Annotated in this window: 86 protein-coding genes and 4 tRNA genes (1 of these 90 cut by a window edge); 54 read left to right on the top strand and 36 right to left on the bottom strand. The window is 66.0% G+C overall.

Translation table 11 applies throughout. From position 1 onward, the window contains the following. Positions 1-37, bottom strand: the beginning of a protein-coding gene (locus tag CYJ10_RS13835; RefSeq protein WP_101682055.1) for a CzcE family metal-binding protein. Its footprint begins 308 nt before the window's first position; the window shows 37 of its 345 coding nt (coding positions 1-37); the start codon lies at positions 35-37; its stop codon lies beyond the left edge, outside the window. 292 nt (positions 38-329) lie between these two features. Between CYJ10_RS13835 and CYJ10_RS13840 the strand changes: the two genes are divergently transcribed. From CYJ10_RS13840 to CYJ10_RS13855, 4 genes are all read left to right on the top strand, one after another. Next, the gene (locus CYJ10_RS13840; protein ID WP_257993313.1) at positions 330-1343 is read left to right on the top strand and encodes a restriction endonuclease; all 1014 of its coding nucleotides are present in this window, start codon (positions 330-332) and stop codon (positions 1341-1343) included. Between the two features lie 85 nt (positions 1344-1428). Beyond that, positions 1429-2184: a bifunctional NADP-dependent 3-hydroxy acid dehydrogenase/3-hydroxypropionate dehydrogenase YdfG gene (gene ydfG, locus CYJ10_RS13845; protein WP_101682056.1), complete on the top strand. Its 756-nt coding sequence runs from the start codon at positions 1429-1431 to the stop codon at positions 2182-2184. A 118-nt stretch (positions 2185-2302) separates the two neighbouring features. Beyond that, entirely contained in the window at positions 2303-3385 is a 1083-nt protein-coding gene (locus CYJ10_RS13850) for a catalase family peroxidase (protein ID WP_374703260.1), read from the top strand. Positions 3386-3397: 12 nt separating this feature from the next. Further along, positions 3398-3940: a cytochrome b gene (locus CYJ10_RS13855; RefSeq protein WP_101682057.1), complete on the top strand. Its 543-nt coding sequence runs from the start codon at positions 3398-3400 to the stop codon at positions 3938-3940. A 78-nt stretch (positions 3941-4018) separates the two neighbouring features. Here CYJ10_RS13855 and CYJ10_RS13860 read toward each other — a convergent pair whose 3' ends face one another. Both CYJ10_RS13860 and CYJ10_RS13865 read right to left on the bottom strand, forming a co-directional pair. Then, positions 4019-4768 carry a creatininase family protein gene (locus CYJ10_RS13860; RefSeq protein ID WP_101682058.1) on the bottom strand — a complete coding sequence of 250 codons (750 nt, stop codon included), beginning with the start codon at positions 4766-4768 and terminating at the stop codon, positions 4019-4021. Between the two features lie 39 nt (positions 4769-4807). Next, a complete protein-coding gene (locus CYJ10_RS13865) occupies positions 4808-6124 on the bottom strand; it encodes an MFS transporter (protein ID WP_101682059.1) in 1317 nt (438 codons plus the stop codon). Between the two features lie 164 nt (positions 6125-6288). Here CYJ10_RS13865 and CYJ10_RS13870 point away from each other — a divergent pair, with 164 nt between their 5' ends. Continuing rightward, entirely contained in the window at positions 6289-7239 is a 951-nt protein-coding gene (locus tag CYJ10_RS13870) for a LysR family transcriptional regulator (RefSeq protein WP_101682060.1), read from the top strand. Here CYJ10_RS13870 and CYJ10_RS13875 read toward each other — a convergent pair. Then, on the bottom strand, positions 7227-7967 hold the full coding sequence (locus CYJ10_RS13875) for an SDR family oxidoreductase (RefSeq protein WP_180862931.1): 741 nt from the start codon (positions 7965-7967) through the stop codon (positions 7227-7229). The genes CYJ10_RS13870 and CYJ10_RS13875 overlap by 13 nt on opposite strands. Before the next feature lie 173 nt (positions 7968-8140). On the opposite strand from CYJ10_RS13875, the gene CYJ10_RS13880 reads away from it, so the two are divergent. Next, positions 8141-9334, top strand: coding sequence for a mechanosensitive ion channel family protein (locus CYJ10_RS13880; protein ID WP_101682061.1), 1194 nt, complete (start codon positions 8141-8143; stop codon positions 9332-9334). Between the two features lie 36 nt (positions 9335-9370). Here the strand turns inward: CYJ10_RS13880 and CYJ10_RS13885 are convergent, their stop codons facing one another. Next, positions 9371-9574: a hypothetical protein gene (locus CYJ10_RS13885; protein WP_101682062.1), complete on the bottom strand. Its 204-nt coding sequence runs from the start codon at positions 9572-9574 to the stop codon at positions 9371-9373. 212 nt (positions 9575-9786) lie between these two features. After that, a complete protein-coding gene (locus tag CYJ10_RS13890; RefSeq protein ID WP_101682063.1) occupies positions 9787-12915 on the bottom strand; it encodes an efflux RND transporter permease subunit in 3129 nt (1042 codons plus the stop codon). Between the two features lie 408 nt (positions 12916-13323). Here CYJ10_RS13890 and CYJ10_RS13895 point away from each other — a divergent pair, with 408 nt between their 5' ends. The 6 genes from CYJ10_RS13895 to CYJ10_RS13920 all read left to right on the top strand — a co-directional run bounded on the left by CYJ10_RS13895 (position 13324) and on the right by CYJ10_RS13920 (position 20913). Further along, positions 13324-14628: a dicarboxylate/amino acid:cation symporter gene (locus tag CYJ10_RS13895; protein ID WP_101682064.1), complete on the top strand. Its 1305-nt coding sequence runs from the start codon at positions 13324-13326 to the stop codon at positions 14626-14628. A 4-nt stretch (positions 14629-14632) separates the two neighbouring features. Beyond that, positions 14633-15556, top strand: a complete 924-nt coding sequence (locus CYJ10_RS13900) for an amino acid ABC transporter substrate-binding protein (RefSeq protein ID WP_374703261.1) — start codon at positions 14633-14635, stop codon at positions 15554-15556. 332 nt (positions 15557-15888) lie between these two features. Beyond that, on the top strand, positions 15889-18195 hold the full coding sequence (locus CYJ10_RS13905) for an FdhF/YdeP family oxidoreductase (RefSeq protein WP_101682065.1): 2307 nt from the start codon (positions 15889-15891) through the stop codon (positions 18193-18195). 67 nt (positions 18196-18262) lie between these two features. Next, positions 18263-19093 carry a formate dehydrogenase accessory sulfurtransferase FdhD gene (gene fdhD / locus CYJ10_RS13910; RefSeq protein WP_101682066.1) on the top strand — a complete coding sequence of 277 codons (831 nt, stop codon included), beginning with the start codon at positions 18263-18265 and terminating at the stop codon, positions 19091-19093. 51 nt (positions 19094-19144) lie between these two features. Further along, a complete protein-coding gene (locus tag CYJ10_RS13915; protein ID WP_101682067.1) occupies positions 19145-20581 on the top strand; it encodes an aminotransferase-like domain-containing protein in 1437 nt (478 codons plus the stop codon). Next, entirely contained in the window at positions 20578-20913 is a 336-nt protein-coding gene (locus tag CYJ10_RS13920; protein ID WP_101682068.1) for a transcriptional regulator, read from the top strand. Before CYJ10_RS13915 ends, CYJ10_RS13920 begins: the two co-directional genes overlap by 4 nt. 22 nt (positions 20914-20935) lie before the next feature. On the opposite strand, the gene CYJ10_RS13925 is transcribed toward CYJ10_RS13920, so the two are convergent. Genes CYJ10_RS13925 through wrbA form a run of 3 tightly spaced genes read right to left on the bottom strand, consistent with a single transcriptional unit; the run spans position 20936 to position 23366 of the window. Continuing rightward, entirely contained in the window at positions 20936-22360 is a 1425-nt protein-coding gene (locus tag CYJ10_RS13925; RefSeq protein WP_101682157.1) for an FAD-binding oxidoreductase, read from the bottom strand. Positions 22361-22374: 14 nt separating this feature from the next. Continuing rightward, positions 22375-22773, bottom strand: a complete 399-nt coding sequence (locus CYJ10_RS13930; RefSeq protein ID WP_101682069.1) for a DUF2069 domain-containing protein — start codon at positions 22771-22773, stop codon at positions 22375-22377. Further along, the gene (gene wrbA, locus CYJ10_RS13935) at positions 22770-23366 is read right to left on the bottom strand and encodes an NAD(P)H:quinone oxidoreductase (protein WP_101682070.1); all 597 of its coding nucleotides are present in this window, start codon (positions 23364-23366) and stop codon (positions 22770-22772) included. The genes CYJ10_RS13930 and wrbA overlap by 4 nt, the downstream gene beginning before the upstream one ends. Positions 23367-23578: 212 nt before the next feature. Here wrbA and CYJ10_RS13940 point away from each other — a divergent pair, with 212 nt between their 5' ends. Further along, complete coding sequence (locus CYJ10_RS13940; protein WP_101682071.1) at positions 23579-24910, top strand: YihY family inner membrane protein; 1332 nt, start codon at positions 23579-23581, stop codon at positions 24908-24910. A gap of 36 nt (positions 24911-24946) precedes the next feature. Here CYJ10_RS13940 and CYJ10_RS13945 read toward each other — a convergent pair whose 3' ends face one another. Genes CYJ10_RS13945 through CYJ10_RS13955 form a run of 3 tightly spaced genes read right to left on the bottom strand, consistent with a single transcriptional unit; the run spans position 24947 to position 27426 of the window. Continuing rightward, complete coding sequence (locus CYJ10_RS13945; protein WP_092595921.1) at positions 24947-25264, bottom strand: Mpo1-like protein; 318 nt, start codon at positions 25262-25264, stop codon at positions 24947-24949. Between the two features lie 36 nt (positions 25265-25300). Next, on the bottom strand, positions 25301-26116 hold the full coding sequence (locus CYJ10_RS13950) for an alpha/beta fold hydrolase (protein ID WP_101682072.1): 816 nt from the start codon (positions 26114-26116) through the stop codon (positions 25301-25303). Then, entirely contained in the window at positions 26116-27426 is a 1311-nt protein-coding gene (locus CYJ10_RS13955) for an O-acetylhomoserine aminocarboxypropyltransferase (RefSeq protein WP_101682073.1), read from the bottom strand. The genes CYJ10_RS13950 and CYJ10_RS13955 overlap by 1 nt, the downstream gene beginning before the upstream one ends. A gap of 234 nt (positions 27427-27660) precedes the next feature. Between CYJ10_RS13955 and CYJ10_RS13960 the strand changes: the two genes are divergently transcribed. The 5 genes from CYJ10_RS13960 (at position 27661) to CYJ10_RS13980 (ending at position 33360) form a co-directional block, all read left to right on the top strand. Further along, entirely contained in the window at positions 27661-28116 is a 456-nt protein-coding gene (locus CYJ10_RS13960) for a CBS domain-containing protein (protein WP_101682074.1), read from the top strand. A 162-nt stretch (positions 28117-28278) separates the two neighbouring features. Then, positions 28279-30183, top strand: a complete 1905-nt coding sequence (locus CYJ10_RS13965) for an MFS transporter (protein WP_101682075.1) — start codon at positions 28279-28281, stop codon at positions 30181-30183. Between the two features lie 2 nt (positions 30184-30185). Then, positions 30186-30962 carry a glutathione S-transferase C-terminal domain-containing protein gene (locus tag CYJ10_RS13970; protein WP_101682076.1) on the top strand — a complete coding sequence of 259 codons (777 nt, stop codon included), beginning with the start codon at positions 30186-30188 and terminating at the stop codon, positions 30960-30962. A gap of 83 nt (positions 30963-31045) precedes the next feature. Continuing rightward, complete coding sequence (gene aroC / locus CYJ10_RS13975; RefSeq protein WP_101682077.1) at positions 31046-32149, top strand: chorismate synthase; 1104 nt, start codon at positions 31046-31048, stop codon at positions 32147-32149. Continuing rightward, positions 32095-33360 carry an MFS transporter gene (locus tag CYJ10_RS13980; RefSeq protein ID WP_257993314.1) on the top strand — a complete coding sequence of 422 codons (1266 nt, stop codon included), beginning with the start codon at positions 32095-32097 and terminating at the stop codon, positions 33358-33360. The genes aroC and CYJ10_RS13980 overlap by 55 nt, the downstream gene beginning before the upstream one ends. Here CYJ10_RS13980 and CYJ10_RS13985 read toward each other — a convergent pair. After that, complete coding sequence (locus tag CYJ10_RS13985; protein WP_101682078.1) at positions 33357-34460, bottom strand: NAD(P)/FAD-dependent oxidoreductase; 1104 nt, start codon at positions 34458-34460, stop codon at positions 33357-33359. The two genes, CYJ10_RS13980 and CYJ10_RS13985, sit on opposite strands and share 4 nt — an antisense overlap. Before the next feature lie 43 nt (positions 34461-34503). Continuing rightward, a complete protein-coding gene (locus tag CYJ10_RS13990) occupies positions 34504-35217 on the bottom strand; it encodes a FadR/GntR family transcriptional regulator (protein ID WP_101682159.1) in 714 nt (237 codons plus the stop codon). A gap of 300 nt (positions 35218-35517) precedes the next feature. Between CYJ10_RS13990 and CYJ10_RS13995 the strand changes: the two genes are divergently transcribed. Beyond that, positions 35518-36468: a flagellar brake protein gene (locus tag CYJ10_RS13995; RefSeq protein WP_101682079.1), complete on the top strand. Its 951-nt coding sequence runs from the start codon at positions 35518-35520 to the stop codon at positions 36466-36468. A gap of 66 nt (positions 36469-36534) precedes the next feature. On the opposite strand, the gene CYJ10_RS14000 is transcribed toward CYJ10_RS13995, so the two are convergent. Further along, entirely contained in the window at positions 36535-38214 is a 1680-nt protein-coding gene (locus CYJ10_RS14000) for an electron transfer flavoprotein-ubiquinone oxidoreductase (RefSeq protein WP_101682080.1), read from the bottom strand. A 433-nt stretch (positions 38215-38647) separates the two neighbouring features. Between CYJ10_RS14000 and CYJ10_RS14005 the strand changes: the two genes are divergently transcribed. The 5 genes from CYJ10_RS14005 (at position 38648) to CYJ10_RS14025 (ending at position 42919) form a co-directional block, all read left to right on the top strand. Beyond that, the gene (locus CYJ10_RS14005; RefSeq protein ID WP_101682081.1) at positions 38648-39433 is read left to right on the top strand and encodes an SDR family oxidoreductase; all 786 of its coding nucleotides are present in this window, start codon (positions 38648-38650) and stop codon (positions 39431-39433) included. A gap of 107 nt (positions 39434-39540) precedes the next feature. Next, positions 39541-40140: a TRAP transporter small permease gene (locus tag CYJ10_RS14010; RefSeq protein ID WP_101682082.1), complete on the top strand. Its 600-nt coding sequence runs from the start codon at positions 39541-39543 to the stop codon at positions 40138-40140. After that, positions 40137-41441, top strand: a complete 1305-nt coding sequence (locus CYJ10_RS14015; protein ID WP_180862932.1) for a TRAP transporter large permease — start codon at positions 40137-40139, stop codon at positions 41439-41441. Before CYJ10_RS14010 ends, CYJ10_RS14015 begins: the two co-directional genes overlap by 4 nt. Positions 41442-41481: 40 nt before the next feature. Then, positions 41482-42510 (top strand): DctP family TRAP transporter solute-binding subunit, encoded by a 1029-nt coding sequence (locus tag CYJ10_RS14020; RefSeq protein ID WP_101682083.1) that lies wholly within the window; start codon positions 41482-41484, stop codon positions 42508-42510. A gap of 7 nt (positions 42511-42517) precedes the next feature. After that, positions 42518-42919 carry an acyl-CoA thioesterase gene (locus tag CYJ10_RS14025; protein ID WP_101682084.1) on the top strand — a complete coding sequence of 134 codons (402 nt, stop codon included), beginning with the start codon at positions 42518-42520 and terminating at the stop codon, positions 42917-42919. Positions 42920-43043: 124 nt separating this feature from the next. On the opposite strand, the gene CYJ10_RS14030 is transcribed toward CYJ10_RS14025, so the two are convergent. Continuing rightward, positions 43044-43589 carry a PAS and helix-turn-helix domain-containing protein gene (locus CYJ10_RS14030; protein ID WP_101682085.1) on the bottom strand — a complete coding sequence of 182 codons (546 nt, stop codon included), beginning with the start codon at positions 43587-43589 and terminating at the stop codon, positions 43044-43046. 157 nt (positions 43590-43746) lie between these two features. Here CYJ10_RS14030 and CYJ10_RS14035 point away from each other — a divergent pair, with 157 nt between their 5' ends. Continuing rightward, entirely contained in the window at positions 43747-44445 is a 699-nt protein-coding gene (locus CYJ10_RS14035) for a CoA transferase subunit A (RefSeq protein ID WP_101682086.1), read from the top strand. Positions 44446-44456: 11 nt separating this feature from the next. Then, a complete protein-coding gene (locus CYJ10_RS14040) occupies positions 44457-45095 on the top strand; it encodes a CoA transferase subunit B (protein ID WP_066738566.1) in 639 nt (212 codons plus the stop codon). Between the two features lie 110 nt (positions 45096-45205). Here the strand turns inward: CYJ10_RS14040 and CYJ10_RS14045 are convergent, their stop codons facing one another. Then, positions 45206-45700, bottom strand: a complete 495-nt coding sequence (locus CYJ10_RS14045) for a DUF411 domain-containing protein (RefSeq protein WP_101682087.1) — start codon at positions 45698-45700, stop codon at positions 45206-45208. Between the two features lie 10 nt (positions 45701-45710). After that, positions 45711-46487, bottom strand: a complete 777-nt coding sequence (locus tag CYJ10_RS14050) for a 3-hydroxybutyrate dehydrogenase (protein ID WP_101682088.1) — start codon at positions 46485-46487, stop codon at positions 45711-45713. A gap of 179 nt (positions 46488-46666) precedes the next feature. Between CYJ10_RS14050 and CYJ10_RS14055 the strand changes: the two genes are divergently transcribed. The 13 genes from CYJ10_RS14055 to CYJ10_RS14115 all read left to right on the top strand — a co-directional run bounded on the left by CYJ10_RS14055 (position 46667) and on the right by CYJ10_RS14115 (position 58943). After that, positions 46667-47548 (top strand): alpha/beta fold hydrolase, encoded by an 882-nt coding sequence (locus tag CYJ10_RS14055; protein WP_101682089.1) that lies wholly within the window; start codon positions 46667-46669, stop codon positions 47546-47548. 26 nt (positions 47549-47574) lie between these two features. Further along, positions 47575-47937 carry a RidA family protein gene (locus tag CYJ10_RS14060; RefSeq protein WP_101682090.1) on the top strand — a complete coding sequence of 121 codons (363 nt, stop codon included), beginning with the start codon at positions 47575-47577 and terminating at the stop codon, positions 47935-47937. A 15-nt stretch (positions 47938-47952) separates the two neighbouring features. Next, positions 47953-50184, top strand: a complete 2232-nt coding sequence (locus tag CYJ10_RS14065; RefSeq protein ID WP_101682091.1) for a RelA/SpoT family protein — start codon at positions 47953-47955, stop codon at positions 50182-50184. A gap of 21 nt (positions 50185-50205) precedes the next feature. Next, positions 50206-50282: transfer RNA gene (locus tag CYJ10_RS14070), tRNA-Val, on the top strand. A 349-nt stretch (positions 50283-50631) separates the two neighbouring features. Further along, positions 50632-52539 (top strand): threonine--tRNA ligase, encoded by a 1908-nt coding sequence (thrS, locus tag CYJ10_RS14075; protein ID WP_101682161.1) that lies wholly within the window; start codon positions 50632-50634, stop codon positions 52537-52539. 47 nt (positions 52540-52586) lie between these two features. Next, positions 52587-53108: a translation initiation factor IF-3 gene (infC, locus tag CYJ10_RS14080; RefSeq protein ID WP_101682092.1), complete on the top strand. Its 522-nt coding sequence runs from the start codon at positions 52587-52589 to the stop codon at positions 53106-53108. 179 nt (positions 53109-53287) lie between these two features. After that, the gene (rpmI, locus tag CYJ10_RS14085; RefSeq protein ID WP_006575466.1) at positions 53288-53485 is read left to right on the top strand and encodes a 50S ribosomal protein L35; all 198 of its coding nucleotides are present in this window, start codon (positions 53288-53290) and stop codon (positions 53483-53485) included. Positions 53486-53513: 28 nt separating this feature from the next. After that, on the top strand, positions 53514-53870 hold the full coding sequence (rplT, locus tag CYJ10_RS14090) for a 50S ribosomal protein L20 (protein ID WP_008650487.1): 357 nt from the start codon (positions 53514-53516) through the stop codon (positions 53868-53870). A gap of 265 nt (positions 53871-54135) precedes the next feature. Then, positions 54136-55161: a phenylalanine--tRNA ligase subunit alpha gene (pheS, locus tag CYJ10_RS14095; protein ID WP_180862935.1), complete on the top strand. Its 1026-nt coding sequence runs from the start codon at positions 54136-54138 to the stop codon at positions 55159-55161. 66 nt (positions 55162-55227) lie between these two features. Further along, positions 55228-57675 carry a phenylalanine--tRNA ligase subunit beta gene (gene pheT / locus CYJ10_RS14100; RefSeq protein ID WP_101682093.1) on the top strand — a complete coding sequence of 816 codons (2448 nt, stop codon included), beginning with the start codon at positions 55228-55230 and terminating at the stop codon, positions 57673-57675. A gap of 75 nt (positions 57676-57750) precedes the next feature. After that, a complete protein-coding gene (locus CYJ10_RS14105) occupies positions 57751-58167 on the top strand; it encodes an integration host factor subunit alpha (protein ID WP_101682094.1) in 417 nt (138 codons plus the stop codon). Positions 58168-58375: 208 nt separating this feature from the next. Continuing rightward, positions 58376-58810, top strand: a complete 435-nt coding sequence (locus tag CYJ10_RS14110; protein WP_101682095.1) for a MerR family transcriptional regulator — start codon at positions 58376-58378, stop codon at positions 58808-58810. Between the two features lie 56 nt (positions 58811-58866). Continuing rightward, a tRNA-Pro gene (locus CYJ10_RS14115) sits at positions 58867-58943 on the top strand. Between the two features lie 431 nt (positions 58944-59374). Here the strand turns inward: CYJ10_RS14115 and msrA are convergent. The 3 genes from msrA to msrB all read right to left on the bottom strand — a co-directional run bounded on the left by msrA (position 59375) and on the right by msrB (position 62630). Continuing rightward, positions 59375-60106 carry a peptide-methionine (S)-S-oxide reductase MsrA gene (msrA, locus tag CYJ10_RS14120; protein WP_101682096.1) on the bottom strand — a complete coding sequence of 244 codons (732 nt, stop codon included), beginning with the start codon at positions 60104-60106 and terminating at the stop codon, positions 59375-59377. 79 nt (positions 60107-60185) lie between these two features. Next, a complete protein-coding gene (locus CYJ10_RS14125; RefSeq protein ID WP_101682097.1) occupies positions 60186-62057 on the bottom strand; it encodes a cytochrome c biogenesis protein DipZ in 1872 nt (623 codons plus the stop codon). Between the two features lie 54 nt (positions 62058-62111). Then, positions 62112-62630 carry a peptide-methionine (R)-S-oxide reductase MsrB gene (gene msrB, locus CYJ10_RS14130; protein ID WP_101682098.1) on the bottom strand — a complete coding sequence of 173 codons (519 nt, stop codon included), beginning with the start codon at positions 62628-62630 and terminating at the stop codon, positions 62112-62114. Between the two features lie 170 nt (positions 62631-62800). On the opposite strand from msrB, the gene CYJ10_RS14135 reads away from it, so the two are divergent. From CYJ10_RS14135 to CYJ10_RS14145, 3 genes are all read left to right on the top strand, one after another. Next, entirely contained in the window at positions 62801-63589 is a 789-nt protein-coding gene (locus CYJ10_RS14135) for a response regulator transcription factor (protein ID WP_101682099.1), read from the top strand. Further along, positions 63586-65037, top strand: a complete 1452-nt coding sequence (locus tag CYJ10_RS14140; RefSeq protein WP_101682100.1) for a sensor histidine kinase — start codon at positions 63586-63588, stop codon at positions 65035-65037. Before CYJ10_RS14135 ends, CYJ10_RS14140 begins: the two co-directional genes overlap by 4 nt. Positions 65038-65161: 124 nt before the next feature. Then, a complete protein-coding gene (locus CYJ10_RS14145) occupies positions 65162-65590 on the top strand; it encodes a TOBE domain-containing protein (protein WP_101682101.1) in 429 nt (142 codons plus the stop codon). 101 nt (positions 65591-65691) lie between these two features. Here the strand turns inward: CYJ10_RS14145 and CYJ10_RS14150 are convergent, their stop codons facing one another. Then, positions 65692-66555, bottom strand: a complete 864-nt coding sequence (locus CYJ10_RS14150) for a LysR substrate-binding domain-containing protein (protein ID WP_101682102.1) — start codon at positions 66553-66555, stop codon at positions 65692-65694. 120 nt (positions 66556-66675) lie between these two features. Between CYJ10_RS14150 and eno the strand changes: the two genes are divergently transcribed. Continuing rightward, the gene (gene eno / locus CYJ10_RS14155) at positions 66676-67953 is read left to right on the top strand and encodes a phosphopyruvate hydratase (protein ID WP_101682103.1); all 1278 of its coding nucleotides are present in this window, start codon (positions 66676-66678) and stop codon (positions 67951-67953) included. 61 nt (positions 67954-68014) lie between these two features. Here the strand turns inward: eno and CYJ10_RS14160 are convergent, their stop codons facing one another. Next, positions 68015-68275, bottom strand: a complete 261-nt coding sequence (locus CYJ10_RS14160; protein WP_101682162.1) for a hypothetical protein — start codon at positions 68273-68275, stop codon at positions 68015-68017. Positions 68276-68546: 271 nt separating this feature from the next. On the opposite strand from CYJ10_RS14160, the gene CYJ10_RS14165 reads away from it, so the two are divergent. From CYJ10_RS14165 to CYJ10_RS14175, 3 genes are all read left to right on the top strand, one after another. Then, entirely contained in the window at positions 68547-68984 is a 438-nt protein-coding gene (locus tag CYJ10_RS14165; RefSeq protein ID WP_101682104.1) for a hypothetical protein, read from the top strand. Positions 68985-69087: 103 nt separating this feature from the next. Further along, entirely contained in the window at positions 69088-69324 is a 237-nt protein-coding gene (locus CYJ10_RS34725; protein WP_101682105.1) for a hypothetical protein, read from the top strand. Positions 69325-69406: 82 nt separating this feature from the next. Beyond that, positions 69407-69796: a hypothetical protein gene (locus tag CYJ10_RS14175; protein ID WP_101682106.1), complete on the top strand. Its 390-nt coding sequence runs from the start codon at positions 69407-69409 to the stop codon at positions 69794-69796. A gap of 126 nt (positions 69797-69922) precedes the next feature. On the opposite strand, the gene CYJ10_RS14180 is transcribed toward CYJ10_RS14175, so the two are convergent. From CYJ10_RS14180 to CYJ10_RS14200, 5 genes are all read right to left on the bottom strand, one after another. Further along, a complete protein-coding gene (locus tag CYJ10_RS14180) occupies positions 69923-74824 on the bottom strand; it encodes an NAD-glutamate dehydrogenase (protein ID WP_101682107.1) in 4902 nt (1633 codons plus the stop codon). Positions 74825-74971: 147 nt separating this feature from the next. Next, positions 74972-75496, bottom strand: a complete 525-nt coding sequence (locus CYJ10_RS14185; protein WP_101682108.1) for a MarR family transcriptional regulator — start codon at positions 75494-75496, stop codon at positions 74972-74974. 384 nt (positions 75497-75880) lie between these two features. Further along, positions 75881-76255, bottom strand: a complete 375-nt coding sequence (locus CYJ10_RS14190; RefSeq protein WP_066738921.1) for a hypothetical protein — start codon at positions 76253-76255, stop codon at positions 75881-75883. A 178-nt stretch (positions 76256-76433) separates the two neighbouring features. Then, a complete protein-coding gene (locus CYJ10_RS14195) occupies positions 76434-77411 on the bottom strand; it encodes a tripartite tricarboxylate transporter substrate binding protein BugE (protein WP_101682109.1) in 978 nt (325 codons plus the stop codon). A gap of 264 nt (positions 77412-77675) precedes the next feature. Continuing rightward, positions 77676-77751 (bottom strand) — tRNA-Lys (locus CYJ10_RS14200). Positions 77752-77891: 140 nt separating this feature from the next. Here CYJ10_RS14200 and CYJ10_RS14205 point away from each other — a divergent pair. Beyond that, positions 77892-78791, top strand: a complete 900-nt coding sequence (locus tag CYJ10_RS14205) for a LysR family transcriptional regulator (protein ID WP_101682163.1) — start codon at positions 77892-77894, stop codon at positions 78789-78791. 107 nt (positions 78792-78898) lie between these two features. Further along, on the top strand, positions 78899-80281 hold the full coding sequence (locus tag CYJ10_RS14210; RefSeq protein ID WP_101682110.1) for an 8-oxoguanine deaminase: 1383 nt from the start codon (positions 78899-78901) through the stop codon (positions 80279-80281). A 157-nt stretch (positions 80282-80438) separates the two neighbouring features. On the opposite strand, the gene CYJ10_RS14215 is transcribed toward CYJ10_RS14210, so the two are convergent. After that, positions 80439-80514, bottom strand: a tRNA-Lys gene (locus CYJ10_RS14215). Positions 80515-80857: 343 nt separating this feature from the next. Between CYJ10_RS14215 and CYJ10_RS14225 the strand changes: the two genes are divergently transcribed. Next, a complete protein-coding gene (locus CYJ10_RS14225) occupies positions 80858-81121 on the top strand; it encodes a DUF1488 family protein (RefSeq protein ID WP_066738920.1) in 264 nt (87 codons plus the stop codon). Between the two features lie 148 nt (positions 81122-81269). On the opposite strand, the gene CYJ10_RS14230 is transcribed toward CYJ10_RS14225, so the two are convergent. The 5 genes from CYJ10_RS14230 to folD all read right to left on the bottom strand — a co-directional run bounded on the left by CYJ10_RS14230 (position 81270) and on the right by folD (position 87529). Continuing rightward, entirely contained in the window at positions 81270-83129 is a 1860-nt protein-coding gene (locus CYJ10_RS14230; RefSeq protein WP_257993318.1) for a SulP family inorganic anion transporter, read from the bottom strand. 4 nt (positions 83130-83133) lie between these two features. After that, positions 83134-83931, bottom strand: a complete 798-nt coding sequence (gene xth / locus CYJ10_RS14235; protein WP_101682112.1) for an exodeoxyribonuclease III — start codon at positions 83929-83931, stop codon at positions 83134-83136. Positions 83932-83937: 6 nt separating this feature from the next. Beyond that, on the bottom strand, positions 83938-84375 hold the full coding sequence (locus tag CYJ10_RS14240; protein ID WP_101682113.1) for a hypothetical protein: 438 nt from the start codon (positions 84373-84375) through the stop codon (positions 83938-83940). Positions 84376-84405: 30 nt separating this feature from the next. Further along, positions 84406-86508 (bottom strand): M3 family metallopeptidase, encoded by a 2103-nt coding sequence (locus CYJ10_RS14245; RefSeq protein WP_101682114.1) that lies wholly within the window; start codon positions 86506-86508, stop codon positions 84406-84408. 163 nt (positions 86509-86671) lie between these two features. Continuing rightward, the gene (folD, locus tag CYJ10_RS14250; protein WP_101682115.1) at positions 86672-87529 is read right to left on the bottom strand and encodes a bifunctional methylenetetrahydrofolate dehydrogenase/methenyltetrahydrofolate cyclohydrolase FolD; all 858 of its coding nucleotides are present in this window, start codon (positions 87527-87529) and stop codon (positions 86672-86674) included. 151 nt (positions 87530-87680) lie between these two features. Here folD and CYJ10_RS14255 point away from each other — a divergent pair, with 151 nt between their 5' ends. Beyond that, positions 87681-88379, top strand: coding sequence for a hypothetical protein (locus tag CYJ10_RS14255; protein WP_101682116.1), 699 nt, complete (start codon positions 87681-87683; stop codon positions 88377-88379). Between the two features lie 106 nt (positions 88380-88485). On the opposite strand, the gene CYJ10_RS14260 is transcribed toward CYJ10_RS14255, so the two are convergent. After that, positions 88486-89118 carry a response regulator transcription factor gene (locus tag CYJ10_RS14260; protein WP_101682117.1) on the bottom strand — a complete coding sequence of 211 codons (633 nt, stop codon included), beginning with the start codon at positions 89116-89118 and terminating at the stop codon, positions 88486-88488. Between the two features lie 141 nt (positions 89119-89259). Next, positions 89260-91872, bottom strand: coding sequence for a PAS domain S-box protein (locus CYJ10_RS14265; protein ID WP_101682118.1), 2613 nt, complete (start codon positions 91870-91872; stop codon positions 89260-89262). A 432-nt stretch (positions 91873-92304) separates the two neighbouring features. On the opposite strand from CYJ10_RS14265, the gene aceE reads away from it, so the two are divergent. The 4 genes from aceE (at position 92305) to lpdA (ending at position 99465) form a co-directional block, all read left to right on the top strand. Continuing rightward, positions 92305-94992 carry a pyruvate dehydrogenase (acetyl-transferring), homodimeric type gene (gene aceE / locus CYJ10_RS14270; protein WP_101682119.1) on the top strand — a complete coding sequence of 896 codons (2688 nt, stop codon included), beginning with the start codon at positions 92305-92307 and terminating at the stop codon, positions 94990-94992. A gap of 202 nt (positions 94993-95194) precedes the next feature. Beyond that, a complete protein-coding gene (gene aceF / locus CYJ10_RS14275; protein ID WP_101682120.1) occupies positions 95195-96850 on the top strand; it encodes a dihydrolipoyllysine-residue acetyltransferase in 1656 nt (551 codons plus the stop codon). 164 nt (positions 96851-97014) lie between these two features. Continuing rightward, positions 97015-97647, top strand: coding sequence for an MFS transporter (locus CYJ10_RS14280; protein ID WP_257993319.1), 633 nt, complete (start codon positions 97015-97017; stop codon positions 97645-97647). 39 nt (positions 97648-97686) lie between these two features. Continuing rightward, the gene (gene lpdA / locus CYJ10_RS14285; RefSeq protein WP_101682121.1) at positions 97687-99465 is read left to right on the top strand and encodes a dihydrolipoyl dehydrogenase; all 1779 of its coding nucleotides are present in this window, start codon (positions 97687-97689) and stop codon (positions 99463-99465) included. Positions 99466-99583 lie beyond the last annotated feature (118 nt).

Consider the following 99583-nt stretch of genomic DNA (forward strand, 5'->3'; position numbering starts at 1 on the left):
GAAGCAGGGCAGGGATCAGGAGAGTCTTCGAGGTCATGATGGTGTTGTTGTGATCGGCTCCGTTCGAGCCGTACAGAAAGCCTACGCTCCCCCTCGTAATTCCCAAAATGACTTGCGTTCACAAAATGCAGTCGAAAAACGAATAACTAGCCTCGACATGGTGCGCCGCACCCCCCGCGAAAGACGGGTGTGGGTGCGATACAACCCGGGTGCAAGACATCTTCGATACATTTGGCATTTTCCAGGCGTGCACGTATGACTGGACGGGACCGGTCGGACGCCTCGGACACCTTCAAAAACAAAAAAGAGGTGGGTCAATGGTTCGAGGGATGGGCACACAGGCGGGCACGCAGGCGGCCGCGCCGTCAGCGCGGCAATGGGGCCGGCATTCGATTATCGGCACGCTGGTCGAGGCGCCATGGTGGATGACGGTGCTGCTGGGCGCCGCCGGCTTTTTTACGCTCTACGTGGTCATGCCGGGTGTGATCGGCCTTCTGGTCTTCTCCCGTGCGCTTCCCCAGGCCGCGTCGAGCCTGGTCGAAATACTCCGTCTTTTGTCGTCCGTGGTGGCGGCGATCACCGCCATCCTCGCGCTGCTGTCGCACCGCCACGCCAGGGAACGCCGCCAGCAGGAAGAACGCCAGCGCATGGCGCCGCGTCGCCGACCCGTGGCGTCGCCTCCCGGGCCGCCGCCGTATGCAGATACGATCCGGACGGTGCCTCCGGCCAACGGCGGAGCCGCCGCTGCAGCCGTGGTATCGCTCCCGGCGGCAACGCCCCGTCCGGCGCCCGCACCCGTCCGCGAATGGTCGCTCGACGCGCTTCGGCAACTCGAATGGAAGCGTTTCGAGCTGCTGTGCGTGGCCTATTACGAGGCCATGGGCTTCAAGGTGAAGACCGTGCCGAATGGCCCGGACGGCGGTGTCGATGCCACCCTGTACAAGCGCGGCCAGCGCGCACCGCTGGCGGTCGTGCAATGCAAGGCGTGGAACCGGCCCGTCAAGGTGGAGCAGGTGCGGGCGCTGGGCGGCGCGATGCTGGAACGCCAGGTGGGCCGCGGCGTGTTCTGGTCGTTGTCCGGCTACGTGGGCCAGCCCGTGCAGGCGTCGGCCGAACGCGCCGGCATCCAGTTGCTCGATGGCGAGGCCATCGTCGCCCGCATCCGGGCGCTGCCGGCCGAGACGCAAGCCATGCTGATGGCGTCGGCCTTCGAGGGCGATTTCCGCACGCCCAGCTGCGCGGCGTGCGGCGTCAAGCTGGTGGCGCGCCACGGCAAGGCCGGCCCGTTCTGGGGCTGCGCCAATTTCCCGCGTTGCCGGGTGATCCTGCCGCGCGCCGCGTAATATCGATCTGCATCCAGTGGCACCCGGGTTTGCGGGCAACGGTGTAGTATCCGGGGCCAAACCTGTTTCAAGCTGGAGAGCCAACATGATCGTATTTGTCACCGGTGCCACTGCTGGATTCGGCGCCGCCATCGCCCGTCGTTTCGTCAATGCCGGCCATCGCGTCGTCGCCGCCGGCCGCCGTGAAGACCGGCTGCAGGCCCTGGTCGACGAACTGGGCCGTGACAACGTGCTGCCGCTGGTGCTGGACGTGCGCGACCGCGATGCCGTGTTCGCCGCCGTGGCGGGCCTGCCGGCCGACTACGCCGAGATCGACCTGCTGGTGAACAACGCGGGCCTGGCCCTGGGCCTGGAGCCCGCGCAACGGGCCGACCTGGACCAGTGGGAAACGATGATCGATACCAACGTCACGGGCCTGGTGACGATGACCCGTGCGGTGCTGCCGGGCATGGTCGAGCGCAATCGTGGCCACGTGGTCAATATCGGCTCGGTGGCCGGTGCCTACGCCTACCCGGGTGGCAACGTCTATGGGGCCACCAAGGCGTTCGTGCACCAGTTCTCGCTGAACCTGCGCGCCGACCTGACCGGCACCCGCGTGCGCGTGACCGATGTGGCGCCGGGGCTGGTGGGTGGCACGGAGTTTTCCAATGTGCGCTTCAGCGGCGACCAGTCGCGCGTGGACAAGGTCTACGAAGGCGCCGACGCGCTGACCCCCGACGATATCGCCGAGACCGTGTTCTGGGCCGCCACGCTGCCGGCGCGCGTGAATATCAACTACCTCGAAGTGATGCCGGTGACACAGTCGTTCAGCGCGCTGTCGATTACCCGCGAGAAACCGTAAGCGGTTTCCGATTCGCCCGGAGCCGTCTGGCTTCCGGGCAAATTTTTCTCGGGCCGAGGGAATAGCCCCCCTGCGTTGCGCGTATACCGGAGGAGTCCTCACTCATCGGGAGTACGCATTGACCGACAACACCCCCACATCACAATCGGGCGCGCGCATCTGCGTGCCATGTCGCCTGGGCGCCATTGGCGCCGTGGTGCTCGTCCTGGCCGGCGGCTTTGCCTATACGGGCGGATGGATCGCGCCGCACCGGCTGTCCACCCAGACCATCATCAACCAGTTCCAGCGCAACGACGGGCTGCACGAAGGCTATCGGCGCAATCACGCCAAGGGCGTCTGCGTCGAGGGCTATTTCGAGAGCACCGGCGCGGCCGCGCAGTGGTCGAAGGCCGGCGTGTTTGCCCAGGGCCGTACGCCCGTGATCGGGCGCCTGGCGATTCCGGGCGGCAATCCGCAGGCCCCGGACGGCAGCGTGCCAATCCGCAGTTTCGCGCTGATGTTCAAGCAGGCGGACGGCCAGCAGTGGCGCACCGGCATGAATTCGGTGCCGCTGTTCCCGGTGCATACGCCGGAGCAGTTCTACCAGCTGCTGCAGGCCAGCCAGCCCGATCCGGCCACGCACAAGCCCGATCCCGCCAAAATCAAGGCCTTCGCCGAGGCCAATCCCGCGCTTGGCGCGTTCCAGGGCTGGGTCAAGGGCCATGCCCCGTCATCGAGCTTTGCCAACGCGGCCTATTACAGCGTCAACGCGTTCTACCTGGTCGACGGGGCCGGCAAGCGCCAGGCCGTGCGCTGGTCGGTGCAGCCGGAGCTGCCCTACGCGCCAGTCAGCAACGCCGAGAAGGGCGAGGCATCGTTCCTGGCTGCCGACCTCACGCAGAAGCTGGCCGCCGGCCCATTGCGCTGGCGCCTGATGCTGACGCTGGGCGCGCCCGGCGACCCCACCGACGACGCCACGCAGGCGTGGCCCGATGACCGCCAGCAGGTGGACGCCGGCACGCTCGTGATCGAGCGCGCGAGTTCGCAGGCCGATGGCGGCGTCTGCCGCGACGTCAACTTCGATCCGACCGTGCTGCCTTCGGGCATCGCCGCGTCGAACGACCCGCTGCTGGCTGCCCGTTCGGCGGCCTATGCGCTGTCCTACCAGCGCCGCACGCGCGAGGAAGCCCTCGACGCGCACGGGCAGCAGGCATCCCGATAAAAGGAACCAGGCATGATGGCTACGCATACACAATTCAGCGGCTTGCAGAAGCTGCTGCACTGGCTGATGGCCGTGCTGATCCTGTCGATGCTGTTTGTCGGGGTCGGGATGGTCTTTACCGTTTCGCGTGCGCACGACACGCTGGTGGCGCTGCACCGGCCGCTGGGCGTCGCCTTGCTGCTGCTGGTGATCGTCCGCCTGGCCGTGCGCCTGCGGCGCGGGGCACCACCGCTGCCGGACAGCATGCCCGCCGTGCAACGGGTCATCGCCAAGGCATCGCACTACGTGCTCTACGCGCTGATGCTGGCGATGCCGCTGATCGGCTGGGGCATGCTGTCGGCCGGCGGCTATCCGGTGACGATGGCCGGCGGCTTCCACCTGCCGCCGATCCTGCCCGCCAGCGTGACCTTGTTCGCGTTGCTGCGGACATTGCACACGTGGCTGGGGCTGACGCTGTTCGCGGTGGTGCTGCTGCACCTGGCCGCCGCGCTGCTGCACGCGCTGGTGCTGCGCGACGGGGTGTTTCAGGCGATGGCGCCGGGTGCGCGCCGGTAGTAAGAACTCAACTCCACTTGCTATGCGCACCCCTCTCCCACGCGTGGGAGAGGGGTGCAAACCGTCAACCGTCGACCATCAACCCGGCACAGCCTCGTCCCCAAACGCGGCCAGTTCCTTGACCAGGCTGCGGGCCGCCAGCTCCACCAGGGCGCGGCCTTTTTCCGGCGTGGCCTGGTTCGGATCCGATCCCATGCGGCCGTCGGGGAAGCGGGCGCGGAAGTCCAGCGCCTCGCGGATCGGGCCAGACGGCGCGATGCGTGGCGAGTAGTCGGCGTGCTTGATCGCATGCGCGTACGCGTACTGCGTGACGGCGATCTCCGACGGCGTGGCATGGGCGCCATGGCCGGTCGGGAACATCTCCTTGGCCAGCTCGTTCACGCCTTCCAGATCCCACCAGTTGGTGAGCTTCATCGCAAAGCCGGCGCGGCGCCCGGCGAAGCTCGATTCGGCATAGATCTCCGAGAACGCCGCCTCGACCGACGCGACATTGCCGCCGTGGCCGTTCAGGAACAGGATCTTCTCGAAGCCGTGGCGGGCCAGCGAGCGCGTCCAGTCCACGATGGCCGCGATGAACGTCGTGGGGCGCAGCGAGATGGTGCCGGCAAAGCCCAGATGGTGCTGCGCCATGCCGATATTGAAGGTGGGCGCCACCAGGATGTCGCCCTGCTGCTCGGCCGCGCGGCAGATGATCTCCGGGCACATCCAGTCGGTGCCCAGCAGGCCCGTGGGGCCGTGCTGCTCGTTGGAGCCGATCGGGATGACGATGGTCCGGCTGCGCTTCAGGTACTGCTCGATTTCAGACCAGGTTGACAGGTACAGCAGCATGGTTGACTCCTTGTTTTACGTGGGGTGTTGCGGGGAGAGCTACGGATTGGATGGGAGGGGATGCGGTTCGCTGTGCCGCGCGGGGAGCCGCGCGGCCAGGATGATCAGCGCGGCGGCCAGCGGCATGGCAGCGATGATCAGCACGCCCGGATGCAGGCTGCCGCTGGCCGACTTGGCCCAGCCGATGATGGCGGGGCCCCAGAAGCCGCCGGACAGGCCGATGGTATTGATCAGTGCGATGCCACCGGCGGCGGCGGGCCCCTTGATGTATTCGGACGGCATGGCCCAGAACACCGTGTAGGTCATCCACAGCGTGGTGGTGCCCAGCGTCAGCAGCGCGATGGTGGCGGCCAGGTGGCCGTCGGCCAGCGTCGAGCCGGCCAGCAGCGCGGCGCCCGCCAGTGCCGGCACCGCGGCGTGATAGCGACGCTCGCGCTTGCGGTCCGAGCGGCGGCCCATGTAGATCATGCCGATGGCACCGCCCACATAGGGCAGGGCCGTGTACCAGCCCAGCTGCACGGTGTCGTTGACGCCCTGTGCCTTGATCAGCGTCGGCAGCCAGAAGCTCAGCGCGTAGATGGCGGCGATCACGCAGAAGTACGCAAACGCCAGCACGTAGATCTTGGGATCGCGCGCCACGGCGCCGAACGAATGCTTGTGCGCGGCAGGCACGGCCAGTTCCTGATCGAGCAGGCGCTTTTCGTCGGCGGTGAGCCAGTTTGCGTCAGCGGGACGATCGGGCACCAGCTTCCAGGCCAGCACGCCCAGCACCAGGCAGGGCAGGCCCTCGATCAGGAACATCCATTGCCAGCCGGCCAGGCCGGCATGGCCAGCCAGCGAGGTCATCAGCCAGGCCGACAGCGGGCCGCCAATGATGCCGCCGATCGGGCCGGCCAGGAACACGATGGCGATGGCGCGTGCCATGCGCTGCGGGCCGTACCAGCACGACAGGTAATAGATCATGCCCGGCGCAAAGCCGGCCTCGAACACGCCCAGCAGGAAGCGCATGGCGTAGAACGTGGGCACGTCGCGCACGAACAGCATGCAGGCCGACGTGATGCCCCAGAGCACCAGGATGCGGCTGAACGTCTTGCGCGCGCCGATGCGCGGCAGCATCAGGTTGCTGGGGATCTCGAACAGCACGTAGCCGATGAAGAAGATGCCGGCGCCCACGCCATAGGCCGCATCGGAAAAGCCCAGGTCGCCCTGCATCTGGAGCTTGGCAAAGCCGACGTTGACGCGGTCCAGGTACGCAAACAGGTAGCAGACCAGCAGGAACGGCAGCAGCCGCAGGTTGATCTTCTGGTACAGCGCGGCGGTGCCGTCTACGGCGGCGGGGTTCGACATCACTAACATTTGCCAGTCTCCAGAGCGTTGTGATGGTTGTGGGATTGGCTTCGATAGTGGCAGCCGCGTAGACTGACACCAACAGCAACAAAGTCCACACTTCGTTCTTCTGAAAGCAACGCAGCGGCGCTCCGCGCACTGAAAGTGGCTTTTGGGTAACAAAAAGGCAAGCGATGCGCGAAATCAATCAGCAGCGGCTGCGCTATTTCCGGGAAGTGCTGGCGCACGGCACGATCCGGGGCGCGGCCGAGAGCCTCAATACGTCGCCGTCGGTCATCACGCGCCAGATCCGGCTGCTGGAAGAAGAACTGGGCACCACGCTGTTCGAGCGGCAGGCGCGCGGCGTGCGGCCTACCGAGGCGGCGGCGCATCTGCTGGAGTTCTGGCGCGGCTACCGCTCGCACCAGGAAAAGCTCGAAGACCAGCTGCACGCGCTGACGGGGCTGCAGCAGGGCATGGTGCAGATCGTGCTGAGCGAGGGGTATGTCGATGCGCTGGTCAACGAGGTGGTGGCGCCGTTCTGCGCGCAATACCCGATGGTCGATATCCGCATGGAGATCCTGCCCGTGGACGACGTGCTCAACGAGGTGGCCGAAAGCCGTGCCCATATCGGCCTGGCCTACAACCCGCCGCTGCACCCGCGCATCGAATACCGGGCCAGTTCGGCGCAGCCCATCGTGCTGCTGACGCGCCACGACCACCCGCTGACGCTGCGGGGCGGGCCGGTCACCATCCACGACGTGATGGCCTATCCGCTGGCGCTGATGCCCGAGTCCTACGGCATCGGGCACGCGGCCAGGATGCTGGAATTCGCCGAGAACATCCGCATCCGGCCCACGTTGGTCACCAATTCGCTGTCGGCGCTCAAGCAGTTCGTGGCCTGCGACGACTTCGTGACGCTGATCGGCCAGTTCGCCGCCTACCGCGAGGTGGCCGCCGGCAGCCTGGCCACGGTGCCGATCGACCATCCGCTGTTCCGTGGCACGCAGGCCCGGCTGCTGGTCAAGGCAGGGCGCCCGTTGCCGGCGGCGGCGCTGGAGGTGCTGGCCTTCATCCAGCATCGCATGGGCATCTTTGCCGAGAACGGCGGAGCGGGGCAGCACCGGCAGCCTCAGAGCACGTAGCCGCCGTCGATGGTCAGGCTGGCGCCGGTCATGTAGGCCGACGCGGGGCTGGCCAGCCAGCTTGCCAGTCCGGCGATCTCCTCGGGCCGGCCCACGCGGCCCAGCGGGATCTTCGGGATCAGGTGCTCGACCATTTCGGCCGTCATGTCGGTCACGGTCGGGCCGGGCTGGATGTTGTTGATCGTGATGCCGCGCGGCGCCAGTTCCAGCGCCACGTTCTTGACCAGCGCGGCCACGGCCGCCTTGGTCATGGCGTAGACCGCGCCACCGGGCGCGCCGGTGCGGATGGCCGTGTTGCTGCCGATCGTGATCAGGTGCCCGCCGTCGCGCACTTGCGCCGCAGCGGCCTGGATGGCCACGAACACGCCGCGGATATTCACATCGAGCATCAGGCCAAGATCGGCGTCGGCAACCGTGTCGATGGTGCCCAGCCGCAGGACCCCGGCATTGACCACGGCGGCATCGAGCGGGCCGAAGCGCGCCACGGCCTGCCGCACGGCGGCGCGGATGGCGGCCGGATCGGCGCTGTCGGCGGCGATGGCCAGGCCCTGGCCACCGGCAGCCTCGATGCGCGCCACCACCTCGGCGGCCTTGTCGGGCCGCGTGGCATAGGTCAGCGCGACGTGGAAGCCGTCCTGCGCCAGCCGCGTGGCAATGGCCGCGCCAATGCCGCGCGAGCCGCCGAACACCAGGGCGGCCCGGGCCGCCTTTGCTGTGGGGGAGTTCATGTCGTTGTCCTGATTGGCTTGATCGTGGGGACCATGGTGCGACGGCTGCGTATCCGGTTTGTGTGCGGGCCGGGGCGGTTTTGTATGCGCATGTAGCGCCGCGCCCGGCCGGAGGCGCAGCCAGCGACTACACTGGCTGGATGGCGCACGGGCCGGCCTGGCCGGGAGGACGCATGTTCGGCAACCTGATTCGTATCGAGACGGGACCAGACGGACAGGAACTCTTCGTCCATACCGACAGCATGGCCGTGGCCATCGCCCTGGTGGCGCTGCTGCTGGTGGCCATCGTGCTGGCGAGCGTGGTCTGCTACTACCTGACGCGCACGCTGATGCTGTGGATCGTGGGCCGGCTGGCACGCGGCGAGCGCCGCAAGTGGCTGCGCGCGGCCGAACGGCGCAGGGTCTTTCACCGGCTGGCGCCGATCGTGCCGGCGCTGATCGTCTACCTGGCCGCGCCGCTGGTCAGCAGCCTGACATTTCCGATGATCGCGATGCTCGGCGCCCCGCTGGGGGTGGCCGCCGCCTGTTTCATGGTCTACACCGGGCTGCGCGCGGGCTTTGCCTTCCTGGGCAGCATCGAGGACCGCTACAGCCATCTGCCGCACGCCAGCGAACGGCCGATCAAGAGCTTTCTCCAGGTGGCCACGCTGGTGCTGTACCTGGTGGCGTTCATCGCCATCGTCTCGCTGCTGCTGGGCCGTCCGCCCACTTACTTCCTGACCGGCGTCAGCGCCATGACGGCGCTGCTAATTATCGTGTTCCGCGATTCGCTGCTGGGTTTCGTCGCCAGCATCCAGCTGGCCGCCTACGACATGCTGCGCATCGGCGACTGGATCGAGGTGCCGGGCTACGTGGCCGACGGCGTGGTCACCGACATCGCGCTCAACACCATCAAGGTGCGCAATTTCGACAATACGATCGTGACGCTGCCCAGCTACGTGCTGCTGACCAATGGCGTGCGGAACTGGCGTGGCATGGTGGAATCGGGCGGCCGGCGCGTGAAGCACAGCATCCCCGTGGATGCGGACAGCGTGCGCTTCTGCGACGACGCGCTGCTGGGCGGGCTGACCGCCTGCCGCGAGCTGAAGCTGCCCGTCGCCCCGCATGCCGACGGCCAGCCGCTGACCAACCTGGGCATGCTGCGCCGCTACATGCTGGGCTATTTCCGCCAGCATCCGGCCGTGCGGCAGGACCTGCCGCTGGTGGTGCGCCACGTGCAATCGGAAAGCCAGGGCCTGCCGCTGGAAGTCTTCCTGTACCTCAGCGACACGCGCTGGGAGACCTACGAACAGACCCAGTCGGACCTGTTCGACCACGTGTACGGCGTGCTGCCGGTGTTCGGCCTGCGGGTCTGGCAGAAGCGCTAGCCCGCCCGCAGGCCGCCGCACCGGCGACGGCTGCCATTACACGTGAACGAAGCCGTCGGTCACCGAGTTGACCAGCACGCCGTCAACGTAGACCGATACCGGCTCGCCGTCGGGCGACATCAGCAGGTTGCCCGGCGGGCGCTGGCCCGGCAGTTTCATGCGGCCGCCCTGGACATCGCGCATCTGCTTGTCGTCGAGGGCCTGTTCGGCGGATAGGTCTTTCAGGGTCAGGGTGCTCATGGCAGTCTCCGGTGGTGGTGGATGGCGAGCGTTGGCGAACACTCGCCCATTGCCATGCAGCTTGCGTGCCTGCGGCCTGGGCCGGCGAAAGGTGGCGCGAGGGCGTCTGGGACAGGCGAAAACGGTAGCCGGTGTTGGTCGGCAGCCGTCACCGGCAGGGGAGGTGGTGGTGAGGGACGGACACGACGACGTCCGTCCCCCCGGCTGCGGTCTCAGGCGCCGGCGCGGTCGGCCGTCGGGTCGGCCACGACCTTTCTCGCTGCCGACCATCGCGCAATCCACGCATACAGCAGCGGGATGACCAGCGTGCCCAGCAGGGTGGCGCCCAGCATGCCGCCCAGCACCCCGGTGCCCACCGCGCGCTGTGCACCGGCGCCGGGGCCGGTGCTGATGGCCAGCGGCACCACGCCCAGGATGAACGCCAGCGACGTCATGACCACGGGCCGCAGCCGCTGACGGGCCGCCTGGGTAGCGGCCTCCACGCGTTCCATGCCCCCGCGCCGCAACTGCTCGGCATATTCCACCACCAGGATCGCATTCTTGGCCGCCAGCCCCATGATGACGACCACGCCCACCTTGAAGTAGACGTCGTTGGGCAGCCCGCGCAGCCATACGGCGGCTGCCGCGCCCATCAGCCCCGTGGGCACGATGGCCAGCACGGCCAGCGGCAGCGTCCAGCTTTCATAGAGCGCCACCAGGCACAGGAAGATGAACAGCAGCGACAGCGCAAACAGCCACGGCGCCTGCGTGCCGCTTTGCTGCTGCTCGAACGCGCGGCCATTCCAGCGCACCTCGTAATCGGGGCCCAGTTCCCGGACCATGGCTTCGAGCCTGGCCATCGCCGCGCCCGTGCTGACGCCGGGCGCCGTATCGGCATTGATCCGCACCGAGGTCAGGCCGTTGTAGCGTTCCAGCGTCGATTCGCTGTTGCCCCATTCCAGCGTGGCGAACGCGCCCAGCGACACCATCTGGCCGCTGGCGTTGCGCACGTGCACGCGCGCCAGGTGGGCGGCCTGCATGCGGAATGGCGCATCGGCCTGCAGGATCACGCGGCGCACGCGGCCTTCGCGGGCCAGTTCGTCGATATAGCGCGAGCCGATGGTGGCCGACAACGCGTGATGGATCGCCTCGGCGTCCACGCCGAAGCTCTCCGCCTTGCGATAGTCGATGGCCAGGTCCAGCGCCGGCGTGGGCTGGCCGGCCGTGGCGCGCACTTCGGCAAACAGCGGATCGGCCTTGGCACGCGCGATCAGCGTGTCGCGGGCGGCGTACAGGTCCTGCCGGCCGCCCTCGCGGCGCGTGACCAGGCGCATGTCCAGGCCGCTGGTGCTGCCCAGTTCGGGCAGGGCGGTGCCGTTGTACGGGTAGAGCTGGGCCTCGCCGCGGCCGGGCCACGTTTCCAGGCCCTTGCCCAGGCGCGCCAGTACCGCGTCGGCGGCGTTGGCGCGGCCACGCTGCTGCCAGTCGTCGAGCGACAGGAACACGCTGGCGCGCTGCTCGCCGGAGCCGCCGTTGTTCCAGCCCAGCAGCGAGAACGTGGTCTTGATCGGGAATTTTTCCTGCGTCATCCACTGTTCCAGCCGGGCGATGGTCTCGCGCGTCTGGGCCTGGGTGCTGCCCGGCGGCAGTTCCACGTCGATCACCAGTTCGCCGGTGTCTTCCTCGGGCAGGAAGCCGCCCGGCAGTTGCCAGAGCAGCAGCGCGCAGGCCGCCGTCATGGCCAGATAGACGGCCAGCCAGCGCAGGCGCCGTTGCTGCAGCCGGTGGATCCAGCCGGCATAGCGGCGGGTGAAGGCGGCAAAGCGGGCCTCGAACCACGCCAGCGGGCCGCGCGCCGGGGCCGCGCCGTGGCGCAGCAGCGTGGCGCACATGGCGGGCGCGAGCGTCAGCGCAAAGAACAGCGAAAACGCGATGGAGATCGCCAGCGTCATGGCGAAGTGGCGATAGATCACGCCCACGGCGCTGTCCATGAACGTCATCGGCACGAACACGGCGCACAGCACCAGCGTGACCGCCAGCAGCGCGCCCGAGACCTCGCGCATCGATCGCGACGCGGCCGTGAAGGCATCGACGTGGTCCTCGCGCATGATGCGCTCGACGTTTTCCACGACCACGATGGCGTCGTCCACCAGGATGCCGATGGCCAGCACCACGCCAAACAGCGTGATCACGTTCAGCGACAGCCCTAACGCCTGCAGGCAGGCCACCGTGCCCAGCAGCGACACCGGCACCACGACGCACGGGATCAGCGTGGCGCGCAGGTTGCCCAGGAACAGCCACAGGATCAGAAAGACCAGCACCGTGGCCTCGCCCAGCGTCACCAGTACGCGCGTGATCGAGTTCTTCACGAAGTGCGCGGTGTCGTACGAAATGTCGTACGACACGCCGGCCGGAAACCCCCTGGCGGCCTCGTCCAGCGCCGCGCGCACGGCGCGCGAGGTGGCCAGCACGTTGGCGCCGTCGGCCAGCTTCAGGCCCATCGACGCCGCTTCGCGGCCGTTGAGCGACGAGGTGTAGCGGAAGTCGGCGGCGGCCATTTCCACGCGCGCCACGTCGCGCAGCAGCACTGCCGAGCCGTCCTTGCCCGGGCGCAGCACGATGCGCTCGAACGATTCCGCGTTGGCCAGCGGCGCCGGCGGCCGCACGATGGCCTGGAACGATTGCCCGGGCGCGGCCGGCGCGCCGCCAAGCTGGCCGGGCGTGACGCTGCCGTTGCGGGCACGGATGGCCGCTTCCACGTCGGCCGTGGTCAGGCCGTAGGCGTGCAGCTGGTCGGGGTTGAACCAGACCCGCAGCGCGTATTCGGCGCTGTACGGTTCCACCTTGCCGATGCCGGGCGTGCGCCGCAGCATGGGCAGCACCGTGCCGGCCGCATAGTCGGCCAGCGCGGTCTCGGACATCGTGCCGGTCTTCGAGATCAGCGACACGTACATGAACGGGCTGGCGCTGGCCTGGTCGACGTAGACGCCGCCCCGGCGCACCACCTCGGGCAGCAGCGGCTCGGCCTGCGCCACGCGGTTGCGCACGTTCACCTGCGCCAGCTGCGGATCGGTGCCCTGCTTGAAGCCGATGGTCACCGTGGCCGTGCCGGCCTCGCTGTTCGCGTCGATATAGAGCAGGCCGGGAATGCCATGCATCTGCTGCTCCAGCACGGCGGTCACGCGGTCTTCCACGGTGCGTGCGGTGGCGCCGGGGTAGTCGGCGTAAAGAATCACCATCGGCGGGGCCACCGCCGGGTATTGCGCCACCGGGATGCGGTTGAGTGCGACCAGGCCCGCGACCATGGTCAGGATGGCCAGCACCCACGCAAACGCGGGGCGGCGGAGGAAGAAATGCGCCATAGATGACGAACGACTGCTAACACCGTGCATCGCGCCCGGCCATGCGGCGGCGCGCCGAGGCTCGGCGTGGGTTGAGTGGGTATCGCAATGTCGGCCGCCGCCGGGCGGATGCGTGCCGGGCGGGCGGTGGGCCGTCGAGGCCCGGTGGCACGGTCAGCGCGGCCCGATGGCTCGGTCGGGTGGCGCAGCGCGCGCTTTTGGGTATGACGCTCCGGCCGCGTCGGGCCGGTGGCGAGTGTGGCGGATTATAAACATCGCCCCTTGTTGGTGCAATCAAAGGAAATGCCATGCGCCGCGAGTGGGCGAGATCGCCGTTTCCGGATTTGCCCATGGCACCCCCGCGACCTATCGTTACACGTGCAGACCTCGGCGCAGGACTTCCATACGGCCGCCCCCAAAGGAGACGTCATGAGCAAGAAGTCAAATATCACGACCTGGATCCTGATCGCGATGATCCTGGGTGCCGTGGTCGGCTATGCCTGCAACACGGCGTTCCCTGATCCGAAGGTGGCCAAGGACATTGCCGGGTATATCTCGATCATTACCGACGTCTTCCTGCGGCTGATCAAGATGATCATCGCGCCACTGGTGTTCTCCACACTGGTGATGGGTATCGCGCACATGGGCGATGCCAGCACGGTAGGGCGCGTCGGGGTCAAGGCACTGGGCTGGTTCATCACGGCGTCGCTGGTATCGCTGACGCTAGGCCTGATCATGGCCACGCTGCTGCACCCGGGCGTGAACATCGGCCTGCCGCTGCCCGATGTGGGCGCCGCCACCAACCTGAAGACCAACGCCTTTACCCTCAAGGATTTCGTGGCGCACCTGGTACCCAAATCGGTGGCCGAGGCCATGGCCAACAACGAGATCCTGCAGATCGTGGTGTTCTCGATCTTCTTCGGCACGGCCCTTGCCACGCTGGGCGAGCGCGGTGCGCGCATGGCCGGTGTGATCGAGGATCTGGCGCAGATCATGCTGAAGATCACCGGCGCGGTGATGTGGCTGGCGCCGATCGCGGTGTTCGCGGCGATTGCGTCGACGGTGACCACGCAGGGGCTGGGCATCCTGATCACGTTTGCCAAGTTCATGGGCAGCTTCTACCTGGCGCTGTTCGTGCTCTGGGGGCTGCTGACACTGGCGGGCTTCGTGTTCCTGGGCCGGCGCGTATTCGATCTGGTCCGGCTGATCCGCGAGCCGTTCCTGCTGTCGTTCTCGACGGCCAGTTCCGAGGCGGCCTATCCGAAGCTGCTCGACTCGCTCGACCGGTTCGGTGTGAATCGGAAAATCTCCAGTTTTGTGCTGCCGCTGGGTTACTCGTTCAACCTGGACGGCTCGATGATGTACTGCACGTTCGCGGTGCTGTTTATCGCCCAGGCCTATGACATCCACCTGCCGATGGGCACGCAGATCACGATGCTGCTGTTGCTGATGCTGACCTCGAAGGGCATGGCGGGCGTGCCACGGGCGTCGCTGGTGGTGATCGCGGCCACGCTGAACCAGTTCGGCATTCCAGAGGCCGGCCTGCTGCTGATCATGGGCGTGGACCAGTTCCTGGACATGGGCCGCTCGGCCACCAACGCCGTGGGCAATTCGATTGCCGCGGCCGTGGTGGCCAAGTGGGAAGGGCAACTGACCACGGGACCGGTGCCAGAGACCGAGAAGGACATACCGGGCGAGGAGCCCCGCGTGAAGCCCGGCACCGCGGAGGCCTGACGCCATGCGCGCATCCGTCTGGAAGCTGGCGGCAAGGGGCCTGGCCGCGCTGATGCTGCTGATGTCACTGGGTGGCGGCCCGATGCTGGCCCACGCGCAGGATGCCGTGGCGCTGAGCGGCACGCTGAAGAAGGCCAGGGACACCGGCGTGCTGATCATCGGCTACCGGGAGTCGTCGCTGCCGTTCTCGTACCTGAACCAGGCAAAACGGCCGATCGGCTATTCCATCGACGTCTGCCAGGCCATTGTCGAGGCAGCGGCCGCAGAAATTAGCCGCAACCTGACCGTGCAATGGGTGCCGGTGACGTCGGAGAACCGCTTCGACACCATCACGTCGGGCAAGGCCGACCTGGAGTGCGGATCGACCACGCGCAACGCCGAGCGCATGCGCACGGTAGCGTTTTCGCCAGTGATCTTCGTGGCTGGCACCAAGCTGATGGTGCCGCGCAATTCGCCCGTGAAGACGTTCCGCGACCTCAAGGGCAAGACCGTGGTGGCCACGGCGGGCACCACCAATGCCAGCGCCATCGAGGACTTGTCCACGCGGTTCAACCTGGGCATCAAGCTGATCCGCGCCCGCGACCATGCCGATGCCTTCGAGGTGATGCGCCACGGCGGCGCCGATGCCTACGCCGGCGACGACGTGCTGCTGTACGGCTTCCTGGCCCACTACAACGCGGGCAAGCAGTTCATCGTGACCAGCGAATTCCTGTCCTACGACCCCTACGGCATCATGCTGCGCCGGGGCGATCCGCAGTTCGCCGCGGTGGTCGACAAGGCCGTGCGCGACCTGATTACCTCCGGCGAACTGGGCCGGCTCTACAAGCAGTGGTTCCTGAACCGGCTACCCACCGGCGAGCGGCTCGGCATTCCGATGAGCGCGCAGCTGGAGGACATCATCGACGCGACGCCGCAGCAGCCGGAATAAGTGATCTATCGGTAATCTACTGGGCGACCCCGGATGGCATCGTCGGATGGCAGCATCAGGCCGGCGGGGCGCCTCAAGCGCTTCAAAATCGGCAATTCACAACATAAATCATGAGAAATATGACGCAATCTGGTGCAGTCATGCAAAACCGATAAGCACAGTTCCGCGTTTGTGCATTGCAATGGTGCCAACTGTACTCTTTCGGCTGTACCTGTTCTGTACGTCCCTCGGGTCACATTCCGGGCCTAGTCTGCAACCATCGCAGCGAGCGCCCGGATATCACACGGAAAACCGGGCCGGGCACTCGGGCATTTGTTCTGGAAGTCGCCCCCATGAGTACTCCCACGCCCGAAAAGGGGCATATCGCCCCCTATACGCACCCGGCCGCCGGCTGGGGTGCGCTCAAGCAGGTCGCCATCAACCTGGTGAAGGAAAAGGTTGCCGGCGGCAAGTACAAGACGCTGTTCAAGCAGAACCAGCCTGACGGTTTCGACTGCCCGGGCTGTGCCTGGCCAGACCGCCAGCACGCGTCGACGTTCGAGTTTTGCGAAAACGGCGTCAAGGCCGTGGCCGCCGAGGCCACCAGCAAGCGCGTGACCAACGAGTTCTTCGCGCAGTACACGGTCACCGAGCTGATGCAGCAGTCGGACTACGAACTGGAGCAGCACGGCCGCCTGACCTATCCGGTGCGGTACGACGCTGCCACCGACAAGTACGTGCCGGTGGAATGGGACGACGCGTTCCGCCTGATCGCCGATCACCTGCGCCGCCTGGACAACCCCGACGCCGCCACGTTCTACACCTCGGGCCGCGCCAGCAACGAAGCCGCGTTCCTGTTCCAGCTGTTCGTGCGCATGTACGGCACCAACAACTTCCCGGACTGCTCGAACATGTGCCACGAGGCCACCAGCCGCGGCCTGCCGGTGACGGTGGGCGTGGGCAAGGCCACGGTGCTGCTCGATGACTTCCAGCTGGCCGACACGATCATGGTGTGGGGCCAGAATCCGGCCACCAACCATCCGCGCATGCTCAACGAACTGCGCGATGCGTCGAAGCGCGGCGCCAGGATCGTGTCGATCAACCCGCTCAAGGAGCGCGGCCTGGAGCGTTTTGTCAGCCCGCAGCACGTGACGGAAATGCTCGGCGGCAGCGGCACGCAGATTGCGTCGATGTTCGTGCGGCCCAAGCTGGCCGGCGACTTTGCGCTGCTCAAGGGCATCGGCAAGCGCGTGATCGAGCTTGACGACGCGGCCGTGGCCACGGGCGGCACGCGCGTGGTGGACATCGCCTTCGTCAACGACCACACGGCCGGCTACGAAGCCTTTGCCGCCGACCTGCGCGTCGAGAGCTGGGCCGACATCGTGGCCGAATCGGGCGTGACGCGCGAGGATATCGACGCGCTGGCCGACGTCTACGTGAACAGCGAGCGCACCATCATGTGCTGGGGCATGGGCCTGACGCAGCACAAGGAGAGCGTGCGGACGATCCAGCTGCTGTCCAACGTGATGATGCTGCGCGGCAATATCGGCCGGCCCGGTGCGGGCCTGATGCCGGTGCGCGGCCACTCGAACGTGCAGGGCGACCGCACGATGGGTATCGAGGAGCAGCCCGACGACGCATTCCTGGATCGCCTGGGCGCCACGTTCGGCTTCGAGCCGCCGCGCCACCACGGCCAGGATGTGGTGGCCGCCATCAACGCGATGCTGGAAGGCAAGGTCAAGGTGTTCGTGGGCCTGGGCGGCAATTTCTCGATCGCCACGCCCGACACGCCGCGCACCTGGCAAGCGCTGCGCCAGTGCGACCTGACAGTCAATATCGCCACCAAGCTGAACCGCAGCCACCTGGTGATCGGCCGCGATTCGCTGCTGCTGCCGACGCTGGGCCGCACCGAGGTGGACGAGCAGGGCGGCGTGCCGCAGGGCGTGACCGTGGAAGATTCGGTCTGCATGGTGCATATCTCGTACGGCATGAACAAGCCGGCGTCGCCGCACCTGCTGTCGGAAACCATGATCGTGGCGAAGATGGCCGACGCCACGCTGGGCTCGAACAAGGTGGACTGGCAGTGGTTCGCGCAGGATTACGCGCGCATCCGCGATGCCATCGAAAAGGTGATTCCGGGCTTCGAGCGCTATAACGAGCGCGTGGCGCAGCCGGGCGGCTTCCACCTGACGCCGGCCTCGCGCAATCGCGTGTGGCGCACGGAATCGGGCAAGGCGCAGTTCCTGGTGCATGCCATCGACCGCGACACGCCGATCAAGCGCGCCCGCGACAAGTACGGCGACGACCTGCTGGTCATGATGACCACGCGCTCGCACGACCAGTACCACACCACGATCTACGGCCTGGACGACCGCTATCGCGGCGTGTTCGGCCTGCGCCGCGTGGTGTTCATCAACCGTGCCGACCGCGAGCGGCTGGGGTTTGCAGAGGGCGAACGCGTAAATATCACCAGTGTCTGGGAAGACGACGTGACGCGCCATGTGCAAGACTTCCTGCTCGTCGACTACGACATTCCGGCAGGCTGCCTGGGCGCCTACTATCCGGAGACGAACCCGCTGGTGCCGCTGGAAAGCATCGGCGACCGGTCGGGTACGCCCACGTCGAAGTCGATTCCGGTGCTGCTGCAACGCGTCGGGTAAGACAGGCAGGCGGCGTTTGCCGCCATCGTGGCAATCGTCGCTATCGTCGCAAGCAGGGAGCAGTACCATGGCCGAACGCGGTTACATCACGCGCGAGATTCGCCGCCACCAGGGCGACGCCGTCGCGCTGGAGATCGACAACGTGGCCGAGGAAGTGCCGGTCGCGCTGGTCTACAACGACATCTCCCACGCGGTGATGATGGCCACGCCGCTGGACCTGGAGGCGTTCGCGGTGGGCTTCTCGCTGACCGAGGGCATCGTCGACAGCGTGCGCGAGATCTACGACATGGAGGTGGCGCCGGGCTGCGATGGCATCGAGGTGCGCCTGCGCATCAGCCAGCGCGCGTTCATGGCCATGAAGGAACGCCGCCGCACGCTGGCCGGCCGTACCGGCTGCGGCGTCTGCGGCATCGAGAGCCTGGCCTTGCTCGACCTGGTGCCCGAGCCACTGGCCACGGCGCGCAACATCGCGCCGTCGGCGGCCATGATCCGGCAAGCCGCCGATGCCTTGCGCGCCCGCCAGCACCTGATGGCCGCCACTGGCGGCGTCCACGCCGCAGCGTGGTGCGGGCCCGACGGCCAGCTGCGCGCCGTGTTCGAGGACGTGGGGCGCCACAACGCGCTGGACAAGCTGATCGGGCACCTGGCCCGGGCCCGCGAGACCTTCGGCGACGGGTTCGTGTTCCTGTCCAGCCGGGCCAGCTACGAACTGGTGCGCAAGGCCGCCCGCATGCAGATTCCGATGCTGGCGACGATCTCGGCGCCGACCTCGCTGGCCATCCGCATCGCGGAACAGGCCGGCGTGCGGCTGCTGAGCTTTTGCCGCCAGGATGGCTTCGTCGAATACACTTCGCCTGAATCCGTATTAGCATCCGATTCGCTGGTGGCCGCAGGCTGACGCCTGGGTTGTCCGGCGCCCCCGGACCATCCAGAAAAAGGCGAAGACCCGTTGGCAACCGCAACCCTGTACGAAAAGCTCGCGGCCGATATCGAGGCGCTGGTGCAGCAGGGCGTGCTGCTGCCCGGCGAAAAGATCCCCTCGGTACGCCAGGCGGCCCAGCACCACCGGCTGAGCATCACCACGGTGATTCGCGCCTATCTGCTGCTGGAATCGCGCGGCATCCTGGAAAGCCGGCCCCAGTCCGGCTATTTCGTGCGCGCCCGGCCCGGCGAGCCGGCCATCGACCTGCAACCCACGCGCCCGGCGGCGCGGCCGTCGGCCGTCGACGTCAGTGCGCTGGTGCTGTCCACGCTCCGCTCGATCCGCGCCGACGACGCCGTGCCGCTGGGTTCGCCATATCCCGACCCGAAGCTGTATCCGTGGCAGCGCATCATCCAGTACGCCAACGCCATCGGCAAACGCTATGACACCTGGAACGTGCTCGACGACCTGCCGCCGGGGTCGCCGGAGCTGATCCGGCAGATCACGCGCCGCTACCTGGAAAACGGGTACACGGTGGATCCGAACGAGGTTGTCGTCACGATTGGCGCCACCGAGGCCATCAACCTGTGCCTGCAGGCCGTGGCCCGGCCGGGCGACACCATTGCCGTGGAATCGCCCACCTACTACGCGATGCTGCACGCCATCGAGCGGCTGGGCATGCGCGCCGTGGAGGTGGCCACCGATCCCGTGGAAGGCATCGACGTGCAGGCGCTGGCCCGGCTGCTCGACGAGCGGCCCGTGGCCGCCTGCATGGTCATGCCGAACTTCCAGAATCCGCTGGGGTTCCAGATGTCGGACGCGCGCAAGCAGGCGCTGGTGACCCTGCTGACCGAGCGCGACATCCCGGTCATCGAAAACGACGTCTATGGCGAGCTGTACTACGGCGACGTCCATCCAACTTCGCTGAAATCCTATGACACGGCCGGCATCGTGCTGCATTGCTCGTCGTTCTCGAAGACGCTGACCAATGCCTACCGCATCGGCTGGGCACTACCGGGGCGGTACAAGGAAAAGGTGGAGCGGCTCAAGTTCCTGAACACGCTGACCACGTCGACGATTCCGCAACTGGCCATTGCCGAGTTCCTGCGCCGCGATGGCTACGACTACCACCTGCGCCGCGTGCGCAAGGCCTACGCCCAGCAGGCCAACATCATGGCCGCCGCCGTGCGGCGCTTCTTTCCGGCCGGCACGCGCGTGTCGCGCCCGGCCGGCGGCTACGTGCTGTGGGTGGAGTTGCCCGAAGAGGTGGACGCCATGGCGCTGTACCATGCCGCGCTGGAGCGGCGCATCACGGTGGCGCCCGGGCACATCTTCTCGCCGGTGCCGACCTACACGAACTGTATCCGCCTGAACTACAGCGGCGCGTGGTCGGAAGAGATGGAAGCCGCCGTAGTCACGCTGGGCAAGCTCGTGGCGACATTACAAGAAAGGGAGACGACATGACCGAGGGCATTCCGGAAGACCAGGAAGACCAGGACGACCAGGACGATGACCTGGACCCCGTGGTGGGCGCGATCCTGCAGGCGCTGTGGGATCATGGCCAGAGCGGAGCGGACAAGGATCTAACGTTGGCCCGGCTGAGCAAGCGCGCCAGCGTGCAGATGAGCGTACTGCGGCGCGTGCTGACCCAGCTGGGCGCCGCCGATCTGGTCGACACGGTCGTCGAGGAAGACGGGCGCGGCACGGCGCGGCTGACCGAGGAAGGTCAGGCGATATGCGCGCAGTTGTTCGGCGAGCCGGATGGGAGTGAGGGCGACAAGCCGACCATGCACTAGCCGGCCTGCCGTCAGGCCAGCCTCAAACCACCTTGCCCGGATTCATCAGTTCCTGCGGGTCCAGCGCCTGCTTGATCGCGCGCATCATCGCCAGTTCCACGTCGCTCTTGTAGCGCCGGTTTTCCTCCAGCTTCAGCTGGCCCAGGCCGTGTTCGGCCGAGATCGAGCCGTTGTGGGCGTGCACGCTGTTGTGGACGATCAGGTTGATGGCGTCCTGGTGCTTCAGGAACTGGTCGTTGTCGACGCCGGCCGGCGGCGACACGTTGTAGTGCAGGTTGCCGTCGCCCAGGTGGCCGAACGTGACCATGCGCGATCCGGGGAAGGCGTCCTGCAGCAGCGTATCGGTGGTCTCGATGAAATCGGCCACGCGCGAGATCGGCACGGCGATGTCGTGCTTGACGTTCTTGCCTTCCTCCACCTGGGCCAGCGGAATGTGCTCGCGCAGGTTCCAGAAATCGCGCGACTGCTGCACCGATTCCGCCACGACGGCGTCGGTCACCACGCCGGCGTCGAAGGCGGCTTCCATCATGGTCTCGAAGATGCCACGGGCGTGGTCTTCGCTCTCGCTGTCGGACAGTTCCAGCAGCACCAATTGCGGATGGTGCTCGCTGAACGGATAGCGCAGTTGCGGAAAGTGCTTGGTCACCAGGTCGATGCACATTGCCGACATCAGTTCAAAGCCGGTGAGCATGGCACTGGCGTGCGACTGGGCGATGGCCAGCAGGGCCAGCGCGGCGCGCGGGTTCTTGACCGCGGCCAGCGCCGTCACGCGGGCGCGCGGCGCCGGGAACAGCTTCATCACGGCGGCGGTGATGATGCCAAGCGTGCCTTCGGCGCCGATGAACAGGTCGCGCAGGTCGTAGCCGGTATTGTCCTTGCGCAGGCCGCGCAGCCCATCCCAGACCTCGCCGCGCACGTTGACCACCTCCAGCCCCAGGCACAGTTCGCGCGTATTGCCATAGCGCAGCACGGCCGTGCCGCCGGCATTGGTGGACAGGTTGCCGCCGATCGTGCAGCTGCCCTCGGCCGCCAGCGACAGCGGAAACAGGCGCCCGTGCTCGCGCGCCACGTCCTGCAACTGCTGCAGGATCACGCCGGCTTCCACGGTGATCGTATTGTTGAGCGGGTCCACCTGACGCACGCGGTTCATGCGCTGCAGCGACAGCACCACCACGCCCCGCGCGGCGGATTCGCCGGCCCCGGGGGTGGCGCCGCCGCACAGGCCCGTGTTGCCGCCCTGCGGCACCACGGCCAGTTTGTGCGCGTGGCAGGCATGCATCACCGCGGCCACTTCCTCGGTGGTGCCGGGGCGCAGCACGGCCAGCGCGTCGCCGGTGTAGCGGCGGCGCCAGTCGGTCAGGTACGGCGCCTTGTCGGCCGCATCGGTCAGCACGTTTTGCGGACCGATGGCGGCGCGGCAGAGATCGAGGAACGAGTCGGAATGCACGGCGGTCATGGCAATCAGGAAGGTTGGGACGTTTTGGCGATGGCCTTGGCGCGGCGCTTGTAGGGCCGCAGGTACAGGATCGTGGCGACGAAGAACAGCACCGTCAGGGCCACCTCGCCCCATGCCAGCCACGACGACGGGGCGCGGTCGCTGGTGGCGCGCACGATGCCTTCGGTGAAATACAGCAGGATCAGCATCGACGACCACTGCATGGTGTAGCGATTGCGTGCCCAGACGCCGCGCAGCACCGGCAGCAGCAGTACAAACTTCACGACCAGCCACGATCCGCCCGGCCGCAGCGGCGCCAGGAACCATTCCCAGGCGATGCACAGCGCGATCAGCGCGATCAGGCTGGCCAGGCTCAGGCGCCAGAGCGTTGGGTTGTGCAGCGAACGATCGTCGGGCGTCTTCATCGTGCGGCGAGCTTCAGGGCCGTCTCTGCCAGCCGGCGGCCCATGGCCGTGGCCAGCGCGGCTTCCTGGTCGGTGACCGGGCCGTGGTTGTCCACGTGGGCGTGGTGGCTGGGGCCGTAGGGCGTGCCGCCGGCCGTGGTGGTCATCAGGCCAGCCTCGGAATAGGGCAGGCCGACGATGACCATGCCGTGGTGCAGCAGCGGCAGCATCATCGACAGCAGCGTGGTTTCCTGGCCGCCGTGCAGGCTGCCCGTCGACGTGAACACGCAGGCCGGCTTGCCCGTGAGCGCGCCGGACAGCCATTGGGCGACGGTGCCATCGAGAAAGTACTTCATCGGCGCGGCCATGTTGCCGAAGCGGGTGGGGCTGCCCAGCGCCAGCCCGGCACATTCCTCCAGGTCGCGCAGCTCCGCGTAGGGTGCGCCTTCGGGCGGGATGTCGGGTGCGGTGGCCTCGCAGACGGTGGAAACGGGCGGTACGGTGCGCAGTCGGGCCTGGGCGCCGGGCACGCTTTCGATGCCGGTGGCGATCAGTTCGGCGAGTCTGCGGGTGGCGCCGTGACGGCTGTAATAAAGGACGAGGATGTCGGTCATGAGCGGGACAGGCGCGCCGGGGCAGGGACAGAAAGGGTCCGGCGCCAGGGAAAAGGGAAAAGGCGCCGCGAGACGATCCGCGTATTATAGTTGGGGCGCTGCCGGAAGTGACGCCCCCGGTGCCGTGCCAGCCGTGCCGGTGCCCCGAATCCGGCGCGCCGCGACGGATCGGCGTCGCATCCCAGTTTGAATTACCCGGAGAAAGCCCCCGCATGTCCGTCGTCCGCATTGCCCGCCTGCGTAGGGAATGGAGCCTGCAGAAGGTGCGCGCACTGGCCCGCTACGCGCTGCGCCGCGCCGGCGAAAACCGGCTGCCCCAGGTGGCCGCCAGCCTGACGTTTACGACGTTCCTGTCCGTGGTGCCGGTGCTGACCGTGGCGTTCGCGCTGCTGGCTGCGTTTCCGGTGTTCCGCGAGTTTCGCGGCGAAATCGAGGGCTTCCTGTTCCAGAACCTGATTCCGGGCGGCAATATCAGCGATTCGGTGTCGCGCTACCTTGGGCAGTTTTCCAAGAGCGCACGCGGGCTGACCGCGCTGGGCCTGGGCGGCCTGATGGTGACGTCGGTGCTGACCATGCTGACCGTGGAAGACGCGCTCAATGCGATCTGGCGCGTCAAGCGGCGCCGGCCGCTGGCCCAGCGGGTACTCGTGTTCTGGGCCGTGCTGACGCTGGGGCCGGTGCTGATCGGCGGCAGCCTGTCGGTCAGTTCGTACCTGATCTCGATCTCGATGGGCTATGTCGGCAACCTGCCGTTCGGGATGGGGCTGGTGGTCGGCCTGATCCCGATTGGCCTGACGGCGCTGGCCTTCGCGTTCCTGTACATGGCCGTGCCGTATGCCTACGTGGACTGGCGCGACGCGATCTTCGCCGGCATCGTGGCCGCCGTGGCCTTCGAGGTGGCCAAGCGCGCCTTTGGCTATTTCATTACCCATATTCCGACCTACACGGCGGTCTACGGCGCCTTTGCCGTGCTGCCGCTGTTCCTGCTGTGGATGTATGTGAGCTGGCTGGTGACGCTGCTGGGTGCCACCATCGCGGCGAACCTGCCGGTGATCCGCGAGGGCCACTGGCGCCGCCGCACGTTCGCGGGCAGCGAGTTCTTCGACGCGCTGGGCGTGCTCTACGTGCTGTACCGCGCCCGCGAGGAAGTGCCGCGCAGTGTGGGCGAACTGGACATGGGGCGCAAGCTGCGGGTGGAGGCCGACTATCTGGCCGGGCTGCTGGCCAAGCTCAAGGCGCTGCACCTGGTGGGCAAGCTGCAGCAGGACCGGGGCCAGGCGCACTGGGCGCTGCTGTGCGACCCGTCGCAGGTCACGCTGCGCACGCTGCATGACCGGCTGGTGCTGAACATGGCGCGCCTGCCGCGCACGGCGCTGGCGCAACAGATGCAGGGGGTGGAGGTGCTGCGCGGCATCCTGGACAACCCGCAACTGGACCAGCCGCTGGAAGCCGTGTTTCGCCAGCAGACCGCCGAAGCGGCCGCCAACGAAGCGGTTGGAGCGGTGATCCAGGCGGTGCCGCCGGGCCGCCACGGGCAGGGCTGAGCGCGCCGCTCACGCCCCCCGCGCGCCGGCGCGGATTCAGAACGGGATCTTGCCGCGCAGGATATCGGCGTACATCACCCAGTCGCCCATCAGGCTGTAGAACGGATGCCGGAATGTGGCCGGGCGGTTTTTCTCGAAGCCGAAATGCCCGACCCAGGCAAAGGCATAGCCCGACACCAGCGCGGCCAGCAGCCACCAGGCGTTGCCGGTGACTACCAGCGTGACCAGGCAGGCCAGCGCCAGCGTGGAGCCCGCAAAATGCAGCCGCCGGCAGGTGCGGTCGCGGTGCTCGCTCAGGTAGTACGGATAGAAATCGGCAAAGCTGGCGAATTCCTTGGCATGGGCCTGGGCCATCGCAGTCTCCTGATTTTTGGTCTTTTTCCGGTCTTTCTACAGTGTAGACCTGGCAAACGCGGCCAGCGCGTCGAGCACCTCGTCGGGTTTTTCGCCCATCATCGCGTGGCCGCTCGGCACCGTCACCACCCGGGCCTTGGGCATCTTGGCCGACAGCGCCTGGGCCGCCTTCGGCGAGGTCATCATGTCCTTGCTGCCCACGATGAACAGGGCCGGGCAGGTTACCGCCGCGGCCGCTTCGTCGCCGTGGGCGTAGGCATTGCAGGCGGAGAAATCGGTGTGGAACACGTGGGCGCCCGGGTTGCGGGCGCTGACGCGTTCCATGAGCCGCTGGCTGCCACCGTGCATCCAGGCGCCCGGCCCGGGCGACGACGGCTTGCTGGCCAGGCTGGAAATCGACCACTGGCTGACCATGGCAATGGCATCGCTTTCGCGGTGCAGCGCGGCGTCGAGCAGGGCGTCGGATACCTTCATCGGATACGCGGTGGCCAGCAGCCCGATGCCGCGCACGGCCTGCGGATGCCGGGCCGCGCATTCGAGCGCGACCAGCGACCCCATGCTGTGGCCGAACACCAGCACCGGGGCCGTGACGCCGGCCGCCCTGGCCAGCGCCATGACCCAGTCGGCCATGTCTTCGACGGTGGTCAGCGGCGCGCCCGCGCTACGGTTGTGGCCGGGCAGGTCCACGGCCAGCACCGAAAACCCGTGGTTGGCGAACCAGCGCGTCTGCAGCCCCCAGACGCTGTGATCGTTCTGGGCGCCATGGACGAAGATGGCGCAGGGCAGGGTGGCGTCGAACGGCTTGCCGCCCGTGTAGGCATAGGCCGGATGGCCGGAAACGGTCAGTTTCATCACGCCTTGCCTCCCATGGCCTTTTCGGCGGCCTTGAGGCCGCGTTTCAGGTCGTCGAGCAGGTCGTCCGGATCTTCCAGGCCGATCGACAGCCGGATCGTGCCTTCGCCAATGCCGGCGGCCTTCAGCGCGGCGGCGTCCATGCGGAAATGCGTGGTCGAGGCCGGGTGGATCACCAGCGAGCGGGCATCGCCCACGTTGGCCAGGTGCGAGAACAGCGACAGGCTCTCGATAAAGCGCTGCCCGGCCTTGCGGTCGGCCTTCAGGTTGAAGCTGAACACGGCGCCGCAGCCGCGCGGCAGTAGCCGTTTCGCCAGTTCGTAGTCGGGGTGCGATTCCAGTTCGGGGTAGGCCACCGATTCCACCATCGGGTGTGCGGCCAGGAACTGCACCACGCGGCGCGTGTTGTCGACGTGGCGGCTCATGCGCAGCGGCAGCGTCTCGATGCCCTGCAGCAGTTGCCAGGCGGCCATCGGATTCATGCAGGCGCCAAAGTCGCGCAGGCCTTCGCGGCGGGCGCGCAGCAGGAACGGCGCCACCGTGCTTTCCTCGGTGAACACCATGTTGTGGAAGCCCTCGTACGGCTCGGACAGTTCCGGAAAGCGACCCGAGGCCTCGAAATCGAACGTGCCGCCTTCGGCCAGCACGCCACCGATGGTGGTGCCGTGGCCGCCCAGGAACTTGGTGGCCGAGTGGTAGAGCAGGCCGGCGCCGTGGTCGAACGGGCGCAGCAGGTACGGCGTGGTGAACGTGGAATCCACCAGCAGCGGAATGCGGTGCTCCTGGCCTAGCTGGGCGACGGTGGCGATGTCCAGCACGTCCAGGCCCGGATTGCCCAGCGTCTCGCCGAACAGCAGCTTCGTCTCCGGACGGATGGCGGCGCGCCAGGCGTCGATATCGCGCGGATTGACGAACGTGGTCTCGATGCCGAAGCGGCGCAGCGTGTAGTGCAACAGATTGTGCGAGCCACCATACAGGGCGGTGGACGCCACGATATGCGAGCCGGCGCCCATCAGCGTGGCCACGGCCAGGTGCAGCGCGGCCTGGCCCGAGGCCGTGCCGATGGCGCCGGCGCCGTTTTCCAGCGCGGCCACGCGTTCCTCGAACACGGCGACCGTGGGGTTGCTGATGCGCGAGTAGACGTGGCCGGCGCGCTCCATGTTGAACAGCGACGCCGCGTGCTCGCTGTCGCGGAATACGAACGACGTGGTCAGGTGGATCGGTGTGGCGCGGGCCCCGGTGGCGGGGTCGGGCGCGGCGCCGGCGTGCAGGGCCAGCGTGTCGAAGCGGCTGCCAGACGATGTGGACATGGCGGGAAGGGGCCCGGTTGGCCGGGCCGCGTGTGGTTGTCTCCGACCGGCATCCTAGCATCATGCGCCACACCGGACAGCCCGGGTTTTACCCGCCGGCTGGCGGCCCCGGGCCCGCCTGGCAGGCCTCTGGAGGCCGCGCCCGCTTTACTTGAGACGGCGGTTTGGGCTAGCATCGTCCATCAAACCTGAGCCACAGACCCTGCAATACAAGGCAGCCCCGGAGACACCATCATGAAAGTCAGCGACATCCTGCAGATCAAGGGCAACACGCTCTTCACCGTCACGCCGGATACGCCGCTGCAGCAGGCCATCCAGACCATGGCCGAGCACGACATCGGCTCGCTGGTGGTCATGGAATACGGCGACCTCGTCGGCATGCTGACCTTCCGCGAGATCATCGAGGTGCTGGCCGCCAACGGCGGCACGCTGGGCACCGTGGGCATCCGCAAGGTCATGGACGACGCGCCGCTGACCTGCACGCCGGAAACCGACGTCAACGAGGTGCGCCGCATGATGCTCGAGCGCCACACCCGCTACCTGCCGGTACTCGAAAAACGCACGCTGATGGGCGTGATCTCGTTCTACGACGTGGCCAAGGCCGTGGTGGAAGAGCAGAGCTTCGAGAACAAGATGCTCAAGGCGTACATCCGCGACTGGCCGGAAGAAAAGGAACAGCCGGCGCGCTGAGCCGCTGCGCCTCGTCCGGTGCCGCCACGGCGCCGGATTTCCCCGGCATCGGACTCCCACGAATCTGGGCCTCCCCTGTAGCCGATCCTGCCCGCTGCTGGCATGATGGCGGCGAACTGATGCCCCGGCGGGTCACCGGGGTCCACATCCTGTTTGCCATCGATGAGCCAACAAAGCCAGTTTCGCCTGCTTGGCGTGCGCCGTTTCGCCCCGTTTTTCTGGACGCAGTTCCTGGGGGCCATGAACGACAACGTCTTCAAGGTCGCCTTTACCTCGCTGGTCACCTATCACGCCGCGCTGTTCGACGGCGTCGATCCCCATAGCGCCGCCTTCCTGATCTCCGCCATCTTCATCGCGCCGTTCGTGCTGTTTTCGGCCACCAGCGGACAGATCGCGGACAAGATCGAGAAGTCGCGGCTGATCCGCCTGGTCAAGTCGCTGGAAATTGGCATCATGCTGCTGGGGCTGGCCGGCTTCTACCTGCACAGCGCCACGCTGCTCTACATGGGCACGTTCCTGATGGGGCTGCACTCCACGCTGTTCGGGCCGGTCAAGTTCGCCTATCTGCCCCAGCACCTGGACCAGACCGAACTGGTGGGCGGCAACGGGCTCGTGGAAATGGGCACCTTCGTCGCCATCCTGCTGGGTACGCTGCTGGGCGGCGAACTGGCCGGCCTGGCCGGGGCCGATGGCAAGGTCGTGGGGCCGCTCTACGTGGGCATGATCTGCGTGGTGATCGCGCTGGCCGGACGCACCGTATCGCAGGGCGTGCCGGTGTCCCCGGCGCCCCAGCCCGACCTGCGCATCAACTGGAATCCGTTTACCGAGACCTGGCGCAACCTGTTGCTGGCGGGCCAGAGCCGTGTCGTGTTCCAGAGCCTGCTCGGTATTTCGTGGCTGTGGTTCCTGGGCGCTACCTTCCTGACGTCGTTCTTCAGCTTCGCCAAGGATGTGCTGGGCGGCGACCAGAACGTGGTCACGCTGCTGCTGGCCGTGTTCTCGGTCGGCATCGGCATCGGCTCGCTGCTGTGCGAGCGGCTGTCGGGGCGTCATGTGGAAATCGGTCTGGTGCCGTTCGGGTCGATCGGCATGACGGTGTTCGCGGTGGATCTCTATTTCGCCACGCACGGCCATGCCACGAGCGGCACGCTCAGCGGCGTGGGCGGCTTCCTGGCGCAGTCGGGCCACTGGCGCGTGCTGATTGACCTGTTTTGCGTGGCGATGTTTGGCGGTTTCTATAGCGTGCCGCTCTATGCGCTGATCCAGAGCCGCTCGGCGCCGACGCACCGGGCACGCATCATCGCCGCCAACAACATCCTGAACAGTTTCTTCATGATCGCCGCGTCGCTGCTGGGCGTGTACATGACCCAGGCCGGCTATTCGATTCCGCAGCTGTTCCTGGTGGTGGGGCTACTCAATGCCGTGGTGGCGGTCTATATCTATACGCTGGTGCCCGAGTTCCTGCTGCGCTTCATCGCCTGGCTGCTCGTGCATACGATCTACCGGCTGCGCCGCGTGAACGCCGAGCGGATTCCGGAAGAGGGCGCGGCCGTGCTGGTCTGCAACCATGTGAGCTTTGCCGATGCCGTGGTGCTGATGGCGGCCAGCCCGCGTCCGGTGCGATTCGTGATGGATCACAATATCTTCAAGGTGCCGGGGCTATCGTGGTTCTTCCGCCAAGCCAAGGCCATTCCGATTGCGCCGGCGCGCGAGAATCCCGAACTGCTGGCGCGGGCCTACGACGCCGTGGCGGCCGCACTGGATGACGGCGAACTGGTCTGCATCTTCCCGGAGGGCAAGATCACCGCCAGCGGCGAGATCAATCCGTTCAAGACCGGTGTCACGCAAATCATCCAGCGCACGCCGGTGCCGGTGGTGCCGATGGCGCTGCGCGGCCTGTGGGGCAGCTTTTTCTCGCGCAAGGGCGCGCCGGCCATGACCCGGCCGTTCCGGCGCGGCTTGCTGAGCAAGCTGGAACTGGTGGTGGGCGAGCCCGTGCCGCCCGAAGCGGCCACGCCCGAAAGTCTGCAACAGATGGTGCTTGCCCTGCGCGGCGACTGGAAATAACGATGATCACGCTGTTCACGTTTGGTCCCGCGTTCGGCCTGCCCGACGCCAGCCCGTTTGTCATCAAGGCCGAAATGCTGCTGAAGCTGGCCGGCCTGCCGTACCAGGTCAGACGCGGCAACGTGCGCCGGGCGCCCAAGGGCAAGCTGCCCTACCTGGACGACATGGGGCGGCTGGTGGCCGATTCGACGCTGATCCGCTGGCATATCGAGAAGACGTACCACGTGGATTTCGACGAGGGCCTGACGCCCGCCGAGCGCGGTGCGGCCTGGGCGGTGGAAAAGCTGCTCGAAGACAATCTCTACTGGGCCGTGGCGCGCGTGCGCTGGCTGGAAGGCGACAACTTCGAGCGCGGGCCGGCGCAATTCTTCAACGTGGTGCCGGGGCCGCTGCGTGGCATGGTCAAGGCGCTGGTCAAGCGCCGCGTGCGCCAGATGCTGTGGTCGCAGGGCCTGGGGCGCCATAGTGTCGACGACATGACCGCGATCGCGGTGCAGGGCGTACAGGCCGTGGCCAACATCCTGGGCGACAAGCCGTACCTGATGGGAGATCGGCCATGCGGCGCCGACGCCACCTTGTTTGCGTTTGCGTCCAGCCTGCAGTCGCCGGTATTCGAGACCCCGATCCGGGCGGCCGCCCAGTCGCACGCCAACCTGCAGGCCTACCTGGCGCGCATGCGGGCGCAGTTTTATCCCGATTTCGTGGGTAGCGGCGTGTTTGCACCGGATTTCGGCAAGCCGGCAGCCGGCGTGGGCGCCGCCGAGACGGCCGATGCGTGAGGCATCGGCAGGCGCCAACGCGTCTGCCGGGCGCTAATGGCCGTACAATGTAGCCCGTCCCCCAATTCCTGCGCATTTCAACCATGTCTGGCAATACCCTCGGCCTGCTTTTCACAGTCACCACGTTCGGCGAATCGCACGGACCGGCCATTGGCGCGGTTGTGGATGGCTGCCCGCCGGGCATGTCGCTGACCGAGGCCGACATCCAGATCGATCTGGACCGCCGCAAGCCCGGCACGTCGCGCCATGTGACGCAGCGCCAGGAGCCGGACCAGGTGGAAATCCTGTCGGGCGTGTTCGAGGGCAAGACCACGGGCACGCCGATCTGCCTGCTGATCCGCAATACCGATCAGCGCAGCAAGGACTACGGCAATATCGTCGAGACTTTCCGTCCGGGCCACGCCGACTACACCTATTGGCACAAGTACGGCATCCGCGACTATCGCGGCGGCGGCCGGTCGTCGGCACGCCTGACGGCGCCGGTGGTGGCTGCAGCGGCCATCGCCAGGAAGTGGCTGCGCGAGCAGTACGGCACCGAGATCCGGGGCTACATGTCGCAACTCGGTGAAGTCGAGGTGCCGTTCACGGACTGGAAGCATGTGCCGGAGAACCCGTTCTTCGCGCCGAACGCCGACATCGTGCCCGAGCTGGAAACCTATATGGATGCGCTGCGCCGCGATGGCGATTCCGTCGGCGCGCGCATCGAAGTCGTGGCCAGCGGCGTGCCGGTGGGCCTGGGCGAGCCGCTGTTCGACAAGCTGGATGCCGATATCGCGCACGCGATGATGGGCATCAACGCCGTCAAGGGCGTGGAGATCGGCGCCGGCTTCGACAGCGTGGCCCAGCGCGGCACCCAGCATGGCGACGAACTGACGCCCGAAGGATTCCGCACCAACAATTCCGGCGGCGTGCTGGGTGGTATCTCCACCGGGCAGGACGTGACCGTGTCGCTGGCGATCAAGCCGACATCGAGCATCCGCACCGCGCGGGAATCGATCGACAAGGCCGGGCATTCGGCCAGCGTCGAGACGTTTGGCCGGCACGACCCCTGCGTCGGCATTCGTGCCACGCCGATTGCCGAGGCCATGCTGGCGCTGGTGCTGATGGATCATGCGCTGCGCCACCGCGCCCAGTGCGGCGACGTGCACGTCGAGACCCCGCGCATCCCGGCGCAGGTCAAATCCTGAGTACCGCTTCCTACCGGCCGGGGTCGATCGACCCGGCCACCTATTTCCGTTTCGGACTTTTCTACCTCGGCTACTACGGCTACGTCGGCGTCATCTCGCCGTATGTAAGCCTGTTCTTTGCCGATCGCGGCTTCTCGCCGGTACAGATCGGCGTGCTGATGGCCTGCTTCCAGCTGAGCCGCATCGTCGGGCCCTATCTGTGGGGCTGGCTGTCAGATGTCACGCATACGCGCGTGAAGCTGCTGCGGCTGGCGGCCGTGGCGTCGCTGCTGGCGTTTCTGGTCGTGCCCGGCGTCCACAGCTATGGCGGCATGATGGCGATGATGATCGGGCTCAACCTGATTACCAGCGCCATGTCGCCATTGGGCGATGCGCTGACGATTTCCACGTTGCGGCGCCATGGCGCGTTCGATCATCGCTACGGCCGCGTGCGCATGTTCGGCTCGGTGGGCTTTATCGCGTCCGTGCTGTTGGGCGGTGCGCTGTTCGAGCACTTTGGCATGCCGGCCTTTCCATGGCTGGCCAGCGCGATGCTGGCGCAGTTTGCCGTGGTGGTTTTCGGGCTGCGCGACGCCGAAGACGAGGGCCCGCGCGTGAAGCCACCGCCGGCGCTGCCGCTGCTGCGCCGGCCCGACGTGGCCTGGTTCCTGGCGTCGGCCTTCCTGATGATGTTTGCCCACGCGGCGCTCTACGTGTTCTATTCGCTGTACCTGGAGCAGCTGGGCTATAGCAAGATCGCCATTGGCGTGATGTGGACCATCGGCGTGGTGGCCGAGATCGTGTTCTTTTTCTACCAGGGGCGGCTGTTCGGCGCGCTGGCGCTGCGAACCATCCTGGCGGGCACGTTCGTGCTGGCCGCGCTGCGCTTCGGGGTGACCGGGTACTTCGCCCAGTACGCGTGGCTGATGGCCGCCGTGCAGATCCTGCATGCGGCGACGTTCGCCGCGCACCACAGCGCCAGCCTCAAACGCCTGCAGCGGTGGTTCGCCGGCCCGCTGCAAGGGCGCGGCCAGGCGCTCTATACCGGCATTTCCTACGGTCTGGGCGGCACGCTCGGCGGGCTGGTCATGGGGTGGACGTGGAAGACGCTGGCGCCGATGCACACGTTCGGCCTGGCGGCGCTGGCGGCCACGCTCGGGGCCGGCTGCGCGGTGATGAGCTTCCGGGGCGAGCGCCCGGAAGCCCACCCGGAAGCGGCGTCGCAGGCCTAGGCCAGCAAGCCAGCCACGCGCTCGGCAATCGCCAGCGACGACGTCAGCCCCGGTGATTCGATTCCGAACAGGTTGACCAGCCCCGGTACGCCATGCACCTGCGGGCCGTCGATGCGGAAATCGGCGGCCGTTTCTCCCGGCCCGCTGATCTTCGGGCGGATACCGGCGTAGCCCGGCTGCAGGGCGCCATCGGCCAGACCCGGCCAGTAGCGGCGCACCTCGTCGTAGAAGCTGTCGGCGTCGTGCGGCGGCACGCTGTATTCCATCTCGTCGATCCAGCGCACATTGGGGCCGAAGCGCGCCTGGCCGCCCAGGTCCAGCGTCAGATGGACACCTAGCCCGGCGGCCTCAGGCACCGGGTAGATCAGCCGCGAGAACGGCGCGCGGCCGGCCAGCGTGAAATAGCAGCCCTTGGCGTAGTACTGGCCGGGAATGTGTTCGGGCGGGATGCCCTCGATGCGGCGCGCCAGTTCGGGGGCGGTCAGGCCCGCCGAATTCACCACCGTGCGGGCCAGCAGCGTCGTTTCGCCATCTTCGCCGGCCACTTCGAGTCGAATGCCATCGGGCGTGACGGCGCCGGATACCACTGGCGACTGCACGGCCAGCATCGCGCCGGCCTGTTCCGCATCGCCCAGCAGGGCGGTCATCAGGCCGTGGCTGTCGATGATGCCGGTGGATGGCGACAGCAGGGCGGCGTGGCATTCGAGCTGGGGCTCCAGCGCACGCGCTTCGTCGCGCGTGAGCAGACGCAGGTCATGCACGCCGTTGGCCTCGGCCTTGGCGCGAATGCCCGCCAGCGTGGCCACCTGGGCCTCGCTGGTGGCGACGATCAGCTTGCCGCAGCGCTGGTGCGTCACGTGGTGGCTGGCGCAATAGTCATAGAGCATGGCCTTGCCGCGCACGCACAGCTCGGCCTTGAGCGATCCGGCGGGATAGTAGATGCCGGCATGGATGACTTCGCTGTTGCGGGCGCTGGTGATCGTGCCGAACGCGTTTTCGGCTTCGAGGATGATGACCTCGCGGCCCTGCTGCGCCAGCGCGCGTGCCACGGCCAGGCCCACGACGCCAGCGCCAATCACGACGCAATCCACGTTTTCCATCTGTCTGCTCCTGTCCTGTTCGGTCTGTTTCGATGTCTGGTGTTCAGTCGGGACCCATCCCGAGTCCCATCCGCTGTGCGGCGGCGCTCAGGTGGGCCGATGCGGCGGCGCGCGCCGCTTCGGGGTTGCCGGCGGCGATGGCGTCGACCAGCGCAGCATGTTCGGCATCGGCGGCGCGTGGCGCGCCCTGGGCGGCGTGCAGCCGGGCGCTGTTTTCCCACGCATGCTGGCGGGCCACCAGCAGCTGCTGGCTGACGAAGTCGGTCAGGCCCGTGAAACACGGGTTATGCGCGGCTAGGGCGATGGCGTGATGGAACGCGATGTCGGCCGCCGCGGCGCTGGGGAAATCGGCGGCGTCGCGCTGCATGCTGGCCAGGGCGTCGCGGATCTGCTGCAGATCGGCTGCGGTCCGGCGCAGCGCGGCCATTTCGGCGCAGGCCGTTTCCACTACGCGCCGCAGCTCGAACAGTTGCGCCAGGGTCGGGCCGCCGTCTGGCGTGCTGGCCACGCGCCAGACCTGGCCGCCCGGCGTCTCCGACACGTAGGCGCCGGAGCCCTTGCGCGTGACCAGCACGCCATCAGCCTTGAGCAGGGCAATGGCCTCGCGCACGATGGGCCGGCTGACATCGAAGGTATCGGCCAGCGCCGACTCGGCCGGCAAGCGCGCCCCGGCGGCAAAGCGCCCGGCGGCAATATCGTCGCGCAAGGTCTGGGCAATGCGGCTGGCAAGCGTGGCGGGGCGGGAAAGGCGGTCCATGGCGATCGGCATGCTGTCAGGCTGTCTGACAGCTTTTCGTGGAGCACCGATTCTGCTCGGTCGATTGATAGCCGTCAAGCGTCGACGGAAAGGTCGGTGGCCGAATGGCGTAGACGCCACAAGGGGTTGTCCCGAATAGGGAACGCTACCAACGTGGGGTCAAGGTTCTGTCACATTGGTCGATAGCAGACGCATCAGGATCAATGTGTCCGCCATGGATCCGGGCGGGCAGCCATCCCTTACGATTTCCCGCGTGGGCGCGGTATGCGTCCACGCGCTTCATGGAAAGTCCCTTACGCCATGATTCCGCTTACGCCGCAAGACCTGCCCGTCGGGCAGCCGCTTCCCTGGTCCTTGCTGGACGGACAGGGCAACCTGATGCTTGGCAGCGGCAGCATCATCCCCGATGCACGCGATCTGGCGCTGATGTTCCGGCATGGCACGGTCTGCCGGCCAGACGACATGCCGGAAGCCGGCAACGAGCCCGACGCCCAGGCCGCCACGCGCCTGAGCGCCGGGCCGCTGGGCCTGCAAGTGGGGACGCTGCTGCACGTGAAGACCCCGGGCGACCAGTCGCGGGCTGCCGCAAGCCGCCTGATCGGCTTTATCGAACAGGGGCTGTTTGTCACCTGGCCGACGCTGGGCGGACGCGAGCTGGCCGTGCATGCCGGCGAAGACCTGCTGCTGCGCGGATTCTCCGGGCACGCCATCCACAGTTTCACGTCGACGGTCACGGCGGTGTGCCGCAGCCCGTTCCGATACCTGGTGCTGTCGGCACCCGCCCAGACCGAGCAGATGCCGGTGCGCCGCGCCGCGCGCGTACCCACGCGGCTGGCGGCGTATCTGGTCGACGCCGGTGACATGAGCGCCGAGGCCGAGGCTGGCGACGAAGGCAGCGGTGGCGGTGAGGGCGGGCAGGCGAGCGTCGAGCCCGGCATCGACCAGCGCATGGGCGAGGGCCTGGCGCGGCTGGGACTGCTGTCAGACCTCAGCACCGGCGGCGCGCTGGTGCAGACATCCACGCCCGCGCCGGCGGTGGGCCAGAAGGTACGGCTGCGCTTTCAGCTTCGCACCGGCGCGCTGGATGCCGAAGTCCTGATCGACGCCACGGTGCGCAGCGCGCCGGGGCAGGAAGATGACGAGTTTCCCGCGTTCGGCGTGGCCTTCGACGCGCTGGGCGAGCGCGAACTGACGCTGCTGCAGTGCTTCATCTACGAGCAACTGCTGGCCACGACCTGCATGCCGGTCTGAGTTTGCCGACGGCAATGAAAAACGCCGGCCATTGGCCGGCGTTCCGATTGCTGCGCCAGGCGCGGCTTACATGCCCACGTAGTTCGGGCCGCCGCCACCTTCCGGCGTGACCCACACGATGTTCTGCGTCGGGTCCTTGATGTCGCAGGTCTTGCAATGCACGCAGTTCTGCGCGTTGATCTGCAGGCGTTCCTTGCCGTCGTCGTTCTGCACGAACTCGTACACGCCAGCCGGGCAGTAGCGCGACTCGGGGCCGGCGAACTTTTCCCAGTTGACGTTCACCGGCACGCTGGCGTCCTTGAGCGTCAGGTGAGCGGGCTGGTTCTCTTCGTGGTTGGTGTTGCTGATGAACACCGACGACAGGCGGTCGAACGTGAGCTTGCCGTCCGGCTTCGGGTACTCGATCTTCTGGCAGTCGGCGGCCGGCTTCAGGTACACGTGGTCCGGCTTGGTGCGGTGGATGGTCCAGGGCGGGTTGCGGATGCCCAGCTTCGGCAGCAGCCACTGCTCGATGCCCGTCATCAGCGTGGCCGTGGTGCGGCCCTTCTTGAACCATTGCTTGAAGTTCTTGGCCTGCAGCAGTTCCTTGTGCAACCAGCTCTGCTCGAACGCTGCCGGGTAGGCAGTCAGTTCGTCGTGCTGGCGGCCAGCCTGCAGCGCGTCGTAGGCGGCTTCGGCGGCCATCATGCCGGTCTTGATTGCTGCGTGGCTGCCCTTGATGCGCGAGGCGTTCAGATAGCCAGCATCGCAGCCGACCAGCGCACCGCCCGGGAATACGGTCTTGGGCAGCGACAGCAGGCCGCCGGCCGTGATGGCGCGTGCGCCGTAACCGATGCGCTTGCCGCCCTCGAAATACTGACGGATTTCAGGGTGCGTCTTGAAACGCTGGAATTCCTCGAACGGCGACAGCCACGGGTTGGTGTAGTCCAGGCCGACCACGAAGCCAACTGCGACCTTGCCGTCTTCCATGTGATACAGGAACGAGCCGCCGTAGGTGGCCGGGTCCAGCGGCCAGCCGGCCGTATGCACCACCAGGCCAGGCTTGTGCTTGGCCGGGTCGATTTCCCACAGTTCCTTCAGGCCGATGCCGTAGCTTTGCGGATCCTTGCCTGCGTCGAGCTTGTACTGGGCGATGATCTGCTTGCCCAGATGGCCGCGCGCACCTTCGGCGAAGATCGTGTACTTGGCATGCAGTTCCATGCCGAGCTGGAAGTTCTCGGTGGGTTCGCCTTCCTTGTTGATGCCCATGTTGCCGGTGGCCACACCCTTGACCGAGCCGTCGTCGTTGTAGAGCACCTCGGCGGCCGGGAAGCCCGGGAAAATCTCCACGCCCAGCGCTTCGGCCTGCTGGCCCAGCCAGCGCACGAAGTTCGACAGGCTGACGATGTAGTTGCCTTCGTTATGGAAGCACTCGGGCAGCAGTGGGGCACCCTTGGCGCCGGACTCGTCCAGGAACAGGAACTTGTCTTCGGTGACGGGCTGGTTCAGCGGCGCGCCCAGTTCCTTCCAGTTCGGGATCAGCTCGTTCAGCGCGATCGGGTCCATGATGGCGCCCGACAGGATGTGCGCGCCGGGCTCGGAGCCCTTTTCCAGCACGCACACATTGACGTCGCCGCCTTTTTCCGCGGCAAGCTGCTTCAGGCGGATGGCGGTGGCCAGGCCGGCGGGACCGCCGCCGACGATGACCACGTCGTATTCCATGGCTTCGCGCGGGCCGTACTGCTCGACGAGCTGTTGCTGATCCATTGTCTCTTACCCTCAGTTTCTTCTGGGCGGCAATACTGCCGCATGTTGCAGCCCTCTCCAGGCGTGCGGATTGTGGGATGCGGTAATCGTGGCTCTGCGGAACCGGGGACCATGCGGGGTGCGAGGCGGGTTCGACGTGTGGCGGCACGCGCTTGCCCGGTGCGGGCGCGGCGCGGCATGCGCGCTGACCAGGCCATCGGTGGGTTACCGGGCCGGATCTAGGCGTTTTTCCTCTTTCCCTTTGGGGACCAAGTTCTTAGAATCTTCGGCATTGTCCGGGACTCGACACCCTCAGGCAAGACATTTTTTTGAACGACCGTTCTTTTTTTTGATAAGCTGCGCCCGCGCTGCGGCAGGTGCCGTACCCGGCGCCCGCGATGCGGAACAGCGGGCCGTGCCGGGCCGGCGCGGTTGCTCCCACACCGAGGTAACTATGGGTTTGTCGATCAATCTGGAAGGCAAGGTCGCGCTCGTGACCGGAGCGTCGAGTGGGCTGGGGACGCGATTCGCCAACGTGCTGTCGGCCGCCGGGGCCAAGGTGATACTGGCTTCGCGCCGCGTGGAGCGGCTCAAGGAACTGCGCGCCTCGATCGAGGCAGACGGCGGCAGCGCCCACGTGGTGCGGCTGGACGTGACCGACCCCGACAGCATCCGCGCCGCCGTGGCGCACGCCGAAACCGAGGCGGGCTCCATCGATATCCTGGTGAACAACTCGGGCGTGTCCACCACGCAAAAGCTCACCGACGTCACGGCCGACGACTTCGATTTCGTCTTCGATACGAACACGCGCGGCGCGTTCTTCGTCGCCCAGGAAGTGGCCAAGCGCATGATCGCCCGCGCCAAGGGCGCCGAGAAAATGGGCAACCCGTTGCCACAGGCACGCATTATCAATATTGCGTCGGTGGCCGGTCTCAAGGTACTGTCGCAGATTGGTGTCTACTGCATGAGCAAGGCCGCCGTGGTCCACATGACCAAGGCCATGGCCCTGGAGTGGGCGCGTCACGGCATCAACGTGAACGCGATCTGCCCCGGCTATATCGATACCGAAATCAACCACCACCACTGGGATACCGACGCGGGGCAGAAGCTGATCCAGATGCTGCCGCGCAAGCGCGTGGGCCAACCCGAAGACCTCGATGGCCTCTTGCTGCTGCTGGCGTCCGATGCATCGCGCTTTATCAACGGCGCGGTGGTCACTGCCGACGATGGCATGGTCTGACCGCTGACCCTTCGGGGAGGGGACGGGCCTAGAAAAACAAGCAACAGGAGAAACGCCCCAGACGGCCAGATGGCCAGGGGCGGCCCGGAACCGGAGGCCGGGTTTTGATGGCTCAAGAAGAACAGGCACGGCGCGACGCCGGGCCGCAGCACGTCGTCGATTCGGTGATCATTCCCGAAGCCGCCGACGAAGCGCGCGACAGCGAATTCCGCATTTCACCGCGTATCGAGGACTGGATTGGCGTGATTGTGATGGTGCTGCTGGTGGCCATCACGTTCGCCAACGTGGTGGTCCGCTATTTCACCGACGAATCGTTCGCCTGGACCGAGGAATTCTCGGTCTTCCTGATGATCGTGCTGGCACTGGTGGCCGGCAGCGCCGCCGTGGCGCGCGACCGCAATATCCGCATCGAGTATTTCTTCGATCGGGGCAGCGCGGCGCGGCAGAAGCGGTTGGCCATCCTGTCGGCCGTGGGCGTGGCGGTGATGTTCCTGGCGCTGGCGGTGCTCGGCGCGCGGGTTACCTGGGATGAATACGCGTTCGGCGAGACCTCGCCGGGCATCGGCGTGCCAAGCTGGTGGTATTCGATCTGGCTGCCGGTGCTGTCGGGGGCCATCGCACTGCGCGCGCTGGCCCTGGCCCTGCGCAATGTGCGGGCGCTGAAGGCCCTCCATGCCGCGAACAAGGATGGAGGCCAGCCGCAATGACACTGGTCGCCATCATTCTCTTCGTGGTGTTCATTGGCCTGATGCTACTGGGCGTGCCGATCGGCGTGTCGCTGGGGCTGGGCGGGTTGGTGGCCATCGGCCTGTCGAACCTGGACACGCAGATGTTCGGCCTGCTGGCCGTGCCGCAGAACTTCTACGCCGGGCTGGCCAAGTATCCGCTGCTGGCCATTCCGATGTTCGTGCTGGTCGGATCGATCTTCGACCGATCCGGCGTGGCGCAGCGGCTGGTGACCTTTGCCATCGCCATCGTCGGACGCGGGCCGGGCATGCTGCCGCTGGTGGCCATCCTGGTGGCGATGTTCCTGGGCGGCATCTCGGGTTCCGGGCCTGCCAATGCGGCGGCCGTGGGCGGCGTGATGATCGCGGCGATGTCGCGTGCCGGCTATCCGGGCTCGTACAGCGCGGCAGTGGTGGGCGCCGCGGCGGCCACGGACATCCTGATCCCGCCGTCGGTGGCCTTCATCATCTATAGCGTGCTGGTGCCGGGCGCGTCGGTGCCGGCGCTGTTCGCGGCCGGCATGATCCCGGGCATCCTGGCCGGCGTGGCGCTGATCGTGCCGGCCGTGTGGCTGGCGCGCAAGCACAACATGGGGCATATCGAGGCCGGACTGCCGCGCCCGCCGTTCTGGAAGAGCCTGCGCGAGGCCGCGTGGGGCCTGGTGGCGCCGTTCCTGATCCTGGGCGGCATGCGCGCGGGCTGGTTCACGCCGACCGAGGCTGCCGTGGTGGCCGTGGTCTACGGCCTGTTCGTCGGCATGGTGATCTACCGCAGCATCGGTATGCGCGACCTGTTCACGATCTTTCAGGAGGCCGCGGAAACGTCGGCCGTGATCCTGCTGGTGGTGGCGCTGGCCGGCATCTTTGCGTACGCGCTGTCCACGCTGGGCGTGATCGACCCCCTGGCCCACGCCATCGCGCATTCGGGCCTGGGCGAGTACGGCGTGCTGGCGCTGATCGTGCTGCTGCTGATGACGGTGGGCATGTTCCTGGACGGCATCTCGATCTTCCTGATCTTCGTGCCGCTGCTGCTGCCCATCGCCAACGCCTTCCACTGGAACCCGGTGTGGTTCGGCGTGGTGCTGACGCTGAAGGTGGCGCTGGGCCAGTTCACGCCGCCGCTGGCGGTGAACCTGATGGTGTCGTGCCGTATCGCCCGCGTGCGCATGGAAGAAACCGTGCCCTGGGTGATCTGGATGCTGCTGGCGATGTTCATCGCCATGCTGATGGTGCTGGCCTATCCGCCGCTGGCCACCTGGCTGCCCGACTACCTGGGCTACTGATTTGAACGACAAGACGAAAATGAAACGAGGAGATTCCCGAATGAAACGCCGTGCCCTGATGCTGTCCGTTGCCGCCTCGATTGCCGCCGCTGCGTTTGCCGCGCCGGCCGCGATGGCCCAGACCTACAAGTCCGAATACAAGATGTCGCTGGTGCTGGGCCCCGCGTTCCCGTGGGGCAAGGGCGGCGAGATCTGGGCAGACCTGGTGCGCCAGCGCACCAGCGGTCGCATCAACATCAAGCTGTATCCGGGTACGTCGCTGGTGGCTGGCGACCAGACGCGCGAGTTCTCGGCCATCCGCCAGGGTGTGATCGACATGGCCGTGGGTTCGACCATCAACTGGTCGCCGCAGGTCAAGGAACTGAACCTGTTCTCGCTGCCGTTCCTGATGCCCGACTACAAGGCGCTGGACGCGCTGACGCAGGGCGACGTCGGCAAGTCGATCTTCGGCACGCTGGAAAAGGCAGGCGTGGTGCCGCTGGCCTGGGGCGAAAACGGCTTCCGCGAAGTGTCGAATTCGAAACATGAAATCCGCAAGCCCGAAGACCTCAAGGGCCTGAAGCTGCGCGTGGTGGGCTCGCCGCTGTACATCGAGACCTTCAACGCGCTGGGCGCCAACCCGACGCAGATGAGCTGGGCCGATGCACAGCCGGCCATGGCCTCGGGCGCGGTGGATGGCCAGGAGAACCCGCAGAGCGTGTTCGCCGCCGCCAAGCTCTACACGGTCGGCCAGAAGTACGTGACGACCTGGGGCTATGTTGCCGATCCGCTGATCTTCGTGGTGAACAAGCAGATCTGGGAAAGCTGGACGCCGGCTGACCGCGAGATCGTGAAGCAGGCCGCCATCGACGCCGGCAAGCAGGAAATCGCGCTGGCCCGCAAGGGCCTGGTGGAACCGGGCGCGCCGGCCTGGAAGGACATGGAGCAGCACGGCGTGAAGGTGGTCTCGCTGTCGCCGGCCGAGCATGACGCGTTCAAGAAGGCCACGGCCAAGGTCTACGACAAGTGGAAGAAGCAGATTGGCGCCGACCTGGTGACCAAGGCCGAAGTGTCGATCGCCAAGCGCTGACTGGCCGATGAAACACGTCTTCACCTGCGTAATGCCGATCCGGTGGGGTGACATGGACGCCATGGGCCATGTCAACAACACCGTGTATTTCCGTTACCTGGAGCAGGCGCGGATCGAGTGGTTCGAGTCGATCGGCCGTAATGGCCGGGACGGCAACGGCCACGGGCCCGTGCTGATCAACGCCCACATGACGTTCCTGAAGCAGTTGCGCTACCCCGGCGACATCGAATGCCGGGTGTACGCGGGACAGCTGGGACGGTCGAGCTTCGAGACGAAGATCGAGATCCGCCGGACCGACCTGCCCGATGTGGTCTGGGCGGAAGGTGGGGCCAAGGTGGTGTGGTGCGACTACGCGGTGGAGAAGTCGGTGCCCGTGCCGGAGGCGATCCGGGGGCTGATCGAGGGGTAACGGATAACCTCGGGCAATGCCGAGGGTTGTTCGACGGCCACCGCCGCGAGCCGCACCCAGATGCAAACGGAGGGCAGGGTCCTGGCTCCCTCTCCCGCAATGCGGGAGGGGGGCAAATCCCCCCTCAGTGGTTCACCAGCCGCTGGACCAGGTCCACCGCCGTGTGGGCCCCATATTTCTTCATCAGCCGGGCCCGGTAGATATCTACCGTGCGCGGGCTGATCGCCAGCAGCTTGCCGATCTGCTTGCTGGTCTTGCCTTCCACCAGTTGCGCGGCGATGTCGCGTTCCCGGGCGGTCAACTCGGCCGTGACCGGCCGCTTCTGCGACAGATCCTCGAACGACCAGATGCCGGCGCCCAGCGGATCGTTGCGGTCCAGCGCGCGGCCCGTGACATGGCACCAGAACAGCTCGCCGCTGGCGCGCTTCATGATCCGTTCGTCGGAATACAGCCCTTTGGTGTTCATGACCGGCACGATGCGCGCGCCGGTGCGCTCGAATTCGTCGGCGGTGGGGTAGAGCACCTGGAACGACTGGCCCATCAGGGCGTCGCGGGTGGTGCCGAAGATCCGACAGACCTCGTCGTTGCAATCCTCGATCGTCCGGGCGCGCGAGAGCACCAGGCCGACCGGCGCCAGTTGGAATGCGGTCTGGTAGTCGATGGACGGCATTATCCCTTATGTACTTTTACGTAATGGCGTTCGCGGCATCCGTTGACGTATCCTTTGGGTCGTCAACGGCGGCGCCTGACCGCCGATTGTACCGTTACAATTTCCGCGTGTGGCCAACCGGCCGCGCAAGAGCGGGACTACCGAGGAAGGAGCGAACATGAACAAGGTCTACGCCAGCGCCGCCGAGGCGCTCGCGGGCGTCGTACGCGACGGCCAGACGATCGCCGTGGGCGGTTTCGGTCTGTGCGGCATCCCCGAAGCGCTGATCGCTGCACTGCGCGACAGCGGCGCCAAGCAACTCACCTGCATCTCCAACAACGCCGGCGTGGACGGCTTCGGCCTGGGCCAGCTGCTGGCCACCCGCCAGATCAAGAAGATGATCTCGTCATACGTCGGCGAGAACAAGGAGTTCGAGCGCCAGTACCTGGCCGGCGAACTCGAGCTCGAATTCACGCCGCAGGGCACGCTGGCCGAGAAGCTGCGCGCTGGCGGCTCGGGCATCCCGGCCTTCTTCACCAAGACCGGCGTGGGCACGATCGTCGCCGAGGGCAAGGAAACCCGCGAGTTCCATGGCGATACCTACGTGATGGAGCAATCGCTGGTGTCCGACGTGGCCATCGTCAAGGCCCAGAAGGCCGACAAGGCCGGCAACCTGGTGTTCCGCCGCACGGCCCGCAACTTCAATCCGGTGTGCGCCATGTCCGGCAAGATCACGATTGTCGAAGTGGAAGAGATCGTCGAAATCGGTGAAATCGACCCGGATGATGTTCACCTGGCCGGTATTTTCGTGCACCGCATCGTGCTGAACACCAACCCCGAAAAACGCATCGAACAGCGCACCGTGCGTGCCAAGTAAGGAGACAGATCATGGCATGGACACGTGATGAAATGGCCGCACGCGCGGCCGCCGAGCTGCAGGACGGCTTCTATGTGAACCTGGGCATCGGCCTGCCGACGCTGGTGGCCAACCATGTGCCGCAAGGCATGGAAGTGTGGCTGCAGTCGGAAAATGGCCTGCTCGGCATCGGCCCGTTCCCGACCGAGGAAGAAGTGGACGCCGACATGATCAACGCCGGCAAGCAGACCGTGACGACGCTGCCGGGCTCGTCGATCTTCTCGTCGGCCGATTCGTTCGCGATGATCCGCGGCGGCAAGATCAACCTGGCCATCCTGGGCGCAATGCAGGTCAGCCAGCGCGGCGACCTGGCCAACTGGATGATTCCGGGCAAGATGGTCAAGGGCATGGGCGGCGCCATGGACCTGGTGGCTGGCGTGGGCCGCGTGGTGGTGCTGATGGAACACACGGCCAAGAAGAAGGATGGCACCGAGGACGTCAAGATCCTCAAGGAGTGCAACCTGCCGCTGACCGGCCTGGGCGTGGTGAACCGCATCATCACCGACCTGGCCGTGATCGACGTGACGCCGCAAGGGCTGAAGCTCGTGGAAACGGCACCGGGTGTGTCGCGCGAGGAAGTCCAGGCGAAGACGGAAGCCGAACTGATCTGAGCGGCATCCCGCAGTCTGAAAAAAGCCCCCGCCGGTTTGCGCCGGCGGGGGCTTTTGCTTTGGACGGGAGCAGGGCGCTGGCCGGGTTCGCCGGCTCAGGCGCCCCAGGCTCAGGTCTTGGGCTTGTTGTAGCTTGAAAAGACCGACGCTGCGCCATCGGACTTCACCAGCAGCACGTCGAACGGGTCCTTTCGGGGGCCATATTCCATGCCCGGCGAGCCGACCGGCATGCCCGGTACGGCCAGCCCGGCCGCCTTCGGCCTGGCTGCCAGCAGTTTCCTGATGTCGGCGGCAGGCACGTGGCCCTCGACGCCGTAGCCCTGGATGACACCGGTGTGACACGAGCCGAAGCGCTCGGGAATCCCGTATTTCTTGCGATACACGCCGGTATCGTCCACGTCGTGCGTGGCCACCGTGAAGCCGTTGTCGCGCAGGTGCTTGACCCAGTCCTCGCAACAGCCGCAGGTCGGGCTCTTGTAGACGTCGATCGCCAGGGCCTTCGGCGCCTGGGCGACTGCCATCAGTGGCGACAAAAGCAGGGCGCCGGCGCCGAGCGTGCGCAGGGCATTGCGTCGCGACTGGTGTCGCGATTGACTACGCTGCATCGCTGCCTCCTTATTGCGCCACCCAGCCGCCATCCATGTTCCAGATCGCGCCGCGCACCTGCTTGGCCGCTTCGCTCGATAGGAATACGGCCAGGGCACCCAGTTCCTCGGGCGTGACGAACTGGCCCGACGGCTGCTTTTCCAGCACCAGCTCACGCTTGGCCTGTTCCACGGGAATGCCTTCCTTCTGCGCGCGGGCTTCCACCTGCTTCTGCACCAGCGGGGTCAGCACCCAGCCCGGGCAGATCGCATTGGCGGTGACGCCGGTCTGCGCGGTTTCCAGCGCGGTGACCTTGGTGAATCCGACAATGCCGTGCTTGGCGGCTACGTAAGCCGATTTTTCGGCCGAGGCCACCAGGCCATGGGTGGACGCCACGTTGATGACGCGGCCCCAGTTCTTGGCCTTCATCGACGGCAGGGCAAGACGGGTGGTATGGAAGGCGGAGGTCAGGTTGATGGCGATGATGGCATCCCACTTGTCCACCGGGAACTCCTCGATCTTGGCCACGAACTGGATGCCCGCGTTGTTGACCAGGATGTCCACGCCGCCGAAGTCCTTCTCGGCATAGCGCATCATGTCCTCGATCTCGACAGCCTTGCTCATGTCAGCGCCGTGGTAGCCCACCTGGATGCCGCTGCCGGCGCGGGCGATTTCCGCCTTTGCGCCGTCGGCATCACCGAATCCGTTGACAATGATGTTCGCGCCCTGCGCAGCCAGAGCCTGCGCGATGCCGAGTCCGATTCCGCTGGTCGAGCCCGTGACCAGTGCCGTCTTGCCTTTGAGCATGTAAGCCTCCGTCGGGAGTGTCAGGATGTGCTGTGGCATTGTACTCGCAGGGCGTACAATCCGGCTTTGGCCTGGCGCCGTATTTCGTCACGTTTTGTCCGGTGTTTCGCCGCGGACAAGAAATTCCGAAAAAACTCGCACGCCGCAGGGGATGCGGTGGCACAGCAGGGGAGCTCCAGATGTCTTCCAGTCCGCGCCTCGGATTCGTCCAGTGCATCAGCCCGGTGGGCCTGCATCGCATGGCCTATCACGAATGGGGCGATCCCCTGAATCCGCGCGTGCTGATGTGCGTGCATGGGCTGACACGTACCGGGCGCGACTTCGATGCGCTGGCGCGGGCGATGTCGGACGAGTATCGCGTGGTGTGTCCCGACGTGGCCGGCCGCGGACGCTCGGAATGGCTGGCTGATCCGCATCACTACGTCGTGCCGCAGTATGTGTCGGACATGGTGACGCTGATCGCGCGGCTGAACGTGGAGCAGGTGGACTGGTTCGGGACGTCGATGGGCGGGCTGATCGGCATGGGCCTGGCTGGCCTGCCGAAGTCGCCAGTGCGCAAGCTGCTGCTCAACGATGTGGGGCCGCGCATTACCGCGCAGGCGCTGGAGCGCATCGGCGCCTACCTGGGCCTGCCGGTGCGGTTCAAGACCTTCGAGGAAGGGCTGGCGTACCTGCAGACGATCAGCACATCGTTCGGTCGTCATACGCCCGAGCAATGGCGGGAACTCAACGGCGCCATCCTCAAGCCCGTGCAGGGTGCCGAGGGGTTGGAGTGGGGGCTGCACTATGACCCCGCGCTGGCCGTGCCGTTCAAGGAGACGCCGCCCGAGGCGATACAGGCCGGCGAACTGGCGCTGTGGCGCATGTTCGAGGCGGCGCCGGGGCCGACGCTGATCGTGCGCGGCGCCCAGTCCGACCTGCTGCTGCGCGAGACGGTGGCGGAGATGGTGGCGCGCGGCAAGCAGGTATCGACCGTCGAAATCCCCGATGTGGGGCACGCGCCCACGTTTATCGATCCGGCCCAGATTGCCATCGCCCGGGATTTCTTCCTGGGTACGTAACGAATTTTTGCTGAGAAGAATCTGATATGAGCACCAACACCCTCAAGCGCGCCCACGTGGGCAAGCGTCTGTCCGAATACGCGGTCTACAACGGCGTGGTCTACCTGGCTGGCCAGGTGCCCGAGGTCGATCCCAAGGCCGACCTGCGCGGCCAGACCCGCGAGGTGCTCGGTCATATCGACCGCCTGCTGGCCGAGGCCGGCAGCGACAAGACGCGCATCCTGATGTGCCAGATCTTTCTGACCGACGTCACCCGCATCGGCGAGATGAACGAGGTGTGGGATGAATGGGTGGCCCAAGGCAACACGCCCCCGCGCGCCACGGTGGAAGCCAAGCTAGCCAACCCCGACTACCTGATCGAAGTGGTGGTGACGGCCGCCCTCAATTAATGCAGGCGTTGTGACATGGTGACGTCAACGGAGCTGACGGGCCAGACCGCAGGCATTCCGGATGCCGGGCTCGTCGAACGTGCATTGGCCTTTGTGCGCGACGTGGCGGATGGCGATACCCCGGTGCTGCTGCCGACCGGCGAAAGCGTGCTGTCGCATGCCGAAGGGATGCTGCGCATCCTGGACGGCCTGCGCGTGGACGATGCCGCGCGAGCCGCGGCCTGCCTGTTCGCGGCGGCGGCCTTCGTGCCCGACGCCGAGGCCCAGATCGAACCCAGGTTTGGCGAGGAGGTGGTGCGCCTTGTGAAGGGCGTGCGGCAGCTGCTGCGCATTGGCGCCATCGCGGTGACGCAGACCGATGTGTCGGAAGCGTCGAAGTCGCAGGTGGCCGCGCGCCACGAGCAGGTCGAGGCCTTGCGCAAGATGCTGCTGGCATTTGCGCAGGATATCCGCGTGGTGCTGGTGCGCCTGGCGTCGCGCCTGCAGACCCTGCGCTGGCTGGCGCAGACCAAGACCCCGCCGCTGTCCGGCGTGGCCCGCGAGACGCTGGACATCTACGCGCCGTTGGCCAACCGGCTGGGAATCTGGCAGGTGAAGTGGGAGCTGGAAGACCTGGCGTTCCGCTTCGAGCAGCCCGATACCTACAAGCGCATCGCGAAGCTGCTGGACGAGAAGCGCATCGAGCGCGAGGGCTACATCGCGCAGGCCATCGCGCGCCTGCAGTCCGAACTGGCCTCGGCCGGTATCCGTGCGGAGGTGTCGGGCCGGCCCAAGCACATCTACAGCATCTGGAAGAAGATGCGCGGCAAGGAACTGGACTTTGCCGACCTGTACGACGTGCGCGCGTTCCGCGTGATCGTCGACGACATCAAGGACTGCTATACCGTCCTGGGAATCGTCCACCATATCTGGCAGCCGATTCCGCGAGAGTTCGACGACTATATCTCGCGGCCGAAGGCGAACGGCTACAAGTCGCTGCATACGGTGGTGATCGGCGACGACGGGCGCGCGTTCGAGGTGCAGATCCGCACGCAGGAGATGCACCACTTTGCCGAATACGGTGTGGCTGCCCACTGGCGCTACAAGGAGGCGGGCGGCAGGGGCTATAGCGGCCAGTTTGCGGCCGACAACACCTACGACGAGAAGATCGCGTGGCTACGGCAGTTGCTGGCCTGGAAGGACGAGGCCGACCACACCGTGGCGCACGAGGATTCGCCGTGGGAGCAGCTCAAGCATGCGGCCATCGACGACCATATCTATGTGTTGACGCCGCAGGCGCGCGTGGTGGCCTTGCCGCAAGGTGCCACGCCGGTGGATTTTGCCTACTACCTGCACAGCGATCTGGGTCATCGGTGTCGCGGGGCACGTGTGGACGGGTCGATGGTGCCGCTGAACACGCCGCTCAAGAACGGGCAGACCGTGGAGATCGTGGCGGTCAAGCAGGGCGGCCCTTCGCGCGACTGGCTGAACCCCGAGCTTGGCTATCTGGCAAGCAATCGTGCCCGCGCGAAGGTGCGGGCCTGGTTCAATGCGCTGGATTCGCAGGAAACGCTGGCGCAGGGGCGGGCACTGATCGAAAAGACGTTGCAGCGCGAGGGTAAGACGGCCGTCAACCTGGACGACCTGGCTACCCGGCTCAACTTCAAGTCGACCGACGATCTTTACGCGGCCGTGGCCAAGGAAGAGTTCAGTCTGCGTCATGTGGAGCATGCGTTACGTCACCCGGAGGGCGAGGCGCAGCCGCAGTTCAGCGAGGAAGAGGCCGTCACCAAGAAGAGCCGCGCGACCAGCGTGGCCCGGGGCGCCAAGAGCGGCGTGCTGGTGGTGGGCGTGGATTCGCTGATGACGCAGATGTCGCGTTGCTGCAAGCCGGCGCCGCCCGACGAAATCGTCGGGTTCGTCACGCGCGGGCGCGGGGTGTCGATCCATCGCCGCAGTTGCAGTACGTTCCTGCAGTTGTCGGCGCGGGCGCCAGAGCGCGTGATCCAGACGGAGTGGGGAAAGCGCAGCGACGCGGTCTATCCGGTCGACATCCAGGTGGAGGCGGTGGACCGTCAGGGCCTGTTGCGCGATATCTCCGAAGTGCTGTCGCGGGAGAAGATCAACGTGACGGGGGTGAAGACGCTGTCGAGCAAGGGCGTGGCGCGCATGCAGTTTACGGCGGAAGTGTCCGAGGCCACGCAGTTGCAGCGCGCGTTGCAGCTGATCGAGGAAGTGCAGGGGGTGTTGCACGCCCGGCGAAAATAAGGTTATACTCTGCGCTTCGCTAGGCTCGTAGCTCAGCTGGTTAGAGCACCACCTTGACATGGTGGGGGTCGTTGGTTCGAGTCCAATCGAGCCTACCAACGAACATGCAGTACAACGCCGGAAGCGCATCATGAATATGACAACTCGAACTACTACCGCTGGTTAGCGACAGTAGTCGAGGTGCGCCTTCGACCCGTGCAGGATGCGGGGAAACACAGAAAAACGCGGCCTTGGCCGCGTTTTTTTTCGTCTGTCGTTTGCCAGCGTGCTGCTAAGCTGCCGCGTCGCCCGATGTTGGGTGCAGGTCAGTCCCAGAGATTTCCGTTGCCGGTGTTGTCCGATGCGCGCGTTTGCCCCATCTGGCCTCACTGGCGCCACAAAAGTTGCTTTGTCCGCCCGCCCAGGCACCCAGAAGCCGGCGCGGTGGAATCCACAAGAGGTGCAATGATGATCGCAATCACGCTGCCGGACGGTTCCCGTCGCGAATACCCCGGCCCCGTCACGGTGGCTGAAGTGGCGCAGAGCATCGGCTCGGGCCTGGCCAAGGCGGCGCTCGCCGGCAAGGTCGACGGTCGCATGGTCGATACGAGCTTCACGATCGATCAGGATGCGTCGCTGGCCATCGTCACGGACAAGGACGCCGATGGCGTCGACGTGATCCGCCATTCGACGGCCCACTTGCTGGCCTACGCCGTCAAGGAACTGTTCCCTGATGCGCAGGTGACGATCGGTCCGGTCATCGAGAACGGCTTCTACTACGACTTTGCCTACAAGCGTCCTTTCACGCCCGAGGATCTGGCCGCCATCGAGAAGAAGATGACGGAACTGGCCCGCAAGGACGAGAAGGTAACGCGCGAAGTCTGGAACCGCGACGAAGCGGTGGCGCTGTTCGAGTCGATGGGCGAGAAGTACAAGGCCGAGATCATCGCGTCGATTCCTGCCGACCAGGAAATCGGCCTGTATCGCGAAGGCAGCTTTGTGGATCTGTGCCGCGGGCCGCACGTGCCGTCCACGGGCAAGCTCAAGGTCTTCAAGCTGATGAAGGTGGCCGGCGCCTATTGGCGCGGCGACTCGAACAACGAGATGCTCCAGCGCATCTACGGCACGGCCTGGGCCAAGAAGGAAGACCAGGAAGCGTACCTGACGATGCTGGAAGAGGCTGAAAAGCGCGACCACCGCCGTCTGGGCAAGACGCTGGACCTGTTCCACCTGCAGGAAGAAGCGCCTGGCATGGTGTTCTGGCACCCGAAGGGCTGGAGCGTCTGGCAGGCTGTCGAGCAGTACATGCGCGGCCGGCTGACGGAGGCTGGGTACCAGGAAGTGCGTACGCCGCAGGTGATGGATCGTACTCTCTGGGAAAAATCCGGTCACTGGGAGAACTACAAGGAAAACATGTTCGTCACGGAGTCGGAAAAGCGCGACTACGCGATCAAGCCGATGAACTGCCCGGGACATGTCCAGATCTTCAACCACGGTCTGCGTTCGTACCGCGACCTGCCGCTGCGCCTTGCCGAATTTGGCTCCTGCCACCGCAATGAGCCGTCGGGCGCGCTGCATGGCTTGATGCGCGTGCGCGGTTTTGTGCAGGATGATGCCCATATCTTCTGCACGGAAGAGCAGATCGTCGAGGAAGCAAAGGCTTTCAACGAACTCGCGTTCTCGGTGTACGACGACTTCGGCTTCAAGGACATCAAGGTCAAGCTGTCGCTGCGCCCGGAAAAACGGGCTGGCTCGGATGCCGTCTGGGATCACGCCGAAGACGGCCTGCGCCTGGCGCTGCGCGCCTGCGGCGTGGAGTGGGAGGAGCTGCCGGGTGAGGGTGCGTTCTACGGTCCGAAGGTGGAATACCACATCAAGGACGCGATCGGCCGCTCGTGGCAGTGCGGTACGCTGCAGCTCGATCTGGTGCTGCCGGAGCGCCTGGGCGCCGAATACGTCTCCGACGACAACGGCCGCAAGCGCCCCGTCATGTTGCATCGTGCCATCCTGGGATCGTTCGAGCGCTTCCTGGGCATCCTGCTGGAAAATCACGCGGGTGCGCTGCCCGCCTGGCTGGCCCCGGAGCAGGTGGTGGTCATGAATATCGCCGATTCGCAGTCGGAATATGCCGAAAGCGTCGTGCAACTCTTGCAAAAACAAGGGTTTAGGGCCAAGGCGGATTTGCGTAACGAGAAAATTACGTATAAAATCCGCGAGCACTCGCTCCAGAAGATTCCCTACCTGCTAGTGGTGGGCGACAAGGAGCGGGATGCCAATCAAGTGGCCGTGCGTGCCCGAGGCAATGTGGATCTGGGTGTCATGCCCGTTTCCGCGTTTGTGGAACGTCTTCAGAACGACGTTGCCAGCAAAGCCTGAGGGTGTGAAGCACGGCTTGTTTTTTTGTCTTCTTGAGGTAACGGAACATCGCTACAGACAAAGGTCACCGTATCAACCGGGAAATCAGCGCGCCTGAGTTGCGCCTGGTAGGGGTTGATAACGAGCAGCTCGGCATCGTCAAGTTCATGGACGCACTGCGCATGGCCGAGGAGAAGGACTTGGATCTGGTGGAGATCGCGCCTAACGCGGCTCCTCCCGTGGCCCGCATCATGGACTACGGCAAGTTCAAGTACGAGGAAGCCAAGCGCGCCCATGAGGCCAAGCTCAAGCAGAAGATCATCCAGGTCAAGGAAGTGAAATTCCGTCCTGGCACGGATGATGGCGACTACAACGTCAAGCTGCGCAACCTGCGTCGCTTCCTGGAAGAAGGGGATAAGACCAAGATCACGCTGCGTTTCCGCGGTCGTGAGATGGCCCACCAGGAAATCGGCGCGCGCGTGCTCGAGCGTCTGAAGGCTGATCTGGAAGACCTGGGTCAGGTCGAGCAGATGCCGAAGATGGAAGGTCGCCAGATGGTGATGGTGCTGTCTCCCAAGAAGAAGAAGTAATTCCTGCGTGGGGCGACGGTCGGGATGCCGGGGGTATCCTGGCGTTGTCCTGTGCGGAAGCAGTGCGTGGTTACGGGGTTTGCGCCCCGGTGCTGCGTACAAAAACAAGTGAGTGCGGGTCTTGCAAGCGATGGCGTGAGTCATCCACCTGCATGCATGTCATAGAGCTGGAGTTTTTCATGCCTAAGATGAAGACCAAGAAAAGCGCTTCCAAGCGCTTTACGGCGCGCCCGAACGGTTCGTTCAAGCGCGGCCAGGCCTTCAAGCGTCACATCCTGACGAAGAAGACCACCAAGAACAAGCGTCAACTGCGCGGCACCCAGGACGTCCATGAGACGAACCTGAAGTCCGTTCGCGCGATGATGCCTTACGCATAACCCCAAACGATAACGAAAGGAGTATTACATGCCTCGAGTAAAGCGTGGGGTCACTGCACGGGCCCGTCACAAGAAGGTTATCGACGCTGCCAAGGGTTACCGCGGCCGTCGCAATAATGTCTACCGTATCGCCAAGCAGGCGGTCATGCGTGCTGGCCAGTACGCGTACCGCGATCGTCGCAACAAGAAGCGCGTGTTCCGCGCTCTGTGGATTGCACGTATCAATGCCGCGACGCGTGAGCATGGCATGACCTACAGCGTGTTCATGAACGGCCTGAAGAAGGCTTCGATTGAACTGGACCGCAAGGTTCTGTCGGACATGGCCATCCATGACAAGCCTGCCTTTGCCGCCATCGTCAACCAGGTGAAAGCCACCGTTGCCTGATGCCGGCTGCGGAAGCGCGTAAAGCGCTTCCGGGCAAGCACCGACCGCAAGGTCTGCTGAAACGGGGCTCCTCACCGAGCCCCGTTTTCATTTCAAATGCCGTGCCGAATGCGGGCTGTTCCGACGCTGAGGACGGCATCTGAAATGACAATGCATCGCCCGGTGCGATACGTAACGCCACAGATCGCTACGTACCGCGCCCGGCGGCAGTGCCAATCCTTCCTATGCACCATCCACGTACCGTCCACGTATAGCCGTCATGTCCCTGGATCTGGATCAAATCGTCGCCGACGCACAGGCCGCCTTCGCCGCCGCCAACGACAACGCCACGCTGGAAAACGAAAAGGCCCGCTTCCTGGGCAAGACCGGCGCGCTGACCGAACTGCTCAAGGGCCTCGGCAAGCTGGACCCGGAGGCCCGCAAGACCGAGGGCGCCCGTATCAACCAGGTCAAGCAGCAGGTGGAGGGTGCGCTGCAGGCGCGCCGCCAGGCGCTGGCCGATGCACTGATGAACGCGCGCCTGGCCGCCGAGGCCATCGACGTGACGCTGCCCGGACGCGCCGTGGCGCGCGGCAGCGTGCATCCCGTCATGCGTACGTGGGAGCGCGTGGAGCAGATCTTCGGCTCGATCGGCTTCGACGTGGCTGACGGCCCCGAGATCGAAACCGACTGGATGAACTTCACCGCGCTGAACAACCCGGACAACCATCCGGCGCGTTCGATGCAGGACACGTTCTACGTGGACGGCCGCGACAGCGACGACAAGCTCCTGCTGCTGCGTACCCACACCAGCCCGATGCAGGTGCGCTACGCCCGCATGCACGTGCAGAAGTACGCCGGCAAGGCGATGCCGCCGATCAAGGTGATCTGCCCCGGCCGCACCTATCGCGTGGACAGCGATGCCACGCACTCGCCGATGTTCAACCAGGTGGAAGGTCTGTGGATTGGCGAGGATGTCAGCTTTGCCGACCTGAAGGGCGTCTATACCGATTTCCTGCGCAAGTTCTTCGAGCGCGACGATATCCAGGTGCGCTTCCGCCCGTCGTACTTCCCGTTCACCGAGCCGTCGGCAGAAATCGACATGGCCTTCGGCAACGGCAAGTGGCTGGAGATCTCCGGCTCGGGTCAGGTTCACCCGAACGTGCTGCGCAACATGGGCCTGGACCCCGAGCGCTACATCGGCTTCGCGTTCGGCTCCGGCCTGGAGCGCCTGACGATGCTGCGCTATGGCATCAATGACCTGCGCCTGTTCTTCGAGGGCGACGTGCGCTTCCTGCGCCAGTTCGCCTGATCGTCGCGGCCTGCTGCCCGCACATCGTCACTGACATTACAGAATACCTACCGGATCAGAAGCGCCATGCAATTCTCGGAATCCTGGCTTCGCACATTCGCCAATCCTGAAAAGATCTCGACCGACGCGCTGTCGCACAGCCTGACCATGGCCGGCCTCGAAGTGGAAGAGGTTGGCCCGGTTGCGCCGCCGTTCAACAAGATCGTGGTGGCCAGCGTGCTGGCGACCGAACGCCATCCCAATGCCGACCGACTGAACGTTTGCCAGGTGGACGTCGGCACTGGCGAGACGCTGCAGATCGTTTGCGGCGCGCCCAACGTGAAGCCGGGCATCAAGGTGCCTTGCGCGCTGGTGGGCGCCGTGCTGCCGCCGGCGGAAGAGGGCGGCAAGCCGTTCGAGATCAAGGTGGGCAAGCTCCGTGGCGTGGACAGCTTCGGCATGCTCTGCTCGGCCCGCGAACTCAAGTTGTCGGAAGATCAGGGCGGCCTGCTGGTGCTGCCGGACGATGCGCCGGTGGGGCAGGACATCCGCCAGTACCTGGATCTGGACGACCAGATCTTCACGATCAAGCTGACGCCGAACAAGGCAGACTGCCTGTCGATCCACGGCGTGGCGCGCGAAGTGTCGGCCCTGACCGGTGCCGCGCTGACGCTGCCGGACATGTCGCCGGTAGCCGTGACGCTGCAGGACAAGCTGCCGGTGAAGATCTCGGCGCCCGACCTGTGCGGCCGTTTCTCGGGCCGTATCATCCGCGGCGTGAACGCCCATGCGGCCACGCCGGCATGGATGGTCCAGCGCCTGGAGCGTTCGGGGCAGCGCAGCATCTCGGCGCTGGTCGATATCTCGAACTACGTGATGCTCGAACTGGGCCGACCGTCGCACGTGTTCGACCTGGACAAGATCCACGGTGGCCTGGACGTGCGCTGGGGCCGCAAGGGCGAACAGCTCAAGCTGCTGAACGGCAATACCGTCGAGGTGGACGAGCAGGTTGGCGTGATCTCCGACGACAAGGAAATCGAAAGCCTGGCGGGCATCATGGGCGGTGACAGCACCGCCGTGTCGCTCGACACCACGAATATCTATCTGGAAGCCGCGTTCTGGTGGCCCAATGCCATCCAGGGCCGCGCGCGTCGCTACAATTTTTCGACCGATGCAGCGCATCGCTTCGAGCGTGGCGTGGACTACGCCACCACGGTCGAGCACATCGAGCGCATCAGCGCGCTGATTCTGGAAATCTGCGGCGGGCAGGCTGGCCCGGTGGACGACCAGATCGTCAACCTGCCGCAGCGCAAGCCGGTGGCCCTGCGCGTGGCGCGCGCCGAGCGGGTGCTCGGTATCGAACTGTCGTCGGCGGAAATTGCCGATGTGTTCCAGCGCCTGAACCTGCCGTTCACGCGTTCGCAGGGCGCCGAAGGCGAAGTGTTTGAAGTGACGCCGCCGAGCTACCGCTTCGACATCGAGATCGAGGAAGACCTGATCGAGGAAGTGGCGCGGATCTACGGTTTCGAGCGCATCGTGGCCCGTCCGCCGATCGCCGAGAGCGAAATGCGTCCGACCAACGAAGGCCGTCGCTCGCAGCACGTGGTGCGCCACGCGCTGGCCGCGCGCGACTTCAACGAGGTGATCAACTTCGCCTTTGTGGAAGAGCAGTGGGAGCGCGACTTTGCGGCCAACGACAACCCGATCCGCCTGTTGAACCCGATTGCGAGCCAGCTGGCCGTGATGCGTTCCACGCTGATTGGTGGCCTGGTCGACAAGGTGCGATACAACCTCAACCGCAAGGCAGCGCGCGTGCGCTTGTTCGAGGTGGGCCGCGTGTTCCATCGCGACGCAAGCGTGGTCGATGGCGGCCTGACCGTGGCCGGCTACCGCCAGCCGATGATGGCAGCGGGCATCGCCTACGGCCCGGCATTCGAGGAGCAATGGGGCGTGGCGACGCGCCCGGTGGACTTCTTCGACATCAAGGGTGATGTGGAAGCGCTGTTCCACCCGCGTACGCTGCGCTTTGAGCCGGTGGCTCACCCCGCGCTGCACCCGGGCCGCGCTGCCCGCGTGATCATCGACGGCAAACCTGTCGGCGTAGTGGGTGAAATTCACCCGCGCTGGCTGCAGGAATACGAGCTGACCAACGCGCCGGTGGTGTTCGAGCTGGAGCTTGATGCGCTGCGCGACGTGGGCCTGCCGGTCTACACGGAAACCTCCAAGTTCCCGGCGGCCGTGCGTGACCTGGCTGTGGTGGTCAAGCAGCAGGTGCGCGTGCAGGACATGATCGATGCCATGCGCGCGGCGCTGGACAAGGCCGGCTCTGGCCACTTTGTTCAGAGCCTGGTGCTGTTCGACGAGTTCCGTCCCAAGGCGGCGTCGGCGTCAATTGGCGCCGATGAGAAAAGTCTTGCCTTCCGGGTAACGTTGCAAGATACTGGGGCGACCCTCCAGGACGAGACAGTCGACAGCGCGGTGCGTTGCATGGTCGACGCGCTGACGACGGGCTTTGAAGCCCGTCTGCGCGGTTAAGCCACCATCGCAGTTGGAGCGCCCGGGCACAGCTCCCGGGCGGATCGCCAGACAGATTCAAGAGAGCGATCAAGGATGAACGATCGAGACGCGATTTCCATGAATGCTGCAGACCTGGGCGAGGCAAGCGACCGGCACGCTGCCTCCTTCGATGATGCATCGCCGGAAGCCCGCGCTACCGAGGTGCCTACCCTGACCAAGGCCGAACTGGCAGAGATGCTGTTCGACCAGGTTGGCCTGAACAAGCGCGAATCCAAGGATATGGTCGAGGCTTTCTTCGACGTGATTCGCGAAGCCCTGGAAAAGGGCGATAGCGTGAAGCTGTCCGGCTTCGGCAACTTCCAGTTGCGCGACAAGGCGCAACGCCCCGGCCGCAATCCCAAGACGGGCGAGATCATTCCGATCACCGCGCGCCGTGTGGTGACGTTCCACGCCAGCCAGAAGCTCAAGAGCCTGGTCGAGGAACGCGCCGATCTGGCGCTTCCTGGCTGACGGCATAGCAGGGCCTGGCGCCACGCGCACAGCGTGAGCGTCAGCGGCCTGTTGATCGATGACCGTCGCGGCGCGCAGACATCTGTATCAAATTGCCACATCGGTTGGATTGCCCGAGGCGGTGGCTGTCTGTATCCTGCAATGCCGCGCGCGCGTCGCGCCAACCGAGTCTCGCCCCTGACAGGGCTGACATCAGCTTCCCCATCGCATGACGGAAAAATCCAGCGAGCGCGTCGCGCTGCCGCCGATTCCCGCGAAACGCTATTTCACGATTGGTGAAGTGAGCGAGCTTTGCGCCGTCAAGCCGCATGTGCTGCGCTACTGGGAGCAGGAGTTTACGCAGCTCAAGCCAGTGAAGCGCCGTGGCAACCGGCGCTACTACCAGCACCATGAAGTCCTGCTGATCCGGCGTATTCGCGAACTGCTCTACGAGCAGGGCTTCACCATCAATGGTGCGCGCAACCGGCTGGATGAAGGACGCCATCATGGCGTCGTCACCATGCCGGCAGAGACGATCGATGCGGAACCCGATGCCGCGGCGCAACCGGCGAAGTTGTCGGTCGACCTGAACACGCTGCGCGGCGACCTGGTGGAAGTTCAGCATCTGCTGGCCCAACTGAAGCAAATCGCGCAGCACGAATAAATTACCTGCCAACCACTAGCCATTGCGGTTGGCTCTGATATAATCTCTTTCTTCTTCGGGGCGTAGCGCAGCCTGGTAGCGTACCTGCATGGGGTGCAGGTGGTCGGAGGTTCAAATCCTCTCGCCCCGACCAGATATAAAACCCGCTTGGTGTATAGCCAAGCGGGTTTTTCATTTGTGGCGCGGGGTCGCGATTAAAGGAAAGTCGCCGGACCCGAACGCCACCGAGCCTCCAATGAATATCTCGGTTGTTCCCTCGGAACCATTCGCGGATAAGCGTGACGTGGTGGGCCAGGTTGCCGTGCTTCTCCTGTATCCATTCGCAAAATTTCCTTACATCTCAGACATTGTTCTGCGTGCTTGATGGTCTAGCCTTAACCCCATTCATCAAACTTCATCAAACTCATGAAATGCCGCACGACGGATTCGTATCGTGCGGCTGGATTTTACTGATGACCTGGCGTGACGTTTTATTGATTGGTTGTGGATGGGTAGGTGCCTGCGTGGCCGCGGGGTGGATTCTGACCGCGGCGGTCAGGGTGTTCGGGTGAACCGTCCCGAATCTCACTGCGCTTTTGATACCAGCACCGGATCGTTCCGGTAGAGGTCCGGGAACATCTTCTTCAGGTTGCCGATTTTCGGCAGGTCGTTGAAGACGATATACATGTCCCGCGGATTCCGTGCCAGATAGTCCTGGTGATAGCTCTCGGCGGCGTAAAACGGCTTGTTGGGCTCCACGCGCGTCACGATCGGTGACGGCCAGGCCTTGGTGCCGCCCAGCTGTGCAATATAGGCTTCGGCAATCGATTTCTGCTCCGGCGTGAGCGGGAAAATGGCGGAGCGATACTGCGTGCCGTGATCCGGCCCCTGATAGTTCAGTTGCGTCGGATTATGGGCCACCGAGAAAAAGACCTGCAGCAGCTTGCCGTAGGTGATTTGCGTGGGGTCGTAACGGACTTCCACAGATTCGGCGTGTCCGGTATTGCCGGTGCCCACCTTCTCGTATTGCGCCGTATTGGCCGCGCCCCCCGCGTAACCGGATGTGACCAGTGTTACGCCACGTACATGCTGGAACACGCCCTGCACGCCCCAGAAGCAGCCGCCCGCGAAAACCGCCGTAGCGGAATGGCTGGCCCCGGCTTTCTCGTCGACGGACGGGGCGGGGATTCTTACGGCATCCTCGGCTGACAGGGCGGGCACCCGATAGGTGGTGGCGATGGCCGCGACGAAGGCGAGCCCCATCATCTTGAGCGTGGTAGGGCGGGTCCAGCGTTGCAGCGTGGTAATGGCAGTCATGGTGTTGTTCCTTTCGCTGTCGAAATCAGGGTGAATCGCTTGGGGCGCGTTATTTGCGTGAGTTGGCCGGTCGCGTCGATCAGCCGAACGTGAATGCATAGGCCTGTACGCCGGGGTCGAGAAACTCGATGGCAAAGGTGCGGTCGCGGATATCGCCGTCCTGGCGCACTAACTGGTAGAGCCGTTGGTCGGTGACCCTGCCGGTGCCGTCGGCCGCCACGTCCGTACCGTGTGACGCGCCTGGCGACTGGCCGTCGATCGTCACGCGGAAGCGCACCGGCTTGCCGTCGCTGCCGGGGCCCAGCACCAGATGCAGATCGCGGGCGTGGAAGCGGTAGACGATGCGGCCGTCTGGCTTCACCAGCGATGCGTGCTCGTCTCCGACATTCCACTGGCCAGCCAGGCCCCACTGGTTCAGCGCGGGCTTGGCCGGTGCGCTGTAGTCCTTGGCGGCGTCTTGGCGGGCGCCGCCGGGCGAGGCGAAGTTCTCGGCCCGGGCGTAGCCGACGTAGGTTTCCGGCGACTGCACGGCCTTTGCGTCGGCGGCCATTTCCACGCCCTGGACCCCGTCCTGTGCCACGCCCTGCGCGGCCCCGGTGCTGGCAGCGGCCATCTTGCCCACATCGCCGTGGCCGGCTTCGGCCAGCAGTTCGCGGATGACCTGCTCAGACTTGTCGTATTCGCCTTCGCCGAAATGGTGGAAGCGCACGCGTCCCTGGGCGTCGATGAAGTAGTGCGCGGGCCAGTAGTTGTTGTTGAACGCGCGCCAGATGGCGTAGTTGTTGTCGATCGCAACCGGATACGTCACGCCAAGGTCCTTCGCGGCCTTGCGAACGTTGTCGATATTGCGCTCGAAGGCGAACTCGGGCGCATGCACGCCGATCACCACCAGCCCCTGGTCGCGATACTTCTCGGCCCACGCCTTCACGTACGGCAGCGAGCGCAGGCAGTTGATGCACGAGTACGTCCAGAAGTCGACCAGCACGACCTTGCCGCGCAGGGCCTCGGCCGTCAGCGGCGGCGAATTCAGCCACGCGACGGCGCCATCGACACCCGGAAACTTGCCTTCGACCGGCAGGTTCGACGCATGGTCGGCCACCGCACGCATCATCATCGACCCGCCCGAAGCCTCGGGCCTGGCCGACATCGCCATGGAGTTCTGGGCCATGGCCTGGGGCTTGGCCTGCATCATCATCGCGCCGCCAGCGCTGTTGCTGCTGTCCTTGCGGCCGGCGAACGCATCGACCAGCCGCTGTTCCAGGCCGCCGGTTGCCACGGTGGAAATGCGCGTGAGGATGCCGGTATCCAGCCCGAGCGCGATGGCGACCACGCCCAGCAGCATGGCGGCGCCGATGCCGCGCCGGATCCATTCGCCGGCGCCCAGCGACCGCTTCATGGCGGCAAACACGCGGCCGCCGACCAGCAGCGCCACGGCCAGCGAGGTAGCGGCCCCGGCGGCATAGGCCAACAGCAGCAGCGTTGTGCCGATGCTGGCGCCCTGCAGCGCGGCCCCCGTGAGCACGAGTCCGAGGATCGGGCCCGCGCACGGCGCCCAGAGCAGGCCGGTGGCAATCCCGAGCAGGAACGACGACGCCGGGCTCGCCGGGCGCCCGTCCGCCTGGGCGAAGTTCGTCAAACGGCTGCCGGCGCGTACCAGCGGCTGGGTCAGTCGTTCGGCCAGGCTTGGCAGCAGCAGCGTCACGCCGAACACGGCCAGCAACGCGATGGCCAGCCAGCGGCCGAATTCATTGGCCTGTGCCACCCAGCCGCCGCCCACGGCAGCCAGCGTGGCCACCCCGGCGAACGTGATGCCCATGCCGGCCAGCAGGGGCAGGCCGCTGCGTACGAACGGCTGGTCGGCCCGCGCGAAGACGAACGGGAGGACGGGCAGGATGCAGGGGCTCAGGATCGTCAGGACCCCGCCCAGGTAGGCAAGTATCAGCAGCAACATGGCGTGGTGCTCGTGGTCAGTGGTTGGGGGTGTCGCGGGGCCGGCGCGTCAACGTCAGGCTGCCGCCGGCCGGAAGGTCATCGCCACGCCGTTCATGCAGTAGCGCAGGCCGGTGGGCTTGGGGCCGTCATCGAAGACATGGCCCAGGTGACCGCCGCAACGGTGACAATGCACGGCCGTGCGGATCATGCCGAACGTCACGTCCTGGGTGGTGCCCACTGCATTGGTCAGCGGGGCCCAGAAGCTGGGCCAGCCGGTGCCGCTGTCGAACTTGGTATTCGACGAGAACAGGTCGAGCTGGCAGCCCGCGCAGGCAAAGACACCCTTGCGGTGCTCGTCGTTGAGCGGGCTGCTGAACGGCCGCTCCGTCCCCTCCTGCCGCAGCACGTTGTACTGGGCCGCCGAGAGCTTCTTGCGCCAATCGGCGTCGCTCATGGTGACCTCGAACTTCTCGGGCGCCTGGGGCGCCGTGCCGGCAGTGGCCGGGCCGGCCAGCAATCGCCAGCCGCCCATGGCGGCCACCGCGGCGGTCAGGGTGCCGCCGGACAGCAGAAAGCGTCGGGTGATGCGCATGGTGGACTCCGTGCTCAAGAAGGGGTGATCGGATGGTAGGCAACGGGGCGTATCGGAGTCCTCGCAGAACCTTAAACAATTCGTGATAACTGCCTCGGGTGGATTTCTGCACAATAGCGACACATTCAAGATTTCCCGATTTCCCTCAGTCCCTGCCAACCCGGTGCAACATGGAACACCCCAAACGGATCCTGCTGGTCGAAGACGATGCCGGCATTGCCAACGTGCTGGCCATGCATTTGCGCGACGAGCGCTACGAGGTGGTACATAGCGCCGACGGCGCCGAAGGGCTGCGCCTGCTGGAGCAGGGCGGCTGGGATGCGCTGGTGCTGGACCTGATGCTGCCGGGCGTGGACGGGCTGGAGATCTGCCGGCGGGCACGTGCCATGACGCGCTACACGCCGATCATCATCACCAGCGCGCGGTCCAGCGAAGTCCACCGCATCCTGGGGCTGGAACTGGGGGCCGACGATTACCTGGCCAAGCCGTTCTCGGTGCTGGAACTGGTGGCGCGCGTCAAGGCGCTGCTGCGGCGCGTGGAGGCGATGGCCCGCGACGTACGCACCGATGCGGGCAGCCTGGAACTGGCCGGCCTGGCCATCGACCCGCTGGCGCGCCAGGCGTCGGTCGATGGTCGGCGCCTTGACCTCACGCCGCGCGAGTTCGACCTGCTGTACTTCTTCGCGCGCCATCCGGACAAGGTTTTCTCGCGCATGGACCTGCTCAACGCGGTCTGGGGCTACCAGCACGAGGGTTACGAACACACCGTGAACACACATATCAACCGGCTGCGCACCAAGATCGAGGCCGATCCGGCGCGGCCGATGCGCATCCTGACGGTCTGGCGCCGGGGCTACCGGTTCGTGGCCGACCCCGCTGCCGCGCCATTGGGGGGCGAGGGCAATGAGGGTGACAAGGGCGACAAAGGCGACAAGCGCCAAGAGGGGGGCGCATCGTGAACCTGTCGCTGACCCAGCGTCTGTCCGCCGTATTCGCCGCGCTGCTGCTGGCCTGCTGCGGCGCGTCGGCCTGGCTGCAGGTGCGTGCCAACGCGATGCACGAGAAAGAGGTCGTCCAGAACCTGTCGCGCGGCCTCGCTGCCTACATCGCGCGCAATGCCTTGCTGGAGGACCAGAGCGCCATCGCGCCGCAGGCGCTGCGCCAGCTGTTCGGCCAGTTGATGGTGGTGAATCCGAGCGTCGAGGTTTACCTGCTCGACGACCAGGGCCATATCCGTGGCCACGATGCGCCGAGCGGCCACCTGATCCGCGATCAGGTGGATCTGACGCCGGTCAAGAAGCTGATCGACGGCGGCGCGCTGCCGATCCTGGGCGACGATCCGCGCAGCGCCTCCGGGCGCAAGGTGTTCAGCGCCGCGCCGTTGCGGCAGGGCGGCTATATCTACGTGGTGCTGATGGGCGAAGCGCACGACCGGCTGGCCGCGCGCGCGTCACAGGATTCCGTCATGCGTACGACGCTGTGGTCGATGGCGCTGGTGGCCGCGCTGGGCCTGATCGCCGGCCTGGTGGCGTTTGCGCTGATCACGCGGCCGCTGCGTCGGCTGACCAACGAGATCCGGCAGTTCGAGTCCGGCGATGCCTATACCACTGGCGACCCGCAAGCGACGCCGGCCGATCCCGTGCCGCGCGACGAAATGGCGGCGCTGGAATCGGCGTTTCGCCAGATGTCGGCTCGCATCGACAGCCAGTGGCGGGCGCTCAAGCAGCAGGACCAGGAGCGGCGCGAGATGGTGGCCAATATCTCGCACGACCTGCGCACCCCGCTGACGTCGTTGCACGGCTATCTGGAAACCTTGTCGGTCAAGGCCGACAGCCTGAGCGCGGACGAACGCCAGCGCTACCTGGCCATTGCGCTGGCGCAGAGCGCCAAGGTGGGCGGGCTGGCACAGGCGCTGTTCGAGCTGGCGCGGCTGGAGCATGGCATGGTGCAGGCCGTGCCCGAGGATTTTTCGATGGTTGACCTGACGCAGGATGTACTCGAAAAATTCGCCTTGCCCGCCGAGGCGAAGCACCTGCAACTGCGCGCCGGGGTGCCGCCGGCGTTGCCGGCCGTGTCGGCCGACCTCGGCATGATCGAACGCGTGCTGACCAATCTGCTGGACAACGCGATCCGGCACACGCCGGCCGGCGGTACGGTCGAGATCGACCTGGCCAGCCAGGATGGTCGGGTGGCGGTCACGGTCAGCGATACGGGGCCGGGTATTCCGCCGGCGCTGCGCGAATCGATCTTCCAGCGGCCGTTTCCGTCGGGTGGCGCACACCGGGGCGGCGGCCTGGGCTTGCTGATCGTGCAGCGCATGCTGCAGCTGAACGGCAGCCAGGTGAAGCTGGTGGACCGGCAGGGCGGAACGACGCTGACGTTTGCGCTGCGGGCGGCGGGCCGCTAGGGCTTATGGTTGGGGTGTGATGGTTGGCATGCGCCGGCGGGCCTTTCCTTCGTCACGGAAGCCGGGCAGACTGTGGCCTCTCAGCTTTGAGATATCGCAAAAACGCCATACACGGAGAAAAACCATGCAAACCAGCGCGCGTAACCAGTTCTCGGGCGAAGTCGTGCAAGCCACGGCAGGTGCCGTCAATGACGAGATCGTGATCAAGCTGGCCGGTGGCCAGCAGATCGTGGCCACCGTCACCCACGACAGCGCGGCACGCCTGGGCCTGACGCAGGGCAAGAAGGCCGTGGCGTTGGTCAAGGCCACGTCGGTCATCGTGATGGTCGACGCCGACGCCAACAAGGTTTCGGCCCGCAACGTGGTACAGGGCAAGGTCACCGAGTTGACCAAGGGGGCCGTCAATGCCGACCTGACGATCACCGATGCCAGCGGCCTGGCCGTGTCCGCCATCATCACCAACAACAGCGTCGATCGCCTGGGCCTGGCCGTGGGCAAGGCCGCTGCGGCCATGTTCAAGGCGTCGAGCGTGATCGTCGGCATCGACGCCTGATCGCCTGATCGCCACCTCCGCCTTCCGCCCCTTTCCCGCACGCGGGCGAGGGGCGTGCCAGGGCTCGACCAGCGCAATCCGGACGATCCAGCCCGCGCCTTCTATCCCAGGCGCTCGCGCAGCCAGCCGACGAATGCCGCGATGTCGGCGTGCATGCCGGCGCAAGCCTGGCGCTCGGCCGGCACCGCCCTCAGTCCGCCGTCGAACGCCGTAAAGCCATACGGCGCCACCAGCGCGCCCGAATCCAGTTCGCCGCGAATCAGCCGCTGCTCCACCAGCGCCACCCCCAGCCCCGCCAGCGCGGCCTGAATGCACAGATGGGTATGCGGAAACGTCAGCCCGCCGTTGGGCGCGATGCGCTTGCCGGTCTTTGCCTCCCATTGATCCCACGCACTCGACGTGAAATCGTGGGTGATCCGTACCCCGTTGGCGATCCGTTTTGCGTGGTCCGGCGTGCAGACGGGCCCAAACAGGACGGGCGCCAGCGGCATGGCGCGCTGCTGGTCGGCGGCGGGGTAGGAAGACAGATCCCACGCGATCACCACGTCGGCGCCTTCGGTGCGCATCTCGCGGGCCGACGTCATCGATAGCCGAATCCGGATATCGGGGCGGACGCGATAGAAATCCGCCAGTTCCGGCACCAGCCAGCGCATCGCGAAGGTGGCGCTGCAGGCCACATGCAGCGTGGGGCCGCGCGCCTGATCGAGGACGCGGCCGTAGCCTTGTTCGAGCTGCTCGAACACCGCGCGCACCACATCGTAGAACGCATGGCCGTGGTCGTTGAGCCGGACGCCGGTGCCATCGCGCTCGAACAGCTCCACGCCGGCGTGGTCCTGCAACTGGCGCAACTGCCGGCTGACCGCGCCGTGGGTGCGGCACAGTTCCTCGGCAGCGCGCGTGACCGAACCGGTGCGGGCCGTGGCCTCGAACGCGCGCAGCGTGGACATCGGGGGCAGGATGCGCATGGTGATTTGTGAGAAAAGCTGACGAATTCAGGAAAATAACTCGATATTCGTCGGGCAGGAAGGTCTTTACGATCCATCCATCGATATTTTTCTCACGAAGTTCTCACAGGGGGATTTGGCATGGCGCGGATCGTGGCGGTGGCGGGACTGGAGGTGCTGGACAGCCGGGGCAACCCGACCGTCGAGGTGGAAGTGGTGCTGGACGATGGCGCCAGCGGCCGTGCCATCGTGCCGTCGGGGGCGTCCACCGGGGCGCGTGAAGCGCTGGAATTGCGCGATGGCGACCCGCGCCGCTTTCTGGGGCGGGGCGTGTCGCGTGCCGTGCGGGCGGTCGACTCCACGCTGCGCGATGCGCTGCTGGGGCGCGATGCCCGCGATCAGGCGCAGGTCGACACGATCATGATCGATATGGATGGCACGCCTGACAAAAGCAGGCTGGGCGCCAACGCCATGCTTGGCGTGTCGCTGGCCGTGGCACGGGCCGCAGCCGCCTCGAAGCAACTGCCGCTGTTCGCCAGCCTGGGCGGTGACCGCGCCACGCTGTTGCCGCTGCCGTTGATCAACGTCATCAACGGCGGTGCCCACGCCGACAACGCGCTCGATTTTCAGGAATTCATGATTGCCCCGGTGGGCGCGGCCACATTTGCCGATGCCGTGCGGGGTAGCGCCGAGGTCTTCCATACGCTGCGTGGCCTGCTCAAGGCCGAGGGTCACAACACGAACGTGGGTGACGAGGGCGGCTTCGCGCCCGCGCTGCGCACCGCGGAGTCGGCGCTGGACTTCCTGGTCGAAGCGATCGGCCGGGCCGGATACCGCGCAGGCCAGGACATCGCGCTGGCCCTGGACCCCGCCGCGAGCGAGCTGTATGCCGACGGCCAGTATCGCTATGCAGGGGAAGGCGTCACGCGTTCGCGCGTCGAGCAGGTGGACTATCTGGTCGGGCTTGCAACGCGCTATCCGATTGTGTCGATCGAAGATGGCATGACCGAGGACGATGCGGAAGGCTGGCAGTTGCTGACGCAGCGACTGGGCAAGCGTTGCCAGTTGGTGGGTGACGATGTGTTCTGCACCCATCCCACGCTGCTGCGCGAAGGCGTGGATCGGCATATCGCCAATGCGATCCTGGTCAAGCCCAACCAGATTGGCACGCTCAGCGAAATGCTGGAAACGGTACGAGTGGCCCATGGCCATGGCTATGCCGCAGTGATGTCGCATCGCTCCGGCGAGACCGAGGATGTCACGATTGCCGATTTGGCCGTGGCCACCCGCTGCGGGCAGATCAAGACCGGGTCGTTGTCGCGCGCGGATCGTACGGCCAAGTACAACCAGTTGCTGCGCATCGAGCGCATGCTCGGGGGGCGGGCCCTGTATGCGGGCGGGTCAGCGTTGCGGCGTTGATGCGCCAGGGTGGATAAACCGCCGCCGCGACCCGAAGCCCTGAACCCCGCGCCCCAGCCATCTATAGCAGCGCGAAGCGGGCGGCCTGCGGCCCCACCACCGCCGGGCGGCTGACGGGATACCGATGATGATCGCCGCCGGCCTCGAACGACAGGTAGTCCGGTGTCCAGCGCAGGCCGCGCAGGAAGCGGGTTTCCAGGCCATCGACGACAATCGCGCCGCCCTGCACGGTGACGCTGTCACAAGGCAGGCGCAGCAACTCGGCATCGTCACCGAAGTAATGGGCTTCCAGCAGGATCGAGGCGGCTTGGTAGGCGGGCATGAGGGTCCAGGTGCAGCGGTTCGGATACTGTATAAACATACAGTAGTATAGCGGCCTTGCCTCGCCGCTGCACGTGCCGAATTCTCAATTTTCCCCACCGGTCTTCGATTCAGAAAAGTCTCGCTTCGACGACATTGGGCCGCGCCGGCGGCACATCCATGCCCTCCCACCGCTGACCCTTCGCCAGATTGGTATAACCTGAAGTGCAGGAACCTCCGATCTTCCGGCGTCTCTCGACATCGGAGAGACGTCTCGAAGCGGGAGGCTGCGCATGCTGGAAAGGGATAGCAGGACGTGCTGGTTTGCTGCGGGGTTGCTGACGGGTGCCATCACGGCTGGCGTATGTGCATGGCTGGGCGTCGAACGGGCGCGACGCGACAGGTTGCCGGTCGGGACGTCGGGCGCGGCCGGCGCCAATGATGGCGATGAGGCCGATGAGGCAGAGGATCGTCCTGTCAGGCCGATGCGTTCGGTGGCCGCGTCGCACCAGACCGACGGCGGGTCCGACATGTTCGAGTACCGTGGGTTTGTCGTGCATCTGTTCTGGCAGGCCCTGGCGCCGGAGCGTTATCGCGCGTGGTGCGATATCTGGGAAGCCGGGGCGGTCGTGCAGGAAGCGGGCGGTCCGCCGGCCACGTTTCTGAGTGCGCCCGAAGCGCGGCTGGCGGCGGGCGCATGGGCACGTCACTGGGTACAGAACAATGGCTAGACAGTCACGCCATCCCGCCGACGTGGGGCGTGATTCATGCATGGGCGCGGTGTGACCCGCGATGCGTGCGTGATACGATGACTCGCTTCATTTGGAGTTCATGATGTTTGTCTGCCAGAACCAGCCTTGCGGTGCGCAATGGGCACCCGACGAGGTGGAGATCCGGAACGAAGGGCAGGGCCCGCTGTTTCGCTGCCCGCTATGTGGCGCGCGCAATCACCTGGAGGCCCGCAAAGGGCCGGACGGCGCGCCCAGATACCGCCAGGTTCCTCGCGCTCCCGCCGCTGCGGCGCCGGAGCGTCCGTCCAGGCCGGCGCCTCACCGTGGAAAACGGCACTGATCCCGCCGCGCAAGAGGGGCACCGTCAATCGCGATAGCGATGTCACCTCAAGGCGGCGCGGTCTTGGGCCGTTAAGACAATCATGGACATTAGCGATATCTCTCACGATGCCGCCTCCAATGCCGAAGTCATTGGATGGTCGGGTGCATCCCCACAGGTCATTGCCAGAGTGCTGAACACCGCGCTGGCCGCGCAGGATCTCTCGGGCTTTGCCGCGCTGCTGTCTGACATCGCACGAGACCGCGGCCTCAAGGGGGCGCGCGGCACGCATCAGTCGATCTACGACATGCCGTATGCGAGCCTGCTGCCGCGCCAGAAGCATTTGCTGGCCGATGCGTTCGATCTGTTCCTGCGCCTGGGGCTCGAGTTCCGCGCGCGCGGCGACGGGGCGAACGATGATCTGACCGACGATGGCGACGACGCGCCGCCCCTGCGCGATATGGACGACGACGACGTCATCGACGACGACTGAAGCCGCCACATCCCGAACCGTCGTACGCCGTGCTTCACCTCATACGACTGTTTGACCACCCCACCTGCCGGCCCGCCTGAGCGCGGGCCGTTTCCATTGGCGGTGCGATCGATGCGCGCGCCGGTGTCAGGCGCGTTCCAGCAGGCCGATTTCCCTGACGGCCACCGACAGCATCGACAACGCCGCCGCGCCGGACACTCCCGACGCGCGCTGGTCGGTCAGCATCTGCGCGTAGCGGTCCAGTGCTACCTGACGGCTGCCGCGCCAGCCGTGGATCATCGCCGCCGCATCGTCGCTGTCCTGCGCCTGCGCCAGCACGCTGGTGGTCAGCGCGCGCTTGAGGCGGCCCAGGTCTTCCAGCGTGGTGGTGCGCGCGAGCAAGTCCCAGTGCGTATCGGCCGGCAGTGACAGCGCGCGTTCGCGTAGCCAGCCGAAGTTCAGCTCGGTGTCGAGTGCGAAGTAGACCGCCGCCACCGCCCCCAGGCTGCGATGGCACGCCGCCGCCACCTCGGCAATGTCCAGCGCGGCTGCGGCGGTGTCGCTGGCCGCCACGCGCAGCGCGAGGTCGTCGTCGACACCGGCCTCGGTCAGCGACAGCGCCGCATCGGCCATGGCCTGCGAGGTCTCGGGTGGCAGCAGCGTGGCCAGTTGCGGCGTCAGCCACTGCGCGGCCTCCATGAAACGCGTTGCACCCGGCTCGACGGTGCCGCCGCCTCGCAGGTAGCGCACGAACCATAGTGTGGCGCGCTCCAGCAGCCGGCCCAGCGCGCCGAACATGCGCGCCTGGACGGCGTCGTCCACGCGATTGTCGAGTGCGTCGATGCGTTCCCACAGCGCGGTCAGCCCGAACACGTCGCGCGCCAGCAGGCAGGCGCGCACGATGTCGGCGGGCCGGGCATCGGTCTCTTCCATCAGCCGGTGGACGAACGTGGCGCCGATGCGGTTCACCAGCATGTTGGTCAGGTGCGTGGCCAGGATCTCGCGCCGCAGCGGATGCCGCTGCATGGCCGCCGCATGCTGCTGTTGCAGCGGCTTCGGGAAGTAGTCGATCAGCAGGCCCGCCACCAGTGCGTCCTCGGGCAGGTCAGACACCAGCAGTTCGTCGTAGAGCCACATCTTGCTGTAGGCCAGCAGCACCGCGCGCTCGGGCGATGTCAGGCCCTGGCCCAGCGACTTGCGTTCGGCGATGTCGGTGTCGGGCGGCAGGAATTCGAGCGGACGGTTGAGGCGGCCCGCGCGTTCCAGCCAGCGGATCAGCCGGCCTTCGGCATCCACCAGCGTCGGCGCCTCGCGCCCGGCCACCGACAGCGCCTGGGTCTGGTAGTAGTTGTCCTCCAGCACCAGCAGGCCCACTTCGTCGGTCATCTCGGCCAGCAGCTTGTTGCGCTGCTTCTCGGTCATCTCGCCATCGGCCACCACCAGGCCGAGCAGGATCTTGATGTTGACCTCGTGGTCCGAGCAATCGACGCCGGCCGAGTTGTCGATGGCGTCCGTATTGATGCGGCCGCCGTTGCGCGCGAACTCGATGCGGCCCAGCTGCGTGAAACCCAGGTTGCCACCTTCGCCCACCACCTTGCAGCGCAGTTCGTTACCGTTCACGCGAATCGCGTCGTTGGACCGGTCGCCGGCCTGCAGGTGCGTCTCGGTGCTGGCCTTGACGTACGTGCCGATGCCGCCGTTGTAGAGCAGATCCACCGGCGCGGTCAGGATCGCGTGCATCAGTTCGTTCGGCGACAGCGTCGTGGCCTGGATGCCCAGCACGGCCTGCACTTGCGGCGACAGCGGAATCGTCTTGGCCGTGCGCGGGAATATGCCGCCACCGGCCGAGATCAGCGCGGTGTCGTAGTCGGCCCAGCTGGAGCGCGGCAGGTCGAACAGGCGCTGGCGCTCGGCCAGCGTTCTGGCGCAATCGGGATCGGGGTCCAGGAAGATATGCCGATGGTCGAACGCGGCCAGCAGCTTGATATGGGGCGACAGCAGCATGCCGTTGCCGAACACGTCGCCCGACATGTCGCCCACGCCCACCACCGTGAACGGCGTGGTCTGGATGTTGACGCCCATTTCGCGGAAGTGCCGCTTGACGCTTTCCCACGCCCCGCGCGCCGTGATGGCCATCTTCTTGTGGTCGTAGCCGACCGAGCCGCCCGACGCGAAGGCGTCGTCGAGCCAGAAGCCGTACTCGGCCGAAATCGCATTGGCATAGTCCGAGAACGTGGCCGTGCCCTTGTCGGCTGCCACCACCAGGTAGGGGTCGTTCTCGTCGTGGCGCACCACGTCGGGCGGCGGCACCAGCTGGCCCGACACCAGGTTGTCGGTCAGGTCCAGCAGGCCGCGCAGGAAGGTCTGGTAGCAGGCGACGCCCTCGGCCAGGAAGGCGTCACGATCGGTGGCCGGCGGCGGGCGCTTGACCACGAAGCCCCCCTTGGAGCCCACGGGCACGATCACCGTGTTCTTGACCATCTGGGCCTTCATCAGGCCCAGCACCTCGGTGCGGAAGTCTTCGCGGCGGTCCGACCAGCGCAGGCCGCCGCGCGCCACGCGTCCGCCGCGCAGGTGCACGCCTTCCACGCGCGGCGAATAGACCCAGATCTCGAACATCGGGCGCGGTTCGGGCAGGCCCTGCACCAGCGCCGGATTAAACTTGAACGACACGTACGGGCGCGACTGCCCGTCCGTCCCGCGATGAAAATAGTTGGTGCGCACCGTGGCGTTGATCACGTTCAGGAACAGCCGCAGGATGCGGTCCTCGTCCAGGTTGGGCACCTGGTCGAGCGCGGCGTCGATATCGGCCAGCCATTTGTGGATGCGCGGGTCGCCGGTCTTTTCCGCGTTGTCGGAGGCCATGGCGGGGGCGGGCACGGTGGCGGTGGCCGGGTCGAAGCGCGCCAGGAACAGCGACACCAGCATCGCCGCGATATTGGGGTTGGCCGTCAGGGCCCGTTCGATATACGCGTTGCTGAACGTGGAGCCCACCTGGCGCAGGTACTTGGCGTAGGCGCGCAGGATGGTCACGTCGCGCGCCGCCAGGCCCGCGCGCAGCACCAGCCGGTTGAAGTCGTCGTTCTCGATCTCGCCGTTCCAGGCGCGGGCGAAGGCGTCCTCGAACAGCGGCTTGATCTTCTCGATATCGACGTCCAGCGGCTTGCCGTCGGGGTCGGCCGCGATCTCCAGGCCGAAGTCGTGGATCCACACGGGCTCGCAGCCGTCGGGCTCGATCAGGTAGGGCCGTTCCTCGTCCACGCGCACGCCCAGGTGTTCCAGCATCGGCAGGCTCAGCGACAGCGCGATGGGTTCGCCGGCGCGGTACACCTTGAAGCGGAAGGCGCCCGATGCGGCCTCGATCGGCCGGTACAGGTTCATCGCCAGCTTGCTGGGATGCTGGCGCGCGTGTTCCATCAGCTCGATATCGCGCACGGCGGTGCGGGCTGCGTAGTCTTCCCGAAAGCCGGCCGGGAACGAATCCCCGTAGCGGCGCAGCAGGCGGTTGCCTTGTTCCTCGCCGCGGCTGTCGTGCAGCGCCTGCGCCAGATCGTCCTGCCAGCGGCGCGTGGCCTGCACGATCTTCTCTTCGAGTTCGCGCGTGTCGACCTCGGGCATGGTGCCGGGCTGGCCGCGTACCGTCAGCTGGATGCGCGCCAGCGGCGATTCCGACAGTTGCGGCGTGAATTCGCAACTGGTGCCGTTGAACGACTGCACCAGCAGCTTCTGGATGCGCTGGCGCAGGTCGGTGTTGTACTTGTCGCGCGGCACGAAGACCAGGCACGAGATAAAGCGGTCGAAGCGGTCGCGCCGCACGAACAGCCGTGTGCGCTGGTGTTCCTGCAGGCGCAGGATGCCCAGCGTGATATCGAACAGCTCGTCCTCGTCGGCCTGGAACAGTTCGTCGCGCGGATACTGCTCCAGGATCGTCACCAGCGACTTGTACAGGTGGCCTTTGGTCAGGAAGCCAGCCCGCTGCAGGATGTTGGCGCACTTGCGGCGCACCAGCGGAATCTCGCTGGTGCTCACCATGTAGGCCGTGGACGTGTACAGGCCCACGTAGCGGCGCTCGCCGAACAGCTTGCCGTTGGCATCGAGCAGCTTCACGCCGACATAGTCGAGATAGCCCGGACGATGCACGGTGGATCGAGAGTTGGCCTTGGTGATGAAGATTGGCGACGCGCCTTCGATGATGGCGCGTGCGGCCGGCGGCAGGGGCGTGACGTCGTCGGTGCCCGGGTCGCGCAGGGCCTCGCGCAGGATGCCCGCGCCCGAGCCTGCCACGCCGCGCAGGAAGTACTGGCCGTCGCGCGATACCAGTTCGTAGTCGCGCTGGCCCAGGAACGTGAAATGGTCGTCCAGCATCCACTCCAGGAACGCCCGCGCCTCGGCCGATTCCGGCGTGCCGGCGTCGGCCGTGTGGGCCATGCCGGCCACGGTTTCCTGGGCGATCTGGCGCATGCGCGGCCAGTCTTCCACGGCCGCGCGCACGTCGCCAAGGGCTGCGCCAATGCCCATGCGCAGCGCGTCGAGCCGGGTGGCCTCGCCAGTGCGGTCTACTTCAAAATGGATGAACGATTCGAGCCGGCAGCTATCGGTGCTGGCCTCGGTGCCGCCCAGGCCGATGCTCTCGATCGCGCCGCGCGCGTCGCGGCAGACGCGGAACACCGGGTGGATGGCCGAATGCAGGGTCAGCCCGTGACGGTTGATTTCCATCGCCACGGAGTCCACCAGGAACGGCATGTCGTCGTTCACGATCTCGATGATCGTGTGGTCGGAATGCCAGCCATGTTCTTCCAGGTTCGGATTGTACACGCGCAGCCGCGCGGCGCCCGAAACGAATTTCTGTGCTGTCTGCCAGTGCGCCATCACGGCGCCATACAGGTCCGCCACGTCGCGCGCCAGCAGGTCTTCGGCATCGGCCAGGTCGTAGTAATGCCGGAACAATGGCTCGACGATGGCGAACGTGGCGGCGGGCAGGCGCTCACGGGCGAATGCAACCAGATCATCGAGCAGTTGCGCAACCTTTTCTTCGTTCTCCGGGGGCATGGCCTCTCCTCGGTGTTCTCGGTGGTGTGCCGGTGCATGCTCACACTGTAGGAAAGATTTACGAGGCCGGGGTGATAAAACGACGACGCCCCGCAGGGCGGGGCGTCAGGGCCGTAACGGCGGCGAAGGGGCCGAAGCCCGGGCCGGTCAGGCGGCCAGCGCGTGCTGGGCGGTGCGGCCAGCGTGCTCGGCGGCTACCACCAGCGATAACTCTGCCGTGTTGCGGGCAGCCTGGCGGCTGTGGCGTTCCGTGTGGTGGTCCAGCGTGGCGGTCATGCGATGCAGCAGGCTGGTCAACGCGGTGCGTTCCGCCGGGGCCAGGTGCGAAATCGAGACCGAATGCAGCGCACGCACGGCCAGCGCCGCGCGCTCCAGGCGCGAAAAGGCTTCAGGCGCGATCTGCGGCGTGCCATCGCTCGGAAACTCCAGCCAGCCATCGGCATGGAGTTCGCGCAGCAGCCGCTCGGTCTGGGGCACGTCGAGGAAGATCGCGCCCTGGCATGGCTCGCCGCGTGCGAATTCGCCGGCGCGGATGGCGCGCAACATCAGCCATTTGGGATAGGTCAGCCCGGAGACGCTCAGCGTCTGTTCCAGGGCGCTTTGCCACGCGGTGACCGCGTCGACAAGCGAGAGCACGACAGGCTCGTGGATTTCGAGTGCTTTGGGCTGCATTTGCTCAGGTCTCCCATACAAGGGGTTTCTTGCCGCCTGGACACTTCTTGGGCCGGTGCATTGGCCGGCCCGGGCGGCTGTGGCGCCTGCCTCTCTTTCGGGCGGGTCGCTCTTTCATTGAAAATCGGTAGGCCGAACACTATCAGTAATGTTGGGACATTTGCGTGACATGTCGGGTATGTCCTAGTCAATCTTTTGGCCGAGGCGGCGCGGTTGCCGCTTGGTGCTGCAGGGCGGGCCAGGTGTCTGACGTCTGATGTGCGGGCAGGGGGTGCGGGCTGTGCGCAAATGAAAAGCCCCTGCGCGATGGCAGGGGCCTGGAGACGGTGGCACTGGAAGTGCGGACCGGGGGTCCGCTGGCGCCGACTGTCGTGCTGCGTTGTCTTACTGCTTCTTGGCGCCGTCGGTGTACGGATCGGCCTTGCCGGACTTGGCGCCGTCCAGGTACGGATCGGGCTTGCCGCTCTTCGCGCCATCCAGATACGGGTCCGGCTTGCCGGACTTCGCGCCGTCGGTGTACGGGTCGGCCTTCTTGTTCGGGGCCAGATCGGCGCGCGTCGACTTCTTCGCGCCATCGGTGTACGGATCGAACTTGCCGGACTTGGCCGGATTCTGGTTCGGATTCGCCTTGTTCTTGGTGTGGCTGCCGCTGTAGAGATCGCCGCCGTCGGTGTAGTTCTTCTGCGCGTGGGCCAGCTGCACGGCGCCCAGGGCAGTCAGGGCGGCAACGATCAGCGTCGGTACGGTCTTCTTCAGCATCATTATCCTCTCGAGTGAGGGCCGGGCAGTGGGGCCGGCCAAAAACAGAAATTTGTAGAAAATGCCTGGATCGATAATGACACTGTACCGGGATTTGTGACGGCCTGCCGCCAGGAGTTGTAGTAACAATACTCGGGCGACGGGCGCGTCACGTTACTGCCACGCCATCATCAGGCTGTCATTCGAGCGTGATGTTCTGGTCGGTCGCAATCTTCTTGCGCAGTTCCAGTTCGCGCTTGATCTGCGCGGCATATTGCTGCTGCGTATTGCCGTCGGGGTAGGCGCCGGCGTCGTGCAGGCGCTTCTTCACGTTCGGGTCCTGCAGGGCCTTGATGGCGGCATCGTGCACCTTCGTGACGATCGCGGCCGGCGTGCCTGCCGGCGCCACCAGACCGTACCAGGCCATGTTGTTCATGTCCTTCATGCCTTCCTCGGCGAAGGTCGGCACGTTGGGCAGGCCTTCCACGCGCTTGGGCGCGGCCACGGCCAGCGCACGCAGCTTGTCGCTCTGGATGAACGGCATCGACGACGGCAGGTTGTCGAACTGGGCGTTCACCTGGCCAGCCAGCGTGTCATTCAGCGCCGGGCCCGATCCACGATAGGGGATGTGGACCATGTCGGTCTTGGTGATGTACTTGAACAGCTCGCCGTCCAGATGCGAGATGCTGCCCTTGCCGGCCGACGCATAGCTGTACTTGCCCGGATTCGACTTGAGCAGGGCCACGAATTCCTTGAGGTTCTTCGCGGGCACCTTCGGGTTCACCGTCAGCACGTTCGGCACGTTCACGAGGTTCGTGATCGGGGCGAAATCCTTGATCGGATCGTACGGGTTCTTGGCGTTCGTAGCCGGGTTGGTAGCCATCGTGCTCACGGTGGCGATGCCCAGCGTGTAGCCGTCCGGCGCGGACTTGGCCAGTGCGTCGGCGCCAATCGCGCCACCGCCGCCGCCACGGTTTTCCACCACCACCGGCTGGCCCAGTTCGCGGCCCAGCGCATCGGACACGGCGCGGCCAACGATATCGGTGGTGCCGCCCGCTGCGAACGGCACGATCAGGCGAATCGGCTTGTTCGGATACGACTGCGCTTGCGCGGCGGTTGCAACCAGACCCAATGCGGCAAGGGCGCCCGCAGCGCCCACTTTCAGAACAGCTTTCAAGAGATGCCTCCCAACATATTGCTTGTATTGCCCGGCTCCGGACTCGGGTTCCGCAATACGGAACTACGTTCCGTGATATGCGTCGGGGAGCATTCAACCGCGAAAGGCGAGGGGTGGGATATAGGGGGGAACCCGTGGAGATCAGACCACCGGGCGACGGCGTCGGGCGGGGGAGGAGGGGCGCGCGCCTGATGGCCCGAAATCAGGTGGCCGGAAAGCAAAAAGCCCGAAGCGGTTGAGGCTTCGGGCTTTTCTGGAATTCGCTGGTGGGGCGTGAGTGACTCGAACACTCGACCTACGGATTAAGAGTCCGCTGCTCTACCAACTGAGCTAACGCCCCAACGAAGAAAAAGATTTTAACAAGGGATTTTGTATCGCGCAAGCCCCTTCGGCTATTTTTTTGAAGAATTTGCTGCGCCGTACAATGCGCGGATTCCCGGCGGCCTGTCCGGCCGCTTTCTTCCATCTTCCTGTCCGCCCATGCACGCACGCGTTCTCCGCTATCTCGACGAGGTTGTTCGCCGTGGTTCGATCCGGCGGGCGGCGGAATCCCTGCACGTGGCGCCCACGGCGATCAATCGCCAGATCCTTGAACTGGAAGCCGATCTTGGCGCACCGCTGTTCGACCGCATCCGCAAGCGGCTGCACCTGACACCGCTTGGCGAGGCCGTGCTGGCGCATGTCCGGCAAACGCTGCGCGAGCACGAGGCGCTGCAGGCACGCGTGGCCGAGATCAAGGGGGCGCGGCGCGGCATGGTGACCGTTGCCACGACTTCGGGCCTGGCTGGCGCGCTGATGCCGTCGCTCGTGCATGACTTCCGCCAGCATCAGCCCGGTATCGTCGTGCGGGTGGCCGATCTGCCGGTCAGCGGCATCGTCACGGCGGTAGAGCAGGGCGATGCCGACCTGGGGCTCGGCTACGACCTGCCGGAAGTGGCGGCGTTTCGCGTGGTGGCCAGCCGCGACTGGTCGATCGGCGCCGTGGTGGCGCCGGGACATCCGCTGGCGGCCCAGACTTCGGCCACGCTGGGCGAATGCGCCGGCTATCCGCTGATCCTGCCCGCACCGTCGCTATCGATCCGCGCGCTGGTCGACGATGCCTTCGCCCGTCAGTCGATCGAGTTGATGCCGGTTGTCGAATCCACCTCGGTGGTGCTGATCCAGCGCCTGGTGGCGACGGGGGCCGGGGTGGCGCTGCTGAACCCGCTCGATGTGATGGAGGAGCGGGCGCGCGGCGCGGTGGTGTTCGTGCCGCTGCGGGACAGCGGCCTGCAGCGCCAGACGCTGCGGCTGGTGGCGCGTGGCCGCAGTCCGCTGTCGCCCGCCGCCGGCTTGATGGCCGACGCCATGGCCGACGCGCTGGCGGGCCTGTTTCGATAGCCGTCTGTCCACAAATTGTGGACACCCCGCGCGAAATTCTGCGCTTGGGGGTGCCGGCCGGCGATGCGTAGACTCCGGGGCATACCTAATCCGGACACACCCCTGCCATGACCCTGATCCTCCAGCACGCCGACGTACTGGTCACCATGGACGCTCAGCGCCGCGAGATCGCGGACGGCGCCTTGGTCGCGAACGGCCCTGCCATCGAATGGGTGGGTGCCACCGCCAATCTGCCCGAGACCTATCGCCGCATGGTCGACGACGGCACTGCCGAAGTCGTGAACATGCGCGGCCATGTGGTGATGCCCGGCCTGGTCAACACGCACCATCACATGTACCAGAGCCTGACGCGGGCCGTGCCGGCCGCGCAGGACGCCGAGCTGTTTGGCTGGCTGACCAACCTGTACATGATCTGGTCGCACCTGACGCCCGAGATGATTCGCGTGTCGACGCAGACTGCGATGGCAGAACTGATGCTGTCCGGCTGCACCACCACAAGCGACCACCTGTACCTGTACCCGAACGGCTCGAAGCTCGACGATTCGATCGATGCGGCGCGGCAGATCGGCATGCGCTTTCACGCGGCGCGCGGCTCGATGAGCGTGGGCTGCAGCCAGGGCGGGTTGCCGCCCGACGTGGTGGTGGAACGCGAGGCCGATATCCTGCGCGACAGCCAGCGGCTGGTGGAGCAGTACCACGATGCCTCGCGCCACGCGATGCTGCGTGTGGTGCTGGCGCCGTGCTCGCCGTTTTCGGTGTCGCGCGACCTGATGCGCGAATCGGCGACGATGGCGCGCCACTATGGCGTATCGCTGCACACGCACCTGGCCGAGAACGACAACGACATCGCCTACTCGCGCGAGAAATTCGGCATGACGCCGGCGCAATATGCCGAGGACCTGGGCTGGGTGGGACACGATGTCTGGCACGCACACTGCGTGAAGCTCGATGACGAAGGCCTGGCGCTGTTCGCGCGCACGGGCACGGGCGTGGCGCATTGCCCGTGCTCGAACATGCGGCTGGCATCGGGCATCGCGCCGATTCGCCGCATGCGCGATGCGGGCGTGCCGGTGGGGCTGGGCGTCGACGGCAGTGCGTCGAACGACGGCGCCCACATGCTGGGCGAGGCGCGCCAGGCCATGCTGCTGCAGCGCGTGGGATTTGGTCCGGCGGCCATGAGTGCGCGCGAGGCGCTGGAGATTGCCACGCTGGGCGGTGCGCGGGTGCTGAACCGCGACGATATTGGTGCGCTGGTGCCGGGCATGTCGGCCGACATCGTATCGTTTGACATGTCCGCCGTGGGTTTTGCTGGCGGTGGTCACGACCCGGTGGCGGCGCTGGTCTTCTGTACGCCGGCCAACGTGTCGACCAGCATCATCAACGGCCGCGTGGTGGTGCGAGATGGCCAGTTGCGCACGATCGATCTGCCGAACGTGCTGGCCGATCATCGCCGGCTGGCGCGCACGCTGTTCGAGAGCGCCAGGGTTTGATGCGGGGTTGAGGCGGCAGAGTTTGATGCTTTGATGAGCGGACCGCATGAGCGGTCCGGCTTTGCGTGGCGGAATCGCCAGAAGATGCCAACGATCGCGCCAGAAAGCCCAGAAAGCAAAAGGCCGGAAGCATTGCTGCTTCCGGCCTTTCTGTGTCTGGTGGGGCGTGAGTGACTCGAACACTCGACCTACGGATTAAGAGTCCGCTGCTCTACCAACTGAGCTAACGCCCCGACGAAGACCGAGATTCTAGCAGCATTTTCAGCTTTGTCAAACGCTAAATGCGTACCGCGAATAAATCGGCCAGGAGGCCTGCAGTGTGCGTGCTGCAAGCTGCCGCGTGATCGGATCGATCGGCTGAACAATCGGCACATCACGCTGACACACACGCATGGCACGCTGCGCGGTTGCGGTGGCGTCACGATGCAGAACAGGCGACGCGTCGCGGAACTTGCTGTACCCGCCACCGGTCATTGGGACGAATCTTATTCTGCTGAAGGTGCGCAGGGGATCGAAGACGATTTCCGCAAAGCCATGTTAGGATTCTTTTCCACTTGCATATGGAGGGCTGTGATGATGGAAATCAAATTCCAGGAGCAAGACCGCTACGACATCAACAACGAGGGTTTGCTGTTCCACGCGCTTGTCGATGGTGAGCAAGTGACATGCGTGGTAACACGCGAAGCACTCTGGGAAGGCTTCAGCGCCGACCAGGTGCTGTCGCTGGAAGAGGCGTTCCGCGCCGGTCGTGACACGATCGAACGCGCGGCCGTGGTGCTGATCGAGCAGGGCGTGCCCCAGCCGGTCGTGGTCAAGCGGGCGCACGTGGCGCCGGTCTGAAAGCCGACCGACGGTAGCAACCCTCCGCCCGCCGGCTTCGGCCCTGCTTCACCGCAGGCCGGCCGGCGCGCCAGACGCCTGAAGGTTCAGGGCGCTTTTCGAGAAGTTCTCAGCAGTTTTTTCAAAGTCTGGTTGTCTGCATTGCCACTCAGGCAGGATGCGTCGTGTCCAGTGTTGCGCCATGTCGTGACGCGGGCCGATCCGTGACGTCCTGTTCCTGCAGGCTTGCGGGGCTGCCTGGCCGTTGGGCGCATTCCTCGAAAATGCGCGCCTGGCATTGCGCGCAGATTTCGGGCGAGAGCGTCGCGATGATCGTGTGAAGTGCCTGCCGCTTGGTGGGGAAAATATGGTCGCGGCCCAGCTTGGCCGTGAAGCCGGTCTGCTCCCAGGTTTCCAGCACCTGCGTGCGGGGGCGATGGAAGTAGAGGTCACCGCCCGCCGCGCGCCGCTCGGCCAGTTCGGTTTCCCACATCTCGGCGCCCGCCATGTCGATGAAGTTCATGCTCTTGGTCATCGCCAGCAGGTGCTTCTGGTCGGCGTCGACCGTGCGCAGCCAGTGCAGGCGATCGGTCACGTACTGCACCGCGCCAAAGTAGATCGCGCCTTCCATGCGCAGCAGCTTCAGTTGCGGGCATTCGGGCTGGGGGCGTCGCAATTCGTCCAGCGGCGTGAAGCGCCGGCCGGGATCATCGGCATCGGGCACCAGGCTGCGTACGGCCGGGCGGGACGTGCGATAGAGGTAGGCTACCAGCGACAGGATCGTGCCGAGCAGCACCGCCATTTCCAGTCGGATCACCAGCGTGGCGGCGAACGTGCCCACCGCGATGGCGAATTCCGTGCGCGATAGCTGCGCAATGCGGCGCAGTCGCTGGAAATCGAACAGGCCCCAGGCCACCAGTATCAGCATGGCCGCGATGGCGGCCAGCGGAATCTGGGCCAGCAGCGGGGCGCTGACGGTGACCAGCACCACCAGCAGCAAGGCCGAGAACACGCTTGCCAGCGGCGTCTGGGCGCCGGCCTCGAAGTTCGGCATCGAGCGATTCAGCGAGCCACACGAGATGTATCCCGAAAACAGCCCTCCGGCGATATTCGACAGGCCCTGGCCGATGAACTCGCGGTTGGCGTCGACATGCTGGCCGGACCGCAGCGCGACGGCCTTGGCGATCGAGATCGATTGCCCCAGCGCCACGATGGTCAGCGCGGCGGCAATGCCGAGCAGGTCGGGCACCGTGCGCCAGTTGATATCAGGCACATGGAAGGGCGGAATGGCTGACGGAATCGGCCCCACCACGTTCACATGCTGGGCGCCGCCCCAGCCGCTATGGTTCAGCAGCATCGCCACGCTGTAGCCGGCCAGCAGGCCCAGCAGCATGAACGGCAGCCGCCGCGACACGCGCTTGACGGCGATGGTCGCCACCAGCGTCACCGCACCGACAATCAGCGCGCTGCCATTGACGGTATCCAGGTTCTCGAACAGGAATCGCACCACGCCGAACGCGCTGGTGCCCGTGGGCACTGCCAGGCCGAAGAGATCCTTGAGCGCGTACAGGCCGATCAGCGTGGCCGCGCCGCACGTGAAGCCGAGCAAGACTGATGGCGAGATGAAGTTGGCCAGCGAGCCCAGGCGCAGCGCCCCGACCGCCAGTTGCAGCAGCCCCACCAGCATCGTCACGGCCAGCGCCAGCGCGATATAGGCCGGACTGCCCGCAAAGGCCACCGGGCTCAGCATGGCGAACAGCGCGAGCGAATTGGCATTGGTCGGCCCGGACATCACGTGCCAGCTCGACCCGAACAGCGCCGCCACGATGCAGGGGATCACCGCCGTGTAGATGCCATATTGCGGTGGCAGCCCCGCCAGCGTGGCAAAGGCCACGCCCTGCGGCAAGACCAGCACCGCGCCAAGCAGGCCGGCGATCACGTCAGCGCGCAGCGTCAGCGGGGTGACGCGTCGCAGCCAGGGGAACCAGCGCTGCAGGGCCGGGGTGTTGGCGCGGGCGGCGGCGCTCATCGGCTCAGTCGAGCTGGAGCGAGGCCACGACCGGCGTGTGGTCGGACGGCTGGTCCCAGCGGCGCGGCTCCTTGTCGATCAGGCAGGTCGTGCAGCGCTGGGCCAGGTCGGGCGACAGCAGGATATGGTCGATGCGCAGGCCCGCGTTGCGGCGGAAGCCCATCATGCGGTAGTCCCACCACGAGAACATCTTCTCGGGCTGCTCGAACATGCGGAACGAATCGACCAGACCCATCGCCACCAGCGCCTTGAAGGCATCGCGTTCCTGCGGCGACACCAGGTTCTGGCCTTCCCACTTGGCCGGGTCGTGCACGTCGCGGTCTTCCGGGGCGATATTGAAATCGCCCAGCAGGGCCAGCTTCGGATATTTGATCATCTCGGCGCGCAGCCAGTCGGTCATGGCGCGGAGCCAGTCGAGCTTGTAGACGAACTTGTCCGAATCGAGCGCCTGGCCGTTCGGGAAGTACGCGCTGATCAGCCGTACGTCGCCGTAGGTGCCGGCCACCACGCGCTGCTGGGCGTCTTCATAGCCGGGGATGTTGCGCACCACGTCGGTCGGCGCCGGCATGGCGCCGTCGCGCGCCACGATCGCCACGCCGTTGTACGTCTTCTGGCCCGTGAAGATGCTGTGGAAGCCGGCGGCTTCCAGTTCGGCCAGCGGGTACTTGTCGTCGGGCAGCTTCAGTTCCTGCAGGCACAGCGCGTCGATGGGGGTGCCCGCGGCGTCCTGCGCGGCCAGCCATTGCAGCACCTGGGGCAGGCGGACCTTCAGGGAATTGACGTTCCAGCTCGCGATTCTCATGTGTCGTTATTCTTCGGGGTTGGCACTTTCGCCAAAAAGGTTGCGGCCACCGCCCAGCAGATCGCGCTGGTCGAGGATCTCGAACGCGATTTCGGGATGGGTTTCCATACTGCGCCGGATGGCGGCGGGAATCGCCTGCCGGGTCTTGCGGCACAGGCCAGGCTGGTCGACCAGTTCAATGCGGAAGCCGCGCGTGGTGCGCACCACGTTGTCACTGGGCGTGATCGTGATCGTAATGCCCAGCAGCGCGTGCATCCGTTCCTGCATCCGGTTCAGATCGGCCAGCGTGGCGATGTTTTCTAGTCTTTCTACGAGTTTCTTTTCTTCCTGCTGCGTGAGCTGCAGGATGCGCCGGTCGGCGTGCGGATTATCGAGCAGCGCCTCGCGGTTGCAGACGCAGGCGCCCGGCGGACATTCCTTGCGGATCGGGAAAGGAATGTCCATGAGCCGGGGCGTCTGGGCGGGGCGAGGCGATCAGGCTGCCGCCGCCGTTTCGGCCATGCCGCCGTGCCGCAGCAGCGCGTCGATCTGCGGGGTGCGGCCACGGAAGGCCACGAACGATTCCATGGCCGGGCGGCTGCCGCCCACCGACAGGATTTCCTGCCGATAGCGCTCGCCGGTTGCTGCATCCAGCACGCTGCCCGACAGCCTGGCGGCTTCCTCGAATGCCGCGTACACGTCGGCCGACAGCACTTCGGCCCACTTGTAGCTGTAGTAGCCCGCCGCGTAGCCGCCCGCGAAGATGTGGCTGAACGTGTTCGGCCAGCGCGACAGCGGCGACTGCGGCACCACGTGCCTGGCGTCGTTGATCTGGCGCGACAGCTCCAGCACCGACACGGCGCCCTGCGGGTCGTAGTCGGTATGCAGGTGCATGTCGAACGACGAGTACACGATCTGGCGCAGCGTCATCATGCCGTTCTGGAAGTTCTTCGCCGCCAGCATGCGGTCGAACAGCGCACGCGGCAGCGGGGCGCCGGTATCCACGTGGGCGGTCATCGTCGACAGCACCTCGTATTCCCAGCAGAAGTTCTCCATGAACTGCGACGGCAGTTCCACGGCATCCCACTCCACGCCGTTGATGCCCGATACGCCCAGGTCGCCCACCTGCGTGAGCATGTGGTGCAGGCCGTGGCCGAACTCGTGGAACAGCGTGATGACTTCGTCATGCGTGAACTGCGCGGGCTTGCCGCCCACCGGCGCCGTGAAATTGCAGGTCAGGTAGGCCACCGGCGTCTGGACCGTGCCGTTGTCGTGCTCCTTGCGGCCGCGGGCGTCGTCCATCCAGGCACCGCCGCGCTTGCCTTCGCGTGCGTAGAGGTCGATGTAGAACTGGGCCAGCAGCGCGCCCTGCGGCGACACCACGCGGAAGAAGCGCACATCCTTGTGCCAGGTCTGGGCGTCGTCCGGCTCGATCTTCACCGAGAACAGCTTCTCGACGACACCGAACAGGCCCTTCAGCACCTGGGGCTCCTGCAAGTACTGCTTGACCTCGTCGTCGGAGAACGCGTATCGCTTCTGGCGCAGCTTTTCCGAGGCATAGGCCACGTCCCACGGCTCGATCTTGTCCAGGCCCAGCTCGGCGGCGGCGAACTCGCGCTGCTCCTTCCAGTCAGCCTCGGCATAGCGGCGGGCCTTGACGGCCAGCTCGTCCAGGAACTTCAGCACGTCGGCTGGCGTTTCGGCCATCTTCGGCACCAGCGAGACTTCGCCGTAGTTGTTGTAGCCGAGCATCTGCGCCTCTTCCCGGCGCAGCGTCAGCTGCTCGCGCATGTTCGACGTGTTGTCCCAGTCGGCCTGGCCGTTGTTGTACTGCGGGCCCAGTTCCGAGGCGCGCGTGACGCTGGCTTCGTACATGGTCTGGCGCAGGGCGCGGTCGTCGGCATACTGGAGCACCGGGAAGTACGACGGGAAGTGCAGCGTGAATTTCCAGCCGGCCTTGCCATCCTTTTCGGCGGCCAGCTTCGCGGCTTCCTGCGCGTCGGCCGGGATGCCGGTCAGGCGCTTTTCGTCGTCGATGTAGAGTGCGTAGGCGTTGGTGGCGTCGAGTACGTGATCGGAGAACGCCTTCGACAGCTGGGCCTGCTGATCCTGGATCTCGGCAAAACGCGGCTTCTGGTCTTCGGGCAGCTCGGCGCCGCCCAGGCGGAAGCCGCGCAGCTCGTTTTCGAGCAGTTGCTTGCGGGCCGGCGACAGGCCGGCGAACTCGGGGCCGGCGGCCACCGCCTTGTATTTTTCGTACAAAGCCAGGCTCTGACCCAGCGACGACCAGAATTCGGTCATGCGCGGCAGGTTGTCCGAGTGAGCCTTGCGCAGCTCGGGGGTGTCGGCCACGGCGCTCAGGTGGCCCACCACGCCCCAGGCACGGCCCAGCGGCTCGGTGGCGGTTTCCAGCGCTTCGACGGCCGTCTTCCAGGAAGCTGGCGTCTCGGGCGCCTCGGCGCGCGAGACAGCGGTTTGGGCCTGGGCCAGCAGCACGTCCAGCGCCGGGCCGATGTGCTCGGGGCGGATCTCGGCAAAGCGCGGCAGGTCCGCGAAGTCGAGCAGCGGGTTGTTGGCGCGGTCGGTGGTATCAGTCATGACAATTCCCGGTTGGCGTGCCGCCGACGAAATGGCCACGGGGCCCGGCGGCACGATTACCTGTGCAAGATGAGGCCTTTGGGGCCAAATATCCAGTACGACTTTGCTATCAGGGTGATTGAGGCGCGGCAGGCGCGCCATCGGGACCCTTCGGGTCCGTTCCTCAGGCCAGGCCGGCGCGGCGCTCGGCTGCTTCCAGCGTGTTGATCAGCAGCATCGTGATCGTCATCGGGCCAACGCCGCCCGGCACCGGCGTGATATGGCCGGCTACCTCGCGCACGCCGGCAAAGTCGACATCGCCGCACAGCTTGCCGGCATCGTCACGGTTCATGCCCACGTCGATGACCACGGCGCCCGGCTTGATCATGTTGGCGGTGATGATGTTGCGACGGCCCACGGCGGCCACGATGATGTCGGCGTCACGGGTATGGGCGGTCAGGTCGCGCGTCTTGCTGTTGCAGATCGTCACGGTTGCGCCGGCCTGCAGCAGCAGCATCGCCATCGGCTTGCCCACGATGTTCGAGGCGCCCACCACCACGGCACGGGCGCCGCGCAGCGGGTACTGGATCGATTCCAGCATCTTCATGCAGCCGTAGGGGGTGCAGGGGCGGAACAGCGGGGCGCCCGTCATCAGCGCGCCGGCATTGGCCACGTGGAAGCCGTCGACGTCCTTTTCGGGGGCGATGGCTTCGAGCACCTTGTGGCTGTCGATGTGCTTGGGCAGCGGCAGCTGAACCAGGATGCCGTGGATCTTCGGGTCGTTGTTCAGCGCGTCGATACGGGCCAGCAGGTCGGCTTCGGACAGGTCGGCCGGATAGCGGTCCAGCGACGAGTAGAAACCGTTGTCCTCGCAGGCCTTGACCTTGTTGCGTACATAGACCTGGCTGGCGGGGTCCTCGCCCACCAGCACCACGGCGAGCCCGGGCTGGTGACCGGCGGCGGTCAGGCGGGCGGCGCGCTGGGCGGCTTCGGCACGGATTTGTTTGGCAAGGGCGTTACCGTCGATCAGTTGGGCGGTCATGGGCGTACGTGACTGGAAAGGCTGGAAGGAAGGCGCCGCGCGCCGCGCGGGGCGGCGGGCGCAAAACCCGGATTATAAAGGCTTGGCGCGATTCGGCGCCGCCTTGACCGGATGCAAGCGGAGATCGGCTGGCGGCTGCTAGCATCCGCCGATGGACATCGAAGAATCTTCAATTCCCGAATTACTGGCGACCTGGCCGCTGCCGACCCTGGCCGTGGCCGTGCTGGCCTGGGCGATCTCGCAGCGGCCGTGGCAGGTGTTGCGCCGCGAGCCGATCCAGCATGCCTGGCTGGGGACGCTGGTGTTCCTGGCCTTGCTCTGGACGGCGCGTGCCACGCTGGGCGGCGGGGTGGTGATCCAGTTGATGGGCGCGACACTGGCCGTGACGATGTTCGGCCTGCCGCTGGCATTGGTGTCGCTGGCGATCGCCAACGTGATCTCGCTGATCGGGCTTGCCTACCTGGCCGGGCTGGCGTGGCAGGACATCCACTGGATATCGCTGGCGCCACGGTTCATCTGGATGGCGGCCGTGCCCGCGCTGGTTACGGCTGGCCTGCAGGCCACGCTGCGGCAATGGCTGCCCCGGCACCTTTTTATCTTCATCCTGGGCCACGGCTATTTTGCCGCGCTGGTGGCGACCATCGTGTCGGGGGTGCTGCGGCTGGCGTGGCTCATGCTTGTGGGCCAGGCTGGCGATGCCGGACTGACCGTGGGCGACTGGCTGACCGGCGTGGTGATCATCGCCTTCGGCGAGGCATTCCTGACCGGCATGCTGGTGGCGATTTTCGTCATCTACCGCCCGCAATGGGTGGTGACGTTCGCCGACGCGGAATATCTGGAGGGAAAGTAGGGGGGACGGACCAGGCTGGCCCGGGAGGGGAACAGCGGGTCGCAAGGCCCGCGCCGGCCGCCCCGTGGCGATCCACGGGCAGCCGGCGCGTCGGGGATTCAGCGGATCAGCTGTTGCGCGACAGCGCCAGGCGCAGCAGGTCGGCCACCGTGTTGACGTTGAGCTTTTCCATGATGTTGGCGCGGTGCGCCTCCACGGTCTTGATGGAAATGCCCAGGTCGTCGGCGATCTGCTTGTTCAGGCGGCCAGCCACGATGCGTTCCAGCACCTGCTGCTCGCGCGTGGTCAGCTTGGACAGCAGGTCCTTGGCGGCGCGTTGCTCGCGGGCGGCGGAATGGTCGGTACGGGCCTTCTGCAGCATCCGTTCCACCAGCGCGCGCAGTTCCGACTCATCGAACGGCTTCTCGATGAAATCGATCGCGCCGCGCTTCATCGTCGACACCGCCATCGGCACGTCGCCATGGCCGGTGATGAAGACGATGGGGATGTCGATGTTCTCGGCGATCATCCGTTCCTGCAGCTCCGGGCCGCTCATGCCCGGCATGCGCACGTCAAGGATCAGGCAGGCCACCGAACTGGTGTCGTAGGCGGACAGGAACTGCTCGGCGCTGTTGAAGCTGCGCACCTGGTAGCCGTTGCCCTCTAGCAGCCAGGTCAGCGAGTCGCGCATCGCTTCATCGTCGTCGACGATGAAGACGGTCTCGCCACGATGCGGCGTTGGGCTGGGCGTTGCGGTCATGAAGTCTCCTGGGGCAAAGTCGTTTGCAACGAAGTGTAACTGCATGCGGCGGCGCGCAACACCCCCAGGCAAATCGTCCGGACGGCCTCCCGATGCCCCGCGGCAGAGGGTCGTCCGGCATGCCCGGGGGCGCTCCCGAGGTTATTGCTCGGGTAGCGCGGGCTGCAGCGGCAGGGTGATTTTAAACGTACAACCGATGCCGTCCACATTGTTTTCCACCCAGAGACGGCCCTGGTGGGATTCAATGATCGACCGGCAGATGTTCAGGCCCATGCCCATGCCGTCCGATTTGGTGCTGAAGAACGGCTCGAACAGGCGTTCCTTGGTGGCTTCGTCCACGCCCGGGCCCTGGTCGATCACGTCGATGCAGACCGATTGACCAAACTCAACGTTCTCGACCCGTGCGTGAAGCCGGACCACGCCGGCCGCGCGCATTGCCGGCAGGCCGGCCATGGCTTCCACGGCGTTCTTGAGCAGATTGACCAGCACCTGCTCGATCAGCACCGGGTCCACATAGAGCATCATCGGCGGGGCGGGCAGGCGCGTCAGGATGGTCACGCGACGGCGCGTGGCTTCCAGGTCGGCCAGGCCCACGGCGTCGGCCACGATGTCGTGCAGGGCGGCCTCGCGCCGTTGCGGCTGGCTGCGCTTCACGAAACCACGGATGCGGCTGATGATGGTGCCAGCCCGCACGGCCTGCGCCGATGTCTTTTCCAGGACCGGGATCAGGTCTTCGGGCGTGCTGCGGCCCGAATGCAGGCGCGCCACCGCACCCATGCAGTAGTTATTGATGGCGGCCAGCGGCTGGTTCAGCTCGTGCGCCAGCGACGACGCCATCTCGCCCATGGTGGTCAGGCGGCTGGTGAACTGCAGCCGTTCCTCGTGCTGGCGCGCCATTTCCTCGGCGGCCTTGCGCACGGTGATGTCGGTGGCGATCTGCATCTGCGCCAAGTGGCCGTCCACCCACTGGATATAGCGGCGGCGCACTTCAAACCATTTCTGCATGTCCGGCACGAACACCTCGCGGGCGTCGGACGCGTACGGCATCAGCTCCGAGGCGGGCAGGCCGGCATAGGCGTCGACGAAGTCGGTGTTGTCACTCGACATCTGCTCCTTGTCGAAATCGTCGCCGGCCAGCTTCAGGTGCCCCTCGGCCTCCCAGCCGAACAGCTGGCGGTAGTAGCGGTTGGCGAACAGCAGTTCCGCCTTGTCCGTGGCCAGCACCGACACTGCGGCGTCCAGGCTTTCCAGCACGGTGGTGAAGCGGTCGTGTGCGGCGGCCAGTTCCTCGCGGGCGCGCTTGGGCTCGGTGATGTCCGTCATCGAGCTCATCCAGCCCGTATGGCGGCCACGGCTGTCGACCAGCGGCGACACGTACATCCGGGCGAAAAAGCTGCTGCCGTCCCGGCGCATCACGCGCATCTCGTAGCCGGTAGCCGGCGACTTGCCCTGCAGCGTCAGGTCGATCTGCTTCTGCATTTCCTGCTGGTCGTTGGGCGGCCAGTAGGGGAAGGGCGGGATGCGGCCCACCAGTTCGGGCTCGGACCACCCCGTCATGCGGCAGAACGCCGGATTCACATAGGTGATGCGGCCGTTCAGGTCCAGCGCCCGCAGGCCGATCAGCATCGAGTTTTCCATCGCGCGCCGGAACGATGTCTCGGCCAGCAGCGCGCGCTGCGCCTCGGAGCGGCGGCTGGTGTGCCGCCACATGCTCCACAGGCTCCAGAGCAGGAAGCACGACAGCCCCACCACCAGCCACAGCAGCATGTTGTTGGGCAGGTTGGAAGGTGGCGGATAGGCGTCGGCGCGCAATGACAGCGAATGGCCCGGCGGGTCGAGCAATACCTCGTAGGACAGCGCATTGCCCGGCACCGGCCGGACCGACGTGCTGGCGCGCGTCTGATTGTTCTTGTCGATCAGCGAGAAGCGGTAGCGCTCGGTCAGCTCGGGCGGCAGCAGGTGGGTCAGGATGCCGTTGATCGAATAGAGCGCCCCGAGCGTGCCCAGGAACTCGTTGTCGCGCACGATCGGCACTTCCATCAGCATGAAGCTGTCGCCGCGATCGTTGATCAGCGGGCGGGAATAGACCACGCGCTGGGTCTCGCGGGCAGCGTCGAAGGTGTCCAGGACCTCGGGTTCCAGCGGCTGGTCCACGGTTTCGCGCAGGCGGCCGGCAAACTCGGACGTCGACGGCAGCGACCAGCGGCCACGCTTGGTGGCGTCGAGCCAGTTGATGAAGACGATCTCGGGGTTCTCGCGCAGGATTTCCTGGGCGGCGGTGCGGTAGGCGCCCTGGTCCAGTTGCGCGGCGGCGATGTCGCGCGCCAGCGAGGCCATCTGGTCCTGGTTGCTCAGCAGGGACAGCCGCACCCGCTGCTGCGCCCAGGCGGCGTCACGGTACAGCGAGTCGCGCTGCTGCTGGCGCTCGGTTTCGTGCAGCGACCACAGGATGACGCCCATCGCCACCGTGAACAGCACGATGGCCACCAGCGGAATGAACATGAACCAGCTGGTCGCCACCAGGTTGCGCCAGCGCATGATCCACAGGCGGCGCGGCGGCGCGGCCAGCGGCTCCATGACGTCGGCGTGATCGCCGTGTTCGGGGTGGTCATCGTGCCCGGCATGCGGGCCGCCATGGCCCGCGCGCGCCACGCCGGGCGCCGTGCCCTGGGCGGAATCGCTGACGGTACCGGCGGAATTCGGTGGCAGGATGGCCATTCGCAGGCCGGAGAGGATTCGGTTGAAGAACTGCATAAGGGATCGACGGTCAGCCGGCCAGTGTATCGGCTTTATTGCGGTGCGTCGCTTGGGGAAAGCGCCTATCCGGCACAGGCGGATTCGGAAATCCGCCAGGCCGGTTTCCGGCGTCGCCGGGCGGTTTCTGGTGCACTGCCGCAATATTTCACATTATAAGAAATGACTTCGTAATCTGAAAATTTAGCTTGTCAGCCGTTGCTGTGCTTCCATAGAATCGCTTCGACCGAACAATGCGGGCGGAGCCATGTGCTTGAGCCTATAAGGATCCGGGCGACGCGACCCGCTACGAAAGATCCCGGTCCTGGCCATTGAACCGATGCCAGGGCCACGAGGCAAGGCTTCGCTGCGACGTCAACACCGTCAGACCGGCCAACCGAGATCCGCCATACCGGGCGGGCGCCGGGGCAGGAATTTACCCAGGAGACAGTCATGTCCGCTGTACCAGAGCAGATCCTCGGCGCCAGCAGCGCCAACGACGCAGATCCCCAGGAAACGCATGAATGGCTTGACGCCCTGCAGGGCGTCCTGAGTGCCGAAGGCGCCGAACGCGCGGCCTTCCTGATCGACAAGCAGATCCAGTACGCCCGCGTGAACGGCGTGACGCAGCCGTTCCACGCCGAAACGCCGTACATCAACACCATTCCGGTGGAGCAGCAGGCACGCATTCCAGGCGACCAGGACATCGAGCACCGCATCCGCTCGTACACGCGCTGGAACGCGATGGCCATGGTGCTGCGCGCCAACAAGAACACCAACGTCGGCGGCCATATCTCGTCGTTCGCCTCGGCGGCCACGCTCTATGACGTGGGCTACAACCACTTCTGGCGCGCGCCGTCGGAACAGAGCGGCGGCGACCTGGTCTTCGTGCAGGGCCACTCGGCGCCGGGCGTGTACTCGCGCGCCTTCCTGCTGGGCCGTCTGACGGTCGAACAGCTCGACAACTTCCGCCAGGAAGTGGACGGCAAGGGCATCTCGTCGTACCCGCACCCGTGGCTGATGCCGGATTTCTGGCAGTTCCCGACCGTGTCGATGGGCCTGGGCCCGATCATGGCCATCTACCAGGCCCGCTTCATGAAGTACCTGGGCAGCCGCGGCCTGGTGAACGCCGAAGGCCGCAAGGTCTGGGCCTTCCTGGGCGACGGCGAGACCGACGAGCCGGAATCGCTGGGCGCGATCGGCATGGCCGGCCGCGAGAAGCTGGACAACCTGGTCTTCGTGATCAACTGCAACCTGCAACGCCTGGACGGCCCGGTGCGCGGCAACGGCAAGATCATCCAGGAACTGGAATCGGAATTCCGCGGTTCGGGCTGGAACGTGATCAAGGTGGTGTGGGGCAGCCGCTGGGACCAGCTGCTGCAGCGCGACACCAAGGGCCTGCTGATGAAGCGCATGATGGAGTGCGTGGACGGCGAGTACCAGACCTTCAAGGCCAAGGACGGCGCGTACGTGCGCGAGTTCTTCTTCAACACGCCGGAACTGAAGGCCATGGTGGCCGACTGGTCCGACGACGACATCTGGCGCCTGAACCGTGGCGGCCATGATCCGCACAAGGTGTACGCGGCCTACAAGGCGGCCAGCGAGCACAAGGGCCAGCCGACGCTGATCCTGGCCAAGACCATCAAGGGCTATGGCATGGGCGATGCCGGCCAGGCCATGAACGTGGCCCACCAGCAGAAGAAGATGCCGGTGGACGCCATCCGCGCGTTCCGCGACCAGTTCAACATCCCGGTGCCGGACGACAAGCTGGAAGAAGTCCCGTACCTGACCTTCGAGGAAGGCTCGAAGGAACTGGAATACATGCGCCAGGCGCGCATGAACCTGGGCGGCTACCTGCCGGCCCGCCGCCAGAAGGCCGACGCGCTGAAGGTGCCCGAGCTGTCGGCATTCGACGCGCTGCTGAAGGCCACCGGCGAAGGCCGCGAAGTGTCCACCACGATGGCCTTCGTGCGGATCCTGAACACGCTGCTCAAGGACAAGCAGATCGGCAAGCATGTGGTGCCCATCGTGCCGGACGAGTCGCGCACGTTCGGCATGGAAGGCCTGTTCCGCCAGGTGGGTATCTGGAACCAGGAAGGCCAGAAGTACGTGCCGGAAGACCATGACCAGCTGATGTTCTACAAGGAATCGCAGACGGGTCAGGTGCTGCAGGAAGGCATCAACGAAGCCGGCGCCATGTGCGACTGGATTGCCGCCGCCACGTCGTATTCGACGCATGGCGTGCAGATGATCCCGTTCTACATCTACTACTCGATGTTCGGTATCCAGCGTATCGGCGACCTGTGCTGGGCCGCTGCCGACATGCGCTCGCGCGGCTTCCTGCTGGGCGGCACGTCGGGCCGTACCACGCTGAACGGCGAAGGCCTGCAGCACGAGGATGGTCACTCGCACGTGTTCCACGCCGTGATCCCGAACTGCATCTCGTACGACCCGACGTTCCAGTACGAGCTGGCCGTGATCATGCAGGACGGCCTGCGCCGCATGTATGCCGAACAGGAAGACGTGTATTACTACCTGACGGTGATGAACGAGAACTACGAACATCCGGAAATGCCGGCTGGCGTGGAGAAGGACATCGTCAAGGGCATGTACCAGTTCCGCAAGGGCGTGGAAAACAGCAATGCGCCGCGCGTGCAGCTGCTGGGTTCGGGCACGATCTTCCGCGAGGTGATCGCCGCCGCCGACATGCTCAAGAAGGACTGGGGCGTGGAATCGGACATCTGGAGCTGCCCGAGCTTCACCGAGCTGGCCCGCGAAGGCCATGCCGCCGAGCGCCACAACCTGCTGCACCCGACGGAAGCGCCGCGTGAATCGTTCGTCGCCCAGAAGCTCAAGGGCGTGCGTGGCCCGGTCATCGCGTCGACCGACTACATCCGCGCGTTCGCCGAGCAGATCCGTTCGTTCGTGCCGCGCCGCTACGTGGTGCTGGGCACCGACGGCTTTGGCCGCTCGGATACCCGCGAGAAGCTGCGTCACTTCTTTGAAGTGGACCGCAACTGGGTGACGGTGGCTGCGCTGAAGGCGCTGGCTGACGAAGGTGCGATCGGTCGCGAAAAGGTGGCGGAAGCCATCAAGAAGTACAACCTCGACCCGAGCAAGCCGAACCCGATGTCGGTCTGATTCCCCGGACTTGCACGACTGAACCCCCGCAGCGCGGCAACCCGCCGCGCCGCGGGCGCCCCCGGCTGGCCCGGCGGTGCCCCGCGGCGCTGGTGATGCGCGGCAGCGTGACAGATGCGTGCGGCGAGAGTAACCTCGCCGATTGCGTTTGTCGTGTTGAGCGTAACGAACCAGGGTGCCGGCTGCCCAGGAGAGACACTGAATGAGTCAAGCGATTGAAATCAAGGTGCCGGACATCGGCGACTACGACGCCGTTCCCGTCATCGAAGTGCATGTGAAGCCGGGCGACCAGATCAACGCGGAAGACGCGCTGGTGACGCTGGAATCGGACAAGGCCACGATGGACGTGCCGTCGCCGCAGGCCGGCACGGTCAAGGAAGTCAAGATCAAGGTGGGCGACAACGTGGCCCAGGGCACTGTCCTGGTGATGCTGGAGCCTGCTGGCGGCGCCGCAGCTGCCCCGGCTCCGGCCGCAGCCCCGGCCGCCGCTCCGGCGCCTGCCGCCGCCGCGCCGGCCCCGGCACCCGCACCGGCGCCTGCTCCCGCAGCCGCACCGGCTGGCGGTGGCACGGTGGAAGTCAAGGTGCCGGACATCGGCGACTACGACGCCGTGCCGGTCATCGAAGTCCACGTGAAGCCGGGCGACCAGATCAACGCGGAAGACGCGCTGGTCACGCTGGAGTCCGACAAGGCCACGATGGATGTGCCGGCCCCGCAGGGCGGCATCGTCAAGGAAGTCAAGGTCAAGGTTGGCGACAACGTGGCCCAAGGCACGCTGATCCTGATCCTGGAAGCCGCCGGTGGCGCCGCCGCCGCGCCGGCTGCTGCCCCCGCTGCCGCCCCGGCACCGGCCGCTGCTGCAGCGCCGGCACCCGCGCCGGCAGCCGCCGCACCGGCTCCTGCCCCGGCCGCAGCACCTGCCCAGGGCGTGACCGGCAAGGCCGCCCACGCCAGCCCGTCCGTGCGCAAGTTCGCGCGTGAGCTGGGCGTGGACGTGACGCGCGTACCGGGCTCCGGTCCGAAGGGCCGTATCACCCAGCAGGACGTGCAGAACTTCGTCAAGGGCGTGATGTCCGGCAAGACCGCTGCGCCGGCCGCCGCTGCTGGCGGTGGCTCGGGCGTTGGCCTGGACCTGCTGCCGTGGCCGAAGGTTGATTTCACGCGTTTCGGCGAGGTGGAATCGAAGCCGCTGTCGCGCATCAAGAAAATCTCGGGCGCCAACCTGCACCGCAACTGGGTGATGATCCCGCACGTCACGAACTGCGACGAGGCGGATATCACCGAGCTCGAAGCGTTCCGCGTGCAGCTGAACAAGGAAAACGAGAAGGCCGGCATCAAGGTGACGATGCTCGCGTTCATGATCAAGGCCACCGTGGCGGCGCTGAAGAAGTTCCCGAACTTCAACGCATCGCTGGACGGCGACAACCTGGTGCTGAAGAAGTACTTCAACATCGGCTTCGCCGCCGACACGCCGAACGGCCTGGTCGTGCCGGTCATCAAGGACGCCGACAAGAAGGGCGTGCTCGAGATCAGCCAGGAAATGGGCGAGCTGGCCAAGCTGGCGCGCGACGGCAAGCTGAAGCCTGACCAGATGCAGGGCGGCTGCTTCTCGATCTCGTCGCTGGGTGGTCTTGGCGGCACGTACTTCACGCCGATCATCAACGCGCCGGAAGTGGCCATCATGGGCGTGTGCAAGTCGTACATGAAGCCGGTCTGGGACGGGAAGCAGTTCGAGCCGCGTCTGACGCTGCCGCTGTCGCTGTCGTGGGATCACCGCGTGATCGACGGCGCCGAGGCCGCGCGCTTCAATACGTACTTTGCAGCGCTGCTGGCAGATTTCCGCCGCATCCTTCTCTAAGCGGTCGCTTAAAGATGATTCTGGCGTCGTTGCGCGGCGTGGCCGTACCATTTGTACTGTCTGCGGCCGCGCGCCTGGCCAGAACCGCTACGCTTCATCTTGAAGCAACCGCAACGCACACCGGCCGTGCCGGTGTGCGAAATGCCGAGTAACAGGGGCGAGCCATGACTACCTGCGTTGTCGTACGCAAGGGTGACGAGGTGGCGATCGCGGCCGATGCGCTGGTGACGTTCGGCGATACGCGGCTGTCGCGTGCCTACGAGCGCAACCAGAAGGTGATTCCCGTTGGCGAGAGCTTTGTCGCGCTGGCGGGCACCACCGCGCATTTCCCGGTCATGCGCGCGCTGTTGACGGGCATGGGCGACGAATGCCGCCTGATGACCCGCGACGACGTGTTCCGGACCTTCCTCAAGGTGCATGAAAAGCTCAAGAACGAGTACTTCATCAACACCAAGGAAGACGAGGACGACCCCTACGAGTCCTCACAGATCGTTTGCCTGATCGCGAATTCGGGCGGCATCTTCGGCGTCTATTCCTACCGCGAGGTGTTTTCGTTCGACCGTTTCTGGGGCATTGGCTCGGGCCGCAACTATGCGCTCGGTGCCATGCACGCGGTGTACGACCGGCCCGAGATGGGCGCTGGCGACATTGCTCGGATCGGTGTCGACGCGGGGATCGAGTTCGACAAGAGCTCGGCGGGCCCGATCGATGTGCATACGGTCAAGATTCTTGCGGCACCCCATGAGACGCCCCAGCAGCCCGGCGGCGCGGCAACCAACAAAGACGACGCGGCCTGAGCCCAGGGCGGGCAGGGCGCGCATCCCAGGAGGAAAAGCATGAGTGTGATCGAAGTCAAGGTGCCGGATATCGGCGATTTCGACGCGGTGGAAGTGATCGAGGTGCTGGTCAAGGCCGGCGACGCGGTCGAGGAAGAACAGTCGCTGATCGTGCTGGAAAGCGACAAGGCCAGCATGGAAGTGCCGTCGTCGGCCACCGGCAAGGTGGTGGACGTGAAGGTGAAGGTTGGCGACAAGGTGGCCAAGGGTACGGTGATCTGCACGGTGGAAGGCGGCGCGGCCGCCGCCCCGGCACCGGCACCCGCTGCGGCCCCTGCGGCAGCGCCGGCACCGGCCGCTGCGCCGGCCGCGGCCCCCACGGCCGCCAAGCACGGCGGCAGCGCCGACATCCAGTGCGACATGCTGGTGCTGGGCGCCGGCCCCGGTGGCTACTCGGCCGCCTTCCGTTCGGCCGACCTGGGCATGAACACTGTGCTGGTGGAGCGCTATGGCTCGCTGGGCGGCGTCTGCCTGAACGTGGGCTGCATCCCGTCGAAGGCACTGCTGCACAACGCGGCCGTGATCGACGAGGCCAAGGCCCTGGCTGCGCACGGCATCCTGTTCGGCGAAGCCAAGATCGACCTGGACGGCCTGCGCCACTACAAGGAATCGGTCGTCAACAAGCTGACCGGCGGTCTGGCCGGCATGGCCAAGGCGCGCAAGGTGCAGGTGGTGCGCGGTATCGGCACGTTCCTGGACCCGAATCACCTCGAAGTGCAGGAAACCGAAGGTGATGCCAAGGCCACCACGGGCAAGAAGACCGTGATCCGCTTCGAGAAGGCGATCATCGCGGCCGGCAGCCAGGCTGTGAAGCTGCCGTTCATCCCCGAAGACCCGCGAATCTTTGATTCGACTGGCGCGCTGGAACTGCGCGACATCCCGAACAAGATGCTGGTGATTGGCGGCGGCATCATCGGCCTGGAAATGGCCACCGTCTACAGCACGCTGGGCGCACGCATCGACGTGGTGGAAATGCTCGACGGCCTGATGCAGGGCGCGGACCGCGACCTGGTCAAGGTCTGGGACAAGATGAACAAGCAGCGCTTCGACAACGTGATGCTGAAGACCAAGACGGTTGGCGTGGAAGCCAAGCCGGACGGCATCTACGTCAAGTTTGAAGGCGAGGGCGCGCCGGCCGAGCCGGTTCGCTACGACGCCGTGCTGGTGTCGGTGGGCCGTACGCCGAACGGCAAGAAGATTGGCGCCGAGAAGGCGGGCGTGGCCGTGACGGATCGTGGCTTCATCGACGTCGACAAGCAGCTGCGCACCAACGTGCCGCACATCTTCGCGATCGGTGACATCGTCGGCCAGCCGATGCTGGCCCACAAGGCCGTGCACGAGGCGCACGTGGCCGCCGAGGCTGCCCATGGCGAGAAGGCGTACTTCGACGTCAAGCAGATTCCGTCGGTGGCCTACACTGATCCGGAAGTGGCTTGGGCCGGCTTGACCGAAGACCAGTGCAAGGCGCAGGGCATCAAGTACGGCAAGGGAGTGTTCCCGTGGGCCGCTTCGGGCCGTGCCATCGCCAATGGCCGTGACGAAGGCTTCACCAAGCTGATCTTCGACGAGGAAACGCACCGCATCATCGGTGGTGGCATCGTCGGCACCCATGCGGGCGACCTGATCAGCGAAGTGTGCCTGGCCATCGAGATGGGCGCCGATGCCGTGGATATCGGCAAGACGATCCACCCGCACCCGACGCTGGGCGAGTCCATCGGCATGGCCGCCGAGATCTACGAAGGCGTCTGCACGGACGTGCCGCCGCCGCGCAAGCGCTAATCGGCATCCGCTGCGATGAAGAAACCCGCCATCTGGCGGGTTTCTTTTTTGGCTTGATAATTCAATTAACCGCCAAGCGATTCCAACAGCATCAAGCGGGCGAAAAAATGCCCGACAA

The sequence above is a fragment of the Cupriavidus pauculus genome, from assembly GCF_002858765.1.
Classification (GTDB): Bacteria; Pseudomonadota; Gammaproteobacteria; order Burkholderiales; family Burkholderiaceae; genus Cupriavidus; species Cupriavidus pauculus_B.

What these genes read in the sequence shown, in the direction of transcription:
- CYJ10_RS14000 (WP_101682080.1), bottom strand. Translation starts at nt 38,214, where the DNA reads ATGGATCAGCAACAGCTCGTCGAGCAGTACGGCCCGCGCGAAGCCATG.
- CYJ10_RS14150 (WP_101682102.1), bottom strand. Translation starts at nt 66,555, where the DNA reads ATGCGCATCCTGCCCCCGATGTCCACGCTGCGCGCGTTCGAGGCCACG.
- pheT (WP_101682093.1), top strand. Translation starts at nt 55,228, where the DNA reads ATGCAATTCTCGGAATCCTGGCTTCGCACATTCGCCAATCCTGAAAAG.
- CYJ10_RS13840 (WP_257993313.1), top strand. Translation starts at nt 330, where the DNA reads ATGGGCACACAGGCGGGCACGCAGGCGGCCGCGCCGTCAGCGCGGCAA.
- CYJ10_RS13950 (WP_101682072.1), bottom strand. Translation starts at nt 26,116, where the DNA reads ATGAAACTGACCGTTTCCGGCCATCCGGCCTATGCCTACACGGGCGGC.
- CYJ10_RS14025 (WP_101682084.1), top strand. Translation starts at nt 42,518, where the DNA reads ATGAAACACGTCTTCACCTGCGTAATGCCGATCCGGTGGGGTGACATG.
- lpdA (WP_101682121.1), top strand. Translation starts at nt 97,687, where the DNA reads ATGAGTGTGATCGAAGTCAAGGTGCCGGATATCGGCGATTTCGACGCG.
- CYJ10_RS13970 (WP_101682076.1), top strand. Translation starts at nt 30,186, where the DNA reads ATGATCACGCTGTTCACGTTTGGTCCCGCGTTCGGCCTGCCCGACGCC.
- CYJ10_RS14035 (WP_101682086.1), top strand. Translation starts at nt 43,747, where the DNA reads ATGAACAAGGTCTACGCCAGCGCCGCCGAGGCGCTCGCGGGCGTCGTA.
- CYJ10_RS14225 (WP_066738920.1), top strand. Translation starts at nt 80,858, where the DNA reads ATGGAAATCAAATTCCAGGAGCAAGACCGCTACGACATCAACAACGAG.
- CYJ10_RS14190 (WP_066738921.1), bottom strand. Translation starts at nt 76,255, where the DNA reads ATGCTGAAGAAGACCGTACCGACGCTGATCGTTGCCGCCCTGACTGCC.
- CYJ10_RS13955 (WP_101682073.1), bottom strand. Translation starts at nt 27,426, where the DNA reads ATGTCCACATCGTCTGGCAGCCGCTTCGACACGCTGGCCCTGCACGCC.
- CYJ10_RS13860 (WP_101682058.1), bottom strand. Translation starts at nt 4,768, where the DNA reads ATGCTGCTGTACCTGTCAACCTGGTCTGAAATCGAGCAGTACCTGAAG.
- CYJ10_RS13880 (WP_101682061.1), top strand. Translation starts at nt 8,141, where the DNA reads ATGTTCGGCAACCTGATTCGTATCGAGACGGGACCAGACGGACAGGAA.
- folD (WP_101682115.1), bottom strand. Translation starts at nt 87,529, where the DNA reads ATGACCGCCCAACTGATCGACGGTAACGCCCTTGCCAAACAAATCCGT.
- CYJ10_RS14125 (WP_101682097.1), bottom strand. Translation starts at nt 62,057, where the DNA reads ATGTTGCTGCTGATACTTGCCTACCTGGGCGGGGTCCTGACGATCCTG.
- CYJ10_RS13940 (WP_101682071.1), top strand. Translation starts at nt 23,579, where the DNA reads ATGTCCGTCGTCCGCATTGCCCGCCTGCGTAGGGAATGGAGCCTGCAG.
- CYJ10_RS13990 (WP_101682159.1), bottom strand. Translation starts at nt 35,217, where the DNA reads ATGGACCGCCTTTCCCGCCCCGCCACGCTTGCCAGCCGCATTGCCCAG.
- CYJ10_RS14240 (WP_101682113.1), bottom strand. Translation starts at nt 84,375, where the DNA reads ATGGACATTCCTTTCCCGATCCGCAAGGAATGTCCGCCGGGCGCCTGC.
- CYJ10_RS14230 (WP_257993318.1), bottom strand. Translation starts at nt 83,129, where the DNA reads ATGAGCGCCGCCGCCCGCGCCAACACCCCGGCCCTGCAGCGCTGGTTC.
- CYJ10_RS14110 (WP_101682095.1), top strand. Translation starts at nt 58,376, where the DNA reads ATGACGGAAAAATCCAGCGAGCGCGTCGCGCTGCCGCCGATTCCCGCG.
- xth (WP_101682112.1), bottom strand. Translation starts at nt 83,931, where the DNA reads ATGAGAATCGCGAGCTGGAACGTCAATTCCCTGAAGGTCCGCCTGCCC.
- CYJ10_RS14020 (WP_101682083.1), top strand. Translation starts at nt 41,482, where the DNA reads ATGAAACGCCGTGCCCTGATGCTGTCCGTTGCCGCCTCGATTGCCGCC.
- msrB (WP_101682098.1), bottom strand. Translation starts at nt 62,630, where the DNA reads ATGCGCATCACCCGACGCTTTCTGCTGTCCGGCGGCACCCTGACCGCC.
- CYJ10_RS14050 (WP_101682088.1), bottom strand. Translation starts at nt 46,487, where the DNA reads ATGCTCAAAGGCAAGACGGCACTGGTCACGGGCTCGACCAGCGGAATC.
- CYJ10_RS13905 (WP_101682065.1), top strand. Translation starts at nt 15,889, where the DNA reads ATGAGTACTCCCACGCCCGAAAAGGGGCATATCGCCCCCTATACGCAC.
- CYJ10_RS14265 (WP_101682118.1), bottom strand. Translation starts at nt 91,872, where the DNA reads ATGCAGTTCTTCAACCGAATCCTCTCCGGCCTGCGAATGGCCATCCTG.
- CYJ10_RS14045 (WP_101682087.1), bottom strand. Translation starts at nt 45,700, where the DNA reads ATGCAGCGTAGTCAATCGCGACACCAGTCGCGACGCAATGCCCTGCGC.
- CYJ10_RS14135 (WP_101682099.1), top strand. Translation starts at nt 62,801, where the DNA reads ATGGAACACCCCAAACGGATCCTGCTGGTCGAAGACGATGCCGGCATT.
- CYJ10_RS13960 (WP_101682074.1), top strand. Translation starts at nt 27,661, where the DNA reads ATGAAAGTCAGCGACATCCTGCAGATCAAGGGCAACACGCTCTTCACC.
- CYJ10_RS13985 (WP_101682078.1), bottom strand. Translation starts at nt 34,460, where the DNA reads ATGGAAAACGTGGATTGCGTCGTGATTGGCGCTGGCGTCGTGGGCCTG.
- CYJ10_RS13930 (WP_101682069.1), bottom strand. Translation starts at nt 22,773, where the DNA reads ATGAAGACGCCCGACGATCGTTCGCTGCACAACCCAACGCTCTGGCGC.
- CYJ10_RS13865 (WP_101682059.1), bottom strand. Translation starts at nt 6,124, where the DNA reads ATGTTAGTGATGTCGAACCCCGCCGCCGTAGACGGCACCGCCGCGCTG.
- CYJ10_RS14030 (WP_101682085.1), bottom strand. Translation starts at nt 43,589, where the DNA reads ATGCCGTCCATCGACTACCAGACCGCATTCCAACTGGCGCCGGTCGGC.
- CYJ10_RS14015 (WP_180862932.1), top strand. Translation starts at nt 40,137, where the DNA reads ATGACACTGGTCGCCATCATTCTCTTCGTGGTGTTCATTGGCCTGATG.
- CYJ10_RS14040 (WP_066738566.1), top strand. Translation starts at nt 44,457, where the DNA reads ATGGCATGGACACGTGATGAAATGGCCGCACGCGCGGCCGCCGAGCTG.
- CYJ10_RS13895 (WP_101682064.1), top strand. Translation starts at nt 13,324, where the DNA reads ATGAGCAAGAAGTCAAATATCACGACCTGGATCCTGATCGCGATGATC.
- rpmI (WP_006575466.1), top strand. Translation starts at nt 53,288, where the DNA reads ATGCCTAAGATGAAGACCAAGAAAAGCGCTTCCAAGCGCTTTACGGCG.
- CYJ10_RS14055 (WP_101682089.1), top strand. Translation starts at nt 46,667, where the DNA reads ATGTCTTCCAGTCCGCGCCTCGGATTCGTCCAGTGCATCAGCCCGGTG.
- aroC (WP_101682077.1), top strand. Translation starts at nt 31,046, where the DNA reads ATGTCTGGCAATACCCTCGGCCTGCTTTTCACAGTCACCACGTTCGGC.
- CYJ10_RS13890 (WP_101682063.1), bottom strand. Translation starts at nt 12,915, where the DNA reads ATGGCGCATTTCTTCCTCCGCCGCCCCGCGTTTGCGTGGGTGCTGGCC.
- CYJ10_RS14165 (WP_101682104.1), top strand. Translation starts at nt 68,547, where the DNA reads ATGCTGGAAAGGGATAGCAGGACGTGCTGGTTTGCTGCGGGGTTGCTG.
- CYJ10_RS14255 (WP_101682116.1), top strand. Translation starts at nt 87,681, where the DNA reads ATGGACATCGAAGAATCTTCAATTCCCGAATTACTGGCGACCTGGCCG.
- rplT (WP_008650487.1), top strand. Translation starts at nt 53,514, where the DNA reads ATGCCTCGAGTAAAGCGTGGGGTCACTGCACGGGCCCGTCACAAGAAG.
- CYJ10_RS14260 (WP_101682117.1), bottom strand. Translation starts at nt 89,118, where the DNA reads ATGACCGCAACGCCCAGCCCAACGCCGCATCGTGGCGAGACCGTCTTC.
- CYJ10_RS13920 (WP_101682068.1), top strand. Translation starts at nt 20,578, where the DNA reads ATGACCGAGGGCATTCCGGAAGACCAGGAAGACCAGGACGACCAGGAC.
- CYJ10_RS13995 (WP_101682079.1), top strand. Translation starts at nt 35,518, where the DNA reads ATGATTCCGCTTACGCCGCAAGACCTGCCCGTCGGGCAGCCGCTTCCC.
- CYJ10_RS14010 (WP_101682082.1), top strand. Translation starts at nt 39,541, where the DNA reads ATGGCTCAAGAAGAACAGGCACGGCGCGACGCCGGGCCGCAGCACGTC.
- aceE (WP_101682119.1), top strand. Translation starts at nt 92,305, where the DNA reads ATGTCCGCTGTACCAGAGCAGATCCTCGGCGCCAGCAGCGCCAACGAC.
- eno (WP_101682103.1), top strand. Translation starts at nt 66,676, where the DNA reads ATGGCGCGGATCGTGGCGGTGGCGGGACTGGAGGTGCTGGACAGCCGG.
- aceF (WP_101682120.1), top strand. Translation starts at nt 95,195, where the DNA reads ATGAGTCAAGCGATTGAAATCAAGGTGCCGGACATCGGCGACTACGAC.
- CYJ10_RS14005 (WP_101682081.1), top strand. Translation starts at nt 38,648, where the DNA reads ATGGGTTTGTCGATCAATCTGGAAGGCAAGGTCGCGCTCGTGACCGGA.
- CYJ10_RS14210 (WP_101682110.1), top strand. Translation starts at nt 78,899, where the DNA reads ATGACCCTGATCCTCCAGCACGCCGACGTACTGGTCACCATGGACGCT.
- wrbA (WP_101682070.1), bottom strand. Translation starts at nt 23,366, where the DNA reads ATGACCGACATCCTCGTCCTTTATTACAGCCGTCACGGCGCCACCCGC.
- fdhD (WP_101682066.1), top strand. Translation starts at nt 18,263, where the DNA reads ATGGCCGAACGCGGTTACATCACGCGCGAGATTCGCCGCCACCAGGGC.
- CYJ10_RS14280 (WP_257993319.1), top strand. Translation starts at nt 97,015, where the DNA reads ATGACTACCTGCGTTGTCGTACGCAAGGGTGACGAGGTGGCGATCGCG.
- CYJ10_RS14175 (WP_101682106.1), top strand. Translation starts at nt 69,407, where the DNA reads ATGGACATTAGCGATATCTCTCACGATGCCGCCTCCAATGCCGAAGTC.
- thrS (WP_101682161.1), top strand. Translation starts at nt 50,632, where the DNA reads ATGATCGCAATCACGCTGCCGGACGGTTCCCGTCGCGAATACCCCGGC.
- CYJ10_RS14145 (WP_101682101.1), top strand. Translation starts at nt 65,162, where the DNA reads ATGCAAACCAGCGCGCGTAACCAGTTCTCGGGCGAAGTCGTGCAAGCC.
- CYJ10_RS14060 (WP_101682090.1), top strand. Translation starts at nt 47,575, where the DNA reads ATGAGCACCAACACCCTCAAGCGCGCCCACGTGGGCAAGCGTCTGTCC.
- msrA (WP_101682096.1), bottom strand. Translation starts at nt 60,106, where the DNA reads ATGACTGCCATTACCACGCTGCAACGCTGGACCCGCCCTACCACGCTC.
- CYJ10_RS13900 (WP_374703261.1), top strand. Translation starts at nt 14,633, where the DNA reads ATGCGCGCATCCGTCTGGAAGCTGGCGGCAAGGGGCCTGGCCGCGCTG.
- CYJ10_RS13875 (WP_180862931.1), bottom strand. Translation starts at nt 7,967, where the DNA reads ATGAACTCCCCCACAGCAAAGGCGGCCCGGGCCGCCCTGGTGTTCGGC.
- CYJ10_RS14245 (WP_101682114.1), bottom strand. Translation starts at nt 86,508, where the DNA reads ATGACTGATACCACCGACCGCGCCAACAACCCGCTGCTCGACTTCGCG.
- CYJ10_RS14160 (WP_101682162.1), bottom strand. Translation starts at nt 68,275, where the DNA reads ATGCCCGCCTACCAAGCCGCCTCGATCCTGCTGGAAGCCCATTACTTC.
- CYJ10_RS14105 (WP_101682094.1), top strand. Translation starts at nt 57,751, where the DNA reads ATGAACGATCGAGACGCGATTTCCATGAATGCTGCAGACCTGGGCGAG.
- CYJ10_RS34725 (WP_101682105.1), top strand. Translation starts at nt 69,088, where the DNA reads ATGTTTGTCTGCCAGAACCAGCCTTGCGGTGCGCAATGGGCACCCGAC.
- CYJ10_RS13855 (WP_101682057.1), top strand. Translation starts at nt 3,398, where the DNA reads ATGATGGCTACGCATACACAATTCAGCGGCTTGCAGAAGCTGCTGCAC.
- CYJ10_RS13945 (WP_092595921.1), bottom strand. Translation starts at nt 25,264, where the DNA reads ATGGCCCAGGCCCATGCCAAGGAATTCGCCAGCTTTGCCGATTTCTAT.
- CYJ10_RS14205 (WP_101682163.1), top strand. Translation starts at nt 77,892, where the DNA reads ATGCACGCACGCGTTCTCCGCTATCTCGACGAGGTTGTTCGCCGTGGT.
- CYJ10_RS14065 (WP_101682091.1), top strand. Translation starts at nt 47,953, where the DNA reads ATGGTGACGTCAACGGAGCTGACGGGCCAGACCGCAGGCATTCCGGAT.
- CYJ10_RS13870 (WP_101682060.1), top strand. Translation starts at nt 6,289, where the DNA reads ATGCGCGAAATCAATCAGCAGCGGCTGCGCTATTTCCGGGAAGTGCTG.
- CYJ10_RS13965 (WP_101682075.1), top strand. Translation starts at nt 28,279, where the DNA reads ATGAGCCAACAAAGCCAGTTTCGCCTGCTTGGCGTGCGCCGTTTCGCC.
- CYJ10_RS14185 (WP_101682108.1), bottom strand. Translation starts at nt 75,496, where the DNA reads ATGCAGCCCAAAGCACTCGAAATCCACGAGCCTGTCGTGCTCTCGCTT.
- ydfG (WP_101682056.1), top strand. Translation starts at nt 1,429, where the DNA reads ATGATCGTATTTGTCACCGGTGCCACTGCTGGATTCGGCGCCGCCATC.
- CYJ10_RS13885 (WP_101682062.1), bottom strand. Translation starts at nt 9,574, where the DNA reads ATGAGCACCCTGACCCTGAAAGACCTATCCGCCGAACAGGCCCTCGAC.
- CYJ10_RS14180 (WP_101682107.1), bottom strand. Translation starts at nt 74,824, where the DNA reads ATGCCCCCGGAGAACGAAGAAAAGGTTGCGCAACTGCTCGATGATCTG.